108 protein-coding genes, 1 tRNA gene and 2 other RNA genes (2 of these 111 running past the window's edge) are annotated in these 112,863 nt (G+C 59.9%); 57 read left to right on the top strand and 54 right to left on the bottom strand.

Going from position 1 to position 112,863, the window contains the following annotated elements; all coding sequences use genetic code 11:
• Positions 1-14, top strand: the end of a protein-coding gene (gene thiI / locus OKB87_RS07790; RefSeq protein ID WP_270827054.1) for a tRNA uracil 4-sulfurtransferase ThiI. It extends 1,435 nt beyond the left edge of the window; the window shows 14 of its 1,449 coding nt (coding positions 1,436-1,449); its start codon lies off the left edge, out of view; it ends in the stop codon at positions 12-14.
• A gap of 78 nt (positions 15-92) precedes the next feature.
• Here the strand turns inward: thiI and OKB87_RS07785 are convergent, their stop codons facing one another.
• Both OKB87_RS07785 and OKB87_RS07780 read right to left on the bottom strand, forming a co-directional pair.
• Entirely contained in the window at positions 93-485 is a 393-nt protein-coding gene (locus OKB87_RS07785; protein WP_039214967.1) for a hypothetical protein, read from the bottom strand.
• A gap of 101 nt (positions 486-586) precedes the next feature.
• Positions 587-1,219 (bottom strand): trimeric intracellular cation channel family protein, encoded by a 633-nt coding sequence (locus tag OKB87_RS07780; protein WP_017779902.1) that lies wholly within the window; start codon positions 1,217-1,219, stop codon positions 587-589.
• Positions 1,220-1,635: 416 nt separating this feature from the next.
• On the opposite strand from OKB87_RS07780, the gene OKB87_RS07775 reads away from it, so the two are divergent.
• The 7 genes from OKB87_RS07775 to OKB87_RS07745 all read left to right on the top strand — a co-directional run bounded on the left by OKB87_RS07775 (position 1,636) and on the right by OKB87_RS07745 (position 8,828).
• A complete protein-coding gene (locus OKB87_RS07775) occupies positions 1,636-2,574 on the top strand; it encodes a flagellin N-terminal helical domain-containing protein (protein WP_270827051.1) in 939 nt (312 codons plus the stop codon).
• A gap of 585 nt (positions 2,575-3,159) precedes the next feature.
• Positions 3,160-4,095, top strand: coding sequence for a flagellin B (gene flaB / locus OKB87_RS07770; RefSeq protein ID WP_270827050.1), 936 nt, complete (start codon positions 3,160-3,162; stop codon positions 4,093-4,095).
• A gap of 33 nt (positions 4,096-4,128) precedes the next feature.
• Positions 4,129-4,566, top strand: a complete 438-nt coding sequence (locus OKB87_RS07765; RefSeq protein WP_270827048.1) for a flagellar protein FlaG — start codon at positions 4,129-4,131, stop codon at positions 4,564-4,566.
• Between the two features lie 33 nt (positions 4,567-4,599).
• Positions 4,600-5,988: a flagellar filament capping protein FliD gene (gene fliD / locus OKB87_RS07760; protein ID WP_270827047.1), complete on the top strand. Its 1,389-nt coding sequence runs from the start codon at positions 4,600-4,602 to the stop codon at positions 5,986-5,988.
• A 44-nt stretch (positions 5,989-6,032) separates the two neighbouring features.
• Positions 6,033-6,446, top strand: a complete 414-nt coding sequence (fliS, locus tag OKB87_RS07755) for a flagellar export chaperone FliS (protein WP_270827046.1) — start codon at positions 6,033-6,035, stop codon at positions 6,444-6,446.
• The gene (locus OKB87_RS07750) at positions 6,443-6,739 is read left to right on the top strand and encodes a hypothetical protein (RefSeq protein ID WP_270827045.1); all 297 of its coding nucleotides are present in this window, start codon (positions 6,443-6,445) and stop codon (positions 6,737-6,739) included. The genes fliS and OKB87_RS07750 overlap by 4 nt, the downstream gene beginning before the upstream one ends.
• A gap of 7 nt (positions 6,740-6,746) precedes the next feature.
• Positions 6,747-8,828 carry a motility associated factor glycosyltransferase family protein gene (locus OKB87_RS07745; protein ID WP_270827044.1) on the top strand — a complete coding sequence of 694 codons (2,082 nt, stop codon included), beginning with the start codon at positions 6,747-6,749 and terminating at the stop codon, positions 8,826-8,828.
• Positions 8,829-8,862: 34 nt separating this feature from the next.
• Here the strand turns inward: OKB87_RS07745 and OKB87_RS07740 are convergent, their stop codons facing one another.
• The 13 genes from OKB87_RS07740 to OKB87_RS07680 form a co-directional block, all read right to left on the bottom strand.
• On the bottom strand, positions 8,863-9,429 hold the full coding sequence (locus OKB87_RS07740) for a GNAT family N-acetyltransferase (RefSeq protein ID WP_270827043.1): 567 nt from the start codon (positions 9,427-9,429) through the stop codon (positions 8,863-8,865).
• Between the two features lie 90 nt (positions 9,430-9,519).
• Positions 9,520-10,611, bottom strand: coding sequence for a pseudaminic acid synthase (gene pseI / locus OKB87_RS07735; protein WP_270827042.1), 1,092 nt, complete (start codon positions 10,609-10,611; stop codon positions 9,520-9,522).
• Positions 10,592-12,088, bottom strand: coding sequence for a UDP-2,4-diacetamido-2,4,6-trideoxy-beta-L-altropyranose hydrolase (gene pseG / locus OKB87_RS07730; RefSeq protein WP_270827040.1), 1,497 nt, complete (start codon positions 12,086-12,088; stop codon positions 10,592-10,594). The genes pseI and pseG overlap by 20 nt, the downstream gene beginning before the upstream one ends.
• On the bottom strand, positions 12,088-13,377 hold the full coding sequence (locus OKB87_RS07725) for an aminotransferase class III-fold pyridoxal phosphate-dependent enzyme (RefSeq protein ID WP_270827039.1): 1,290 nt from the start codon (positions 13,375-13,377) through the stop codon (positions 12,088-12,090). The genes pseG and OKB87_RS07725 overlap by 1 nt, the downstream gene beginning before the upstream one ends.
• Positions 13,374-14,129 (bottom strand): glycosyltransferase family protein, encoded by a 756-nt coding sequence (locus tag OKB87_RS07720; protein WP_270827038.1) that lies wholly within the window; start codon positions 14,127-14,129, stop codon positions 13,374-13,376. The genes OKB87_RS07725 and OKB87_RS07720 overlap by 4 nt, the downstream gene beginning before the upstream one ends.
• Positions 14,126-14,971, bottom strand: coding sequence for an aldo/keto reductase (locus tag OKB87_RS07715; RefSeq protein WP_270827036.1), 846 nt, complete (start codon positions 14,969-14,971; stop codon positions 14,126-14,128). The genes OKB87_RS07720 and OKB87_RS07715 overlap by 4 nt, the downstream gene beginning before the upstream one ends.
• A complete protein-coding gene (gene pseC / locus OKB87_RS07710; protein WP_270827035.1) occupies positions 14,962-16,104 on the bottom strand; it encodes a UDP-4-amino-4,6-dideoxy-N-acetyl-beta-L-altrosamine transaminase in 1,143 nt (380 codons plus the stop codon). Before pseC ends, OKB87_RS07715 begins: the two co-directional genes overlap by 10 nt.
• Positions 16,101-17,105 (bottom strand): UDP-N-acetylglucosamine 4,6-dehydratase (inverting), encoded by a 1,005-nt coding sequence (gene pseB / locus OKB87_RS07705; protein ID WP_270827034.1) that lies wholly within the window; start codon positions 17,103-17,105, stop codon positions 16,101-16,103. The genes pseC and pseB overlap by 4 nt, the downstream gene beginning before the upstream one ends.
• A gap of 105 nt (positions 17,106-17,210) precedes the next feature.
• On the bottom strand, positions 17,211-18,026 hold the full coding sequence (locus OKB87_RS07700) for a cobalamin-binding protein (RefSeq protein WP_270827032.1): 816 nt from the start codon (positions 18,024-18,026) through the stop codon (positions 17,211-17,213).
• Positions 18,019-18,969, bottom strand: coding sequence for a cobalamin biosynthesis protein (locus OKB87_RS07695; RefSeq protein WP_270827031.1), 951 nt, complete (start codon positions 18,967-18,969; stop codon positions 18,019-18,021). Before OKB87_RS07695 ends, OKB87_RS07700 begins: the two co-directional genes overlap by 8 nt.
• A complete protein-coding gene (gene mtnN / locus OKB87_RS07690; protein WP_011705596.1) occupies positions 18,966-19,658 on the bottom strand; it encodes a 5'-methylthioadenosine/S-adenosylhomocysteine nucleosidase in 693 nt (230 codons plus the stop codon). The genes OKB87_RS07695 and mtnN overlap by 4 nt, the downstream gene beginning before the upstream one ends.
• Before the next feature lie 107 nt (positions 19,659-19,765).
• Complete coding sequence (locus OKB87_RS07685; RefSeq protein ID WP_270827030.1) at positions 19,766-20,524, bottom strand: substrate-binding periplasmic protein; 759 nt, start codon at positions 20,522-20,524, stop codon at positions 19,766-19,768.
• A gap of 94 nt (positions 20,525-20,618) precedes the next feature.
• Positions 20,619-21,551: a ZIP family metal transporter gene (locus tag OKB87_RS07680; RefSeq protein ID WP_102989923.1), complete on the bottom strand. Its 933-nt coding sequence runs from the start codon at positions 21,549-21,551 to the stop codon at positions 20,619-20,621.
• A 377-nt stretch (positions 21,552-21,928) separates the two neighbouring features.
• Here OKB87_RS07680 and OKB87_RS07675 point away from each other — a divergent pair, with 377 nt between their 5' ends.
• On the top strand, positions 21,929-23,560 hold the full coding sequence (locus tag OKB87_RS07675) for a methyl-accepting chemotaxis protein (RefSeq protein WP_043122141.1): 1,632 nt from the start codon (positions 21,929-21,931) through the stop codon (positions 23,558-23,560).
• 458 nt (positions 23,561-24,018) lie between these two features.
• Here the strand turns inward: OKB87_RS07675 and suhB are convergent, their stop codons facing one another.
• Positions 24,019-24,822, bottom strand: a complete 804-nt coding sequence (gene suhB, locus OKB87_RS07670; protein ID WP_016350372.1) for an inositol-1-monophosphatase — start codon at positions 24,820-24,822, stop codon at positions 24,019-24,021.
• Between the two features lie 201 nt (positions 24,823-25,023).
• On the opposite strand from suhB, the gene OKB87_RS07665 reads away from it, so the two are divergent.
• The 3 genes from OKB87_RS07665 to emrD all read left to right on the top strand — a co-directional run bounded on the left by OKB87_RS07665 (position 25,024) and on the right by emrD (position 27,784).
• A complete protein-coding gene (locus tag OKB87_RS07665; RefSeq protein WP_011705601.1) occupies positions 25,024-25,479 on the top strand; it encodes a hypothetical protein in 456 nt (151 codons plus the stop codon).
• A gap of 192 nt (positions 25,480-25,671) precedes the next feature.
• On the top strand, positions 25,672-26,334 hold the full coding sequence (locus OKB87_RS07660) for a glutathione S-transferase family protein (protein WP_029301260.1): 663 nt from the start codon (positions 25,672-25,674) through the stop codon (positions 26,332-26,334).
• A 250-nt stretch (positions 26,335-26,584) separates the two neighbouring features.
• Positions 26,585-27,784 (top strand): multidrug efflux MFS transporter EmrD, encoded by a 1,200-nt coding sequence (gene emrD, locus OKB87_RS07655; RefSeq protein ID WP_270827026.1) that lies wholly within the window; start codon positions 26,585-26,587, stop codon positions 27,782-27,784.
• A 158-nt stretch (positions 27,785-27,942) separates the two neighbouring features.
• On the opposite strand, the gene ssrS is transcribed toward emrD, so the two are convergent.
• Together ssrS and zapA are read right to left on the bottom strand one after the other, a co-directional pair.
• Positions 27,943-28,125: non-coding RNA, 6S RNA (ssrS, locus tag OKB87_RS07650), on the bottom strand.
• A 16-nt stretch (positions 28,126-28,141) separates the two neighbouring features.
• Positions 28,142-28,474 carry a cell division protein ZapA gene (gene zapA / locus OKB87_RS07645; RefSeq protein ID WP_016350376.1) on the bottom strand — a complete coding sequence of 111 codons (333 nt, stop codon included), beginning with the start codon at positions 28,472-28,474 and terminating at the stop codon, positions 28,142-28,144.
• Positions 28,475-28,647: 173 nt separating this feature from the next.
• Here zapA and OKB87_RS07640 point away from each other — a divergent pair, with 173 nt between their 5' ends.
• The 10 genes from OKB87_RS07640 to OKB87_RS07595 all read left to right on the top strand — a co-directional run bounded on the left by OKB87_RS07640 (position 28,648) and on the right by OKB87_RS07595 (position 40,091).
• On the top strand, positions 28,648-29,217 hold the full coding sequence (locus OKB87_RS07640) for a UPF0149 family protein (protein WP_270827024.1): 570 nt from the start codon (positions 28,648-28,650) through the stop codon (positions 29,215-29,217).
• A 183-nt stretch (positions 29,218-29,400) separates the two neighbouring features.
• Positions 29,401-30,618 carry a 2-octaprenyl-6-methoxyphenyl hydroxylase gene (gene ubiH, locus OKB87_RS07635; RefSeq protein ID WP_270827022.1) on the top strand — a complete coding sequence of 406 codons (1,218 nt, stop codon included), beginning with the start codon at positions 29,401-29,403 and terminating at the stop codon, positions 30,616-30,618.
• A gap of 89 nt (positions 30,619-30,707) precedes the next feature.
• Positions 30,708-31,943 carry an FAD-dependent 2-octaprenylphenol hydroxylase gene (locus tag OKB87_RS07630; protein WP_270827019.1) on the top strand — a complete coding sequence of 412 codons (1,236 nt, stop codon included), beginning with the start codon at positions 30,708-30,710 and terminating at the stop codon, positions 31,941-31,943.
• A gap of 478 nt (positions 31,944-32,421) precedes the next feature.
• Positions 32,422-33,519 carry a glycine cleavage system aminomethyltransferase GcvT gene (gcvT, locus tag OKB87_RS07625; protein WP_039214983.1) on the top strand — a complete coding sequence of 366 codons (1,098 nt, stop codon included), beginning with the start codon at positions 32,422-32,424 and terminating at the stop codon, positions 33,517-33,519.
• A gap of 105 nt (positions 33,520-33,624) precedes the next feature.
• Entirely contained in the window at positions 33,625-34,014 is a 390-nt protein-coding gene (gene gcvH, locus OKB87_RS07620) for a glycine cleavage system protein GcvH (RefSeq protein WP_010634317.1), read from the top strand.
• Between the two features lie 252 nt (positions 34,015-34,266).
• Positions 34,267-37,143 carry an aminomethyl-transferring glycine dehydrogenase gene (gene gcvP / locus OKB87_RS07615; protein WP_270827017.1) on the top strand — a complete coding sequence of 959 codons (2,877 nt, stop codon included), beginning with the start codon at positions 34,267-34,269 and terminating at the stop codon, positions 37,141-37,143.
• A gap of 158 nt (positions 37,144-37,301) precedes the next feature.
• Positions 37,302-37,652 (top strand): ArsR/SmtB family transcription factor, encoded by a 351-nt coding sequence (locus tag OKB87_RS07610; RefSeq protein ID WP_041216337.1) that lies wholly within the window; start codon positions 37,302-37,304, stop codon positions 37,650-37,652.
• 45 nt (positions 37,653-37,697) lie between these two features.
• The gene (arsB, locus tag OKB87_RS07605) at positions 37,698-38,774 is read left to right on the top strand and encodes an ACR3 family arsenite efflux transporter (RefSeq protein ID WP_168755508.1); all 1,077 of its coding nucleotides are present in this window, start codon (positions 37,698-37,700) and stop codon (positions 38,772-38,774) included.
• On the top strand, positions 38,771-39,202 hold the full coding sequence (arsC, locus tag OKB87_RS07600) for a glutaredoxin-dependent arsenate reductase (protein WP_270827015.1): 432 nt from the start codon (positions 38,771-38,773) through the stop codon (positions 39,200-39,202). The genes arsB and arsC overlap by 4 nt, the downstream gene beginning before the upstream one ends.
• 139 nt (positions 39,203-39,341) lie before the next feature.
• Positions 39,342-40,091: a class I SAM-dependent methyltransferase gene (locus OKB87_RS07595; protein ID WP_270827012.1), complete on the top strand. Its 750-nt coding sequence runs from the start codon at positions 39,342-39,344 to the stop codon at positions 40,089-40,091.
• Between the two features lie 111 nt (positions 40,092-40,202).
• Here OKB87_RS07595 and OKB87_RS07590 read toward each other — a convergent pair whose 3' ends face one another.
• Positions 40,203-40,448, bottom strand: a complete 246-nt coding sequence (locus OKB87_RS07590) for a hypothetical protein (protein WP_029301252.1) — start codon at positions 40,446-40,448, stop codon at positions 40,203-40,205.
• A gap of 166 nt (positions 40,449-40,614) precedes the next feature.
• On the opposite strand from OKB87_RS07590, the gene OKB87_RS07585 reads away from it, so the two are divergent.
• A complete protein-coding gene (locus OKB87_RS07585) occupies positions 40,615-41,907 on the top strand; it encodes an MFS transporter (RefSeq protein WP_270827011.1) in 1,293 nt (430 codons plus the stop codon).
• A gap of 66 nt (positions 41,908-41,973) precedes the next feature.
• On the opposite strand, the gene ahpF is transcribed toward OKB87_RS07585, so the two are convergent.
• From ahpF to OKB87_RS07570, 3 genes are all read right to left on the bottom strand, one after another.
• On the bottom strand, positions 41,974-43,554 hold the full coding sequence (gene ahpF, locus OKB87_RS07580) for an alkyl hydroperoxide reductase subunit F (RefSeq protein WP_270827010.1): 1,581 nt from the start codon (positions 43,552-43,554) through the stop codon (positions 41,974-41,976).
• A 93-nt stretch (positions 43,555-43,647) separates the two neighbouring features.
• Positions 43,648-44,214, bottom strand: a complete 567-nt coding sequence (ahpC, locus tag OKB87_RS07575) for an alkyl hydroperoxide reductase subunit C (RefSeq protein ID WP_011705621.1) — start codon at positions 44,212-44,214, stop codon at positions 43,648-43,650.
• A 653-nt stretch (positions 44,215-44,867) separates the two neighbouring features.
• Positions 44,868-45,314 carry a CBS domain-containing protein gene (locus tag OKB87_RS07570; protein WP_011705622.1) on the bottom strand — a complete coding sequence of 149 codons (447 nt, stop codon included), beginning with the start codon at positions 45,312-45,314 and terminating at the stop codon, positions 44,868-44,870.
• A gap of 212 nt (positions 45,315-45,526) precedes the next feature.
• On the opposite strand from OKB87_RS07570, the gene queA reads away from it, so the two are divergent.
• The 7 genes from queA to nlpI all read left to right on the top strand — a co-directional run bounded on the left by queA (position 45,527) and on the right by nlpI (position 52,522).
• On the top strand, positions 45,527-46,594 hold the full coding sequence (gene queA, locus OKB87_RS07565) for a tRNA preQ1(34) S-adenosylmethionine ribosyltransferase-isomerase QueA (protein ID WP_270827009.1): 1,068 nt from the start codon (positions 45,527-45,529) through the stop codon (positions 46,592-46,594).
• Positions 46,595-46,664: 70 nt separating this feature from the next.
• Entirely contained in the window at positions 46,665-47,801 is a 1,137-nt protein-coding gene (gene tgt, locus OKB87_RS07560; RefSeq protein ID WP_016350389.1) for a tRNA guanosine(34) transglycosylase Tgt, read from the top strand.
• A 50-nt stretch (positions 47,802-47,851) separates the two neighbouring features.
• A complete protein-coding gene (yajC, locus tag OKB87_RS07555; RefSeq protein WP_011705624.1) occupies positions 47,852-48,187 on the top strand; it encodes a preprotein translocase subunit YajC in 336 nt (111 codons plus the stop codon).
• 18 nt (positions 48,188-48,205) lie between these two features.
• Positions 48,206-50,059, top strand: coding sequence for a protein translocase subunit SecD (gene secD, locus OKB87_RS07550; RefSeq protein WP_011705625.1), 1,854 nt, complete (start codon positions 48,206-48,208; stop codon positions 50,057-50,059).
• A gap of 9 nt (positions 50,060-50,068) precedes the next feature.
• The gene (gene secF, locus OKB87_RS07545; RefSeq protein ID WP_016350392.1) at positions 50,069-51,016 is read left to right on the top strand and encodes a protein translocase subunit SecF; all 948 of its coding nucleotides are present in this window, start codon (positions 50,069-50,071) and stop codon (positions 51,014-51,016) included.
• 99 nt (positions 51,017-51,115) lie between these two features.
• A complete protein-coding gene (locus tag OKB87_RS07540; RefSeq protein ID WP_270827008.1) occupies positions 51,116-51,484 on the top strand; it encodes a rhodanese-like domain-containing protein in 369 nt (122 codons plus the stop codon).
• A 90-nt stretch (positions 51,485-51,574) separates the two neighbouring features.
• A complete protein-coding gene (gene nlpI, locus OKB87_RS07535; RefSeq protein WP_280940144.1) occupies positions 51,575-52,522 on the top strand; it encodes a lipoprotein NlpI in 948 nt (315 codons plus the stop codon).
• A gap of 117 nt (positions 52,523-52,639) precedes the next feature.
• On the opposite strand, the gene OKB87_RS07530 is transcribed toward nlpI, so the two are convergent.
• Together OKB87_RS07530 and ubiU are read right to left on the bottom strand one after the other, a co-directional pair.
• Positions 52,640-53,512, bottom strand: coding sequence for a U32 family peptidase (locus OKB87_RS07530; protein ID WP_270827007.1), 873 nt, complete (start codon positions 53,510-53,512; stop codon positions 52,640-52,642).
• Between the two features lie 12 nt (positions 53,513-53,524).
• Positions 53,525-54,520: a ubiquinone anaerobic biosynthesis protein UbiU gene (ubiU, locus tag OKB87_RS07525; RefSeq protein WP_201903083.1), complete on the bottom strand. Its 996-nt coding sequence runs from the start codon at positions 54,518-54,520 to the stop codon at positions 53,525-53,527.
• Positions 54,521-54,709: 189 nt separating this feature from the next.
• Here ubiU and ubiT point away from each other — a divergent pair, with 189 nt between their 5' ends.
• Complete coding sequence (gene ubiT / locus OKB87_RS07520) at positions 54,710-55,249, top strand: ubiquinone anaerobic biosynthesis accessory factor UbiT (protein WP_039214938.1); 540 nt, start codon at positions 54,710-54,712, stop codon at positions 55,247-55,249.
• On the opposite strand, the gene OKB87_RS07515 is transcribed toward ubiT, so the two are convergent.
• Positions 55,196-55,612: a hypothetical protein gene (locus OKB87_RS07515; RefSeq protein ID WP_011705632.1), complete on the bottom strand. Its 417-nt coding sequence runs from the start codon at positions 55,610-55,612 to the stop codon at positions 55,196-55,198. The genes ubiT and OKB87_RS07515 overlap by 54 nt on opposite strands.
• A 179-nt stretch (positions 55,613-55,791) precedes the next feature.
• On the opposite strand from OKB87_RS07515, the gene trmJ reads away from it, so the two are divergent.
• The 20 genes from trmJ (at position 55,792) to OKB87_RS07415 (ending at position 74,840) form a co-directional block, all read left to right on the top strand.
• Positions 55,792-56,517: a tRNA (cytosine(32)/uridine(32)-2'-O)-methyltransferase TrmJ gene (trmJ, locus tag OKB87_RS07510; protein ID WP_124251695.1), complete on the top strand. Its 726-nt coding sequence runs from the start codon at positions 55,792-55,794 to the stop codon at positions 56,515-56,517.
• Between the two features lie 93 nt (positions 56,518-56,610).
• Positions 56,611-57,114, top strand: coding sequence for a Fe-S cluster assembly transcriptional regulator IscR (gene iscR, locus OKB87_RS07505; RefSeq protein WP_011705634.1), 504 nt, complete (start codon positions 56,611-56,613; stop codon positions 57,112-57,114).
• Between the two features lie 57 nt (positions 57,115-57,171).
• The gene (locus OKB87_RS07500; protein ID WP_270827005.1) at positions 57,172-58,386 is read left to right on the top strand and encodes an IscS subfamily cysteine desulfurase; all 1,215 of its coding nucleotides are present in this window, start codon (positions 57,172-57,174) and stop codon (positions 58,384-58,386) included.
• Between the two features lie 41 nt (positions 58,387-58,427).
• Positions 58,428-58,811 (top strand): Fe-S cluster assembly scaffold IscU, encoded by a 384-nt coding sequence (gene iscU, locus OKB87_RS07495; RefSeq protein WP_005299770.1) that lies wholly within the window; start codon positions 58,428-58,430, stop codon positions 58,809-58,811.
• Between the two features lie 15 nt (positions 58,812-58,826).
• On the top strand, positions 58,827-59,150 hold the full coding sequence (gene iscA, locus OKB87_RS07490; RefSeq protein ID WP_011705636.1) for an iron-sulfur cluster assembly protein IscA: 324 nt from the start codon (positions 58,827-58,829) through the stop codon (positions 59,148-59,150).
• Positions 59,151-59,272: 122 nt separating this feature from the next.
• A complete protein-coding gene (gene hscB / locus OKB87_RS07485; protein ID WP_016350399.1) occupies positions 59,273-59,791 on the top strand; it encodes a co-chaperone HscB in 519 nt (172 codons plus the stop codon).
• Positions 59,792-59,819: 28 nt separating this feature from the next.
• Positions 59,820-61,667 (top strand): Fe-S protein assembly chaperone HscA, encoded by a 1,848-nt coding sequence (hscA, locus tag OKB87_RS07480; RefSeq protein WP_270827002.1) that lies wholly within the window; start codon positions 59,820-59,822, stop codon positions 61,665-61,667.
• Position 61,668: 1 nt separating this feature from the next.
• Positions 61,669-62,007, top strand: coding sequence for an ISC system 2Fe-2S type ferredoxin (gene fdx / locus OKB87_RS07475; protein WP_005299781.1), 339 nt, complete (start codon positions 61,669-61,671; stop codon positions 62,005-62,007).
• A gap of 157 nt (positions 62,008-62,164) precedes the next feature.
• A complete protein-coding gene (pepB, locus tag OKB87_RS07470; RefSeq protein WP_270827001.1) occupies positions 62,165-63,463 on the top strand; it encodes an aminopeptidase PepB in 1,299 nt (432 codons plus the stop codon).
• A 107-nt stretch (positions 63,464-63,570) separates the two neighbouring features.
• The gene (pepB, locus tag OKB87_RS07465; protein WP_270826999.1) at positions 63,571-64,854 is read left to right on the top strand and encodes an aminopeptidase PepB; all 1,284 of its coding nucleotides are present in this window, start codon (positions 63,571-63,573) and stop codon (positions 64,852-64,854) included.
• Between the two features lie 269 nt (positions 64,855-65,123).
• On the top strand, positions 65,124-65,552 hold the full coding sequence (gene ndk, locus OKB87_RS07460) for a nucleoside-diphosphate kinase (RefSeq protein ID WP_011705641.1): 429 nt from the start codon (positions 65,124-65,126) through the stop codon (positions 65,550-65,552).
• A gap of 168 nt (positions 65,553-65,720) precedes the next feature.
• Positions 65,721-66,824 carry a bifunctional tRNA (adenosine(37)-C2)-methyltransferase TrmG/ribosomal RNA large subunit methyltransferase RlmN gene (locus OKB87_RS07455; RefSeq protein ID WP_011705642.1) on the top strand — a complete coding sequence of 368 codons (1,104 nt, stop codon included), beginning with the start codon at positions 65,721-65,723 and terminating at the stop codon, positions 66,822-66,824.
• A 12-nt stretch (positions 66,825-66,836) separates the two neighbouring features.
• Positions 66,837-67,628: a PilW family type IVa pilus biogenesis/stability lipoprotein TapF gene (tapF, locus tag OKB87_RS07450; RefSeq protein WP_263676424.1), complete on the top strand. Its 792-nt coding sequence runs from the start codon at positions 66,837-66,839 to the stop codon at positions 67,626-67,628.
• Positions 67,618-68,556 (top strand): cytoskeleton protein RodZ, encoded by a 939-nt coding sequence (gene rodZ / locus OKB87_RS07445; RefSeq protein WP_029301241.1) that lies wholly within the window; start codon positions 67,618-67,620, stop codon positions 68,554-68,556. Before tapF ends, rodZ begins: the two co-directional genes overlap by 11 nt.
• 10 nt (positions 68,557-68,566) lie before the next feature.
• On the top strand, positions 68,567-69,682 hold the full coding sequence (gene ispG / locus OKB87_RS07440; RefSeq protein ID WP_016350405.1) for a flavodoxin-dependent (E)-4-hydroxy-3-methylbut-2-enyl-diphosphate synthase: 1,116 nt from the start codon (positions 68,567-68,569) through the stop codon (positions 69,680-69,682).
• Between the two features lie 138 nt (positions 69,683-69,820).
• Complete coding sequence (hisS, locus tag OKB87_RS07435) at positions 69,821-71,098, top strand: histidine--tRNA ligase (protein ID WP_270826994.1); 1,278 nt, start codon at positions 69,821-69,823, stop codon at positions 71,096-71,098.
• 3 nt (positions 71,099-71,101) lie between these two features.
• A complete protein-coding gene (locus OKB87_RS07430) occupies positions 71,102-71,752 on the top strand; it encodes a YfgM family protein (RefSeq protein WP_270826992.1) in 651 nt (216 codons plus the stop codon).
• On the top strand, positions 71,745-72,929 hold the full coding sequence (bamB, locus tag OKB87_RS07425; RefSeq protein ID WP_024944077.1) for an outer membrane protein assembly factor BamB: 1,185 nt from the start codon (positions 71,745-71,747) through the stop codon (positions 72,927-72,929). The genes OKB87_RS07430 and bamB overlap by 8 nt, the downstream gene beginning before the upstream one ends.
• Before the next feature lie 74 nt (positions 72,930-73,003).
• Positions 73,004-74,503 (top strand): ribosome biogenesis GTPase Der, encoded by a 1,500-nt coding sequence (gene der / locus OKB87_RS07420; protein WP_270826989.1) that lies wholly within the window; start codon positions 73,004-73,006, stop codon positions 74,501-74,503.
• Between the two features lie 103 nt (positions 74,504-74,606).
• Positions 74,607-74,840, top strand: a complete 234-nt coding sequence (locus OKB87_RS07415; protein ID WP_041216326.1) for a zinc ribbon domain-containing protein — start codon at positions 74,607-74,609, stop codon at positions 74,838-74,840.
• 358 nt (positions 74,841-75,198) lie between these two features.
• Here OKB87_RS07415 and mltF read toward each other — a convergent pair whose 3' ends face one another.
• Positions 75,199-76,689 carry a membrane-bound lytic murein transglycosylase MltF gene (mltF, locus tag OKB87_RS07410; RefSeq protein WP_011705651.1) on the bottom strand — a complete coding sequence of 497 codons (1,491 nt, stop codon included), beginning with the start codon at positions 76,687-76,689 and terminating at the stop codon, positions 75,199-75,201.
• A 149-nt stretch (positions 76,690-76,838) separates the two neighbouring features.
• Here mltF and purL point away from each other — a divergent pair, with 149 nt between their 5' ends.
• Complete coding sequence (gene purL / locus OKB87_RS07405) at positions 76,839-80,744, top strand: phosphoribosylformylglycinamidine synthase (protein ID WP_270826988.1); 3,906 nt, start codon at positions 76,839-76,841, stop codon at positions 80,742-80,744.
• Positions 80,745-80,804: 60 nt separating this feature from the next.
• Here the strand turns inward: purL and OKB87_RS07400 are convergent, their stop codons facing one another.
• The 24 genes from OKB87_RS07400 to mepA form a co-directional block, all read right to left on the bottom strand.
• The gene (locus OKB87_RS07400; protein ID WP_270826986.1) at positions 80,805-82,331 is read right to left on the bottom strand and encodes an HD domain-containing phosphohydrolase; all 1,527 of its coding nucleotides are present in this window, start codon (positions 82,329-82,331) and stop codon (positions 80,805-80,807) included.
• A 15-nt stretch (positions 82,332-82,346) separates the two neighbouring features.
• Positions 82,347-83,780 (bottom strand): HD domain-containing phosphohydrolase, encoded by a 1,434-nt coding sequence (locus OKB87_RS07395; protein ID WP_011705654.1) that lies wholly within the window; start codon positions 83,778-83,780, stop codon positions 82,347-82,349.
• Positions 83,777-84,907, bottom strand: coding sequence for an FIST signal transduction protein (locus OKB87_RS07390; protein ID WP_270826985.1), 1,131 nt, complete (start codon positions 84,905-84,907; stop codon positions 83,777-83,779). Before OKB87_RS07390 ends, OKB87_RS07395 begins: the two co-directional genes overlap by 4 nt.
• Before the next feature lie 188 nt (positions 84,908-85,095).
• Positions 85,096-86,559 (bottom strand): NADH-quinone oxidoreductase subunit NuoN, encoded by a 1,464-nt coding sequence (nuoN, locus tag OKB87_RS07385; protein WP_017410206.1) that lies wholly within the window; start codon positions 86,557-86,559, stop codon positions 85,096-85,098.
• Positions 86,560-86,620: 61 nt separating this feature from the next.
• Positions 86,621-88,141 carry an NADH-quinone oxidoreductase subunit M gene (gene nuoM, locus OKB87_RS07380; RefSeq protein WP_270826984.1) on the bottom strand — a complete coding sequence of 507 codons (1,521 nt, stop codon included), beginning with the start codon at positions 88,139-88,141 and terminating at the stop codon, positions 86,621-86,623.
• Between the two features lie 78 nt (positions 88,142-88,219).
• A complete protein-coding gene (nuoL, locus tag OKB87_RS07375) occupies positions 88,220-90,067 on the bottom strand; it encodes an NADH-quinone oxidoreductase subunit L (RefSeq protein ID WP_269383605.1) in 1,848 nt (615 codons plus the stop codon).
• Positions 90,064-90,372, bottom strand: a complete 309-nt coding sequence (gene nuoK, locus OKB87_RS07370) for an NADH-quinone oxidoreductase subunit NuoK (protein WP_005299823.1) — start codon at positions 90,370-90,372, stop codon at positions 90,064-90,066. Before nuoK ends, nuoL begins: the two co-directional genes overlap by 4 nt.
• Positions 90,372-90,920 (bottom strand): NADH-quinone oxidoreductase subunit J, encoded by a 549-nt coding sequence (gene nuoJ, locus OKB87_RS07365; RefSeq protein ID WP_011705659.1) that lies wholly within the window; start codon positions 90,918-90,920, stop codon positions 90,372-90,374. Before nuoJ ends, nuoK begins: the two co-directional genes overlap by 1 nt.
• Positions 90,921-90,930: 10 nt before the next feature.
• The gene (gene nuoI / locus OKB87_RS07360) at positions 90,931-91,473 is read right to left on the bottom strand and encodes an NADH-quinone oxidoreductase subunit NuoI (RefSeq protein ID WP_011705660.1); all 543 of its coding nucleotides are present in this window, start codon (positions 91,471-91,473) and stop codon (positions 90,931-90,933) included.
• Positions 91,474-91,601: 128 nt separating this feature from the next.
• Positions 91,602-92,570: an NADH-quinone oxidoreductase subunit NuoH gene (gene nuoH, locus OKB87_RS07355; RefSeq protein ID WP_011705661.1), complete on the bottom strand. Its 969-nt coding sequence runs from the start codon at positions 92,568-92,570 to the stop codon at positions 91,602-91,604.
• Positions 92,567-95,296 carry an NADH-quinone oxidoreductase subunit NuoG gene (gene nuoG, locus OKB87_RS07350; RefSeq protein WP_270826983.1) on the bottom strand — a complete coding sequence of 910 codons (2,730 nt, stop codon included), beginning with the start codon at positions 95,294-95,296 and terminating at the stop codon, positions 92,567-92,569. Before nuoG ends, nuoH begins: the two co-directional genes overlap by 4 nt.
• 79 nt (positions 95,297-95,375) lie before the next feature.
• The gene (gene nuoF, locus OKB87_RS07345) at positions 95,376-96,743 is read right to left on the bottom strand and encodes an NADH-quinone oxidoreductase subunit NuoF (RefSeq protein WP_203092330.1); all 1,368 of its coding nucleotides are present in this window, start codon (positions 96,741-96,743) and stop codon (positions 95,376-95,378) included.
• A complete protein-coding gene (gene nuoE, locus OKB87_RS07340; RefSeq protein WP_029303307.1) occupies positions 96,740-97,282 on the bottom strand; it encodes an NADH-quinone oxidoreductase subunit NuoE in 543 nt (180 codons plus the stop codon). The genes nuoF and nuoE overlap by 4 nt, the downstream gene beginning before the upstream one ends.
• A gap of 61 nt (positions 97,283-97,343) precedes the next feature.
• Positions 97,344-99,149, bottom strand: coding sequence for an NADH-quinone oxidoreductase subunit C/D (gene nuoC, locus OKB87_RS07335; protein ID WP_270826982.1), 1,806 nt, complete (start codon positions 99,147-99,149; stop codon positions 97,344-97,346).
• 2 nt (positions 99,150-99,151) lie between these two features.
• Positions 99,152-99,826 (bottom strand): NuoB/complex I 20 kDa subunit family protein, encoded by a 675-nt coding sequence (locus tag OKB87_RS07330; RefSeq protein WP_005299840.1) that lies wholly within the window; start codon positions 99,824-99,826, stop codon positions 99,152-99,154.
• A gap of 29 nt (positions 99,827-99,855) precedes the next feature.
• On the bottom strand, positions 99,856-100,260 hold the full coding sequence (locus OKB87_RS07325; RefSeq protein WP_016350419.1) for an NADH-quinone oxidoreductase subunit A: 405 nt from the start codon (positions 100,258-100,260) through the stop codon (positions 99,856-99,858).
• A 258-nt stretch (positions 100,261-100,518) separates the two neighbouring features.
• A complete protein-coding gene (locus tag OKB87_RS07320) occupies positions 100,519-101,394 on the bottom strand; it encodes a flagellar motor protein MotB (protein ID WP_011705667.1) in 876 nt (291 codons plus the stop codon).
• Positions 101,372-102,130 carry a flagellar motor protein gene (locus OKB87_RS07315; RefSeq protein WP_011705668.1) on the bottom strand — a complete coding sequence of 253 codons (759 nt, stop codon included), beginning with the start codon at positions 102,128-102,130 and terminating at the stop codon, positions 101,372-101,374. The genes OKB87_RS07320 and OKB87_RS07315 overlap by 23 nt, the downstream gene beginning before the upstream one ends.
• Positions 102,131-102,570: 440 nt before the next feature.
• A non-coding RNA gene (locus OKB87_RS07310) (RtT sRNA) lies at positions 102,571-102,699 on the bottom strand.
• Between the two features lie 54 nt (positions 102,700-102,753).
• Positions 102,754-102,841: transfer RNA gene (locus OKB87_RS07305), tRNA-Ser, on the bottom strand.
• A gap of 145 nt (positions 102,842-102,986) precedes the next feature.
• Complete coding sequence (locus OKB87_RS07300) at positions 102,987-103,604, bottom strand: TPM domain-containing protein (RefSeq protein ID WP_011705669.1); 618 nt, start codon at positions 103,602-103,604, stop codon at positions 102,987-102,989.
• A gap of 20 nt (positions 103,605-103,624) precedes the next feature.
• Entirely contained in the window at positions 103,625-104,359 is a 735-nt protein-coding gene (locus OKB87_RS07295; RefSeq protein WP_270826981.1) for a TPM domain-containing protein, read from the bottom strand.
• On the bottom strand, positions 104,356-104,961 hold the full coding sequence (locus OKB87_RS07290) for a LemA family protein (RefSeq protein WP_179101456.1): 606 nt from the start codon (positions 104,959-104,961) through the stop codon (positions 104,356-104,358). The genes OKB87_RS07295 and OKB87_RS07290 overlap by 4 nt, the downstream gene beginning before the upstream one ends.
• Before the next feature lie 42 nt (positions 104,962-105,003).
• Positions 105,004-105,768 carry a penicillin-insensitive murein endopeptidase gene (gene mepA / locus OKB87_RS07285; protein WP_179101455.1) on the bottom strand — a complete coding sequence of 255 codons (765 nt, stop codon included), beginning with the start codon at positions 105,766-105,768 and terminating at the stop codon, positions 105,004-105,006.
• A gap of 175 nt (positions 105,769-105,943) precedes the next feature.
• Between mepA and OKB87_RS07280 the strand changes: the two genes are divergently transcribed.
• Positions 105,944-106,486, top strand: coding sequence for a hypothetical protein (locus OKB87_RS07280; RefSeq protein ID WP_039214917.1), 543 nt, complete (start codon positions 105,944-105,946; stop codon positions 106,484-106,486).
• 219 nt (positions 106,487-106,705) lie between these two features.
• A complete protein-coding gene (locus OKB87_RS07275) occupies positions 106,706-106,984 on the top strand; it encodes an RNA recognition motif domain-containing protein (RefSeq protein WP_026080382.1) in 279 nt (92 codons plus the stop codon).
• Positions 106,985-107,055: 71 nt separating this feature from the next.
• On the opposite strand, the gene OKB87_RS07270 is transcribed toward OKB87_RS07275, so the two are convergent.
• On the bottom strand, positions 107,056-107,955 hold the full coding sequence (locus OKB87_RS07270; protein WP_270826980.1) for an aldo/keto reductase: 900 nt from the start codon (positions 107,953-107,955) through the stop codon (positions 107,056-107,058).
• 114 nt (positions 107,956-108,069) lie between these two features.
• On the opposite strand from OKB87_RS07270, the gene OKB87_RS07265 reads away from it, so the two are divergent.
• The 3 genes from OKB87_RS07265 (at position 108,070) to ltaE (ending at position 110,370) form a co-directional block, all read left to right on the top strand.
• A complete protein-coding gene (locus OKB87_RS07265; RefSeq protein ID WP_257684368.1) occupies positions 108,070-108,477 on the top strand; it encodes a helix-turn-helix domain-containing protein in 408 nt (135 codons plus the stop codon).
• An 81-nt stretch (positions 108,478-108,558) separates the two neighbouring features.
• Complete coding sequence (locus OKB87_RS07260; protein ID WP_257684367.1) at positions 108,559-109,260, top strand: SDR family oxidoreductase; 702 nt, start codon at positions 108,559-108,561, stop codon at positions 109,258-109,260.
• 90 nt (positions 109,261-109,350) lie between these two features.
• The gene (ltaE, locus tag OKB87_RS07255; protein WP_270826976.1) at positions 109,351-110,370 is read left to right on the top strand and encodes a low-specificity L-threonine aldolase; all 1,020 of its coding nucleotides are present in this window, start codon (positions 109,351-109,353) and stop codon (positions 110,368-110,370) included.
• A 61-nt stretch (positions 110,371-110,431) separates the two neighbouring features.
• Here ltaE and OKB87_RS07250 read toward each other — a convergent pair whose 3' ends face one another.
• The 3 genes in view from OKB87_RS07250 to OKB87_RS07240 are tightly spaced (at most 54 nt apart) and all read right to left on the bottom strand, a layout consistent with a single transcriptional unit that may run on beyond the window.
• Entirely contained in the window at positions 110,432-110,863 is a 432-nt protein-coding gene (locus OKB87_RS07250) for a PAS domain-containing protein (RefSeq protein ID WP_005346525.1), read from the bottom strand.
• Between the two features lie 8 nt (positions 110,864-110,871).
• Positions 110,872-111,906 carry a response regulator gene (locus OKB87_RS07245; protein WP_017410192.1) on the bottom strand — a complete coding sequence of 345 codons (1,035 nt, stop codon included), beginning with the start codon at positions 111,904-111,906 and terminating at the stop codon, positions 110,872-110,874.
• Positions 111,907-111,960: 54 nt separating this feature from the next.
• On the bottom strand, positions 111,961-112,863 hold the 3' portion of the coding sequence (locus tag OKB87_RS07240) for a LysR family transcriptional regulator (protein ID WP_011705681.1). The gene runs 36 nt beyond the window's last position; only the last 903 of its 939 coding nucleotides appear in the window; its start codon lies beyond the right edge, outside the window; it ends in the stop codon at positions 111,961-111,963.

The raw sequence follows: 112,863 nt of genomic DNA, 5'->3' as shown, positions 1-112,863 counted from the left end.
TGTACCGTCCGTAATATGACGTTCAAGCATGCATAAAAAAATCCGGCCAATGAGCCGGATTTTTTTATTTCACTCGGGGGAGATGATGTTCGTTAAGGGCAGGGCACCGGGGTAAAGGTGGATTGCCCCTGACAGCGCCACCCCATCTCCGCCTGGCGCATCTGCCACAGGTTGTTGCTGCGAAACAGGGTCAGGATGTAGATCATGTCGCTCTTGGTGCCGTCGAGGGCAACCGAGAGCACCAGGTCATTGTCCAGCTGTTGTGCCTGGATGCGACTGGGGATGTCGCTGTGGCCGACAAAACGCAATGCCACTTCACGATAGTCATTGACCCAGCTCTGCTGGGCAGTGCTTGCCTGTCGGATCTGCTGGTTGAACTGCTGCACCGGAGTGGAAGCGAGCCGTCCAAACAGTACCTGCGCTTCGGCCTGCGCCGTTGCCACATTCATCAATAGCAGTGATGTGATGAGTCCAAGTTTTTGCATGAGGGATTCCGGCTTACAACACTGGACCTTATGACAACAGAAAAGCCTGCTTGGTTCAACGCAACCTGGCCAGGAGAGCGACTCTACCCCTGGCTACGGCATCAATTGCGCTGCAGGGAGAAGGTGGGCAGTGACAAATGCCAATAGATGGCCGCCACCCGTAAACCAAACACCGCCGTCATGCAGATGAGCATGGCGGTCACCCGATCCACGTCTATCTCCAGCGCCAGGGTATAGAGGATACCCCCCAGGATGCAGGCGGTGGCATAGATCTCCTTTTGCAGCACCATGGGCACCTCCCGGGCCAGCACGTCCCTGATCATGCCGCCAGCCACCCCTGTCATGGTGCCCATCAATACGGCGATCAGCCCCGATGTACCAAAGTTGAGGGCTTTTTGTGCCCCGATCACGGTAAAGAGCGCCAGCCCGAAGGCGTCGGCGACCGGCAACACGTACCAGGGCATGCGACGGGGCAGCTTGACCATCCACATGCCGATCAGTGCCGTGGCGATCACCACCCATATGTAGAGAGGGTCACGTACCCAGAAGACGGGGGTGGCCCCCAGAATCATGTCGCGGATGGTGCCGCCGCCGATGGCGGTGACCGCCGCCAACACCATGACGCCAAAACCGTCCATCCTGAGACGGCCCGCCACCAGTACGCCCGAAAACGCGAATACCGCAGTACCAAACATGTCGCTGATGTAAACAATCTGCTCAACCAGTGTCTGCATGGAGAACAACTCACGTCCAATTGTTGATGGGGCCGCGATTTTAGGGGGGATTGCGGCGTCTGACCAACGGCTGCTTGCAAGAAGTGGGAGCCAGACCAAGTTTTTGTCGGCGGTGATGATGCCGGTTGGTGTCATGGTGCCTGAGCGGTACCAGATGGCCGGCAAGGCTCACGCTGCCTCACTCATCACCCTATGTTGTTTGCCTCATGAACCTTGTAGGAAGAACAGGGCATTTTTTTCCTCAAGTTCAACGAGAACATGCCGATAAATAGGGTAAGCGGCGTTAATGCGATGAAGCGTTGAAAATAATGCTAAAGACATCGAAAAAGAGGCCGTTAAATAAGACGCATCGAACAGTAAAGACAATAAAGTTCGAGCAAGTTAGATAGAAAATTTAATAGCTTAGGAGAATAGTCATGGGTCTTTATATCAATACGAACGTTTCATCGCTTAACGCTCAGCGTAACCTGATGAACACCAACAAGTCTCTGGATACATCCTACACCCGTCTGGCATCCGGCCTGCGCATCAACAGCGCCAAAGACGATGCCGCCGGCTTGCAGATTTCCAACCGTTTGACCTCCCAGATCAATGGCTTGGATCAGGGAAACCGCAATGCCAACGACGGCATCTCAGTGGCACAAACAGCTGAAGGTGCGATGGATGAAGTGACTGCCATGCTTCAACGGATGCGTACATTGGCACAGCAATCAGCTAATGATTCAAACAGTAAAGATGATAGAAAAGCATTACAACAAGAATACAAACAGCTCTCAACGGAAATAAACCGAATCGCTGGGGATACCACGTTTGGCGGTCAAAAAATATTAGCTGGCGGTTATAAAGGAACCTTCCAAGTTGGAGCTGCAGCAGGTCAGACTATTTCATTCAAAATGACTAATTCCTTCAAGTTGACAGGAATAGCCGACATGACTCTTGGTGCAGGAAAAGCCACGATTAAAGCAGCTACAGCAGCCAGTTTGGGCGATGCTTGGGTTGTGACTATGTCGAGCACATCTACCTCTAAAGTAACATGGAGTGATATCGATGATATCGCAGGTTCAACCAGTTCTAATGCTCAGATTGCGTTGGCAAACCTCGACTTCATGATTGGTGCTGTTGATAGCAAACGGGCTGAGCTGGGGGCGGTACAGAACCGCTTCGATTCCACCATCCGTAACCAGGCGAATATCTCTGAAAACGTCAGTGCTGCTCGCTCACGTATCCGTGATGCTGATTTTGCAACAGAAACCGCTAACTTGACCAAGCAGAACATTCTGCAACAGGCTGCCTCGACCATACTGTCTCAGGCAAACCAGCGTCCGCAGTCAGCACTCTCCCTGCTGCAGGGCTGATAAAAGAAAACAGGGCGGTTGTTCAGGCCGCCCTGGTCAAGAGATGGAACAAAGGGGTGTTCGGTTCGCACTCTGTTCTATCGGGAGAGAATGTGTTCTCTTATTAGTAAAGCCAAGTGTTGTACAGCTGTTCAGTTCTGTCACGCTTGGTCATATTCTCCTGAGCGTATGCTCGTTTTAGGCCGGATTTTCCGGCCTCTTTTTATTGTGCCGTCAAATTGACGCCACTCCTCCATAGTCAAGCACAAACTGTGCCAATACTCTCAGCTCATCTTCTTCACATCCGCGTTAGGCTGTACTCTAGATCTTTGGAGATAGCTTGCCGCTGTCTTGCCGTTTACCGGATAAAACTTGCCGCCTTCGGCAATTATTTTCCTAAAGCTTGTGGCTGTGCTGCCGTTAAATAAAGTGAAGCAATCGAGGGGTGTTCGGAATCCAACGTTTGCACTACTGCGGGTGGCCTGTCCGTTCAAACAGACACCCGCCAGAAGAGCCAGGACTGTTCAACCTGGTCTTCTAACGGTGGGCCGTCGTGTTGTTTGGACGACGCAACCTGCAGTCGCATGTTCTTCGGGAGAATTTATTATGGCCATGTACATCAATACCAACACTTCATCACTGAACGCCCAGCGTAACTTGATGAACACCAACAAATCGTTGGATACTTCCTATACCCGCTTGGCATCTGGTTTGCGCATCAATAGCGCCAAAGATGATGCTGCTGGGTTACAGATTTCCAACCGTTTGACATCACAGGTTAATGGGTTGGATCAAGGGAACCGAAATGCCAACGATGGTATCTCTGTCGCACAGACTGCTGAGGGCGCGATGGATGAGGTGACTAGTATGCTGCAGCGGATGCGCACGCTGGCACAGCAATCTTCGAACAGCTCCAACAACAAGGATGACCGGAAAGCGTTACAACAAGAGTATAAACAGCTGACAACAGAGATTAACCGTATCGCCGGAGATACGACTTTTGGTGGTCAAAAGATACTCAATGGGAGCTATAAGGGCAGCTTTCAGGTAGGGGCAAATGCGGGTCAAACTATCTCATTCAAAATGACCAATTCCTTCAAACTGACAGGAATTGCTGATATGACTCTTGGCTCTGGGAAAGCAACGATAAAAGCAGCTACAGCAGCTAGTTTGGGTGATGCTTGGGTCGTGAGTATATCGAGTACATCGACCTCTAAGGTAACATGGAGTGATATTGACGATATTTCAGGTTCTACCAGCTCTAATGCTCAGATTGCGTTGGCAAACCTCGACTTCATGATTGGTGCTGTTGATAGCAAACGGGCTGAGCTGGGGGCGGTACAGAACCGCTTCGATTCCACCATCCGTAACCAGGCGAATATCTCTGAAAACGTCAGTGCTGCTCGCTCACGTATCCGTGATGCTGATTTTGCAACAGAAACCGCTAACTTGACCAAGCAGAACATTCTGCAGCAAGCTGCTTCAAGTATCCTGGCGCAAGCCAATCAGCGTCCACAGTCTGCGCTCTCTTTACTGGGTTAAGAGTTGGCACTGAGGTGATAGAGGAGAGATAAGATGACAAATGAACTTGGAAGCCTGTCATCTGCTAGTGGCTCTTCTGTACTGTCGAAAGATAAGAGCGGCCATTCGGCCGCTCTACCACTTTCTGGCAGGCCGGCAGAATCGTTTAAAGGGCAGTCAGAAGAAAAGCTTGATGTTCAGGAAGAGAGCAAACCGACTTCTCAAGCTGTGAAATTGAGTGATGATGAAGTTGAAATTCAGGTACAAAAATTGCAGGAGTTTGGGCGCTCACAAGGATGGACTGTGAATTTTAGTTTGGAGCGAGAGTTAAACAAAGTGGTAATCAAGGTGGTTGACTCTGATTCCAAGTCAGTCATACGTCAGATCCCGAGTGAGGAACTGCTCGAGCTAAGCAAGCGGATTAGAGCTCTGAGTGATGAACATCCAGTCTCTTCACCCAAGGTTGGGCTGCTGCTTGACCGTGAAGTTTAACACAAGTAAGTACAGTGGCTAGGAGAGGATAAAATGGCAACAATCACATCTGCAGGTGCCGGATCAGGTATTGATTTGGAGAGTGTTATCGCTGCTAGCCTCAATGCCCGTAAGGCGCAGATTCAGCAACCCATCATCACCAAAAGAACTAATGCACAAGTCGAATTGTCAGGTCTTGGCCAATTCAAATCTGCCATTAGCTCTTATGTTTCTAGCCTTAAAGATATGTCACAATCGGATGCTTTTAACAAAAGAGCTATAAATATAATTCAGGATAAAGACAATCCTGTTATTAAAGTTGAGAGTAAAACAGGCGCTGCTAATGGGCAGTACAACGTAACCGTCAATAAATTAGCTACCACGAGTAAATTTGAAGGAACATTCAATAACGCTACAGATTCATTGGTGGCTCAAGATGGGACGCTTACATTTACTGCTGGTACAAAAACGTTTAATGTGGATGTGAAGGCAGGGGATTCTCTTCAAGCTATCCGTAAACGAGTCAATGAAAATGGCAATAATTTTGGTCTTAATGCCAACATTATTAACACCTCTGATGGTAAAGCAAAGTTGGTTATTGATTCAGGTGTTAGTGGTACAGGTAAAGATTTGAACATTACGGGTAGTACAGCAGGCTTGACAACTTTTGCATCATCTTTAACAAAAACTCAGTCAGCAGCAAGTGCTGAAATTTCAGTTGATGGTAATACATTAACGAGTGATAGTAACACGTTTGATGGAACTATCATGGGATTAAAAATGACAGTGTTGAGAGTATCTGATAAAGATACTACAGGAGTCGCAAAATCTAATAAATTAGATATTACAACGGACAAAGATGGTATCAAGGAGATGGTAAAAGACTTCATTAAAGGTTACAACGAGCTGGTTGTTAAAGCTGACTCGCTAGGTAAACGCAATTCTGTCGTCGCAGGTGTAACACAGAATGATGGTGGAGCATTAGCTGGGGACTCAATGACCCGCAGTGTCGTCAATCTCATGAGTAATACTTTGATTACTCCATCTGAATCATCTAAAGAGTTTTCAACAATATTCCAGCTTGGTATCAAGATGGATAATAAAGGAGTCCTTGCTCTTGATGATAAAAAGTTTAGTGAGGCACTAGATAAAAATTTTGAACAAGTAGTGGCAGTGTTTGGGGGTGAGAAGGGGGTGGCAGGTAAGTTGGCAACATCTCTAGAAAGTTATTCCAAAAGCGGTGGCTTGGTTGCGCAGCGAGAAGATTCACTCAATATAGAACTGCGTTCTCTGGCGACAAAAGAGAGCGATGCTGCTGCTGAGCTTGTAAAATATGAAGCTAGCTTACGAGCAAGATATGGTGGGTTGGATAGTTTGTTGGCAAAAATGAACCAATCAGCAAGTTATCTTAAAAATATTCAGACATCGAGCAAGAATAGCTAATACATTATTTTAATTTTGACTCTTGTAATATAAATGAGGTTGTTATGTATCATAAGAGCATAAAAGCATACACCAGCCAAAATTTGCAGGCTGAGATGGCCGTTGCTGACCCTTACCGAGTTATTCAGCTGATGTTGCAAGGTGGTATAGAGCGGTTGTCGCAGGCCAAAGGTGCGATAGAACGCAAGGACTATGAGGGGAAATCCATCGCTATTTCCAAGAGCTTGGCAATTATCAATGGATTACAAGATGCCTTGGACCTTTCATATGGAGATATACCAGAAAATCTTTTTTCTTTATATGAATATATGAAGTCTAGATTGTTTGATGCTAGCCGAGATATGGATTCAGCCCCTGTTGATGAGGTTGCTATTTTGCTTGGAACCATAAAAAATGCATGGGACTCAATCCCCGTGGATGATCGGGTTAAAGCATTAGCTCAGCAGGCATCATTATGAGTGATGTTCAACATCTTTTTCATCTAAGCAAGCTTTTAGAATCGGCAATTAAATCCAAAGATTTGCAATTAGCACATGAGTTGGTGGATCAACGCCTTGTATTATTAGATGGAATATATCATTCCAAAAGATACTCGCAGGAATTGATTAATACCGTCAGTATTATCTTAAAGAATGAACAGTGTCTCACGGAAATTATTTTAGATGAAAAAAATGAGATAAAGAAAAGGCTTCTGTCAGTTATCGCTTCAGATAAAGCGAGTCAATTATACAAGTCTCATTCTAGTAAGTAGGGTAACAATGAACTTCCAAAATAGTATTGATGAAATTGAAAAAGAAGTTGCTCGCTTGAAAATGCAAAGTGAGCAAGAAAAGGCAATGATTGATGTGCTGCCCATTCGTTTTGATAAAAATATGGAGGCATTTAAAAAATATATACCAAATATATATGAACGATTTCAAGATTACAAATCTAATAAATCATTTAGATTTTATTGTAATGAGAATGGTGTGCCTAATTTATTGTGGTTGGATGATAATGTATCACTGTATGGATACGATCCTTTCTTGGAATGTAAAGCACAAGTAGATAGTATTTTACATTCCAGTGATGCAATTCAGACAATACAGTTTTCTAATGAAGATAATCCGCTCGACTTCATTCATGTGAATTTTATGAATGAAATGATGGAACAACAAAGCCTCTTAGCAGATAGACTCAATCCTATCTCAAAAGCTGGTGATGTTATTCCACTCGTGATCATGTTTGGAGTTGGTTTAGGATATCAAATATCATATTTATTTGAACAGTGTCAACCAAAGGTTTTTTTTATTGTTGAACCAGACCTAGACCTGTTTTATGCCTCAATTTTCACTTTTGATTGGTTTTCTTTATTTGAATATATTGATAATGAAAATCTCAATATTCATATATTTCTTGGTCAGACGAATGATGAAATAATAAACGACATTGCTCCTGCTATGGCGAAATTTGGTTCATATATGGCGGCTGCTAGTATCGGGTTTTGGCATTATAGAAGTGAAAAGATAATTGATTTAATAAAACGAGTAAAGCAAGAGTTCTTTATATTATCTAGCGGCTGGGGTTTTTTTGATGATAATATAATCGCTATGTCACATTGCATTGAAAACGTCAAAAATAATATTCCATTTTTGATGAAAAACAAATGTATTGATGAGAAATGGAAAAATATTCCTGTCTTTATTGTTGGTAATGGCCCATCTCTCGATAATTCAATTGAGACGCTGAAATACCTACAAAATAATGTTGTTATTATCAGTTGTGGTAGTGCTCTTTCAGCATTACATAGAGCTGGAATAAGACCTGATATCCATGTTCAGGTTGAGCGGACAAAACTTGTCCCTGATACACATGCCTTATTAAAAGATGCTAGTTATCTGCGAGAGATATTATTTCTTAGTGTGGATGTAATCCACCCTGATTGCATGAAGCAGTTTGATAAAGTGGGATTGGCATTTAAGGCATTTGAACCTGGTGAATTTATATTAAAACGTAACTTTGAGACCGCTAGGTTGCGCGATACGCTCAGAGCTGCAAACCCTCTTGTTGGAAATACAGGGTTGGCAACAGCGTGTAGACTCGGATTTGAAAATATCTATCTTTTTGGTATAGATAATGGTTATGTCAGTGATCAGCACCATCACTCAAAGCTAAGTTTTTATTTTGATGATGATGGTAAATCAAAAGAAAAACTATCCCTTTTGATAACTCAGAAAAGTAAACATCTTGTACCTGGTAATTTTGGTGGTGATGTTGAAACAACAAACATGATGATAAACTCCAAGTTGGTAATGGAGAATTTGATTAAGGCATATCAGCATGTCGATGTTTTTAACTGTTCTAATGGTGCTGCAATTAATGGTGCTAAGCCGACAAGAGTCAGTGATATCATTGTAGATGGCGCTATTTTTGATAAAAATGAATTGAAATTACATATCATAAATGATGTTTATAAGCCGATGAATATATCTACAGAGGATTTTTATAGTAGGATAAATAGTGAGTTTTTTGATGAGTTAATTGATAGGATGGTTTCAGAGTGGGAAGGGGAATATAATTCTCGGGATCAAGTTATACAATGTATGATGAGGCAATACGAGTATATGTCAGCGATCCGAAATAGTAGGTATAATCATATTTATCGGTGCGTTATCGGTTCGCTATACTATTCATACAGTGTTATTTTATCTACTCTATATCAATACGAAGAGTCTGACGAATTATATAAAGAAATAAATGCAATGGTTTATGTCATGCGAAAATATTTTATTGCAATGAAAGCACAATACAAAAACGCATTAATTAGTATAGATAATAAAAATCATGGATTGCTAGATTGAAAATGAAATGCAGTTCGTATGTTGGGCTGCATTTTCATTCTCCAATAGAGTCATTTATCTTACTGAGCAAGATAGCAGATGTCCAACCTGTCGATGTTTTAAAGTGTTTTAGCATTTCGCCCTCAATAATGAAACCATTTTTAAGAAATGCATTTATGGATGCGTGATTATTCCCATATGCACCAGCTGTAATTTTGTGTATATTGAGCTGTGAAAAACAATAATCAGTCACTATCTTGATGACTTCTGTTGCAATACCTTTCCCCCAGTAATCTTTGTCCCCTATCATTATTCCCAAGTCAACTCTGTTATGGTTTTTGTCAATTGATGATAACTTCACATTTCCTATATGCTTCATTTTCGAAAGATCTAGGATGGCCCAAAAAAAACCATCATTACTTTTCTCGATATAAAAATTTGTTGTTTTTTCTATATCCCATATAGTAAATCTAGACTCAAGATAACGATTGACCTCTGGATCATTTAGCCATGAACAGTAGATACTATTGATATCTGATAGTTCAAGGTTTCTAATGCCAATGACCATTTTTTGATGGCGTAAACCAATCACGCTTGAGAGAAAAACACTAGAGTCTTTCATACTATCCCTCTATATTAGGAATTCTATTGATGTGGGGTTTATACATTAAATGATTGTAAATGTTAGTTTGTTTCATTACTTTTCATGTGATTATTCATAGTCTAACTTTCCTTCGTGGAAAGGAATTACTTTAATGTTTTTTAAGTCCGAAAAACTAACTGCTTTACCACGATGGATATTATGACTCGTTTTTTTTCCCAATATTTGTGGTAACGCTTCAGGTGGCAACCCATAGCCAGGCCGGATTCGCCGGATGTGTTCCGGCTTTATGGTGGTGCCCGCAGGAATGTCGGCAACAAAATACAGAGAACGACGAAATCTCAGGTTTGCTTGTTCAGCCTGGTTGTCACCACTTTTTCCTGACCCCAAGGCTTGCCAGCAGAGCTTTGCCTGGCTGCAGAGCTCTTTCAATTCATGTGGTTCAAGAGAGAATTCTGCATCCGGGCCGCCATCAGCGCGAGCCAAGGTCAAGTGTTTCTCGATGGCCACAGCACCCAATGCTATTGCCAGCTGAGCGGCGGTATTCCCCAGCGTGTGATCAGAGAGACCAATAGGTACTGAAAATGTCTCTGCCAAGCGGGTAATCCGCTTGAGATTGATATCGGCAAGAGGAGTGGGGTAGCCACTGACACAGTGAAGCAGCAGGATCTGTGAGCAACCATTTTCACGCAAAATAGTCAGAGCCTTGGCAATTTCAGTTTCAGTCGACATGCCAGACGAGATAATGACCGGCTTTCCTTGCTGAGCTATGTAGCTGAGTAGGGGAAGGTCGGTAATTTCGAATGAGGCAATTTTGTATGCGGGAGTACCCAGCTCTTCTAAAAAATCAACAGCACTCTCGTCGAAGGGGGTGGAGAAAATAGTCAATCCGCGTGACTTGGCTCGTTCAAAGAGAGGCTGGTGCCATTCCCACGGGGTATGGGCCAGGGTGTAGAGATCGTAAAGGGTATGGCCATCCCATAAACCGCCCTGAATATGAAAATCCGGCAGATCACAGTCGATTGTCATGGTGTCAGCGGTATAGGTTTGCAGCTTGATGGCATCAGCTCCCGCATCGGCAGCCGCATCTACCAGCGCCAGTGCCCTATCCAGCTGGCCATTATGGTTGCCGGAGAGTTCGGCAATGATGTAGGGCTGGCTATTTGGACCTATCTCGCGGCCATTAATAGTGAACTGAGGCATGAAACGTCTCCTTGGGAGAAAAATGAAACCAGTTCTGCGTGCTACTGCACTGATATCCAGCTGACTGGAAGAGCGCCAGAGAGTCCTGGTTTTCGGGGCTGATATAGGCGTGAAAGGTGAACCACGGGAAAAGTTGGTGCAACAGATTCAGGGCCCGTTTGCCATGCCCTCGATGATGTTGATCGGGGTCAACGTAGATAGAGACTTCGTTATATCCTTCCGGTTTACAGGCTTCATCCAGCCTTACGACGGTGCAAGGACCTGTGGCTGACATGACCTTGAACAGCCAGCGCTGAGGATTTTGTAAAGCTCCGTGCAGCCAAGTTTTATGCTCACCGAGGGGAGGGCAATCGGGATTTCGGCTATAGCGGCGGGTTACCGCATCCTGTTGCCACCGCCACATCCACTCTGCGTCTTCTTCTCTGACTGGCTGCAGCCAGTACGAGTGCTGCTGCGATGTGAGTTTCTGCAGCAGACGCTGTGCTCCCGTGCCATCACACAGTGCGGCGCTATTTTTGCCGAGTTGCTGCAAGGTCTCTTGATTGGGCCAGTGAACTAACAGCTGTTGTAGCAGTTGCTCATCATCCAGCATTCTCAGATCGCCAAGCCAGATCACGGCACTTGCCTGCGCCAGCCGTCTGGCATTTTCCAGTTGGTTGTCGGCAAGAGTGAACAGCAGTGTAGGCAGAGCCAAGGTAGCGCGCTCCCAGCAACTGGTTCCGCCAGCACCGATGGCGAGATCGGCCTGCAGCATCAATTCGGCCATATTGTTTGTATCTAGGTGCAATTTGATGTGATGGCGACTCTTTGCCATGACTTCTTTGAGTGCATCAATATGAGGAGCTTGGCTTGCCAGTACCAGATCAATTTCCAATGCATGGATGGGCAGTTGATCAAGCAGGGGCAGAATGCGGGACAGATGATTGTCACTGTCCATGGCTCCTAGGGAGAGCAGCAGCCGTCTGATCCTGCTATTTGAAGCTCTTCTGGCCAGCGCTGCAGGCCGTAGCTTGACAAACTCTGGTCGCAGTGGTGCATAACCAGGGCCCAGCAGAGGCACTTCTTCAAACCGACTTTTGCCATAATCGGCAGGCTGGCGGTATGGGGTAATATCAAGCAACCGGGTTGCTTCATGCGACCTGTCTGCCAGATCGTCGATAACCAGTTGTTGGGGGAAGAGGGCAGCCAGCGGCTGCTCCCAACGGCAATCCAGCTGATAGTGATCCACAATCAGCCAGTCACTGCCTCCCCACGCCATGATGGCGCGATAGAGCGAGCGCCAGTCAGGTTGTGCAGGAAGCAGCGTCAGACCATGCTGGCGAGCAATGACCTGAGCGCTATCAAAGCCGGGCAAATCGGCACAAAAGAAGTGGCACTCGTCACCTCGGCTGGCGGCAAGATCGGCGATGCTAAGGCACCGCATGAGATGGCCGGCGCCTATTGTCGTACTGGCATCACATCGGAACAGCAACCGCATCAGCGTACCCGGAATACGGGCTGAATGGGTTCGCCATCAAGCGCACTGGCCAGTGTCAGATCTCTATCGTGGCGAATGAGCACTGGCAGTATGTCGCGATAGGCGGCCAGCAAAACGGCCACATCCTGTTCGCTGTGGGCCAGATTCATATTATGACTGCCAAGGGTGAGGATCCCCCGCTTGCACAACTCCTGGATCAGATAGCTCTTGAGAAGCCAGGTAGAGTGGTTTGCTGAATCAGCAACCAGCAGAAAGCTCCAGCTCGGGTGTCCGGCGGTTTGCAGCCAGGCTGGTGCATCGATCTCTTTTAGCAAGCTATCGAGCCCATCCAGTATCTGCTGTCCTCGCTCTGCAAGCCTCTTTGGTACATCCAGTCGCCGCATCTTTTTGATTACGGCGTTGGCTGCAGCGAGTGCAATTACATCCCCGCCGAAGGTGCCGGAGAAGAAGATATCTTCCATCCGTATCATATATTGGCGGCGGCCAACCACGGCGGAAATGGGGAAACCGTTGGCCATGCCTTTGCCAAATGCCGCGAGGTCCGGTGTTACACCAAAGAGGCTCTGAGCCCCGCCCAAGTGGTAGCGAAAGCCGGTAATGGTCTCATCAAAGATGAGCAGCGCGCCGTGGGCATCGCAGAGTTGGCGCAGACTAGGCAGAAAATCCGGGGTTGGCCAGGTTACATTCATCGGTTCCAGAATGACGGCGGCAAACTCGCCCGGGTGAGTTTCCAGCAGACGTTGCAGCGAGGCAAGATCGTTGTAGTCAAATCTGTGGGTCAGATCTCTCACGCACTCGGGGACCCCCAAATGGCGGGTGGTCGAGCCTATGTACCAGTCTTGCCAGCCATGATAGCCACAGACGGCTACCCGCTCGCGGCCGGTGACTGCGCGGGAGAGCCTGATACAGGCTGAGGTGGCATCAGTCCCATTTTTGCCAAAGCGAACCATTTCAGCACAGGGGATAAGCTCAATGAGCTGTTCCGCGACCTCGGTTTCCAGCCGGTGGGGAAGGGAGAAGATCGAGCCCAGATTGAGCTGTTCAATTACCGCCTCATTCACATCCGGATCGCAATATCCAAGACTGATGGCCAGCAGGCCGCTGGCGAAATCAAGATACTCGTTGCCATCTACATCCCAAACCTGTGCCCCCTTGCCGCGCTCGATAAAGAGTGGTGCGGCCCCATAGGGAAAACAGAGGCGACTTTTGGAGAAGGTTTGGGAGCCAAGAGGAATGCTCTGTTCCGCACGTGCCGAGAGAGCCAGTGAATGTTGATAACGTGAGGTCATATGTGATTCTCCTTGGCCAGCGAATCAGCCAATCCTTCGTTGCGCTGGTGCCGGGTATTCAGTGTTGCCAGCTCCGGCTGCTGCGCCAGTAGGTCGAGGATATCGTCGGTCGTAAAGGTTGGGTTGGTAGGATAGAGAGCCTGATAAATGCGCTCTACCAGTTCAAAATCGGCAGGCTCATCGACGGTCCAGCGCAGGTGGGCCAGCGAAGGCGAGCGCTGCAGTTCGCCGATGGAAAACTGCTCGGAATGACAGCGAACGTAATAGGTGACATGTTCCCGCTCGGTCTGCGTGGTAGCTTTGTCCTGCAAGGTTGCCAGAGTCGCTCCGCTCATGATCTCGGCATCCAGCCCATCCGGATAACTGGGATTGCCGCAGTTGCTGCTGTAGTCGAACTTGCCCGAGAGATGCAGGGCTATCAGCTCGTCTATTACCATTGGATCAGCCAGTGGGCAGTCCCCAGTGAGGCGTACAACGTGGGTCGGACTGTAGGGCTGGGCCGCCAGATAGAAGCGCAGCAGCACATCGTCAAGAGGACCACAGAAGCAGGGAACATGTAGCCTTTCGCACAGTTCGGCAATAGCGCGATCTTCTGGCTTATCGCTGGTGGCAACCAACAGCTTGTCCAGCAGCTTGCTCTGTTGCAGCCGTTCAATCTGCCTTGCCAGCATGGGTTCGCCCAGCAGTTCTTTCAGTACCTTGTGGGGCAGGCGGGAAGAACTTGTTCTGGCCTGCAGAATACCCAAGATCATCGTGCTCTCCAGAGGCCAGGGTTGATAAGGCCCTGCTCCATAGACGCCAGCGGGGCAATATCGGCCTCGTTGTATTCATGCAGTGCGTGACTGGCAGCAACGATGGCGGCCAGCTCCTGGGCATGACACACACCGACAACAAAGCGGCTTACCTGCGGTAGGGCCGTCATGATGGAGAGGGCTTTGCCAAGCGGGGCCATCGAGGGATGCCAGTGGTCAAACCGTTCAAGTGCGGTAGCGAAACGCTGAAAATAGTCAGCTCGCTGTGTCGGCTGCATCAGCAACAGCCCCTGCAAAAAGAGCGAGCGAACATGGATTTCACATCCCATTTCTGCCAGCTTGTCGAGCCAGCCAGTGCGCAAAAAGCGTTGGTCGAGCAAATTGGCTGGTAATTGCACCAATTCCAGAGGATAGCCAGCTGCGCTCCAGGCATCGAGCTCCTCCGGGGAGTAGACGGATATCCCGAGTTTGCCGATCGAGCCCTGTTGCTGCAAATCAGTGAGCAACTCGAACATGGCTGCAGAGGCATCCTGGCTGCGGTGCAGCAGCAAGCCATCGAGCCGTTTTCGCCCCAGCAAACGCAAGCTGTTGTTAATCGCGGCCTGAACATCGGAGAGCGGGAGCCCCGGTGCCAGCTTGTCGATGAGCGTGAAGCCGGTGATATCTCTTTGCCCCAGCCTCAGCTCGGCATTGCCATAGGCCTGCGCCGTATCAAGGGTATCAATACCAGCTTGGCGGGCTAGCGCAATGATCGCGTCGAGTTCCTCATCGCTGACTTGTCCGTCGTGATTGCTGATCCCGTAGTCCAGACCGAATTGCACTGTGCCTAGGGCTAACCGCATAGTGCCTGCTCCAGCGCATCTACGACCTGTTGCTGCTCTGAGTGTGTCAGAGCCGGGAACAGCGGAAGGGAGATGGTGCCCTGATAGTAGGCTTGCGCGCCCGGATAGGCAGCTGGATGATGTCCCAGACCACGGTAGTAGGGTTGGGCTGGGATAGGAATATAGTGAACGTTGACGCCAATACCAGCAGCACGCAGCCGAGCAAACACCTGATCGCGTTTAGCTACTTGGATGACATAGAGGTGATAACCGCTCTGGCGATTATTACTCTGCTGCAACGGCTGGGCTGGCAGAGGGGATAACAGCTCGTCATAGCGCCTGGCAAGTTCACATCGCTGGGCAATGAATTGATCAAGACGGCTCAACTGACTAAGCCCTAATGCTGCTTGAATGTCGGTCAGGCGATAGTTGAAGCCCAGAAGTTGCTGCTCGTAATACCATTCTCCGGGGGAGGGCATGAGCAGCGCTTGCGGATCTCGAGTGATTCCGTGGCTGCGATAGAGTCGCAATTTGGCTGCCAGCTGCTGATCCCGGGTGGTGACGGCACCTCCCTCTGCGGTTGTAATCGGCTTGACCGGATGAAAGCTGAAGACCGTCATGTCGCTGTGAAGGCAACTACCGATAGGTGACCCCTGATAGTGGGCTCCCAGTGCATGGCAGGCATCCTCGATCAGAATGATTCCGTACTGGCGACAGAGCACCCCGATCTCTTCGAGATCACAAGGCTGCCCGGCTAGATGCACCGCAATCAGGGCTTTGGGCAGGGTGTGGGTAAGCACTGCTTGCTGCAGTTTCTTATTCAGTGCCACTACATCGAGGTTACCGGTAGCAGGCTCAACGTCAACAAAGTCAATGTTGGCATCGCAGTAGCGAACACAGTTCGCCGAGGCCACAAAACTGACCGCGGAAACCCAAACTGTATCTTTGGCGTCAAGCTCCAGTACGGCGCAGGCCAGATGAAGTGCCGTGGTACCGTTACTGCAAGTCACTACGTGTGGCACTTGGCAATAATTGGCCAACCCTTGTTCGAATGCCGGGACAGCCTGACCTTGGGTCAGATAATCAGATTTCAGTACGGCAACGACGGCCTCAATATCGGCATCGCTGATTGATTGGCGGCCATAAGGGATCATTCGGACAACACCTGCTGGTTCATGTTCTGTAGTTCAGCTATCGACAAAAAGTGCTGATTGTTTAGGGAATTGTATTCAAACCCCGGAGCAACCAGCGTGGCTGTTTCACCCAGCGCATTCATGCTGAAATCATTGTTGCGGCTATTGAAGCTGATGCTGGGAGCTATTACGTAGTAGTCGTTGAACTCATAGGTGTGAAAAGAGTCGTCTGCTGGACACATCACTTCGTGGAGCTTCTCCCCGGGGCGGATCCCGATAATCTCCTGATTGAGCGATGGGGCCATGGCAGTAGCAAGTTCGGTGATCCTGACCGACGGAATTTTTGGTACGAACAACTCACCGCCACGCATGCGTTTGAAATTGTTCAGTACAAAATCTACCCCTTGCTGCAGGGTCAGCCAAAAACGGGTCATCTCTGGATGGGTAATGGGAAGCGTATTGGCGCCGCTCTTGATCAGATTGTCGAAGAAGGGAACTACCGAGCCCCGTGAACCGACGACGTTACCATAACGCACGACCGAGAAGATAGTTGGATTCTTGCCTGCCATATTGTTGGCGGCGACAAAGAGCTTGTCAGAACAGAGCTTGGTGGCGCCATACAGGTTGATCGGGTTGGCTGCCTTGTCGGTTGAGAGTGCGATGACCTTTTGTACACCATTATTTAGCGCGCCCATGATGACGTTCTCGGCCCCCCCGACGTTGGTCTTGATGCATTCCATCGGGTTGTATTCAGCGGCAGGCACTTGTTTGAGTGCTGCTGCATGCACTACAAAATCGACATCGCGCATCGCCATATCGAGGCGTTCGCCATCGCGCACATCGCCAATAAAGTAGCGCATGCAGGAATGGTTGAAACGCTGCTGCATTTCAAATTGCTTGAGCTCATCACGGGAGTAGACGATCAGTCGTGCGGGCTGGTAGCGGGATAGCACGGTTGCAATGAATTTCTTGCCAAATGACCCGGTGCCACCGGTAACCAGGATTGTTTTTCCATTAAACATGACGGTGCCCCATGATGAAGATTGGTATCTATAGAATTCTAAAGCACTTTTTATGCCATTTGCAGACGAATATTGGTAGGTGTGAGTTGAATGGCGGTTTTTTGGTTACTTGTTATCACGTTGGGCAATGGCTAGGCATATCTGCTCTACGGCGTTGAGTGCTCTTGGGGTGAAACGGTGCAGTTCGTCCGAGTTGATGAGGCGCAGGCGCTGATGGCGGACGGCGTCCAGATTGGACCACTGTTGCCAGTGGCGCAGAGCGTCGGGATCTTGACTCCCCGCCAGGATCAGCGCCGGATTGACCTTGATGACCTGCTCCAGGCTGACCTGAGGATAGGGCGTGCGGGCAGCTGCCATCACGTTTTCCCCGCCGCACAGTTCGATGGCCTGGGCGGGCCAGGCATTGCCGCTAACGCTGGTGAGCGGTGGATACCAGAGCTGATAAAACACCTTGATATGTTTTGGCTTGCCGTAGCGCTGCCCAAGTGCGGCCAGGCGGGCGAGATAGGCATCTGCCTCGGCATTGGCGGTTTGTTCCACCCCCAATGTTTTTCCCAGCGCCCGCATCTCGGTGGCGAGGGAGGCAAAGTCGGTTGGTTCTGAATAGAACACCGGGATCCCCAGCTGCTCGACGGGGGCCAGCATGCGGGATTGGGCGGAGCGCCAGGCGACGATCAGGTCGGGTTTTTGGGCCAATAGGGCTTCCAGATTGATGCTGCGGTAATTGGCCACCTGGGGCAGGCGTTTGACCTCTGGCGGATAATCGGAGGCATCGTCGGTGGCCACGATGCGATCGCCGGCGCCGATGGCAAACAGCAGTTCGGTCAGATGGGGGGTGAGGCTGACGATGCGTGTCGGCGTCCCGGCCAGCAGGGCGTGCGACATGCACAACAGGCAGAGCAGGGTAAGCCATCTAGCCATGCAGCTGCTCCAGCACAGTGAGCAACGCCGCCAGCGCCAGCCAGCCCCAACCGGCTTGTTGCAGACGGTTGAGCAGGCGCAGGGCTGTACTGGCCTCCGGCTCGGCGGCGGCGTCAAACACGGGGAAACGGATCAAGCTGCCCTGATAGTAACGGGGGCCACCGAGCTTGCAGCCCAGCGAGCTGGACAGCAGTGCCAGCAGTATTCCCATGGCGGGGTAGGGCCAGCGTATCGCCATGCGCAGCCGGTTTGCCAGCTGGCGCAGCTGGGTCAGGCACAAGGGCAGGGCCAGCAACAAGATGGCAGGGGTACACAGGGCCTGATAGAGCACGGCGGCGGCCCGGCCAAAGTGGGCAAAGGCTGGCAGTTTCGGGCTCCAGCCCTGATTCATCAAATGGGCGAGGCGCCACAGCAGGGCACCTTGAACCCCCGCCAGGGCAAATCCCAGCAGAGGGCCGGCCCACTGTCCTATCAGGCGCAGGGCGCAGCTTTCGCTGACCGCCTTGGCAAGCCCCATCAGAGAGAGCTTGCCGGTATCGCGCCTGAGCCAGGGGGCGGCCTGCAGCCGGGCCACCACCAAGGTATCCTGGTCTGTCAGCGAGCGAGTCGCACGGGCCAGCTCCCGCAGCGGACGCGATTCCAGCATCAGCAGTAGAAACAGCAGATCGAACAGCGGCTCCGAGAGCGAGAGATTGCGCACCGCCCAGAGTCCGGCGGCGCAAGGCAGCCAGACAATCAGCATGGCCAGCAGACCGGCCTGCAATTGCTGACCGGGGGCGCCATCGGGGCGACACACCTTGTGACCCAGCCGGGTCAGCAGCGGTACGACGGCGGAGAGCCGATAGTGGGCCGGCCAGGGTACGATGGCCTCCAGCAGGGCGGCCCCGAGCAAGATGGCCGCCGGAGTGGCGGCCATCTGTTCCAGCGTGGTGAGTGGGATCACAGCTTGCCGAGCATCTTGATGATCACCTCGGCGGAGTGCTTGCCAGCCACCTCGATGAAGGCATCGAAGGATTCAACCTGTTCCTTGCCGGCGATGTCGGACATGGCACGCACCACCAGATAGGGCACCTTGAACATGTGGCACACCTGACCGATGGCCGCCCCTTCCATCTCGACCGCCAGCATCTGCGGGAAGTCGGCACGGGCTTTGGCGATGGCGTCCGGCTTGCACATGAACTGATCGCCGGTGCAGATGAGGCCGACTTTGGTCTGATGCTTGCCCTGCTCGGCGATGCAATCCTGGGCGACAGCGATGAGCGTCTCGTCGCAGGGGAAGGCGGCCGGTTGCTGCGCCATCTGGCCCATCTCGTAGCCAAAGGCGGTGACATCCACATCGTGGAAGCGCATCTCGCTGGCGATCACCACGTCACCGATGTGCAGGTCCTGGGCAAAGCCGCCGGCAGAGCCGGTATTGATGACGCAGTCGGGAGCGAATTTTTCCAGCAGCAGGCTGGTGGCGACGCTGGCTGCGACTTTACCGATGCCGGAGCGGGTCAGGATCACTTCCTTGCCTGCCAGGGTGCCCTGATAGAACTCGCAGCCGCCCAGTTGCAGGGTGGTCGGGTTGCTCATCTGGCTGCGCAGCAGGGCCACTTCCTGTTCCATGGCGCCGATAATACCTACTTTCATCACTCACCTCGTCTTGATGGCCATGCGGCCGAATAAGTTGTTGTGGATCATAACAAAAGTTGGCGATGGCGCCGAGCATTCCGATGCTGCGCGATGTGAAGGGGCGCTTAAGGGTAGCGCTTGGCCAGGTCAGCCAGCTCGCCGCTGTCCGCCAGCCGTTGCAGGGCATTGGCGAACAGGGCCAGCCGGGCAGGGGAGGTGCGCTGGTAAAACAGGATATAGAAGGGAATGGTCTCCATGGCGGTGGGGAGGATGCGAATTTGGCCGCTCAGATGGTGGCGCAGCAGGTCGGCCTCGAAGCCGGGTGAGCGGTAGTAGACGAAGCGCCCTCGTTTCATCAGCAGCTTGTCGTAATTGGCGGCACTGCTGATCCCGCCGCTGTCGATGATGAGCCCCTGCAGGGCCTGCAGCCGTTCGATGGCGCCGCTGCCGTGATTGATGAGGATGATGCCCTCTTCGCCAAGGGCCTTGACGTCGTCCCACTGGCGGATCTCGACCAGATCATCGCTGCGCACCGCCAGGTGGTAGCGCACGGTGAAGATGGGGGGCTGCAGATAGATAAAGTGGTTGCGACGGTCCGGGTTGTCGCCCACGCCGCAGATGAAGTCGAGCTGGCCGAAACGCACCTGTTTCTCCAGTCGCTTGAGGGGCACAAAGCGCTGATCTCCCTGGATGCGCAGGGCGGGCTCCTGGCGCTCCAGCAATCGAAACAGCTCGACGCAGAATCCCCCGATGCGGCCATCCGCCATCTGGGTGTATTTGGGGGCGGATTCGGGCTGCGCGGCCGTGCGATAGATTTCGGTGGCAGAGACGGCCCGGTGAGCGACTGCCAGCAGACAACCCAGCATCATCACTCGGAATATCATGTCATGCTGGCCCTCAATGCGTGGGGAAATGCGACGTTGCCCGCCGATGTCATGGCGCTAGTGCTGAAACATTACGCCATATATCAGAACCTTATCAACCAAGCGCCGTATCGAGGGTCATCATCAAGGCAAACCCGGCCATCAGGCCCAGGGTGGCGTGGGTCTGGTGGCCATTGCGGTGAGTCTCGGGGATCACCTCGTGGGAGACCACGAACAGCATGGCACCGGCGGCCAGTCCGAGGCCGATGGGATAGGCGATGGCCAGCCCGCTGGAGAGGCCGACGCCGAGCAGCGCCCCGAGCGGCTCAAGCAGACCGCTGCCGATGGCGACCAGCACGGCTTTGCCGGGCCGAAAACCGGCGGCGCACATGGCGAGTGCCACCGCCAGCCCTTCCGGTATGTCCTGCAACGCGATGGCGGTGGTGAGCGGCAGACCCACCGACATGTCACCCTGCGAGAAGCTCACCCCGATGGCCATCCCCTCCGGCAGGTTGTGCAGGGCGATGGCAAACACGAACAGCCAGACCCGGGAGCAGCTCTGGTGACCGGGACCACAGGGACCGGTCTTGTCATGCTCATGGGGGGTGAATTGATCGAGCCCCAGCATCAGCAGCACCCCGAGGGTCATGCCTGCCACCACCACGGCGGCGGCGAGAAAGCCGTTGCCGGTGAGCCCCTCTGCCGCCTCGAGCCCCGGCAGCAGCAGGGAGAAGGCGCTGGCTGCCAGCATCATGCCGGCGGCAAAGCCCAGCATGCTGTCTTCCACCCGCTGGGGGACCGAGCGCAGAAAGAGGGCTGGCAAGGCGCCGAGCGCAGTGGCGGCAAAGCCGGCCAGGCCGCCGAGCAGGCCGTAGCGAACGCCGGGGCTGATGTCGCCGGCGGCCAGCATCACCAGGCTCTGCAGCAGCAACAACACGACGGCCGCCAGTGCAACAAGCAGGCCGATGGCGATCACCGGGCGTGCCCGCAGTTGCTCGCGCAGCTGGGCAGACCAGGAGGAAAGGGGCAGGGCCGACGCGTTATCCATGAAGATCACCTCTCTTGCTTGATGGCGGGGACGGCGAGGCGCCATCCGGGGACTCTTGCATTACAGCGAGCCGGGCCTGACTTGTCCATGCCGGTGCATCGATTGCATTCATCGGCTAACTATTTGAAATGATTTGGTCGCCTTGAATAGTTTGTGATGAAGATCGGGTTGTACGGAAAAACAACTTGCTTTGTTGCGGCGAAAGCTGGTGAAGGAGTAGGCACTTTTGTGGTAAAGTGCCGCCCTCGCGAAACCCACCCTTCCCTTGGTCTTTCGCTACGTCCCATCTCCCGCCAGGAAAGCCCGGGTTACCAGTTCATACGGATGTGATCGCCACTGTGCACCTGCTTGTCAGCAGTCGAGGATCACCAGCCACCATGTTTTACAAAAATCTGTCTATCGGCAAAAAGATTGCCGTGGTCTTTGCGGTCATTGCCGCCGTCAACGTGATATTCGGTATTTTTCTCTCCAGCGAGCTGCGCGGCGTGCGCGATCGCGTGCTGAATTTTACCGACTCCACCCTGCCGAGCGTGCTCTCGGTCGAGAACCTGCTCTATGACGTATCCTACGTGCGCCGTGCCCAGTTTGCCCTGTTGATGGTGGATGACGCCACCGATCTGCAGGCGCGTCGCGGCCGGATCCAGGCCAGCGTCCAGAAAGTCGAGCAGGCCTTTCGTGCCTATGAAGCCACGGTCGGTGCCGACCATGAGCGCCAGGTGTTCAACCGCGCCAAGCAGGAGTGGCAACGCTACCTGAACTCGGTCAATGTGGTGGATCAACTGCTGGTGCAGGGTCAGCTGGCCCAGGCCAAGGATCAGCTGTTCCAGTCCAACCCCATTTATGGCGAGCTGGAGCAGGCGGTCAACGGTCTGGTGGAAGTGAACCTCGGCTTTGTGAAAGAGAACCGTGGCAGCCTGCTTGGCAGCGTCAACATGGTGACCAGTTTTGCCATGGTGAGCATCGGCAGCCTGCTGCTGTTCATGGTGGCCATGACCTGGTTCCTGACCCGCCAGATCTGCCTGCCGCTGCAGGCCGTGGTGGCGCAGGCCAACGCCATCGCCGCCGGCGATCTGACCCATCAGCTGGATCGCCAGCACATCGGTCGCGACGAGCTGGGCATGCTGGCCAAGGCCTCCCTCAAGATGCAGGACAACCTGCGTGGCCTGATTGAAGAGGTGGTGGCGGCCGTGACTCAGCTGGGGGCCGCCATTGAAGAGGTGAGCGCCGTCTCCGAGCAGTCGGCACAGGGGATCCAGAGCCAGCAGCAGGAGATCTCGCTGGTCGCCACCGCCATGGCCCAGATGAAGGCCACCGTGGCCGATGTGGCAGGCAACACCGAGACCGCGTCCGAATCGGCCAGCTCCGCCAATGCCTTGGCACGCCGCGGCAATCAGGATGTGCAGAGCTCGCTGATGTCCATTACCCGGGTTGCCGAAGAGATTGAACAGGCGGGCACCCTGGTCACCGAGCTGGAGCGTGAATCCGCCCAGATCAACGTGGTGGTGGATGTGATCCGCGGCATTGCCGATCAGACCAACCTGCTGGCACTCAACGCCGCCATCGAGGCTGCCCGCGCCGGCGAGCAGGGTCGCGGTTTTGCGGTGGTGGCCGACGAGGTACGTACCCTGGCGGGTCGCACCCAGGCTTCCACCGGCGAGATCGTTGCCATCATCGAAACCCTGCAGGCCCGTGCCAACCAGGCAAAAGAGGTGACCGGCCAGAGCTGCGAGATGATCCGCCAGTGCGTGGAGCAGAGCGAGCAGACCAGCAACGGCATCCAGCAGATTGAAGAGGCGGTGGCCCAGATCGCTGACATGGCCATTCAGATCGCCAGCGCCTGCGGCGAGCAGGATGCGGTCTCCGATGAGCTGGGTCGCAACGTGGAGCGGATCAACGAATCCTCCAACGAGGTCGCCGTTGGGGCCGATCATACCGCCCGCGCCTGCCTGGAATTGAGCCAGCTGGCCGCCGGTCTGCGTCAGACCATCGGTCGTTTCCGCCTGGCGTAATGCTGCTGCGCGCCAGGAAGGGCGACACAACCGCTGCCTGCACTGGCAGGCATCCAAACAACCCGGCTCTGGCCGGGTTGTTTGTTATTGGCTGGCGGCTACTGGATTAGTCATGTGGTTTGCAAGGAAGGGAGAGCAACACGGGTTCGGTGAACGGCGCGGCAAGTCTGCGATGGCAGAAGCTAGCAGCCGGGGTGGTCTGAGAGCAGCCTGAGGGAGGAGGCCGGGTTGTGGCGCAGAGCTGGTTCTGGTTCGAAGGGGGGCGCATCCTCTTGCCGCGCTGACGAGACATCTACAAAGGCCGCCTTGGTTGGGCAACGGATGCAGTCCTACCGATGAGATAGGTAGGGCAATGACGTGTGGGGATATGACGCAGATTGGCACGCTTCCCTTACTGACGGCCATAAAAAAACCCGGCCTGGGCCGGGTTTGTGATACGTGTGCTGCGCGAGGCTGGCTTATTTGGCCAGGGACTCCGGCAGGTTCTCACGGATCTTGCCGAGCATCTCTTTCAGAACGCGCGGGTTGGCAACCACGATGTTGCCGGAGTTTTCGTAGTTGTGACCACCCACGAAGTCGGTGACGATGGCGCCGGCCTCTTTGGCCAGCAGCTCACCGGCTGCGGTATCCCAGGGCTTCAAGCCGATTTCCCAGAAACCGTCGACGCGACCGGCAGCCACGTAGGCCAGATCCAGCGCGGCAGAGCCGGCACGACGGATGTCGGCACACTCGATGAACATGCTCTGGAACATCTTCAGGTACGGCTCGATATGGTGCTTCTGCTTGAACGGGAAACCGGTGGCCAGGATGGTGCCGGCCAGCTCTTTGGCCTTGCCGACACGGATGCGATAACCGTTCAGCTGGGCACCACTACCACGGGTAGCAGTAAACAGCTCGTCACGGATCGGATCGTAAACAACGGCTTGTTCAGTCTTGCCCTTCACGCGCAGGGCGATGGAGACGGCAAAGTGCGGAATGCCTTTGACCAGGTTGGTCGTGCCATCCAGTGGGTCAATGATCCATTGGTAGTCCGGATTGGTACCGGTAATCTCACCAGACTCTTCAGCCACGATGCTGTGTTCCGGGTAAGATTTTTTGATGGTGTGAATGATGGCCGCTTCGGCTTCACGGTCAACGTTGGTCACGAAGTCATTGCTGCCTTTCTGGATAACCTCGATATTCTCGGGTTGAGAAAAGGCTTTTACTACTACTTGACCGGCGTTGCGCGCAGCGCGCACGGCGATATTCAGCATCGGATGCATAGGTTCACCACTGGATGTTAAAGAACGGGGAATAAAAGGACGCGGTATCATACCAGTCTTCGCGAGAATGGCAACCGTTATACGCCATCCCCCCAGCCTTGGCGACTGCCAGATCTGACGGCTCCAATATAGGCTCCTTTTGGTCTAGTCTTATGGGCAGCAGCCGAATAACAGGCTGCATTGAGCATAGGGACGTGGATCATGAATTTGTCATTAGTCAGTCAAAAACCGTCGGCAATCACTACTCAGGGGCTGCTGGCTGCCTTGCGCGCATCGACCGGATATGGCGACTACTTCAACGAAGTGAGCATTGCCCAGCCTTGCCAATGGCAGCCAGGCAAGGAAGAGGCGGCGATCTTGCTGCTCGATGGCGACGCGGCCTGGCCGGAATTTGCCTGGCAGCGCAACAGCGATACATTCGGCTTGCCGGTGTTGCCGCTGCTGATGCGCAAAGGCGATGCCACCCTTACCATTCAGGGGCCGGACGTGCGTGACCCGCGCTTCTACTTCGTCTCAAACGGTATAGTGCTGGAAGAGTCGGAACTCGCCGATCCCGCCTGCAGCCGGGTGCTGCTGAGCAAACTGGAGTCCTACTTCCCGCTCTTGTCCCGCCTGATCCTGCTGCGCCAGCGCCAACCCATGGGGCTGTGTAACTAGTCGCGTTCTTCCCTGCGTCCGGGCTGTTCAAGCGGCACAATATTTGTCATAACTGACCAGTATTGTGCCGCTTTGCCATGCTGGCGTCGGAGCAAATGCCGGTGCTGCATCCGCTCTGTGTCCCGTTGTCGTCTCGCATGAGCGAGGCTGTGGCCGTCTTTGCACCAATGTGTGAATCACAAGGAGTTCATGATGATCGACTTTTATACCGCCGCTACGCCCAACGGCTTCAAGGTGGCGATTGCCCTGGAAGAGTTGGGCTTGCCCTATCGGGTGATCCCGCTCGATCTGTCGGCGCTGGATCAGAAGAAGCCCGAGTTTCTGGCCATCAACCCCAACGGCCGTATTCCGGCCATCGTCGATCGGGATAATGGTGACTTCGCCGTGTTTGAGTCTGGTGCCATCCTCCTCTATCTGGCGGAGAAGGCGGGCAAGCTGCTGCCGGCAGATCCCAAGCGTCGCTCCCAGGCTATCCAGTGGCTGATGTTCCAGATGGGCGGGGTCGGTCCCATGATGGGGCAGGCCAACGTCTTCTATCGCTACTTCCCGGAGAAGATCCCGGCCGCCATCGAGCGCTACCAGAAGGAGGGGCGCCGTCTGTTCGAGGTGCTCGACAGCCACCTGGCCCATCACGAATATCTGGCCGACGAGTACAGCATCGCCGACATCGCCACCTGGCCCTGGGTGCGCATTTATGACTGGAGCGGCATCTCCATCGAGGGGTTGCCCCACCTGCAAGCCTGGATGGACCGGATGGCAGAAAAGCCCGCCTGCCAAAAGGGGATCACCATACCGCCGCGCAACGAGAAGCCGGAGGATCTGGTCAAACAGGCCCAGCAGATGGTAACACGTTGATTTTTATTGCTGACGGGGCTAAAAACCCCGTCACATTAGAAAAACTAGGGAAAGCTGATTATAAAGATTCGTTCGTTTTTCGTGATCTGAATCACTAAGATCACCGCAAGCCTAGGGAGTGTCCTGCTCCCGGCCGGTGCGGGTTCTCCGCCTTGTATTTTCACCTTTGATTGACTCTGTGTTTTTGGATCCCCTCTGCAGGTTTCTGCCAGGGGTGCGGCAGCTTTTTGATGATTTTCGGGACTGAGATATGTATCGGCACAGTTTTTATCCGCTGTTTTTTCTGACCATTCTGATGGTCGCTGTGGGCCAGATGACCCAGACCCTGTATGTGCCCTCCATTCCCATGATGGCGGGGGACTTCAACGTGGCCTCCGGCCAGTTGCAGGCGGTGATGGCCTGTTACCTGATCCCGTACGGGCTCTCCCAGTTTGTTTACGGCCCGCTGTCGGATCGTATCGGCCGTCGCCCCATCCTGCTTATCGGCATGATGGTGTTTCTGGTGGGCACCCTGACCATTCAGTTGATCCCAAGCTTCATGGCGCTGCTGGTGGGCAGCTTCATCCAGGGGCTGGGCACCGGGGCGGGTGGCGCCATGAGCCGGACCGTGATGCGCGATCGCTACAGCGGCGCCGAGCTCAACCGGGCCAACAGCCTGGTGAGCATGGGGGTGATCTTCTCCCCGCTGCTGGCGCCGGTGCTGGGCGGCTGGTTGACCGAGCTGTTCAACTGGCGTGCCGGGTACTGGTTCCTGTTCGGCTTCGGTGCCTTGACGACTCTGGCGCTGCTGGCCTGGTTTGCTGAAACGCTGCCGGCGACCGCGCGCCAACAGCCGCTGCGAGTCGGTGCCGCCTATCGCCACGTGCTCGGCAATCCGCGCTTTCAGGGCAACCTGCTCTGTCTGATGGCGACCTTTGCCGGTCTGGCGGTGTTCGAGGCTGCGGCCGGCGTGCTGCTCGGCGATGTGCTCAAGTTGAGTGCCCGTACCGTCAGCGTGCTGTTCGTGCTGCCGCTGCCCGGTTATCTGTTCGGTGCCTGGCTCTCCGCCAAGCTCAGTTTTCGCCTGAGTCAGGGCAAGCTGATGCGCCTAGGTATCGTCTTCCTGGCGCTGGGGTCGTTGATCATCCTGCTGCCGGGTCTGTTCGGGGTCGTGAGTGCGGCCTCCCTGGTTGGTGGTGCCGCCGTCTACTTCATCGGCAGCGGCATTCTCTATCCGACCGCTACCTCCTGCGCCATCGAACCCTTCCCGGGTCAGGCGGGCACCGCGGGTGCCATCCTCGGCGGCATGCAGAACCTGGGGGCCGGTATCGTGACGCTGCTGGCAGCCTGCTTCCCGATGGAAGGGCAGGTGACCCTGGGGGCCATCATGACACTGATGGTGCTGATCGTGGCGCTGAGCTTTCTCTGGCTGCGCCACCACGGTTCACCCCATCAACAGATGGCTGTCTGAGCCGAGCGCATAGAAAAGACCCGCCCAAGCCGGCGGGTTTTTTATGGGCCGCTGTGGCTGGCGCTGCGGGCAGTGTCGAAGGGGGGCGGCGGCAGGGGAGAGCGGGGCGCAGGAGATAAAGAAAAAGCCCGTCACGCTTGTGACGGGCTTTTTGCTGTTGGTACCCCGGAGATGCCGTTGCCGGTTTGGGCCCTTGAACCGTCGGTTCAAGGCGGGGATCGGATCTGACCGCAGGCTTCTCGGTCGTGCCGAGCATGCGCAATAGCCAGAAGGCAGATCCCCTGTTTGGTATGAATATCGGCTCGGGGACTTGAACCGGCTGACAAACACCCCAGGGAATTTTAAAACGGTGGACGATTAGGGCTGCAGGCCTTCGTCGCTGGATTCGCCATATTGTCCGTGCTCGATCAAGGCCGCTTCGATGGTGCGTTGCAGCATCTTGATCCGCTTGTCCATGGTCTCAGAGTATTGGTGATTTTTCTCTTTTTCAAGGCAGAGCTCATGGCAAAAATTGAGCGCTGCCATCACCGCCAGCTGTTCGTTGCTGGAGACCTTGGAGCGTTGACGCAGCTCGATGAGTTTATCAGTCAGCTGGTCGGCGGCCTGGCGCAGGGCATCCTGCTGTCCCAGGGGACAGGATACCTTGTAGGGACGTCCCAAAATGACGATTTCTACGGCCTCTGTGCTCATGCCTTCCTCAATACGGCGGAGCTGATTTCCGCCTTTATCCACGTGGACAACTGGGCGGGACTATATAGCGCAGATGCAGAAGTTTCAAGGCCTTGCTGGCTCTGGAAGGGGGAGAATGCTAGGATCCTGACCATTAATTCTGCATATTTGCCTGAACTTTGAGCGGATCTTCGATGAGCAAAACGAACCCCCTGAAATACGCGGCCGTGGCCGACCTGATGGAGCAGCATGAGCTGATGGCGACGGCTGTAGAGGCCCATGGCGTGATCTGCGGTCTGGTGTGCGGTGGTGTGGCACTGGACGACAAGAGCTGGCTGCCCCATTTCAATGATCTGGTCAACGACGGTTTCGGTCTGCCGGCCCCGGTGCGCCAGGTGGTGACCGATCTCTATCACCAGGTGATCGAGAGCCTGATGGCCCAGAAAGGGGTCGAGCTGCTGCTGCCAAGCGACGAAGCGCCGCTTGACGAGCGTATCGACTCGCTGGTGGATTGGTCCCAGGCCTTCCTGGCCGGTTTCGGCGTGGTGCAGCAGGAGCTCTCCAAGGCTTCCGAAGAGCTGCAGGAGATGATCCAGGATATCGCCAGCATCACCCAGGTCTCCGCCGAGTTCGATCAGGAGGATGAAGAGAACGAAGCCTCCTTCCTGGTGCTCTACGAGCATGTGCGTCTCGGGGTGATGATGAGCTTTGAGGAGTTCGGCAAGCGGCCGGATGCCCCGAGCACGCCGCCGACCCTGCACTGAGTCGGCCGAACTTGATAAAGAGCGCCTGGTGGCGCTCTTTTTACATCTGGACTTCGCCAGCGCCGACCCGCCGTGATGAGGCAAGTGACGACAGGGACTGCGCTTTTTTGCCCGTGGCTTCGCATCCCGACCCCACGCTTTGTGTTAGCATGACCCCACGTTTTCAGTCTTTCCCCTCATCTCATGTCTCAATCTGATCTGAACCACGTCGATGTGGCCATCGTCGGTGGTGGAATGAGCGGCGCCGTGCTGGCGCTCTCCCTCGCGGCCCTGCCAGGGCCCAAGCCCCTGCAGATCCTGCTGCTGGAGGCGAGCGCCCCCGAGCTCAATGCGCATCCCGGCTTTGATGCTCGCGCCATCGCGCTCTCCGCCGGCACCTGCGAGGCGCTGGCCCGGCACGGGCTCTGGTCCCGTTTTGCTCCCCATTGCAGCCCCATCAGCCAGATTCATGTGTCGGATCGGGGCCACTTCGGCCAGGCCGGCTTGACGGCGGCGGAGTATGGCCTGACAGCCCTCGGCCAGGTGATCGAGTTGTCGGCGGCGGGCATTGCGCTGCAGCAGGCGATTGCCGCCTGCCCGCAGATCCACATGCTGTGTCCGGCCCAGCTCGAGCGCGTGAAGCCATTGGCGGAAGGGGTAAACCTGACCCTGGCCGGTGGCGAGCGTTATCAGACCCGCCTGCTGGTGGCGGCCGATGGCGGCAACTCCTTCGTGCGCCAGCAGTGCAAGCTGGCGGTAAGTCGTCACGACTACGGCCAGAGCGCCATCATCGCCACCGTCAAGACCGCCGAAGACCCGGCCGGACGGGCTTTCGAGCGTTTCACCCAAGGGGGGCCGCTGGCCCTGCTGCCGATGCAGGACGGGCTCTCTTCCCTGGTCTGGAGCGTGGCGCGGGATGAGGCGCCGGCCTTGATGGCGCTCGATGACGCTGCGTTTCTGGTCCGCCTGCAACAGGCCTTCGGCTGGCGTCTCGGCCGCTTCCTGCAAACCGGCCAGCGCCACGTCTATCCGCTGGTGCTGACGGTGGCCGACTACCCGCTGGCCCAGCGCACCGTGCTGGTGGGCAACGCCGCCCATCTGCTGCATCCCATCGCCGGTCAGGGCTTCAACCTTGGCATGCGCGATCTGGACCTGCTCACCCGGGCGGTGGGCCGGGCGCTGGCGGCGGGGGAGGATATCGGCAGCTTTGAGGTGCTCAGCGGCTACTGGCAGCAGCGCAAGGGGGATCAGGCCCAGACGGTCTGGCTCACCTCCTCGCTGGCCCAGCTCTTCTCCAATGATCATGACCCGCTGGTGGCGGGCCGCAACCTGGCGCTTTCCCTGATGGGGCGGCTGAGCTGCCTCAAGGCGCCGCTGGCCTCCCGCACCCTAGGCTTTGTCGCCGATGTGTGCCGCCCCTGAGGCGAGGTGACGTCATGGGTATTGAACGGGTGCGCCTTCGGGCGTGCCCTCGCTGATCCCGGCGATCAGCCCTGAAAGGATATAGAACGATGCAGATGCAAAACGTGGATGTGGTGATTGTGGGGGGCGGCATGGTGGGCCTGGGGCTCGCCGCCGCGCTCAAGGGAAGTGCGCTCAAGGTCGCCGTGGTCGAGGGCCAGCTGCCGGAGTCCGCGCTTGACGAGGCGCCGGACAACCGGGTCAGCGCTTTGAGTCTGGCCAGTCAGCGCATCCTGCAGCAGGTGGGCGCTTGGCGCGGGATCGAGGTCCGTCGCCTGCAGCCCTATGGGCAGATGGAGGTGTGGGAGCAGGACAGCTTTGGCCGGATCGCCTTTGATGCCGCCAGCCTGCGCCAGCCTGAGCTCGGCCACATCGTCGAGAACCGGGTCATCCAGCTGGCGCTGCTGGAGGCGATCCTCGATGGCGACAACATCCAGCTGCTGAGCCCGGCCCGGGCGAGCAGCCTGCAAAGCGGCGAGGCGGGCTCCCTGCTGCTGCTGGAAGATGGCCGGGCGCTGTCGGCCAAGCTGGTGGTGGCGGCCGATGGCGCCCACTCCTGGGTGCGCCGGCAGGCCGACATCCCGCTCACCAGTTGGGATTACGGCCACCACGCGCTGGTGGCGACGGTGCGTTGTGCCGAGCCCCACGAGGCGGTAGCGCGTCAGATCTTCACCCCCGAGGGGCCGCTCGCCTTCCTGCCCCTGTGGCAACCAGATCTCTGCTCCATCGTCTGGTCGGTGCCAGCGGCCCGGGCCGAGGCGCTCTGTCAGTGCGATGAAGAGCATTTCAACCGCCAGCTCACCACCGCGTTTGACGGCCGGCTGGGGCTGTGCAAGGTGGAAGGGGCGCGCAGCGCCATCCCGCTCACCGCCCGCTATGCCCGCGACTTTGCCCGCGAGCGGCTGGTGCTGGTGGGGGATGCCGCCCACACCATCCACCCGCTGGCGGGGCAGGGGGTCAACCTGGGGCTGCTGGATGCCGCCGCGCTGGCCGAGCAGACCCTGCGCAATCAGGCGGCGGGCAAGGACATCGGCCGGCTCGCCAACCTGCGCGGCTATGAGCGCTGGCGCAAGAGCGAGGCCGCCAGCATGCTGGCGGCGATGGAGGGGCTCAAGCGGCTGTTCGCCGGTGCCAATCCGCTCAAGAAGCTGGTGCGTGGGGCCGGGCTGTGCGCCTTCGATCTGCTGACGCCGCTCAAGCAAAGCGTGATCCGGGCCGCCATGGGGTTAGAGGGTGAGTTGCCGGCCTTGGCCAAGGGGAACAATTTGCCAACCCGGCCGAAGTAAGAGGGTGATCCGGGCCGCCATGGGGCTGGAAGGCGAGCTGCCTGCCCTGGCCAAGGGTGAAAAAATCTAATAATACCCGGCTGTTTTCACAACAAAACTAATGTGATGAGGCTGATGACCCGGTTTGGGCATCAGCCTTTAATCTGGGCGGTCAGCGAAACGTTTTTCTTCAAATTGTGACGAAACGGTAAAAATCGAAATTTAATATCGCCATTACCGGGTTTGGTCTGTTTTTATCGCTGTTTTTACCTTAGTGTCTGGGGTCTGTTTACTGGCGGTGGATTAGTTTTTTTTGAGCGGCATGCGCGTCCGCTTGGCTTATAATCCGCTGCGTTCAAGGAATCACTCTTGCCCTGCGGGGCCGGAACGAGCACAGACTCAGGCACGTCGCTTGCTGCCACCCAGGTAGATAGCCGGATGGTGGCTGCCGGGCGAGCGATGCGTGAGTGTTGTCGCGAACGCTTAAGGAAACACAGCGATGATCCAGACTACAGTACTGCATCCCAAGCACCTGGAAGCCGGCGCCAAGATGGTGGACTTCCACGGTTGGGAAATGCCCATCAACTACGGCTCACAGCTGGAAGAGCACCATCAGGTGCGCACCGATGCCGGCATGTTTGACGTCTCCCACATGACCATCGTCGATTTGACCGGCGAGCGGGTCAAAGCCTTCCTGCAACACCTGCTGGCCAACGACGTGGCCAAGCTCACCGTCTTCGGCAAGGCCCTCTACAGCGGCATGCTGACCCCGGAAGGCGGTGTCATCGATGACCTCATCACCTATTACCTTGGCGAGACCTTCTACCGGTTGGTGGTCAACTCCGCCACCCGCGAGAAGGATCTGGCCTGGATCCGCCACCACGCCCAGGACTTCGGGGTGACCGTGACCGAGCGCCCCGAGCTCGCCATGATCGCGGTGCAGGGCCCCAACGCCAAGGCCAAGGCGGCCAAGGTGTTCAGCGCCGAGCAAAATGCCGCAGTGGAAGGCATGAAGCCCTTCTTCGGTGTGCAGGCTGGCGAGCTCTTCATCGCCACCACTGGCTACACCGGTGAAGACGGCTACGAGATCGTGGTGCCGCAAGAGCAGGCGTGCGATCTGTGGCAGGCGCTGCTGGACAACGGCGTGGCCCCCTGCGGCCTGGGTGCTCGTGACACCCTGCGCCTCGAGGCCGGCATGAACCTCTACGGCCAGGACATGGACGAATCCGTCTCTCCCCTTGCCGCCAACATGGCCTGGACCATCGCCTGGGAACCGAGCGATCGCCAGTTCATCGGCCGCGCCGCGCTGGAAGCCCAGAAAGCCGTCGGTAGCCAGCCCAAGCTGGTGGGGCTGGTGATGGAAGAGAAGGGCGTGCTGCGCAGCGGCATGCCGGTCACCTTCACCACCGCCGCCGGAGAAGAGCGGGAAGGTGTGATCACCTCCGGCTCTTTCTCGCCCACCCTGGGGTACAGTATTGCCCTGGCACGGGTGCCCCGTGATATCGGCGAACAGGCCTCGGTGGAGATCCGCAAGAAGCTGGTCACCGTCAAAGTGACCAAGCCGGCTTTCGTGCGCAACGGCCAGAAGCTGGTATAACGACCTATTGCGGCGAAGGGGCTGCCCTTCGCCAGACCCCCTTGCCCCGGCAACGCCTGTCGAACGCGCCGGGACAAGTGATCCAAGTGAATAAAGGAAGCACAAATGAGCCATATCCCGAGCGAACTGAAATATGCCACCTCCCACGAGTGGATCCGTGTCGAAGCCAACGGCGAGGCCGTGGTCGGTATCACCGAGCACGCCCAGGAGCTGCTGGGTGACATGGTGTTCGTCGATCTGCCGGAAGTGGGCAAACAGGTCGGTGCCGGTGATGACTGCGCCGTGGCCGAGTCGGTCAAGGCCGCCTCCGACATCTACAGCCCGGTGAGCGGCGAGATCCTGGCCGTCAACGAAGAGCTGGAAGGCAGCCCCGAGCTGGTCAACTCCGACCCCTACGGTGCCGGCTGGCTGTTCCGCATCAAGCTGGACGACGCGGGCGAACTCGCCAACCTGCTGGATGCCGAAGGCTACCAGAACGTGGTGGACGAAGAGTAATGCCCCCGGGCCCTGCCAATGCGCAGGGCCCGCTTGTATAGGTGCCCGTCGGCCAGGAGGCCGACCGGCAAGGGTGAAGTCGTCCGCACCGGTTTGCCCGTGGCCAACCGGTCAGCCGCAAGACGACCCCCTGTCGCTATGAGCGACATCCGCTGCCGGCAGGGGCCACCCTGCCAGCCGAACATGAGTGAAGCCGGTCGAGGCCGGCTGTCAGGCACTTAGTTATCAGGACTTTTTATCAGGAATAGGGAAATGACCCAGTCACTGTTTGAACTCGAGCAAAAAACCGATTTCATCCGCCGTCACATCGGGCCGGGTGAGGAAGATCTGCGCGCCCTGCTGGCCGTGGTGGGCGCCGAGAGCCTGGATGATCTGATTGAGCAGACCGTCCCCGCCGCCATTCGCCGGCCGGGTCCGCTCGGCATCGGCGCCTCCATGACCGAGGTGGAAGCGCTGGCCAAGCTCAAGGGCTATGCCGCCCAGAACAAGGTAGCCAAAAGCTACATCGGCATGGGCTATCACGATACCCATGTGCCCCACGTCATCCTGCGCAACGTGCTGGAAAATCCGGGCTGGTATACCGCCTACACCCCGTACCAGCCCGAGCTGGCGCAGGGCCGTCTCGAAGCCCTGCTCAACTTCCAGCAGCTGACCCTGGACTTGACCGGCATGGATCTGGCCAGTGCCTCCCTGCTGGATGAGGCGACCGCCGCCGCCGAGGCGATGGCGCTGGCCAAGCGGATGGCCAAGTCCAAAGCCAATCTCTTCTTCGTGGCCGACGACGTGCACCCGCAGGTGATCGACGTGGTCAAGGAGCGGGCGGTCCACTTCGGTTTTGACGTGGTCGTCGGCCCGGCCGCACAGGCCTGCGCCGAAGAGGTGTTTGGTGCCCTGTTCCAGTACCCCACCACCACAGGGGAGGTGAAAGATCTGCGGGCCCTCATCGCCGCCGTGCAGGCCCAGAAAGGGTTGGCCTGCGTCAGCGCCGACCTGCTCTCCCTGCTGTTGCTCAAATCCCCGGGCGAGCTGGGCGCCGACGTGGTGCTGGGCTCGGCCCAGCGCTTTGGCGTGCCCATGGGCTACGGTGGCCCGCACGCCGCCTTTTTCGCCACTCGCGATGCCTACAAGCGCTCCATGCCGGGCCGCATCATCGGCGTTTCCAAGGATGCCCGCGGCAAGGCCGCGCTGCGCATGGCGATGCAGACCCGCGAGCAGCACATCCGCCGCGAGAAGGCCAACTCCAACATCTGTACCGCTCAGGTGCTGCTGGCCAACATGGCGAGCTTCTACGCCGTCTACCACGGCCCGGTGGGACTGAAAACCATCGCCTCCCGCGTGCACCGTCTGACCACCATTCTGGCGCTCGGTCTCAAGGCCAAGGGCGTGGCCCTCAAGCATGCCAGCTGGTTCGATACCCTGACTGTGCAGACTGCCGACAAGGCCGCACTGATCGCCAAGGCTGAGGGGCTGGGCATCAACCTGCGTGCGGATCTGGACGGCGCGGTGGGCGTGTCGCTCTCCGAAACCACCACCCGTGGCGATGTGGCCGAGCTGTTCGAACTGTTCCTGGGCACAGGCCACGGCCTGGACATCGAGGCCCTCGACCAGGCGGCGCAGGCCCATCACGCCATCCCGCAGGATCTGCTGCGTACCGATGCCGTGCTGACCCACGAGGTGTTCAACAAGTACCACTCCGAGACCGAGATGCTGCGCTACATCCACCGTCTCGAAGCCAAAGATCTGGCCCTCAACTACGCCATGATCTCCTTGGGCTCCTGCACCATGAAGCTCAACGCCACCGCCGAGATGATCCCGGTGACCTGGCCCGAGTTTGGCAAGCTGCACCCGTTCGCCCCGCTGGCTCAGGCCAAGGGCTATCAGCTGCTGCTGGCCGACCTTGAAAACTGGCTGGTGAAGGTGACCGGTTACGATGCGGTCTGCATGCAGCCCAACTCCGGTGCCCAGGGCGAATACGCCGGCCTGCTCGCCATCAAGAAGTACCACGAGTCTCGCGGCGAGGGGCATCGCGACATCTGCCTCATTCCTGCATCCGCTCACGGTACCAACCCGGCTTCCGCCCAGATGGCTGGCCTGCGGGTCATCGTCACCGCCTGTGACAAATCGGGCAACGTGGATCTGGACGACTTGCGCGCCAAGGCCGCCGAGGCTGGGGATCAGCTCTCCTGTCTGATGGTGACCTACCCCTCCACCCACGGGGTGTACGAGGAGACCATCAAGGAGGTGTGCGACATCGTTCATCAGCACGGTGGTCAGGTCTATCTGGACGGCGCCAACATGAACGCCCAGGTGGGCCTCACTGCGCCGGGCTTTATCGGGGCGGACGTGTCCCACCTCAACCTGCACAAGACCTTCGCCATTCCTCACGGCGGTGGCGGCCCGGGCATGGGTCCCATCGGCGTGAAGAAACACCTGGCGCCGTTCGTGGCCGGTCACGCCGTGGTCAAGACCGACAAAGAGAGCCGCAACAACGGCGCCGTGTCGGCGGCACCGTTCGGCTCGGCCAGCATCCTGCCCATCAGCTGGATGTACATCGCCATGCTGGGGGACGAGGGGCTGAAGAAATCCACCCAGGTGGCCATCCTCAACGCCAACTACCTGGCCAAGAAGCTGGGTGAATCCTTCCCCGTGCTCTATTCCGGCCGCAACGGTCGGGTGGCTCACGAGTGCATCCTGGATATCCGCCCGCTCAAAGAAGCCTCTGGCATCAGCGAGATGGACGTGGCCAAGCGTCTGATGGACTACGGCTTCCACGCGCCGACCATGAGTTTCCCGGTAGCGGGCACCCTGATGGTCGAGCCGACCGAGTCGGAATCCAAGCGCGAGCTGGACCGCTTCGTGGAGGCCATGACTGCCATTCGCGCCGAGATTGCCAAGGTGCAGGACGGGCAGTGGAGTCTCACCGACAACCCGCTGGTCCATGCGCCGCACACCCAGGATGACGTGATGGACGTTGAGTGGTCCCGTGGCTACAGCCGCGCCGAGGCGGTGTTCCCGTCGGACGCCGTGCGTGCCGCCAAGCTGTGGCCGTCGGTCAACCGCATCGACGACGTCTACGGCGATCGCAACTTGTTCTGCTCCTGCATGCCGACCGAGGATTACGCCAAGTAAGGGCAGAGTCGCTTCGACTCGAACAGAGAGACCAAGGGCCTTGCATGTGCAAGGCCCTTTTTATTGGCGGGGACGATGGCGCTGAAATAGCGTGGAGGTTTTGTTATTTCAATGTTTCTTGTATAGTTGAAATTATGCAGAGATAGACGGAGGTTTGCATGAACAAAGCGATCGCTACCAAGGTGTTTGAGTCCCTCGCATCCGGCATTCGTCTCGATGTGTGGCGCCTGCTGGTCAAGTCGGGTCTGGAAGGCATGGTGGCCGGCCAGCTTGCCAGCGAGCTCGACATAGCCCCGAATACCCTCTCGTTTCACCTCAAGGCCATGTTGCACGCGGGCCTGCTCTCGGTGGAGCAGGAGGGGCGTTTCTTGCGCTATCGCGCCAATATCCCCCTGATGCTGGATCTTATCGGTTACCTCACCGAGGAGTGCTGCGCCGGTCATCCAGAGGCCTGCGGGGTGGGAGGTGTCGAGTCCCTCTGTGCGCCTGCCTGTTGTGATAAAGAGTAAGGGCACTGTCTGCCCGCCATTCGTTACCCTTCTGGGAGTCTTTTCATGAGTACCAATGCCTGCTGCGATCTGCCCGTCAGCAAAAAAATGCGTTTTCTAGACCGCAATCTGACCCTCTGGATCTTCGTCGCCATGGGCATCGGGGTTGGGATTGGCTATCTGTTCCCTCAAGTTGCCCAGTGGAACGAGGCGATGTCGGTCGGGACTACCAATATACCTTTGGCCATTGGCCTTATCCTGATGATGTACCCGCCGCTGGCCAAGGTGAACTACGCCACCATGGGGGCCATGACCCGGGATCGCCGCGCCATCACCCTCTCGCTGGTGATGAACTGGCTGGTGGGCCCCATCTTGATGTTCGTCATCGCGCTGGTGTTTTTGCACGATCAGCCGGGCTATATGGTGGGGCTCATCTTGATCGGTCTGGCGCGCTGCATTGCCATGGTGCTGGTGTGGAACGATCTCGGCGGCGGCAGCAAGGAGTACGGCGCCGGCCTGGTGGCGCTCAACAGCGCGTTCCAGATCCTCACCTACAGCCTGATGGCCTGGTTGTTCATTACCGTGCTGCCACCGCTGTTTGGTTTGCAGGGCTTCGCAGTGGATATCACCATGCTGGATATCGCGCAAAGTGTGCTGATCTATCTGGGCATTCCCTTTCTGGCAGGCTTCCTGAGCCGTCACTATCTGGTCAAGGCGAAAGGGGAGAAGTGGTACACCGAGCGTTTTATTCCGGCAATTTCCCCCATCACGCTTATCGCGCTGCTGCTCACTATCGTGCTGATGTTCAGCCTCAAGGGGGAGATGATCGTCGAACTGCCCATGGATGTGCTGCGGGTCGCTGTACCCCTGGTGGTCTACTTCGTGCTGATGTTCTTCACCAGCTTCCTGGTTGGCAAGAAACTGGGCATCCCCTATGACAAGAACGCCTCCATCGCCTTTACCGCCACCGGCAACAACTTCGAGCTGGCCATCGCCGTCGCCATCGCGGTGTTCGGGCTGAGCTCGGATCAGGCCTTTGCCGGGGTGATCGGCCCGCTGGTGGAAGTTCCCGTTCTGATCGCCCTGGTCAATGTCGCCCTGCGCATGAAGCGCTCTTATACCAACCCAGAGAACCCATCATGAATGACGCCCACATCACCATCTACCACAACCCGGCCTGCGGCACCTCCCGCAATACGCTGGCGCTTATCCGCAACTCAGGCGTTGAGCCGACCGTCATCCACTATCTGGAGACACCGCCCAGTCGCGATACCCTGCTGGCCTTGATTGCCGCCATGGGGATGCCGGTTCGCGACCTGCTGCGCCAGAACGTGCCCCCCTATGAGGCGTTGGGACTGGCCGAGAACAAGTTCAGCGACGATGAACTGGTCGATGCCATGCTGGCGCATCCTATTCTGATCAACCGTCCCATCGTGGTGACACCGCTTGGCACCAAGCTGTGCCGCCCGTCAGAAGTGGTGCTGGATATTCTGCCGTCCCCTCAGCAAGGAGCCTTCAGCAAGGAAGATGGAGAGCAGGTGGTGGATGCACAAGGCCGGCCCATCGGCTGACCCGGCGCTCAGGTGCGTGGCGATGATGTTGGATCGCCATGACGGGGTGGTTGCCTTGCCGGTTGCGTTCGGGGCAGGATGAGGGGCGGGGCGATTGACTCGGCCCTGATCCCGCACAGATCCAGCACAAGGAGTGGCAATGGACAGTACCCAGCGATTCTCGACCCGGGTCGAGGCCTATGTGAAATATCGGCCAAGTTATCCTGCCGCCATGCTCGATTTTCTGGCCAGCGCGTTGGCCATGGGGCCGGCTGCCCGGGTGGCCGATATCGGGGCCGGCACCGGCATCCTGACCGCGCTGCTGGCCCCCCGGGTGGCGCAAGTCTGGGCGGTCGAGCCAAATGCGGAGATGCGCGGGGCGGCCCGGCACCAGCTGCAGGCAGTGACCAATATCGAGTGGCAGGATGGCAGTGCCGAAGCCACCGGTCTGGCGGACGGGTCGGTGGATCTGGTGACGGTGGCGCAAGCGTTTCATTGGTTTGATCGCGCCGCCTTCAAGCAGGAGTGCCGGCGGCTGCTCAGACCCGGTGGCCGGGTTGCCCTCATCTGGAACGACCGGCTGACCGACACCCTATTTCTCAAGGCTTATGAGGCGGGGCTGCGTACCTATTCGGGGGATTACGAGGAGGTCAATCATCGCAATCTGGGCGAAGGGGACTTTCAGACCTTCTTCGAGGGGGAGTACCGGCTCGATCGTTTCGCCAACCGCCAGCTGTTCGATCTTGACGGAGTGCTGGGGCGGCTCAACTCCTCTTCCTATGCTCCGGTGGCCGGTTCGCAAGCCCATGTCGCGCTGACGGCGCTGATTGCCCGGGAATTTGCCCGCCATGCGGTCGATGGCGTGATTGCCTTCAACTACGACACCCTGCTCTACAGCGGCCGGGTGTAGCAGTCGGGGGTAGCAAGGAGCCCAGATAAACAGCGGGCCCTTGCCACCGGTGGCGAGGGCCCGCAAGGGCATGGCTGATCCTGTTCGCAACGATGGGCTGTGGTGCCTGCGCTAACTCTTGTTCAACCCCAGCATGGCCATCGCCTTGGCCAGAGTATCGACGGACTCCTGATGCTTGCCTGCCTTGTGCAGGACTTCCCCCTCGGCTCGCAGCTTCTTCACCTCGGCCAGTTTGTCGGCGCTGAGGGCGGGTTTGGCGGCGAGGGCATCATCGATCTTCTTCATGTCGGCGGGGCAGTGAAAGGCGAGGGCGCTGCCGGTAAAGAGCAGGCTTGCCAAAAGCAGGGCTGGTTTCATGTCGGCTGTCTCCACTGTGATGACCATGATGGGACGCTCCATCATGGGATACCCAGCAAGCATAGCCCGCGGTCCGCGCTCTGGCGGGGCGCTCGGGTTGAAGTGGGCGGGAAGCTGACGGTACCATGGTTGTTTTGCTCACGATTGAGCCAATCAGGGAGACCCCATGATACTCGCAAGGTTCCTCTCACCCCTGACCAGTCTGGTGATCTTCATTCTGGGCCACGGCATGTTCAACACCCTGCTGACGGTGCGCCTGTCTGCCGAGCAGGTATCGGCCCAGGCCATCGGCCTGGTATCGGCCGCCTACTTCGGCGGTCTGGTGCTGGGGGCCTTCGTCAATGCCCGCCTCATCATCCGGGTGGGCCACATCCGGGCCTATGCGGCTTATGCCTCCCTGCTCTGCTTTCTGTTTCTGCTGCACGGCATGGTGGTGGAGCCGCTGAGCTGGGCGGCGCTGCGGCTGGTGGGGGGCTTTGCCACCGGCGGCCTGTTCGTGGTGCTGGAGTCCTGGATGCTGGTCTCCAGCACGCCGGCCAACCGGGGCCGGCTGATGTCCCTCTACATGATCCTGCTCTACGGCTCCCTGGCCATGGGGCAGTTGCTGCTCAAGTGGGTGGATCCCATGGTGCTGACCCCGTTTGCCCTGTGCGCCATGGCGGCGACCCTGTCGGTGATCCCGCTGGCGGTTTCCCGGGTGGCGACCCCGGCCATGGTGGCACCCCAGCCGGTCGGTGTGCTGGAGCTGGTGCGGCTCACCCCGGCGGGGATGGGCAGCAGCTTTACCTCCGGCCTGATCCTCGGGGCCATCTACGGCCTGCTGCCGCTCTATTTTACCGACAGCGGTTCGTCGCTCTCCAAGGTGGCGGACATGATGGCGCTGGTGATCCTGGGGGGCATGTGCCTGCAGTACCCCATCGGTCGTCTCTCCGATCGCTACGACAGGCGGCTGGTGATCCTGCTGCTTGGCGCCGTGCTGGCGCTGCTGGCCCTGTTGATGGTGCTGCTGCCCGCCGGCTGGCGCGAGCCGCTGATGGGGGGCCTGGTGTTCCTGCTGGGCGGCATGGCGTTCTCCATCTACCCCTTGAGCCTGAGCCACGCCTGCGACGAGCTGCGCCCAGATCAGGTGCTGGGCGCCAATCAGGGGTTGCTGCTCGCCTACAGCCTGGGGGCCATGACCGGGCCGCTGCTGGCGCCTTTTGTCATGGCGCAGTTCGGGTCAGAGGGGCTGTTCGGCTACTTCGCCCTCTGTGGCCTGCTGCTGACAGGATATCTTGGCTGGCGCAAGCGGCAGCGGGCCCCCATTCCGCTGGCCGATCATCAGGTGTTCATCCCGGTGCCGCCCAATACCCCCATGACGGCGGAACTGGAGCCGAGAACGGATCTGGCGGGGGAGGCGGTACCCGCCAGCTATGCCACCCCCGGATCGGATGAGGGTCAGCAGTCAAAAGCAGGTTGAGTCGCGGGTACGTAGCAACAAAAAAAGCCGACTCACTGAGTCGGCTTTTTGTCCATCTGGTCGCTATCAGGCGGTGACGGCGTCAGCTTTGGTCGCTTCCGGCGCCGGATTGCGAATGAGGTAGTCAAACGCTCCCAGTGCGGCGGTCGCCCCGGCGCCCATGGAGATGATGATCTGCTTGAACGGCACCGTGGTGGCGTCCCCTGCGGCGTAGACGCCGGGCAGGGAGGTGGCGCCCTTGGTGTCGATCTCGATCTCGCCAAAGCGGGTCAGGGCCACGTCGCTCCCTTTCAGGAACTCGGTGTTCGGCACCAGACCGATCTGCACGAAGATGCCGGCCACCGCCAGATGCTTGATCTCGCCGGTGGTGCGATCTTCGTAATCCATGCCCACCACCTTGTTGCCATCACCGATCACTTCGGTGGTGCGAGCGCTCATGATGATGTCGATGTTGCCCATGGAGCGGGCCTTCTTCTGCAACACCTCATCGGCACGCAGGGTGTCGGCGAACTCCACCACGGTGACGTGTTCGACGATACCGGCCAAGTCGATGGCTGCCTCGATGCCGGAGTTGCCGCCCCCGATCACCGCGACCCGCTTGCCCTTGAAGAAGGGGCCATCACAGTGCGGGCAGTAGGCCACGCCCTTGGTGCGGTACTCGAGCTCGCCCGGCACGTTCAGGTCGCGCCAGCGGGCACCGGTCGCCAGGATCACGGCGCGGCTCTTCAAGGTGGCGCCAGAGGCGAGATCCACGTTGACGTAGCCATCCTTGCTGATGGCGGCGGCGCGCTGCTCGGTGATCACTTCCACGCCGTACTGCTTGACGTGCTGCTCCAGGCTCGCGGCCAGCTTGGGGCCTTCGGTGTAGGGCACGGAGATGAAGTTCTCGATACCGACGGTGTCCATCACCTGGCCACCGAAACGCTCGGCGACGATGGCGGTGCGAATGCCTTTGCGAGCAGCATAGATGGCGGCGGCGGCGCCAGCCGGGCCACCACCGACGACCAGTACGTCGTAAGGCGCTTTTGCGCTCAGCTCTTCAGCTTTGCGTTCGGCGGCGCCGGTGTCGAGCTTGGCGACGATCTCTTCGAGCGAAATGCGGCCCTGGCTGAACGGCTGACCGTTCAGGTAGACGTTCGGTACCGCCATGATCTGACGCTCGTTGACCTCGTCCTGGAACAGGGCTCCGTCGATCATGGTGTGGGTGATGCCGGGGTTCAGGGTCGCCATCAGGTTCAGCGCCTGCACCACGTCCGGGCAGTTGTGGCAGGAGAGCGAAATGTAAGTCTCGAAGTGGAACTCGCCCTTGAGGTTGCGGATCTGCTCCTGCACGGCCGCATCGGCCTTGGAGGGGTGACCGCCGCTTTGCAGCAGGGCAAGCACCAGGGAGGTAAATTCATGACCCATGGGGATGCCGGCAAAATGAACGCGCGGGGCCTGGCCCTTCGGTGCGACGCTCATGGAAGGCTTGCGGACGGCAGTGCCATCAGTCATGGCAATCTTGGGGGACATCTCGCTGATCTCTGTGGCCAATGCCAGCAGTTCGGCGGATTTGTCGCTGTCGTTGCCGGACACGCTGATCTCGATGGGATTGACGATGTACTGCAGATAGGTGTTCAGCTGTTGTTTGAGGTTGGTATCCAACATCTTCGAATTCCTTCTTTTGATTGCGGGTCGGCGTTTTGTCAGGCCAGAAAGCAGACCGGCCCTTGAGTGGGCCGGTCTTCAGAGCGGGGAGGCTTAGATTTTGCCTACCAGATCCAGGGACGGGGCCAGGGTGGCGTCGCCTTCTTTCCACTTGGCCGGGCACACTTCACCCGGGTGAGCGGCAACGTACTGGGCAGCCTTGACCTTGCGCAGCAGTTCCAGTGCGTCACGGCCGATACCGCCGGCGTTGATTTCAACGATCTGGATGATGCCTTGCGGGTCGATGACGAAGGTGCCGCGGTCAGCCAGACCGGCTTCTTCGATCATCACGCCGAAGTTGCGGGTGATGGTGCCGGTCGGGTCGCCGATCATCGGGTACTGGATCTTCTGGATGGTGTCAGAAGTGTCGTGCCAGGCCTTGTGGGTGAAGTGGGTGTCGGTGGAGACGGAGTAGATCTCGACGCCCAGCTTCTGGAATTCGGCGTAGTTGTCGGCCAGGTCACCCAGCTCGGTCGGGCAGACGAAGGTGAAGTCAGCCGGGTAGAAGAACACCACGGACCACTTGCCTTTCAGGTCAGCGTCAGACACCTGAACGAATTTGCCATTGTGGTAGGCGGTGGCGTTGAACGGCTTGATTTCAGTGTTGATGTAGGTAGACATGTATTTGCTCCTTGGTGATGTACATATGCCCGTCTGGGTTTGAAGAGTCGTGCCGGACGAGGCGTTTAACTTTCGATGGATTCATCATAGGGACTTTTCCTAATCGATCAAAGCCGCAATTTTGAATCACTTAAATCTACTTATTAGATAAACCATAGCTGCTGTACCTAACATGAATATCGCCGGCATGCCGGGATAACTCCTTGTCGAGATTCAACATCTGTGCGCGGCTTCGGCTTTTCAAGGGGGCGGGTGGCAGTCTGCCAACCGCAGAGAGGGCTGCCTTGCGACGCACAGGCGCCGGCACGCACGGGGACGAGGGGGAGGGGAAACGCGCAGATAAAAAAATCCCGGCGTCGTCGCAAGGACAAGGCCGGGTCATCAAACAAGGAATGGCTATATAAACAAAAGCTTTACAGCAAAGACTAACTACGGGGTGTGCAAACTTGCAGACATATGAGAGGAAGAGGACGGGTGCACAATCCCTCGTCTTCCGCTCGGCAACTATTGCATGACGGTCATGATAGTGTGATGCAGATCACAAAGCAAGGTTGTGGTGTAATTTTTCAATCAAAATGAAAGGGTTTCAGCTTTATTGCCGATCAAGTACGCTGAAAACGCTTTTATTGTAATTTTATTACATGAAATTGAGATCAAAAGTCGCCAGGCGGCTCCTGCTCCTCCATCAGTTCCAGCAGGTTGATGGCGACGGCAATGAAGTCCGACTCGGTGACGATGCCGATCAACTTGCGTCCTTTGAGTACCGGAAGGCAGCCGTATCTGTGTCGTTGCAGGTAGAGCGCCGCCTCCTTGATGCCGGCGTGGGGATCCACGCTCGCCACCTGGCGGGTCATGATCTCGTCGAGCTGCACGCTGTCGGTGAACTCCGCCTCCCGCTCCGGATTGATCAGCAGCAGTTTGGACTCGCGGGTGGCCAGGATGTCGGAGAGGGTGACCAGGCCCAGCAGATGATGCTGCTCGTCAACGATGGGGATGTGGCGGATCCGCTCCTGCTGCATCAGATCCATCGCCTGTTTGACGCTGTTTTCCGGACCCAGGGTGAAGGGGTGTTCAGTCATGATCTCGGATAGGGTCATCATGGTGGGCCTCCTTGTGTATCTGCTTTCACCCTAGCCCAGCCCCCCTCGGCAAAACATGATCAGGGTCAATACAAAACCTTAAAGGTTTTTTAACTGGCCCTGCTTCACATAATTGCTCGCTATCCCTTGTCTCCCTTGGGTTTTTGGTCTTTTGGGTTGCCTTGGAAGAAGGGGATAACTAGACTAGCCGCCGATTCCCCCCGAGGTGAAAGATGCAAGTATCCGATTTTCATTTTGATCTGCCAGACGAGCTGATTGCCCGCTATCCCATGACGGAACGTACCGCCAGTCGTCTGTTGCAGCTCGATGGTCAAACTGGCGCACTGCGCCACGGTCAATTTGTGGATGTGCTGGACCAGCTCAACCCCGGCGATCTGCTGGTGTTCAACAACACCCGTGTCATTCCGGCGCGCATGTTTGGCCAGAAGGCCAGCGGCGGCAAGCTGGAGGTGCTGGTGGAGCGGATGCTGGACGAACACAGCGTGCTGGCTCATGTGCGCTCTTCCAAATCGCCCAAGCCCGGTACCCGGCTCATTCTGGATGGCGGGGCCGACGGCGAGAAAGTTGAAGCCGAGATGCGTGCCCGTCACGATGCCCTGTTCGAGATCCACTTCCTCGACCCCCGCCCCGTGCTGGAGATCCTGGAAGCCATCGGCCACATGCCGCTGCCCCCTTACATCGACCGTCCCGACGAGGATGCCGACAAGGAGCGCTACCAGACCGTCTACAACCAGAAGCCGGGTGCCGTGGCGGCGCCGACTGCTGGCCTGCATTTCGACGAGCCGCTGCTCGAGAAGATCCGTGCCAAGGGGGTGGAAACGGCGTTCGTCACCCTGCACGTCGGGGCGGGCACCTTCCAGCCGGTGCGGGTGGACAAGATTGAAGATCACCACATGCACTCCGAGTATGCGGAAGTGCCGCAAGAGGTGGTGGATGCCATCGCGGCCACCCGTGCTCGTGGTGGTCGGGTGATTGCGGTGGGGACCACCTCGGTGCGTTCGCTGGAGAGCGCGGCCAAGGTCACACTGGCGCAGGGCAAACCGCTGGCGCCCTTCTTTAGTGACACCGATATCTTCATCTTCCCTGGCTACCAGTTCCAGATTGTCGATGCCATGGTCACCAACTTCCATCTGCCGGAGTCGACCCTGATCATGCTGGTCAGTGCCTTTGCCGGTTATGACAACGTGATGGCGGCCTATCAGGCGGCCGTGGCCGAGCAGTACCGTTTCTTCAGCTACGGGGACGCCATGTTCGTCACCCGTCGCCGGGCGCAGGCATAAGCCACGTCCTTTATACCGGGCCCTCGGGCCCCCTACTGTCAGACTGTTTCTCTGACGCAACGAGGTAGCAATGAAATTTGAACTGAAAACCACTGACGGCCGTGCCCGTCGCGGCCAGCTGGTATTCGAGCGTGGCACCGTGCAGACCCCGGCCTTTATGCCGGTCGGCACCTACGGCACCGTCAAGGGGATGACCCCGGAAGAGGTGCGTGAGACTGGCGCTCAGATCCTGCTCGGCAACACCTTCCACCTCTGGCTGCGGCCGGGGCAGGAAGTGATGCGCGCCCACGGCGATCTGCATGACTTCATGAACTGGCAGGGCCCGATCCTGACCGACTCCGGCGGTTTCCAGGTGTTCAGCCTGGGGCACATCCGCAAGATCACCGAAGCGGGCGTGCACTTCCGTCACCCCATCAATGGCGAGAAGATCTTCCTCGACCCCGAGAAATCCATGGAGATCCAGTACGATCTGGGCTCCGACATCGTGATGATCTTCGATGAGTGTACGCCGTACCCGGCCACTTACGAAGAGGCGCGCAAGTCGATGGAGATGTCCCTGCGCTGGGGCAAGCGTTCGCGCGACAAGTTCGATGCGCTCGGCAACAAGAATGCCCTGTTCGGCATCATCCAGGGTTCCGTGTACGAAGATCTGCGGGATGTGTCGCTGGAAGGCCTCTTGGAGATCGGCTTCGACGGCTACGCGGTCGGTGGTCTGGCGGTGGGTGAGCCGAAAGAGGACATGCATCGCATCCTAGAACACGTCTGCCCGAAAATCCCGGCTGACAAGCCGCGCTACCTGATGGGCGTGGGCAAGCCGGAAGATCTGGTGGAAGGGGTGCGCCGCGGTATCGACATGTTCGACTGTGTGATGCCGACCCGCAACGCCCGCAACGGCCACCTGTTCACCACCGACGGGGTGGTCAAGATCCGCAATGCCAAGTATCGCGAGGACACCAGCACCCTGGATGCCGACTGCGATTGCTACACCTGCAAGAACTACACCCGCAGTTATTTGTACCATCTGGACAAGTGCAACGAGATCCTCGGTGCCCGTCTGAACACCATCCACAACCTGCGTTATTACCAGCGTGTGATGCAGGGTTTGCGGGACGCGATCGAGCAGGGTAAATTAGACGACTTTGTAACTGAGTTTTACCGTCGGCAAGGGAAGCCCGTGCCTCCGTTAGCTGAAAATGACGTGAAATAACAACGATATATAAGCTAGTTTTCAAATCTACATCAATAAGAGGTTGTTAAATGAGCATTATCTCCAAGGCGTATGCAGAAGGCGCAGTTCCGGGTGCACAGGGTGGTGGCATGGAAATGATCATCATGCTGGCCGTATTCGGCCTCATCTTCTACTTCATGATCTATCGCCCCCAGGCCAAGCGCGCCAAAGATCACCGCAACCTGATGAGCTCCCTCTCCAAGGGTGACGAAGTACTCACTTCCGGTGGCCTGGTTGGCAAGATCGCCAAAGTATCCGCCGACAGCGAATACCTCGTGCTGGCCCTGAACGATCAGACCCAGGTCACCATCAAACGTGACTTCGTCTCTGCCGTTCTGCCCAAGGGTTCTATCCAGTCCCTCTAATCTCCCGAGGAGCACAGCGTGTTAAATCGCTATCCGCTGTGGAAATACCTGATGGTGGTCGTGGTGATCGCCATCGGTTTTCTATATGCAGCCCCCAATCTTTACGGCGAAGACCCGGCCTTGCAGATCTCTGCCAGCCGGGGGGCCGAAGTCAAGCTGGACACCCTTGATCTGGTGAAAGAGACGCTCGATGCGGCTCAGATCCCGGTCAAGCATGCGGCGTTCGAGCACGGCTTCATCCTGGTTCGTTTCAAAAATACCGAAGAGCAGCTCAAGGCGCGCGACATCGTCGCCAACAAGCTGGGCGACAACTTCATTACCGCTCTCAACCTGGCCCCTTCCACACCTGCCTGGCTCGAAGCCATTGGCGCCAACCCGCTCAAGCTGGGTCTGGACCTGCGCGGCGGTGTGCACTTCCTGATGGAAGTGGACATGGCCGAGGCGCTGACCAAGCAGCAAGAGCAGATGGTGCAGGATTTCCGCTCCGAGCTGCGTACCCAGAAGATCCGTTATTCCGGCGTGCGCCGGGCCGGTGATCAGGTACAGGTGCTGTTCCGTGACGAGGCCGATCAGGCCAAGGCCATCTCTCACCTGCGTCGTCAGAACCCGGATCTCACCTTCACCACCGAGCAGAAGGGGGACGAGTTCGTCCTGCTGGCCGGTCTGAGTGAAGCCAAGATCAAGGAAGTGAAGAAGTACGCCCTCGAGCAGAACATCACCATCATCCGCAACCGGGTGAACGAGCTGGGCGTGGCCGAGCCGCTGGTACAACAGCAGGGTGCCGAGCGCATCGTGGTGGAACTGCCCGGCATTCAGGACACCGCCCGTGCTAAGGAGATCCTGGGCGCGACCGCGACCCTGGAATTCCACATGGTCGATGAGACCGCCGACATCCAGGCCGCGGCCGACGGTCGGGTGCCGCCGAGCTCCAAGGTCTACAACGATCGCAACGGACGCCCCGTGGTGCTGCAAAAGCGCATCATCTTGACCGGTGACCACATCGTGGGTGCCCAGTCCGGTTTCGACGAATACAGCCGTCCCCAGGTCAACATCAAGCTTGATGGCCAGGGTGGCAACAAGATGGCCAACTTTACCAAGGACAACGTTGGTAAGGGCATGGCTACCGTGTTCATCGAATACAAGCCGGTCGGTCAGCCGGGTCCGGACGGCAAGCGCAAGTTCCGCAAGCAGGAGGAGGTGATCAACGTCGCCACCATCCAGTCGCGCCTTGGCAGCCAGTTCCGCATCACCGGCATCGACAACGCCAACGAAGCCCATAACCTGGCGCTGCTGCTGCGTGCCGGTGCGCTGATCGCCCCGATCCAGATCGTGGAAGAGCGCACCATAGGCCCGAGCCTGGGTCAGCAGAACATCGACAGCGGTATGGAAGCCATCGGCTGGGCCATGCTGGTGATCGTGCTGTTCATGGGGATCTACTACCGTGCGTTCGGCTGGGTGGCCAACATCGCCCTCACCATGAACCTGGTGCTGATCGTCGGTATCATGTCAATGATCCCGGGGGCCACCATGACCCTGCCGGGCATTGCCGGTATCGTCTTGACGCTGGGCATGGCGGTGGATGCCAACGTGCTGATCTACGAGCGTATTCGTGAAGAGATCCGCAACGGTCGCGGGGTGCAGCAGGCCATCCATCTGGGCTTTGATCGGGCGTTCTCGACCATCGCCGACTCCAACGTCACCTCGCTCATCACCTGTGTGATCCTGTTCGGTATCGGTACCGGCGCCATCAAGGGCTTCGCCCTGACGCTGGGGATTGGTCTGAGTGCTTCCATGTTTACCGCCATCACGGTCTCCCGCGCCATCATCAACCTGGCCTGGGGTGGACGGCGCCTCGACAAGCTGCCGATCTAAGGAAGAGACATGTTTCAGATTCTACATTTTGAAAAGCCCATTCCCTTCATGCGCTATGCCAGGCCGGGTGTGGTCTTCTCTACCCTGCTGATGGTGATCTCCCTGTTCTTCCTGTTCGATCGGGGCCTGAACTGGGGTCTGGACTTCACCGGTGGTACCACCATCGAGGTGGGCTTCCAGCAGTCGGTGAGCCTGGACAAGGTGCACCAGGTGCTGGACGAGCAGAAGATTGAAGGGGCGACCCTGCAACACTTCGGCTCCAGCCGTGACGTACTGTTCCGCCTGACCCCGAAAGAGGGGGTCAAGGTGGAACAGCAGGGCAACGAGGTGCTGGCGGCGGCCAAGCTGATCGATCCTGCGGCCGTGCTCAAGCGCGTCGAGTTCGTCGGCCCTTCGGTGGGTGACGAGCTGGCGACCGACGGTGCGCTGGCCATGCTGGCCTCCATCATCTGTATCCTGATCTACGTGGCGGTGCGCTTCGAATGGCGTCTGGCCATGGGGGGCATTCTCTCCCTGGTGCACGACGTGGTGATCACCCTCGGCGTCTTTGCCTACTTCCAGTACGAGTTCGACCTGACCGTGCTGGCGGCATTGATGACCCTGGTGGGTTACTCCCTGAACGACACCATCGTAGTGTTCGACCGACTGCGGGAGAACTTTCGCAAGGTGCGCAAGGGGGATACCGAGTACATCCTGGATCTCTCCATGACCGAGACCCTGAGCCGGACCATCATCACCTCGGGGTTGACCTTCGTGGTGGTACTGGCGCTGCTGCTCAAGGGCGGTCCGCTGATCCACGGTTTCTCGGTGGCCATGGTGATCGGTGTTGCCTTCGGTACCTACTCCTCCATCTATGTGGCGAGCTCGTTCGCCATGTTCTTCGGGGTCAAGCGGGAGCACATGCTGCCGACCCAGGTGGAAAAAGAGGGCGCGGATCAGCAAGAGATCCTGCCGTAAATGACAAGGGCGCCGCGAGGCGCCCTTTCTCTTATCGTCCGGGTGAGTCATTATGACGGTTTTACCCACGGCTGTTGGCCAACAGGCAAGGAGCAAGCCATGCAACACAATCCCCGTTTTCTGGCACTGGTAGAGGCCATTCGTCCCCGGGTGACCGAAACCGATGTACATCAGATCAAGCGCTGGCAGGATGAGGGCCGAGCATTTCATCTGATCGACGTGCGGGAAGAGAGCGAGTGGGCCAGGGGCCATCTGCCGGGGGCGACCTACCTCGGCCGTGGCGTGATCGAGCGGGACATCGAGACCCGTTACCCGGATCCCGACACCGAGCTCTACCTCTATTGTGGTGGCGGATTTCGCTCCATTCTGGTGGCGGAGAACCTGCAGAAGATGGGCTACGACCGGGTGGTCAGCGTCGATGGTGGCTTTCGGGGCTGGTGTGATGCCGGATACCCTGTCGAATCCTGATTTATTTGAGGGAGAGAGGCTCAGCCACATGACAAAGTGTCGGCTGACCTTTACCATATGCCGGGTCAAGCGTAAGCGTCGGAGTGTTCATTGAACGTCAGGAAAGGGATTGGATACCTCCTTGGTATCCTGTTGCTGCTCCCCATGTGGGGTTGCAGCAGTAGCAGTCAGGTTGAAGCGCCTCAAGTTCCCAAGCCGCAACCCGCTTCACTGGTATTGGCGACCCCCCTGCAGGTCTCTTACCAGAGCGAGTTGGCGTTGGCGCGACTCGGGCAGATGCTCAGTGAGATGGAATTGACCACGGAGCAACGGGCTGAACTGTTTTATGAGCGTGCTGTCGTGTTTGACCGGGTAGGCTTGCGCTCCCTGGCGCGGCTGGATTTCAACCGCGCCCTGCGGGAGAAGCCGGATTTCGCCGAAGCCTACAACTTCATCGGCGTCTACTTGGTGCAGCAGCAGAATTATGACGAGGCCTACGAGGCATTTGATTCCGCCCTCGAGCTGGCTCCCGATTATGACTATGCCTACCTGAACCGTGGCATTGCGCTCTATTACGGCAATCGTCCTGAGCTGGCCGCGGCCGATATGAAGCGCTTCTACGAGGCGCAGCCGGAAGATCCCTATCGGGTGATCTGGCTCTATCTGGCCGAACAGAAGCTCAATGCACCGGCCGCCATGAGCCGGATGCGCGAGCGGCTCAACAAGTATGATGACGATGCCTGGAACTGGGATCTGGTGCGCCTCTATACCGGCGAACTAAATGCCACCCAGTTGATGGGCAACGTGGTGAAAGGGGTGAAGGACAACCGGGAACTCGCCGAGCGCCTGTGCGAAACCTACTTCTACCTCGGCAAGTTTGAACTGGCCAAGGGCAACCGCAAGGAAGCCATCAGCTACTTCAAGCTGGCGCTCGCCAACAACGTGTATGACTTCATCGAGCACAGATATGCCCTGCTCGAACTGGAGCTGATGGCGCGCAAACCCCTGCCGCCCGGTGCCCAGAGTGCCCAGGGCAAGAGCAGCAAGCAGGCATCTTGAGCTTGCCCTGTTGCCGGTTGGAATGATGTAGAAAAGGCCTCATTGCGAGGCCTTTTTGCTGTCCGGGTGTCAGACGCGACGGTGTGAGTCACCCTCGGCAGATGGTATGCCGCCGGCTCACTGCGCCAGCATCATGCCGGGGATCTGGCGCCAGTAGCCGTTGCAGTCGCGCTCCTGCTGCAGGAGCAGGGGAGCCTGGCCCTGCTGGTTGGCCTTGAAGCGGTCCAGCATCGTCAGGGTGTCCAGCCCTTCTGGGGAGAGGCGCACCACATCCACCAGCCCCTCCATCCCGGCCAGATCGTTGCCCAGGTTGTAGCAATAACCGGACTGGGTCTGTATGCCGTTGAGATTGAACACCTTCTGCCCCTCTCGGCTGCTGGCGAGCCGGCCGATGGGGTAGTCGATGCAGGCCAGTTCGCAGTTGTCCTTGGGCCGGTCGAGGGAGCGGGCGGTGAAGCAGCGCGCCGAGTAGGCGAGTGGCAGGTGGCCGTAGGCGAACACCTCCACCTCGAACTGCTGGCGGGCACTGCCCAGATCTTGATTGAGCTGCACCAACCAGTCACGGGAGAGCTCCACCGGCATCACCCAGCGCTGCATCCCCTGTTTGAGCAGCATGCGCAGCACGTCGGCATTGTAGGCGTTGATGGCGGGGCCGCAGACGAACGGCAGCCCGGCTTCGCTGGCGAGCTGGACAGCCCCCAGATCATTGGCCTCGATCATCAGTTCGCCGTTGTCGACCAGTCGCTTGACCTCCTTGAGCTCGGAGGGGGCGGAGATGAGCGCCAGCGTGGAGAGCACCGCCTGCTTGCCCGAGCCGGCCACCTGACGGGCGAGGGCAATCCAGTCGTCCACTTTGAGTTCACGGCGCTTGCTGCAGACGGTTTCCCCCAGATAGACGATGTCGGCCTGGCTGGCTGCGGCCGCCTGATAGAAGCTCTGGGTGTCGGCCTTGGGCCAGTAGAAGAGCAGGGGGCCGAGAGAGAATTTCATGAACAGGGCTCCTTATTGCCACTGGCGATGGTAGGCACCGAGGGTGGTCTGGCTCCCCTCGGAGACGCGGGCGAGCTGGGCATCCCACTCAGCCTTGACCTGATAGGCCTCCGGATTGGCCTGATAGGCGTCGATGGCGGCGCGCCAGACCCGGGTGACCTGCTCCACGTAGGCGGGGCTGCGTTGGCGCCCCTCGATCTTGACCGACTGGATACCGGTCTGGAACAGCTCGGGCAACAAGCCAAGGGTGTTGAGGCTGGTGGGCTCCTCCAGCGCGTGGTAGGTCTGGCCATCCACCTCGAAGCGGCCCTTGCACAGGGTCGGGTAGCCGGCGTTTTCCCCCGGGCCGTAGCGGTCGATCAGCACCTCGTTGAGGCGAGACTCGAGGCCGCTCGGGGTCTCCTCCCAGCGCACGAACTTGGCCGGTGAGCAGGCGCCGACGGTATTGGGGCTCTCGCCGGTCATGTAGGAGGAGAGGTAGCAGCGCCCCTCCGCCATGATGCAGAGGCTGCCGAAGGCGAAGACTTCGAGGCCGATGTCAGTCTCGCGGGCCAGCTGCCTCACCTGGTGCATGGAGAGGACCCGGGGTAACACCACCCGACCGACGTTGAAGTGCTGCTGGTAGAAGCGGATGGCGGCGGCGTTGGTGGCACTGGCCTGCACCGAGACGTGCAGCTCCAGATCCGGGTAGCGGCGGCTGGCATAGTCGAGCACGGCGAGGTCGGCGATGATCAGGGCATCGGCCCCCAGTGCGGCGCCCTTGTCCACCGCCTGTTGCCAGCGGGCATCGGAGCCCGGGTGGGCGAAGGTGTTGATGGCGATGTGCAGTTTGCGGCCATGCTGGTGCACATAGTCGACCGCTTTCTCCAGCTTGCTGTCGGTGAAGTTGAGCCCGGCGAAATGGCGGGCGTTGGTGTCATCCTTGAAGCCGATATAGACCGCATCGGCCCCGTTATCCACGGCTGTTTTCAGTGCCGGCAAACTACCTGCCGGACAGAGTAATTCCATCGGGTACGCTCCGAGAGGGCAAAAATGCAAAAGTGGCCCGATTGTATTCACCGGCGTCCTTCCACTTTTTGACCTGAGGCAGCTTTGTGTGGCTTTACCCTTCTTGAGGTAAGTGGGCACAAGTTTGATTTCCAACAGGATCATGGCTGCGGCCCTGTGCTTGAATGCGCAAAAAACTGGGAGTTTATCGTGTTTCAACAACTGCAACGTCGCCTGGTCGAACAGGCTCCCCGCATTCTGCGCCATCCTCTCAAGCTGGTGCCATTTTCCTTGCAGCAGAGCCTGATGGAGCGCCTGCTGGCCAGCGTGTTCAAAGAGGCCATCGCAGATGGCGACTTTGAATTTCTGGCGGGCAAGTGGCTCAAGGTGGAAGTCTCGGATCTGGAGCTCTGCTGGTTCATCAGCGAGCAGGATGGCAAGCTGGTGGTGGCGCGTCATTGCGAACAGGCCGATGTCTGTTTCAGCGGCACCACCAATGACCTCATTCTGATCGCCGGGCGCAAGGAAGATCCTGACTCTCTCTTCTTCCAGCGCAAGCTGAAGATTGAAGGGAACACCGAGCTGGGGCTGGAGGTGAAAAATCTGATGGACAGCCTGGATCTGGACGGATTGCCAAGCCTGGTGCGTTATCCCTTGCTGGATCTTGCCACCTTCATCGAGCGGGCGAAGGCGGGCTCAGCGCAAGAGGCGCACTCTGCGCCGGCGGGTGGGGTTGCGCCTCAGCTGTGAGACCAGCCCATCGGCATGGTGGCGGTAGTGATTGCGGGCCCACAGGCAGCGACAGGCCCACAGACAGGGCAGCAGTGCTAGCAGGGCGCCGGCGTTGGGAAGGCGCGAGAGCAGCAGACCCAGCGCCAGCCAGATGAACGGCTGGGCTTCGTAGAGCCACTCCGGCTGAAACCAGCGCTTGGTCGGGAAGATGACCAGATCGGTACGTCGATAGCTGGATCGCATCATCCAGACGGTGGCGCCGGCGACAAACAGCAAGGTGCCCGCCAGCCAGAGCAGCGGGGAGTGGCTGAGCAGGATGATGCCGACCGCCACCAGCAGATAGCAGACGGGCAACCTCTCATAAAGCCAGCGTGGGCACATGTTGCCTCCACTTTTCACCTTCCCATCCTTCAAGTCTAGCCAGTCAGCGCACCCGTCTCATATCGCTTTGTTCTGCAAAACGGCGTCATTGTTGTGAATTGGCGCGCCATTTACGGTGCCAAAATAGCGATTGGCTATGTTACAATTGCGCGCCATTTTTGACTGAAGATTGACTGGGCATGTTGGATCAGATTCGTATCGTGTTGGTAAACACTTCTCACACCGGCAACATGGGCTCTGCGGCGCGCGCCATGAAGACCATGGGCTTGAGCCAGATGGTGCTGGTTGATCCGCAAGCACAGCCCGATGACAACGCCTATGCGCTGGCCGCCGGTGCCAGCGATCTGCTGGCCAATGCCCGCATCGTGTCGACCCTGGATGAAGCCATTGCGGATTGTGGTCTGGTCATCGGTACCAGTGCCCGCTCCCGTACCCTGAGCTGGCCCATGCTGGGCCCCCGTGAAGCGGGCGAAAAGCTGGTAACCGAGGGGATGCAGCATCCGGTGGCACTGGTGTTTGGTCGTGAACGCACCGGCCTGACCAACGATGAGCTGCAAAAGTGCCACTACCACGTGGCCATTCCGGCCAACCCGGAGTACAGCTCCCTCAACCTGGCCATGGCGGTGCAGACCCTCTGCTATGAGGTGCGGATGCACTGGCTGCAGCAGGAACAGGTCGGTGAGACCGACATGGCGGTGGATTATCCCAGCGCCGAGCAGCTGGAAGGCTTCTATCAGCACCTGGAGCAGACGCTGCTTAAGACCGGCTTCATCGCCGACGATCATCCAGGACAGGTCATGAGCAAGCTGCGCCGTCTGTTCAACCGGGCTCGTCCGGAAGCGGTGGAACTCAATATCTTGCGCGGCATTTTGACCTCGGTGCAAAAACCGAGACCGCAGGATTAAACCCGACTGGATTACTCAACCATATACTTGACTAATTTAGTCGGGTATGTGACCATATGCCCATATTGATTGGTTCGCAAAACGGTAAGGCATATGAGACTGACCTCAAAAGGACGTTACGCTGTGACTGCCATGCTCGACGTGGCGTTGCATGCAGAGCAGGGGCCCGTACCCCTGGCTGATATTTCGGAGCGCCAGGGCATCTCCTTGTCCTATCTGGAGCAGCTGTTTGCCCGCCTGCGTAAGCATGGCCTGGTGAGCAGCGTGCGTGGCCCGGGCGGCGGTTATCGCCTCGGTCTGGCGCCGAATGCCATCTCGGTCGGTCAGGTGATCACCGCGGTCGACGAATCGGTGGATGCCACCAAGTGCCTCGGCAAGGGCGGCTGCCACGGCGGCACCCAGTGCCTCACTCACTCCCTGTGGCGTGACCTGAGCGAGCGGATCTCCAGCTTCCTGGGGGACATCACCCTGGCCGAGCTAGTTGATCAGGCCGATGTGCGCCGGATTGCCGGCAAGCAAGATGAACAAATGAAAACCGTGTTGTCCCTGGTAGACCGGGCAGAACGCGGCGATGTGAGCTTGAAAGTCCAACTATAAACAAACGTGCTTTCCACAGCTGGTCGATGTATGGCCCTGGCTGTAACGGAGAAAAACATGAAACTGCCTATTTACCTTGATTATTCGGCAACCTGTCCGGTGGACCCGCGTGTCGCAGAAAAAATGATGCAGTGTCTCACCATGGATGGCCTGTTCGGCAATCCAGCTTCCCGTTCCCACCGCTTTGGCTGGCAAGCCGAAGAGGCGGTTGATCTGGCCCGTAATCAAGTGGCAGAGCTGATCGGTGCCGACCCGCGCGAGATCGTCTTCACCTCCGGTGCGACTGAATCCAACAACCTCGCCATCAAGGGCGTCGCCCATTTCTACGCCGGCAAGGGCAAGCACATCCTTACCTCCAAGACCGAACACAAGGCGGTACTGGATACCTGTCGCCAGCTGGAGCGCGAAGGCTATGAGGTAACCTACCTCGAGCCGATGCCCAATGGCCTGTTCACCCTGGAACAGATCGAAGGCGCCCTGCGTGATGACACCATCCTGGTCAGCATCATGCACGTCAACAACGAGATCGGCGTGGTGCAGAACATCGCCGCCATCGGCGAGCTGTGCCGCTCCCGCAAGATCCTGCTGCACGTGGATGCGGTACAGAGCGTGGGCAAGATCCCGGTCGACGTGGAAGCGCTCAAGGTTGACCTGCTCTCCATGTCCGCCCACAAGGTATACGGCCCGAAAGGCATTGGTGCCCTCTACGTGCGTCGCAAGCCGCGTGTGCGCCTGGAAGCCCAGATGCACGGTGGAGGTCACGAGCGCGGCATGCGTTCCGGCACCCTGCCGACTCACCAGATCGTCGGCATGGGCGAAGCCTTCCGCATCGCCAAAGAAGAGATGGTGAGCGAAGGTCAGCGCATCATGGCCCTGCGTCAGCGTCTGTGGGACGGCATCAAGGATATCGAAGAGGTCTACATCAACGGTGACTTGGAACAGCGTGTGCCGGGCAACCTCAACGTCAGCTTCGCCTATGTGGAAGGGGAATCCCTCATCATGGCGCTGAAGGATCTGGCGGTCTCTTCTGGTTCTGCCTGTACCTCGGCCAGCCTGGAGCCCTCCTACGTGCTGCGCGCACTGGGCCTGAACGACGAGCTGGCGCACAGCTCCATCCGTTTCAGCATGGGTCGCTTCACCACCGAGGAAGAGATTGATTACGCAATCAAGCTTATCCGTGACTCCATCGGTCGTCTGCGCGAGATGTCTCCCCTGTGGGAGATGTACAAGGACGGCGTCGATCTGAACACGGTCGAATGGGCTCATCACTGATCCGCGGGATTGGTGTTCAACGGAATTAGCAGGAGTTAGATATGGCTTACAGTGAAAAAGTAATCGACCACTACGAGAACCCCCGTAACGTAGGTGGCTTCGACAAGAACGATCCCAGCATCGCTACCGGCATGGTCGGTGCACCGGCCTGTGGTGACGTGATGAAGCTGCAGCTGAAGATCAGCGACGACGGCATCATCGAAGATGCCAAGTTCAAGACCTACGGTTGTGGTTCCGCCATCGCCTCCAGCTCCCTGGTGACCGAATGGGTCAAGGGCAAGACCCTGGATGAAGCGGCCGGTATCAAGAACACCGACATCGCCGAAGAGCTGGCGCTGCCACCGGTGAAGATCCACTGCTCCATTCTGGCCGAGGATGCCATCAAGGCCGCCATCGCCGATTACAAGCAGAAAAAAGGTCTCTAAGGTCAGGAGCGCAGTATGGCCATTACCATGACAGATGCCGCAGCGGCACGGGTTTCCTCGTTTCTGACCAACCGGGGCAAGGGCATCGGCCTGCGCCTCGGCGTCAAGACCACCGGCTGCTCGGGTCTTGCCTATGTGCTCGAGTTCGTCGATGAGCTGGCAGATGAAGATCAGGTATTCGAGCAGGACGGGGTCAAGATCATCGTCGATGCCAAGAGTCTGATCCACCTGGATGGCACCGAGCTGGATTTCGTCAAAGAGGGCCTCAACGAGGGCTTCCAGTTCAACAACCCCAACGCCAAGGGCGAGTGTGGTTGCGGCGAAAGCTTCAGTGTCTGAGATGTGTGCAACACATGATCGCTTGTCCGTTGAACTGGTCGGCCACGGCCGGTTCAACCATGCCGCTTCGCTCACCTGAGCGCGAGCGGCATGGGGGCAGCATCAGTGTCTAAGAGGTCTGCATGAATTATTTCGAGCTGTTTGGGCTGGTTGAAGGCTTCGAGCTCGATACCCGTCAGCTGGCAGAGACCTACCGCCAGTTGCAAACCCAGTTTCATCCCGATCGTTTTGCCACCGCCCCCGAGCGGGAGCAACTGGCTGCGGTGCAACGTGCCGCCCAGATCAACGATGCCTTCACTACCCTCAAGGCGCCCCTGCGCCGAGCCGAGTACCTGCTCTCCCTGCGTGGCACCGAACTTCGTGGCGAGCAACAGACGTTGCAAGATACCGCGTTTCTGATGCAGCAACTGGAGTGGCGCGAGCGGCTGGCCGACCTGAAAGGGGAGACTGACCCTGAGCGTGCCATCAAGGATTTTCGCCAGGAGATCAGGCATGATCACCAGTTGTTGATGCAGCAGCTGACCCAGGCCCTCGCCACCGGCGAGGATCCGCGAGCGGCTGATTGTGTTCGCAAACTCAAGTTTGTCGACAAGCTCCTCGAGGAGCTGGAACGATTCGAAGACTCGCTGTTCGAGTCTTGATCCTTTAACGCTGGAAGTTTGATTACCCATGGCATTACTGCAAATCGCCGAGCCCGGCCAGAGCGCCGCACCTCATCAGCACAAACGTGCCGTTGGCATCGATCTTGGCACCACCAACTCGCTGGTCGCCGCCGTGCGCAGCGGTCAGGCCGATACCCTCTGCGACGAGCAGGGGCGTGATCTGCTGCCCTCCGTCGTGCATTACCAGGCTGACACCATCCGGGTCGGCGTCGATGCCAAGCGCGAGGCTGCCCTCGACCCACACAACACCATCGTTTCCGCCAAGCGGATGATGGGCAAGGCGCTGGCCGACATCGATACCCGCCAGCAACCCTATCAATTCGTGGCGGCCGACAACGGCATGCCGCAGCTGCAGACCCGTCAAGGGCTGGTCAACCCGGTTCAGGTTTCGGCCGAGATCCTCAAGAAACTGGCCGAGCGGGGCGCTGCCGCCCTCGGTGGCGATCTCGACGGCGTGGTCATCACAGTGCCCGCCTATTTCGATGACGCCCAGCGCCAGGGCACCAAGGACGCGGCCCGGCTGGCCGGTCTGCACGTGCTGCGCCTGCTCAACGAACCGACCGCCGCCGCCATCGCCTATGGCCTCGACTCCGGCCAGGAAGGGGTGATCGCCGTCTACGACCTGGGCGGCGGTACCTTCGATATCTCCATCCTGCGCCTGCATCGCGGGGTGTTTGAAGTGATGGCCACCGGCGGCGATTCGGCCCTGGGCGGTGATGACTTCGATCACCTGCTGGCAGACTGGTTGAAAGAGCAAGCCGGTTTGACTGGCGAGCTGGATGCCCGTCTGCAGCGCGAGCTGCTGGATGTGGCCGCCGCCGTCAAACACGGTCTGACCGACGCCGACGCCGTTCCCTGCACCTTTGCCGGCTGGCAGGGCTCCATCACCCGCAGCCAGTTTGACCAGCTGATCCAGCCGCTGGTCAAGCGCACCCTGCTGGCCTGCCGCCGCGCCCTGCGCGATGCGGGGCTCGAGCAGGAAGAGGTGCTGGAAGTGGTGATGGTCGGCGGTTCGACCCGGGTGCCGCTGGTGCGCGAGCTGGTGGGCGAGTTCTTCCAGCGTCCCCCCTTGACCAGCATCGATCCCGACAAGGTGGTGGCCATCGGTGCCGCCATCCAGGCCGACATCCTGGTGGGCAACAAGCCTGACGCCGAGATGTTGCTGCTGGACGTCATTCCGCTCTCCCTGGGTCTTGAGACCATGGGCGGCCTCGCCGAGAAGGTGATCCCGCGCAATACCACCATTCCGGTGGCCCGCGCCCAGGAGTTCACCACCTTCAAGGATGGCCAGACCGCGATGGCGATCCATGTGGTGCAGGGCGAGCGCGAGCTGGTGGCCGATTGCCGATCCTTGGCCCGCTTCACTCTGACCGGCATTCCGCCCATGGCGGCCGGCGCCGCCCACATTCGCGTCACCTTCCAGGTGGATGCGGATGGTCTGCTGTCGGTCAGCGCCATGGAGAAATCCTCCGGCGTGCAGGCCGAGATCCAGGTCAAACCCTCCTACGGACTGGGTGAGGATGACATCCTCAACATGCTGAGTGCCTCCATCGCCAACGCCCAGCAGGACATGGATGCCCGCATGTTGGCGGAGCAGCAGGTCGAGGCCGACCGGGTGGTCGAGAGTCTCAACGCCGCCCTGGCCGCCGATGGCGAGGCGCTGCTGAGTGCCGCCGAGCGGGCCGAACTGGATGCCGCCATCGCCCATCTGCTGACCATGCGCAGCACGGGCACCACCAACCAGATCAAAGAGGCCATCGAGGCGGCGGACGCTGCCAGTGGCGAATTTGCAGCCCGCCGGATGGATGCCTCCATCCGCAAGGTGCTGACCGGACAAAACGTCAACAAGGTGTAATATGCCAAAACTGATTATTCTGCCCCATCCCGAGCTCTGTCCGGACGGCGCGGCCCTCGAAGGCGCGACCGGTGAAACCATTCTGGACATCGCGCTGCGCAACGGCATCGAGATCGAGCACGCCTGCGAGAAGTCCTGCGCCTGCACCACCTGCCACTGCGTGGTGCGGGAAGGCTTCGACTCCCTCGAGCCGAGCGACGAGCTGGAAGACGACATGCTGGACAAGGCGTGGGGGCTGGAGCCGGAGTCTCGTCTCAGCTGCCAGGCCAGACTGGCGGACGAGGATCTGGTGGTGGAACTGCCCAAGTACACCCTGAATCTGGCGTCTGAGCGCCACTGATGACCCCTTAATTACACATGAGTGAATTGCGCGTGCAGCATCTCGTGGTGCAGTAATGATATGGTGAAGGCCGTGACCCTTGAGGGAGCGGCCTTTTTTGTGCCCGTGATTTCCCTATTCGTTGATGAAAGTGCCAATAAAAAGGAAGCAAGAGAACATGGCTGACATGATGAACGTACGGTTGTCTTCCCAGGCCGCCGCCGCCCACTGGGGCGAGGGTGCCCTGCTCAGTTTCAACGGCGACGAAGCCCATATCCATCTGGGCAGCGGCCAGGAGAAGGAGGCGCTGCGCGCCATCCAGCGGGGTGCCAGACGCCTCGAGTCGAGCGGCATCAAGCGCGTCAAGCTGGTGGGTGAGGGCTGGAATGGGGAGCGTCGCTACGCCTTTGCCCAGGGCTTCTATGCCGCCAAGGGGGTTCGCGAGCTCGATTTCGGCGAGCAGAGCGACCAGGAGGCTGCCGAGCTGGCGGCTTTGCTCAAAGCGACCCGCTGGGTGCGCGAAGTGACCAACGGCTGCCCGCAGGAGATCTACCCCATGAGCCTGGCGGAATCCGCCCTGCTGCTCATCCGCAGTCTCGCCGGTGACAAGGTGACCGCCCGCATTACTGCCGGGGAGGCGCTGCAGGAGGCCGGTCACATCGGGATCTGGTCGGTGGGCCGCGGCAGCGAGCGCGAGCCGGTGCTGCTGGAGCTCGACTACAACCCGACCGGGGATGCCAATGCCCCCGTGCTGGCGGCGCTGGTGGGCAAGGGGATCACCTTCGATTCCGGCGGCTACTCCATGAAGTCCTCCGACAACATGCTGCCGATGAAGTCCGACATGGGCGGCGCCGCCATGGTGACCGGCGCGCTGGCGCTGGCCATCAGCCGCGGCCTGAACAAGCGGGTGAAACTCATCCTCTGCTGCGCCGAGAACCTGGTCTCCGGCCATGCCTTCAAGCTCGGTGACATCCTCACCTATCGCAACGGCATCTCGGTCGAGATCCAGAACACCGATGCGGAAGGCCGCCTGGTACTGGCTGACGGCCTGCTGGCCGCCAGCGAAAGCGGGGCTGCCTATATCCTCGACGCCGCTACCCTGACCGGCGCCGCCAAGACCGCGCTGGGCCGCGACTACAACGCCGTGTTTGCCCTCGATGAGGTCGAGCAGGCCCGTGCGCTGGCAGCCGCCAAAGCCGAAAACGAGCAGGCCTGGGCGCTGCCGCTGGAGCCATGGCACGCGGGCCAGCTCACCTCCGCCTTTGCCGAGCTGGGCAATGTGGCGTCCGCCGAAGGCACCGCCGGTGCGACCACCGCGGCGGCCTTCCTGTCGCGCTTCGTGCGTGGCGAAGGCAAGGGCTGGGTGCACCTGGACCTGGCCGCTTCCTATCAAAAATCGGGCAACGATCTGTGGGCGACCGGTGCCAAGGGCCACGGCCTGCGCACGATTGCCCGCTGGCTGCAGGAGGTTGAGTGAATGAGAGTCTGGCTGAATCAAGCATTTGGTGAAGGCTTTGGACAATCGGTGAACAGCGCCACGGCCTGCGTATTATCTGTCACCCGCTGGCTGCAGGAGGTGAGTGCATGAACATCTGGTTGAGCCGAGAATTTGCCGCTCCCGAGTGGGGTGAGGGGGCGCTGCTCTCCCACCGCGCCGACGGCATGGTGATCCATCTGGTGACCGCCAGCCCCTTGCTGGATATCCAGCAGGCGGCACGGCGTCTGTGCAGTCAGGGAATCCAGCAGGTGGTGCTGGCCGGTCACTGGGAGCGCGAGCAGCAGTGGGCCTTTGCCCAAGGGCTGCAGACCCCCAAGGTGGAGGTCGAGCTGCAGTGGGCTACTTCGTCCGAGGAGGATCGGGAGGAGCTGGAGGCGCGCTGGCTGTGCGGGCGCTGGGTGCGGGAGATGACCAATGCCACGCCGGAACAGCTGGGGCCGCTGGAGCTGGCGGTTGAAGCCGCCGCCTTCATCACCGAGCTGGCGCCGGACCGGATCAGTCATCGCATCCTCAAGGGGGAAGCCTTGCAGCAGGCGGGCTGGGTCGGTCTCTACCAGGTCGGCCGTGGCAGCGAGCGCGAGCCCGTGCTGCTGGAGCTGGACTTCAACCCGAGCAAGGATCCCAAAGCCCCGGTGGCGGCAGCGCTGGTGGGCAAGGGCATCACCTTCGACTCCGGCGGCTATTCCATGAAGACCTCCCAGGGCATGCTGACCATGAAGCACGACATGGGCGGTGCCGCCATTGTGACTGGCGCCCTGGCGCTGGCCATTCTGCGCGGCCTCGACAAGCGGGTGAAGCTCATCCTCTGCTGCGCCGAGAACCTGGTCTCCGGCCACGCCTACAAGTTGGGTGACATCCTCACCTACAAGAACGGCACCACGGTGGAGATCGTCAACACCGATGCCGAGGGGCGGCTGGTGCTGGCCGACGGCCTGCAGCTGGCCGGGGATTCCGGCGCGCCGCTGGTCATCGACGCCGCGACCCTCACCGGGGCGGCGGTGATGGCGCTGGGGGGGCGTTACAATGCTCTGTTCGGGCTGGACAAAGGGCTGGTGAGCCGCGCCATGGGCTATGCGGATACCGAACAGGAACCCGCCTGGCCGCTGCCGCTGGAACCTTGGCATCGCCAGCAGTGCCCGTCCCACTATGCCGACACCGCCAACAGCCGGCCCGTGCCGGGCGGCGGTCCGGGTGGTGCCTCCAACGCGGCGGGCTTCCTCTCCCGCTTCGTTGCCAATGAGGGGCAGGGCTGGCTGCACGTCGATCTCGCCGCCTGTTTCAGCGAGAACGGCGACAACCTGTGGGCACCGGGGGCCAACACCCTGGGGATGCGCACCATCGCCCACACCCTGCTGGCGGAGGTCCGCTGACCGGCAACGACAAGGGCACCTGCGGGTGCCCTTTCGACAGGGGGAGGGTGAGCAATAGCCTGGGTTTCAGGGGGTTAACATGACTATCGTGCACAAGCGCACATTTTTTCCTGCCAGCCTGGGCCAATATGAGTGGTGATGTTGTTTTAGGGAATAATTTGTTTAATAAAAAGTTGCTTTTCTGTGTGTTATTTCGCTTTTTGTTTACGTATAATCGCCGCCGAACATGGATTCTAACAATAAATCTCTGTAGTTAAGGAAAGATCTCAATGGCCATCGAACGTACCTTCTCCATCATCAAGCCGGATGCCGTCAGCAAGAACCTGATCGGTGCCATCTACAACCGTTTCGAGAGCGCTGGCCTGAAAGTCATCGCCGCCAAGATGCTGCACATGAGCAGCGAGCAAGCCGCCGGTTTCTATGCCGAGCACCAGGGCAAGCCTTTCTATGACGGCCTGGTCAGCTTCATGACCTCCGGCCCCGTCATGATCCAGGTGCTGGAAGGCGAAGAGGCCATCCGTCGCCACCGTGAAATCATGGGCGCCACCAACCCGAAAGAGGCCCTGGCCGGCACCCTGCGTGCCTGCTTCGCCGAGAGCATCGACCGCAACGCCGTGCACGGCTCCGATGCACCGGCCTCCGCTGCCCGTGAAATCGCCTACTTCTTCTCCGACGCCGAGATCTGCCCGCGCGGCTGATTTCTGCCGAAAGAACCCCAAGGGAGCCTCGGCTCCCTTTTGTTTTTTGGTCATTCGGTCAATATCCACTTATTCTCCAGGTGGAAAGCCGGACCCATAATTTGTACAATGCCGCCCCCTGACGTAGGTCAGCCGATAATTTATGAAGTGTGTGAGCTGAGGCCCTTGATGAGCGAAACAAAAACCAACCTGCTGGATCTTGATCGGGATGCCATGCGTGCCTTCTTCGTCGAACTGGGCGAGAAGCCGTTTCGGGCAGATCAGGTGATGAAGTGGATCTATCACTTTGGTTGTGATGATTTCGATCAGATGAACAACGTCAACAAGGTGCTGCGCGAGCGCCTCAAGGCGATCGCCGAGATCCGGGCGCCAGAAGTGAGCCGCGAACAGCGCTCCTCCGACGGCACCATCAAGTGGGCGCTGCAGGTCGGCGGCCAGGAAGTGGAGACCGTCTACATTCCGGAAGAGGATCGGGCGACCCTGTGCGTCTCCTCCCAAGTAGGCTGCGCCCTGGAGTGCAAATTCTGCTCTACCGCCCAGCAAGGCTTCAACCGCAACCTGAAAGTCTCCGAGATCATCGGCCAGGTATGGCGCGCTGCCAAGATCGTCGGCGGCAAGCGTCCCATCACCAACGTGGTGATGATGGGCATGGGCGAGCCGCTGCTCAACCTCGCCAACGTGGTACCGGCCATGCGCCTGATGATGGACGACTTCGGCTACGGCATCTCCAAGCGCCGGGTGACCATCTCCACGTCCGGCGTGGTGCCGGCACTGGACATGCTGGGTGACCAGATTGACGTGGCCCTGGCCATCTCCCTGCACGCGCCCAACGACAAGCTGCGCTCCGAGATCATGCCGATCAACGACAAGTACAACATTGAGGAGTTCCTTGCTGGTGTCCGTCGCTACCTCGGCAAGTCCAACGCCAACGGTGGCCGGGTGACCGTGGAATATGTGCTGCTCGATCATATCAATGACGACATGCAGCACGCCCACGAGCTGGCCAAGGTGCTCAAGGATACCCCGAGCAAGATCAACCTGATCCCGTTCAACCCCTTCCCGGGCAACCCCTACGGCAAGCCGAGCAACAGCCGTATTGACCGTTTTTCCAAGGTATTGATGGAATATGGATTCACCGTCATCGTCCGCAAGACCCGTGGTGACGACATCGATGCGGCCTGCGGCCAGCTGGTGGGGGAGGTGATCGATCGTACCAAGCGCACCATGAAAAATCGGATGCAACAGGATGGGATTTCCGTCAAAATGGTTTAACTTGCTAAGCCATTGTATAGTCAGGGAATGGATACACGTACATTGATCGTAGTGGCAGCGCTCTGCGCGCTGCCAGGCTGTGTTACCGAGACCACTTACGCTGGCCAGAATTCCACCCAGCGTGAAGTGGGTCCCGATCTCAAGGCGGCAGCCCAGACCCGTCTGGATTTGGGTATTCAATATCTGCAACAGGGCAACGCCGAGCAGGCCAAGTTCAACCTTGACCGCGCGCTGCAGTATGACCCTGCCAACCCTCAGGTTTACGTCGGTTTTGCCTACTTCTACCAGCAGGTGGAAGATTTCAAGGCGGCCGAAGAGAGCTACAAGACAGCCCTTGCCATGGATCCGTCCAATGCTGACGCGATGAACAACTATGGCGCCTTCCTTTGCAATCGTGGTCGCTTCGACGAGGCGGAAAAGGCCTTCCTGCAGGCCGTCAGCCAGCCCAACTACATCAAGATTGCCGATACCTATGAAAACGCGGCACTTTGCGCCGCGCAAAATCGCAGAAATGATAAAGCAAGCGAGTATTATCGCTTGGCCTTGGGGTATAATCCCCGCAATCCAAGGTTATTGCTGGACATGGCGGAGCTTTCCATGAAAGATGGCAAGCTGCCTGATGTGCAGGCCTATCTCGCCCGTTTTGCCGATGTGTCAGACGAGAACGAGAACAGTCTCTGGTTGAGATTGCGGCTGGCGCAGGCCATGGACAAACCGGCACTACTTCACCAATTCGGGACTGAGCTGGTAAGGCAATATCCCACTTCGCAACAAGCCAAGCGTTACTTAGCCAATGACTACTGAACAGCCACACGATTTTCAAGACGACTCCCAGGCAGTTGGCCCAGGCCAGCTGCTGCGCAACGCCCGTGAACAGCTCGGCTGGACACGAGAACAGGTTGCGTCTCGCATTCACCTTCGTCTGACCCTGATTGCCGCGATCGAATCGGATACGTATGACAAGCATACGTCCCATACCTTCATTCGGGGTTATCTGCGTACTTATGCCAAGCTGGTCGGTATCCCGGAAGAGACCATCCTCGCGGCTTATGACAAGCTGGGGCTGACTCCCCCCGACAACATCGACATGCAGAGCTTCTCCCGTCGCTCCCGTCAGCAGGCCAATGACAGCCGCCTCAAGGTCGTCACCTGGCTGGTGATCCTGGTGCTGATCGCGCTCTCCGTCGCCTGGTGGTGGCAGAGCACGGCGCGTCGCTCCGCCGGTGACGAGGCCCTGGCCGCGACTGAAATGGGCGCGACCAGCAACACCCCGAGCGCCACCGTGCCGCCGGCGGTGGACGTGGCTGACCCTGTGGTTGCTCCGGCAACTTCCGCTGCGGCCGCGACCTCGGCTGACCCCGTGGCGAGCGCTGCCGCGACCACGCTGCCGGTCGATGCCAGCAGCGCCGTGGCGACCACGGCTGTTGCGACCTCTGCCGCCACGGCCACGCAACCGGCTGCCGACACCGCCACGAGCGAGCCGGCCAAGGTGCCCCAGCTGAAGATGAGCTTCACCGCTGACTGCTGGCTGGATGTCAAGGATGCCAAGGGCAAGACCCTGTTCAGCGGCCTCAAGAAGGCCAATGACGAACTGGTACTGGAAGGACCCGAGCCGCTCAAATTCATCATTGGTGCGCCCATGGCCGTCAATATCGAATATCAGGGCAAGTCCATCGACATGAGCCGTTACAACAACGGCCGGACTGCTCGCCTCTCACTGCCGCAGGAGTAATCTGTCCGCCATGTCCGCTCACGAATCTCCCATCATTCGTCGTAAATCCAGGCAGATCATGGTCGGTAATGTACCGGTTGGGGGCGATGCCCCCATCACGGTGCAGACCATGACCAACACCAAGACCACGGACGTGGCCGCCACCGTCGAGCAGATCCAGCGGATCGAGCGGGTTGGCGCCGACATCGTGCGGGTTTCGGTGCCCACCATGGAAGCGGCGGAAGCCTTCAAGCTCATCAAGCAGCAGACCCGCATTCCCATCGTCGCCGATATCCACTTCGACTACCGCATCGCCCTGAAAGTGGCCGAATACGGTGCCGATTGCCTGCGCATCAACCCGGGCAACATCGGCAACGAGGAGCGGGTCCGCGCCGTGGTCGACTGCGCTCGTCACTACAACATCCCGATCCGCATCGGCGTCAACGGCGGTTCGCTGGAGAAAGACATTCAGGAAAAGTACGGTGAACCGACCCCGGAGGCGCTGCTCGAGTCAGCCATGCGCCACGTGGACTATCTGGATCGCCTGAACTTCGACAACTTCAAGGTGAGCGTCAAGGCGTCCGACGTTTTCCTGGCAGTCGGCGCCTATCGCCTGCTGGCCAAACAGATTGAACAGCCGCTGCATTTGGGCATCACCGAAGCGGGCGGTTTTCGCGCCGGCGCGGTGAAGTCCGCCATCGGTCTTGGCATGCTGCTGAGCGAAGGCATCGGCGACACCCTGCGGATCTCGCTGGCGGCCGATCCGGTGGAAGAGATCAAGGTGGGTTTCGACATCCTGAAATCCCTGCGCATCCGTTCCCGCGGCATCAACTTCATCGCCTGTCCCTCCTGCTCCCGCCAGGAGTTCGACGTCATCGGCACGGTCAACGCCCTGGAAGAGCGGCTGGAAGACATCATCACCCCGATGGATGTATCCATCATCGGTTGCGTGGTGAATGGTCCTGGCGAGGCGCTGGTCTCGGATCTGGGTCTGGCGGGTGCGGCCAACAAGAGCGCCTTCTACGAGGGTGGTCAGCGGGTGGACCGGCTCGACAACAAGGATCTCATCCCGACCCTGGAGCGCCGCATTCGCGCCCGGGCCGCCATGCTGGATCCGGCCAACCAGATCCAGGTGGACGAGGGTTGAGCAACCAAGGGCCACTCAGGGTGGCCCTGTCTTTAGGTTGCTGATTTTACATCCCGCATTGGAATACCCTGATTTTACCTCGGGGTCGAAAATCCCTATAATGCGGCCAAATTTTACCTCTTTTTCTCGAGTATCAACGTGGCAAAACAGATCCAAGCTATTCGCGGTATGAATGATTGCCTGCCGGAGCAGAGCCCGGTATGGCAGAAAGTAGAACAGATCCTGCGCCAGGTCGTGGCCAGCTATGGCTACAGCGAAGTGCGCATGCCGATTGTCGAGCAGACCCATCTGTTCAAGCGCGCCATCGGTGAAGTGACCGACGTGGTCGAAAAAGAGATGTACACCTTTGAAGACCGCAACGGCGACAGCCTGAGTCTGCGCCCGGAAGGCACCGCCAGCTGCGTGCGGGCCGGCATCGAGCACGGTCTGCTTTACAACCAGGAACGCCGGATGTGGTACATGGGCCCCATGTTCCGTCACGAGCGTCCCCAGAAGGGCCGCTATCGCCAGTTCCACCAGTTCGGGGTCGAGCTGTTCGGCATCAACGGGCCGGACATCGATGCCGAGCTCATCATGCTGACTCACCGCCTGTGGCGTCTGTTCGGCATCAGCGAACACGTGACCCTGCAACTTAACACCCTCGGTCAGAGCAGCGAGCGCGCCGCCTACCGCGATGCGCTGGTCGCCTACCTGGAGCAGTACAAGGATCAGCTGGACGAAGAGAGCCAGCGCCGCATGTACAGCAACCCGCTGCGGGTGCTGGACTCCAAGGACGAGAAGGTACAAGCCATTCTGGTGGGTGCCCCGCGTCTGTTCGATCACCTGGGCGAAGAGAGCCTGGCCCACTTCGAGGGGCTCAAGTGCCTGCTCGAATCCGCCGGCATCCAGTATGAAGTGAACGAGCGGCTGGTTCGCGGCCTCGACTACTACAACCTCACCGTGTTCGAGTGGGTTACCAACAGTCTGGGCGCCCAGGGCACCGTCTGTGCCGGTGGTCGCTACGACGGCCTGGTGGAGCAGCTCGGTGGTCAGCCGACGCCGGCTGTGGGTTTCGCCATGGGCATGGAGCGACTGGTGCTGATGCTCGAGACCCTCGAACTCAACGGCGATATCCGCCCGGCGGTGGATGTCTACCTGGCCATGGTGGGCGAGGGCACTGAACAGGCCGGTTTCCAGCTGGCCGAGCGGCTGCGCGACGCCCTGCCTGACTTGCGCCTGATGAGCCACTGCGGCGGCGGCAACTTCAAGAAACAACTCAAGCGTGCCGACAAGAGCGGCGCGGCCATTGCCCTGATCCTTGGCGAGACCGAGGTGCAAAACGGGGAGATCACCATCAAATATCTGCGTGGCCAGGCCGAGCAACAGACCGTCACGGTCGACGCCGCCATTGCCCTGCTGGCAGCCAAAGGAGAGTAAGCTGTGGAAGTTTATACCACCGAAGAACAACAGGTTGAGGTCATCAAGAGCTGGTGGAAAGAGAACGGAACCTCGGTGATCGCAGGAACTGTTATCGGTCTGGTTGGACTCTTTGGCTGGCGCTACTACAACGAGCATCAGCAGACCAGCCAGGAGACCGCCTCCCAGGCTTACAACGAAATGGCCGCCCAGCTGGCCAAGGGTGATGCCGCCGGCTTCGAGCAGGCGCAAAGCTTCATCAGCGCCCACCAGGGTGACTCCTATGCCGAACTGGCTGCTCTGCAGCTGGCCGCCGCCGCCGTCAAGGCCGGCAAGCTGGATCTGGCCGTCGAGCAGCTGACCCAGGTGGCCACCAGCGGTGACGAGAGCATCCGTCCCATCGCCGCTCTGCGTCTGGCCCGGGTGCTGAACGATCAGGGCAAGGCTGACGAGGCGCTGGCCCAGCTTGGCAAGATCAACAACGATGCCTTCAAGGCCCAGGTCGCGGAAGTGCGTGGCGACGTGCTGCTCAAGCAGGGCAAGGCCGAAGAGGCGCGCGATGCCTATCAGGCGGCGGCCGATGCCGGCGGCCTGCAGGGCAGCGCCGAGCTCAAGCTGAAAATGGACGATCTGGCGTTGCCAGCGGTGACCACGGGTGGGGCTCCGGATGCGTAATCTGTTCAAGATGGTGGTGTTGGGGGCTGCGGTCTCCTTCGCCCTGCAGGGGTGCTCCCTGTTCAGTTCGGAAGAGGATCTCAACCCGATGGCGCCGCTGCCCAAGGTCGAGTCCGCCTTCACGGCCGATACCAGCTGGTCCTCCTCGGTGGGTGACGGCATCGGCGACTTCTACTCCCAGCTCAAGCCGGTGGTGGAAGAGGAACGCATCTATGCCGCCGCTCGCGATGGCGACGTGACCGCCTTTGACCGCGAAAGTGGCAAGGAGCTGTGGAGCGTGGATCTGGCTGACTTGCCGATCAACGCCGACAAGCGCAGCGCCCGCCTCTCCGGTGGCCTGGTATCCCGTTACGGCAAGCTGTTCCTGGGTTCCGAGAACGGGGTGGTCTACGCCCTGAACCAGGAGAACGGCGAAGTGCTGTGGCAGACCTCGGTGCCGGGTGAAGTGGTGGCAAGCCCTGCCGTCGAAGATGGCCGGGTGGTGGTGCTGACCACCTCGGGCCGTCTGGTGGCGCTCGATACCGATGAAGGCAAGCTGCAGTGGACTCTGGCGGAAGAACAACCGCCGTTGACCCTGCGCAGCGCCGGCGCCCCCATCATCACCAACGGCGCCGTGCTGTACGGCCGCGCCGATGGCAAGGTGGGCATCGCCCTGCTCAGCAACGGTCAGCCGGTGCGCCAGTCCAAGGTCGCCGACCCGCGCGGTGCCACCGAGCTGGATCGGATGGTCGACGTGGACGCTACCCCGCTGATTGCCGGCGATGAGCTCTATGCCATCGCCTATAATGGCCAGCTGATGGCGCGCAAGCTGATGACCGGTGACGAGGTATGGAAGCGCAAGTATTCCGGCTACCGCGACATGGCGGTGACCGGCAATGCCATCGTGCTGACCGATAGCCGCAGCCATCTGTTTGCGGTCGACCGTCGCAATGGTCTCGAGCTGTGGTCCAATACCCAGCTGGAAAACCGCACCGTGACCGCCCCCGTCATCCTGGGTGACTATGTGGTGGTCGGCGATGTGGAAGGTTACCTGTATTGGCTGGATCGTACCGACGGTACCATCAAGGCCATGCAGCAGCTCGACAGCAGTGGTCTGTACGCCGCCCCCCTGGTGGACGGTGACACCCTGTATGTGCAGAGCCGTGGCGGCAAGTTGTACGCTATCAAGCGTCCCTGATCGCCCGTCAATCTGAATATCCGGCTCCTGGTCTTCGGACCCGGAGCCTTTGTCGTCTTGAGAATGAGGCTTTTATGACTCCTGTAGTAGCCCTGGTGGGCCGCCCCAACGTGGGGAAATCCACCCTGTTTAACCGTCTGACCCGTACCCGGGATGCCCTGGTGGCTGACTTCCCCGGTCTGACCCGGGACCGCAAGTACGGCCAGGCGAAGTTGGGCGAGCTGGAATTTATCGTGGTGGATACCGGCGGTATCGATGGCACCGAAGAGGGGATCGAGCTGAAGATGGCCGAACAGTCCCTGCTGGCCATCGAAGAGGCCGACGTGGTGCTGTTCATGGTGGATGCCCGTGCCGGTTTGACCGCGGCGGATCAGGCCATCGCCGAGCACCTGCGCAAGACCCACAAGAAGGTGTTTCTGGTGGCCAACAAGACCGACGGCATCGACGGTGACTCCGCCGTGTCCGAGTTCTACAGTCTGGCCCTGGGCGAGGTCTACCAGATGGCGGCCGCCCACGGTCGCGGCGTACTGAGCCTGCTGGAGCTGGCGCTGGCCCCCCATCTGGAGACCCTGGTCGACGCCGCCACACAAGAAACCGCGCAGGATGAGGAAGAAGAGGACTTCGACGAAGAAGCCCTGCTGCGCATGGTGGCTGCTGGTGAACTCGACACCAAGGAAGACACCAAGGAGACGCCGTTCGCCGATCTGCCCATCAAGTTTGCCATCGTCGGTCGCCCCAACGTCGGCAAATCCACCCTGACCAACCGCATGCTGGGTGAAGATCGGGTCATCGTCTATGACATGCCGGGCACTACCCGCGACTCCGTCTACATCCCGATGGAGCGTGACGAGCAGAAGTACGTCATCATCGACACCGCCGGCGTGCGTCGTCGCGGCAAGGTGCACGAGACGGTGGAGAAGTTCTCCGTCATCAAGACCCTCAAGGCGATTGAAGATGCCAACGTCTGCCTGCTGGTGATCGACGCCCAGGAGACCATCACCGATCAGGACTTGAGCATCCTTGGCTTCGTGCTCAACACCGGCCGCTCCGTGGTACTGGTGGTGAACAAGTGGGATGGTCTGGATCAGAAGGTGAAAGAGGACGTCAAGAACGAGCTCGATCGTCGTCTGGGCTTCATCGACTTCGCCCGCGTACACTTCATCTCCGCCCTGCACGGCAGCGGGGTTGGCCACCTGTTCGAATCCATTCAGGAGGCCTACCAGTCCGCCACCCGCCGTACCAGCACCGCTATGCTGACCCGCATCATGCAGATGGCGCAGGAAGACCACCAGCCGCCGATGGTGAACGGTCGCCGGGTCAAGCTCAAATATGCCCACGCCGGTGGCTACAACCCGCCGCGCATCGTGATCCACGGCAACCAGCTCAACGACTTGCCGGATTCCTACAAGCGCTACCTCATCAACTACTTCCGCAAGTCGCTGAAGATCATGGGGACGCCGGTCCGGGTCGAGTTCCAGGAGTCGGCCAACCCGTTCGAGGGCAAGAAAAATACCCTGACCCTGAGCCAGGAGCGTCAACGCAAGCGCCTGCTCAAGGCCAAAGCCAAGAAATAAGGCCCAGCGGCTGCCCTCACCGGCAGCCGTTTTTTCTAGGAAAAGGGGAGGGGAATGTGCAGTGGGCTGACCCACTGCACATTCACTTTGCAAGGAGCCAACCATGAGTCACCTTCACTGCCCTGCCTGTCAGGGCGAGCTGGACAGTCGCAGCCGCGAGACCACCTGCAGCCAGTGCCAGGCCCGTTTCCAGATCCGGGCCCTCTGCCCGACCTGCCGGCAGGAGCTGGAGCGGCTCAAGGCCTGCGGCGCGGTGGATTACTTCTGCAATCACTGCAACAGCCTGGTATCGAAGCGGGCAGTGGTCTTTGAGGTGAGCCCGCAGGCGGGGAATTGAGGCGATAAAAAACCCGGCAATTGCCGGGTTTATGCTGTGTGTTCTGCTATCAGCAAGGTGAAGGAGCGGTTTCGGCGCCATATCTTGCGTTTGATGTCATTGAGCTTGAGTTTGCGTCTGGGGCTCCAGCCGCACTTTGCTTTTCTGACCAGTGTCGTTCTTCTGCGAGCTCGCATCTTGGTCTCCTCCCATTGGGTGGCCATCCCGGCCTTGGGTGATGATGGGAGCCTATCTGAAAGTGCTGTCATCCCGAGTGCAAGTGGATGAAATAGCGCGATAAAAACAATTTCGGATAGGCTCCGGTATGGTCGGATGGTAACAGAGAAACCACCCGAAAAACAAACCTGTCAACAAGGGATCAGCGCAGGGTGATCTGCTTGACCACTTCGGCGATGACAGTGGGGCGCTCGGCACTGGGCGGCTCGCTGCTGTCGTCATCGTCCAGCTCTTCACGGCGGTGGGCTTTCTGCTGCTCGTTGTCGAGCCAGAGCAGGCTCTGGTAGTACTGGCGCACGTTGTTGACGTAGTTGCGCGCCTCGCCGCCACGGGCATAACCGTAGCGTACCTTGCGATGCCAGCGCGACTGCTGCAGCAGCGGCAGCACCTCTTTCACGTCGCTCCAGGCATCGGGATTCTTGCCGAGTTCCTTGGTCAGGCGGCGGGCATCCATCATGTGGCCGTAACCGATGTTGTAGGCGGTGAGGGCAAACCACACCTTCTCGTCATCGGGCACCGAGGCGGGCACCTTCTCCATCATCTGCTCCAGATAACGGGCACCCCCCTTGATGCTCTCCTCCGGATGCAGCCGGTTGTTGACCCCCATCGCCTTGGCGGTGGGCTCGGTCAGCATCATCATGCCGCGCACCCCGGTGTAGGAGCGTGCCTCCGGATCCCAGTGGGATTCCTGATAGCTGATGGCTGCCAGCAGGCGCCAGTCCACCACGTTGGCGTGGGTCTTGAACAGATCCTGATACTTGGGCAGCAGGCTCTTGGCCCGCTGCAAGAAGGTGCGGGTGTCGACGAAGTCGAAATTCTGCACGTGGCCGAAGTACTTCTCGTCGAGCTTGGCGATGGCGCCGTCCATGAAGCGCTGGCCGAAGAAGTCGATGATGCTGGCGTAGAGGCTGTCGTCCGGCAGCTTGGTCATGGCCCAGGCCACGGTCTGGTTCTTGGCCAGGGTCATCCCTTCGGTGAGCTCGGGGTAGTAGCGCTGGGTGCGGGCCAGCACGGTATCCTGCACCACCGTGTAGTCAATCTTGCCGTCGGCCACCTGCTTGAGCAGCTCCTCCACGTCGGCATCCCGATTGGTGCTCCACTTCAGGTTGGGGTACTGCTTGGCGAGCTCCTTGAGCAGATCTTCGCCGGTGGAACCGGCCGGTACCACTATATTGCCCTTGAGATCGCCGATGTCCTTGGGTTTGGGAGAACCATTGCGATAGACCAGCTTGGGGGAGACTTGGTAGAAGCCGGGGCCGAAGCGAAACAGCTGGCGCCGCTCCGGGGTGACCACGATGGCGGCGGCAGCCAGATCCAGCTTGCCCTTTCTCAGCAGTTCCACCAGTTCGGCGGTGGAGTAGACCGGCACTATGGTCAGCTTGACCCCCAGCCAGTCGGCATAACTCTGCGCCAGCTCGTAATCGAACCCCTGGGCGGTGTCGTCACGCTGGTAATAAGAGGTGGGGCCGTAGATGGTGCCAACCCGGATCTCGCCTCGCTGGCGGATCTGCTCCAGCTGGCTGGAGGGGGTGTAGAAGTCGCAACCGACCAGGGTCAGCAGCAACGTCAGCCCGATAAACAGTCGAAAAATGCAGCGCAAGTAGGTGAGTACCCTTGTTGAAAAAATCGGCATTTGTCAAAAAAGAGGCACCTTTATACCAGAGAGTGTGCACCGAGTCACACTGGGCAAAACAAGAAAAACGTTTGTCCGGCATGGGCCTGATCCCTATAATACGCGCGTCTCAATTCCCCCCCACTTCAACACTTGGTGAGAAAGGTCATATGGATATCTTGCGTGGTGCCCCCGCACTGTCTGAGTTTCGTGTCCAAAAACTGCTGCAACGCTTCGCGCAGATGAAACAGGAGAGAGGAGTAGAGATAGAGGATGTCTATGCCGAATACGTGCACTTTGCCGAGCTCTCGAGCCCGCTGTCGCCCCCGGAGCGAGCGACCTTGGGCCAGCTCCTGCGCTACGGCCCGACCATCCCCGAACACACCCCCAGCGGTCAGCTGTTTCTCGTTACCCCCCGCCCCGGCACTATCTCCCCCTGGTCTTCCAAAGCAACCGACATCGCCCACAACTGCGGCCTGAATCAGGTCAAGCGGCTCGAACGCGGCATCGCCTATTACGTGCAGGCCAAGGGTGAGCTGAGCGCCGCCCAGCGTGCCGACGTGGCCGCCGTGCTGCACGACCGCATGATGGAGACGGTGTTTGGCGAGATGAACGAGGCAGCCGCCCTGTTTGCCCATCATGAGCCGCGTCCCTTCACCCAGGTGGATGTGCTGGGCGGTGGTCGCGCCGCGCTGGCCGAGGCCAACGTGGCGCTCGGTCTGGCGCTGGCCGACGACGAGATAGACTACCTGGTGGAGAATTTCACCCGGCTGGGCCGCAACCCCAACGACATCGAGCTCTACATGTTTGCCCAGGCAAACTCCGAGCACTGCCGCCACAAGATTTTCAACGCCGACTGGACCATCGACGGTGAGCAGCAGCCCAAGTCGCTGTTCAAGATGATCAAGAACACCTTCGAGCAGACGCCGGATCATGTCCTGTCTGCCTATAAAGACAACGCTGCGGTGATGGAAGGGAGCCAGGGTGGCCGCTTCTTCCCGAGCCCGGCCAGCGGCGAGTATCACTATCATCAGGAGCGCGTCGACATCCTGATGAAGGTGGAGACCCACAACCACCCGACTGCCATCTCCCCCTTCCCGGGCGCCGCCACCGGCTCCGGCGGCGAAATTCGCGATGAGGGTGCCACCGGTCGCGGCGCCAAGCCCAAGGCGGGTCTGGTGGGCTTCTCGGTCTCCAACCTGCGCATCCCCGGCTTCGAGCAGCCCTGGGAGCAGGATTTCGGCAAGCCGAGCCGCATCGTCAGTGCGTTTGACATCATGCAGGAGGGGCCGCTCGGCGGCGCTGCCTTCAACAACGAGTTCGGCCGTCCGGCCATTCTCGGCTACTTCCGTACCTTCGAAGAGCAGGTGCCGAGTCACAATGGCGTCGAGGTGCGTGGCTACCACAAGCCCATCATGCTGGCCGGCGGTATCGGCAACATCCGCAGCGAGCACGTCCAGAAAGGGGAGATCCCGGTGGGGGCTGCCCTCATCGTGCTGGGCGGCCCGGCCATGAACATCGGTCTGGGCGGCGGTGCCGCATCAAGCATGGCCTCCGGCCAGTCGGCCGAAGATCTCGATTTTGCCTCGGTGCAGCGCGACAACCCCGAGATGGAGCGCCGTTGCCAGGAGGTGATCGACCGCTGCTGGCAGCTGGGGGACGACAACCCCATCGTCTTCATCCACGACGTGGGGGCCGGTGGCCTCTCCAATGCCATGCCGGAGCTGGTGAGCGACGGCGATCGCGGCGGTCGTTTCTCCTTGCGTGCCATTCCGAACGACGAGCCGGGCATGAGCCCGCTCGAGATCTGGTGCAACGAATCCCAGGAGCGTTACGTGCTGGCGGTGGCCAAGGAGAAGCTGCCGCTGTTCAAGGCGCTGTGCGAGCGCGAGCGCGCCCCCTATGCCGTCATCGGCAGTGCCACCGAAGAGAAGCATCTCACTCTCTCGGATGAGCACTTTGACAACCACCCCATCGACCTGCCGCTGGACGTGCTGCTCGGCAAGACCCCCAAGATGCACCGCGAGGTTGTAAGCCTGCCGGCGCAGGGCAAAGCGCTCCAACTCGATGGCATCACCCTGGGCGAGGCTGCCGAGCGGGTGCTGCGTCTGCCCACCGTGGCGGAGAAGTCCTTCCTCATCACCATCGGCGATCGCAGCGTGACCGGTCTGGTCAACCGCGACCAGATGGTCGGCCCCTGGCAGATTCCGGTGGCTGACTGCGCCGTCACTGCCGCTACCTACGACAGCTACCACGGCGAAGCCATGTCGATGGGCGAGCGCACCCCGGTGGCGCTGCTCTCCCATGCCGCCTCCGCTCGCATGGCGGTGGCGGAAGCGCTCACCAACCTGGCGCCGGCCCACATCGGGTCTCTGAAGCGGGTCAAGCTCTCCGCCAACTGGATGGCCGCCGCCGGTCACCCGGGCGAAGATGCCGGCCTCTACGAGGCGGTCAAGGCGGTGGGCGAGGAGCTCTGCCCGGCCCTTGGCATCACCATCCCGGTGGGCAAGGACTCCATGTCCATGAAGACCCGCTGGCAGCAGGATGGCAAGGAGCACAGCGTCACCTCGCCACTCTCCCTGCTCATCTCGGCCTTTGCCAGGGTCGAGGACGTGCGCAACACCGTCACGCCGCAGCTGCGAACCGATCTCGGTGAGACCGACCTTATCCTCATCGACCTTGGCAACGGCAAGCAGCGCCTCGGTGCCTCCGCCCTGGCCCAGGTCTATCGCCAGCTGGGTGACAAGGCACCGGATCTGGACAACCCGGTCCAGCTCAAGGGGTTCTTCAACGCCATCCAGGCGCTGGTGAGCGATCGCAAACTCGTCGCCTACCACGACCGCTCCGATGGCGGCCTGTTTGTCACCCTGGTGGAGATGGCCTTCGCCGGTCACTGTGGCCTCGACCTGCAGCTGGATCGCATCGGTGGCGAGCTGCTGCCGGCCCTGTTCAACGAAGAGCTGGGCGCCGTCATCCAGGTGCGTCGTGAAGACAAGGAGGCGGTGATGACCCTGCTGGCCGGTCACGGCCTGGCCGCTTGCTCCCACGTGCTCGGCACGGTGCGCGAGGGGGATCTCATCACCCTGCAGCGGGCCGGTCAGGAGGTTTACCGCGCCAGCCGTACCGCTTTGCGTACCATCTGGGGCGAGACCAGCTGGCAGATGCAGCGCCTGCGCGACAACCCGGAGTGCGCGGATCAGGAGCATGCCGCCCGTCAGGACGCAGCCGATCCTGGCCTGCAGGCCAAGCTCAGCTACAACCCGGCCGAAGATGTGGCGGCACCCTACATTGCCCGCGGGGTCTCCCCCCGTCTGGCGGTGCTACGCGAGCAGGGGGTCAACTCCCACGTGGAGATGGCGGCGGCATTTGACCGTGCCGGCTTTGCGGCGGTGGACGTGCACATGAGCGACATCCTCGAGGGGCGCATCAAGCTGGACGCGTTCCAGAGCCTGGTAGCCTGTGGCGGCTTCTCCTACGGCGACGTGCTGGGGGCGGGTGAAGGCTGGGCCAAGTCCATCCTGTTCAACGACGGTGCTCGCGAGCAGTTCCAGCGCTTCTTCGAGCGCGGCGACACCCTCTCCCTGGGTGTGTGCAACGGTTGCCAGATGATGTCCAACCTGCGCGAGCTGATCCCGGGTGCCGATCTGTGGCCGCGCTTCGTGCGCAACCGCTCTGAGCGCTTCGAGGCCCGCTTCAGCCTGGTGGAAGTGCAGGACTCCCCGTCGGCCTTCTTCGCCGGCATGGCAGGCTCGGTGATGCCAATTGCCGTCTCCCACGGGGAAGGGCGAGTGGAGGTGCGCGATGCCGCTCACCTGGCCGCGTTGCAACAGAGCGGACTGGTGGGGCTGCGTTTCGTCGACAACCGCGGTCAGGTGACCGAGCAGTACCCGGCCAACCCGAACGGTGCACCGGCGGGTATCACTGCCGTTACCACCACGGACGGGCGCGCCACCATCATGATGCCGCACCCGGAGCGGGTGTTCCGTACCGTGGCCAACTCCTGGCACCCGGACAACTGGGGCGAGGACGGCGCCTGGATGCGGATGTTCCGCAACGCCCGGGTACGTCTGGGTTAAGTTCGCATCGCAAACAAAAAACCGGCCCCTGTGGCCGGTTTTTTTATGGCGGCTTGCCCACTAGAACTGGCCGTGGCCCAGCTCATGGGGGGTGAAATCCCCGCGATCAAGGATGCGCAGGCAGGCATCCACCACCGCTGCATCCAGCTTGCTGCCGCGCAGTTCGATGATGTGAGCCCTGGCCTGGGGAATGCCGAGGGCGGCGCGGTAGGGACGATCGGAGGACATGGATTCCACGATGTCGGCCACCGTGAGGATGCGGGCCTCCAGCAGGATCTGCTCGCCCTTGAGCCCCGCCGGGTAGCCGGAGCCGTCGATGAACTCGTGGTGTTGGTGGATCATCTGGGCGACGGGCCAGGGCAGGGCGATGTCCTTGAGTACCTGATAGCCGGCGCCCGGGTGCTCCTTGACCAGGTTGAACTCCTGCGGGGTCAGCCGGCCCGGTTTGGTGAGGATGTCGAGCGGCACCTGGATCTTGCCGATGTCGTGCACCATGGCCCCCAGATAGAGCCCCCGCAGCCGCTTGTCGTCCAGTTTCAGCTCGCGGCCGATGGCCAGCGCCAGGGTGGCGACGTGCTTCTGGTGGCCGGCGGTGTAGGGATCACGCTGCTCCAGCACGGCGGCAATGGCGCCGAGGGCATCTTCCAGCGCCAGCTCCAGCTGGCGGGCGTGCAGCACCCTGTCGCGCTGGGCGGTGAGATAGGCCTGCTGGGTCGCGCGCGCCTGCAGGCCGTAGGCAAGGTAGTCTGCCAGCTGGCTGAAGAGGTGCACCTCTTCGTCGGTGAAGGGGCGGGCCTGTTCACTGTGAATGAGCAGGCCGCCATGCCCGCCGGCATGCCACTGCAGCGGCAGCAGCAGACGGGCGCGCAGGGTGGCCGAGTGGTGCACCAGCGCGCTGGCCAGGGCTTCGTTGCACGGCGCCCCGGTGCCGATGGCCTGATGCAGGGCGGGATCCCGGGTGAGCCAGTCGTCGCTGGCAAACCAGACCGCGTTGCCCGCCTGCGCCAGCACCTGCAGGGTGTGCTGGTCACTGTTTTCCTGCAGCACGGTGACGAGGGGGAAGCGGCCGTCGAAGGTGATGGCATCGCAGATCTCCTGCAGCAGGGTCTGCTCATCATCCTGCTTGAGCATGGCGTGGTGGGCGCGGCCGATGGCCTCCAGGGTCCAGGTGTACTGCTGCAACCGCTCCTGTTGCTGTTTCTTCTCGGTGATGTCGTCGAAGAAGACGCCGACCCCGACCACCTGGCCCAGCTCGTCGTGCAGAGGAAACTTGGTGGTGCTGAGCCAGCGGGCCTCGCCCCCCTTCAGATAGGGCTCTTCATGGCGCTGGGTGGTGCCGCTGGCAATGACCTTCAGATCGTCATCCCGGTAGCGCTGAGCCAGTTCGGCCGGGAAGAAGTCGGCATCGCACTTGCCGACCAGTTCGGCCGGGGTGAGGGCGAGATCGTCTGCCAGCAGCCGGTTGCAGGCGATGAAGACGGAGCGGGTGTCTTTGAGCAGCACCCGATAGGGCAGCTGATCCATCACCTGGCCAAGCAGGGCGGCCGTGGGCAGCGGGGGAAAGGGCGGTGCGGGTCTTGAACTCATGTCATCCTGCCTCGGTCAAAGGGGGGCAAAGCGATAGCCCGCCTGCCACACGGCGAAGCAGGCGCTGACCACCTGCTCGTCGTAGTGGACACCGGCATAGCGGGTCAGTTCGGCAAAGGCATCGGTAAGGGACATGGCTCGCCGGAACGGGCGGTGGGCCGTCATGGCGGCCAGCGAATCGGCCACCCGGATGATGCGCGCCTCCAGCGAGATGGCATCCCCCTGCAGCCCCTGTGGATAGCCGCTGCCGTCCAGATTCTCATGGTGCTGCTGCACGATGGCGGTGATGGGCCAGGGGAAGTCTATCTGCTGCAGAATTTCACAGCCCGCCTGCGGGTGTTGCTTGATGAGCTCGAACTCCACCTCCCTCAGTGTGCGGGGGCGGGTGAGGATCTCCGCCGGGATCTGCAACAGGCCGATGTTGTGCACCATGGCGGCGAGGCCCAGCCCATCGAGGCGCTCCTGAGAGAGTTGCAGATGCTGGCCGATGGCCAGCGCGAGATCGTGCACACGTCGCTCGTGGCCCGCGGTGCCGGGATCCTTGTGGGCGATGGCGGAGGAGAGCGCCGCTATGGTCTGGAACAGCAGGGTCCGTTGCTGCTGCTCGCTCTCTTTGATGTGGGTGATGTCGACCAGGGCGCCGATGATGCCGGCCACCTCACCTTGATGGTCGTAGAAGAGATCCTTGAAGTTGAGCACCTGATAGCGGTGGCCGCTGCGATCAAACAGGGTGTGCTCGAAATATTGCGGCTGCCTGCTGCGCAGCACCTCCAGGTCGCGCTGGGTGTATTCGTCGGCCATCTCGGGGGGCAGGATCTCGTCCACCCGTTTGCCCTGCAGCTCGGCCTTGCTGATGCCGGTGATCTGGGTGAAGGTCGGGTTGCAGCTGATGAAACGCCCCTCGACATCCTTGTAGAACACCGGGATGGGGATAGCCTTGAGCAGGGACTCGTTGAAGCGCTGCATGTCGACCAGCTCCGCCTGCTGGCGCAGGGCCAGCTGCTCGCTGTCTCGGCACAGCTGGATGGCGCGGGCCAGGTTGCCGAGGATGGGGCTGAACAGGTGGCAGAGCTGTTCCCCCTGCTGCTCCGCATTGGGGGAGAGCAGCAGCATCAGATAGCCCCCCTCGATCCGCAGCCGATAGGCAAACGGGTAGGGGCGCGAGCCTGGCAAGGGCAGCGCTGCCCGCAGGATGCACTGCTCGCCGTCGCTGACCCAGTGGGGCAGTGGGAGCGGCTCTCCCTGATGGCGAAGCAGCTGCTCGTCGCCGATCGCCTTGATGATCTTGTACTCCCCCTGCGGCAACTGCTGCAGCACCAGCCCGACCGGGCAGGCGCAGTGAAACAGAAAGCGCTGCAGCACCTTGGTCAGCAGGGCATCCAGCGTGACCTCGCGGCCGATGCAGAGGGCGAGATCGCAGACGATGGCCATGGCGTGGTCGTTGTTCATCGCAATCCCTCCCCATTGCAGAGAATGGCGCCGTTGTGAAACAGCGGATAGTCCCCCGGCCGCAGGTTGCCAATCTCGCCAAGGGAGAGGGCTCCGACCAGCTGGTGGGCGCCGCTGTGGCTGAAGAGGGTCTCCAGCTCCAGGCTGCTCTGCTCGCCGAAGTGCTGCTGGCGGCCGGCGCAGTAGTAGATCTCGAGGCGTTCCGGTGCCCCGTGCCGGCTCAGTTTTTCGGCCAGCTCGATGGCGTGGGCGGTCGGGCTGTGCGGCGCCTTGAGCAGGGTGAGGATGCTGTGATCCGGCACTTCCCCGACGCAGAGCAGCGCCCCCTCGTCGGTGACGGCGACCGGGATGCGCACGATGACGTCGCCGTTGGCTCGCAGCAGCCCAAGCGGCAGGTGGACGCCGTACTGGTAGAACTGCTCCGGAGTCAGGCGCTGCTGGAACTGCTGCTGGACCAGGGACTGGTAGCGGCTGAAGGCGGGCTGCCAGTCGATGAAGGAGATCTTGTTGCCCTCGCTGCTGGTGGCCAGCATGGGCTGGGCGGTGAGCTGATAGCCGTGCTCGAGCAGGGGGTAGCTGCGATGGGGCAGCAGGGTGCAGCAGACCGCCTGTTCCAGCAGCCTGTGGTTGTCGAACAGGCAGGGCATGGGGCGAAACTGGCCACTGCCAGCATTGACGCCGGCATAGTGGACCCTGTCCGCGAGATGCAGATAGATCCCCTCGAGGAGGGAGGCGATGTTGGGGATCATGGCATCGAAGGTCAGAAAGAGGGTCGGTATGCCTTCGGCTGACGGCCACTGTGCAAGACGAGGAGCCAGCGCGTCGCAGAGGATACGGGCCTGCTCATCGGCGCTGGCGACGGGATCGAGCGGGATGAGCAGCGGGACGTGGGAGGCCGGGCGCGGCAGCAGCCAGGCGCCGCGTTCATGAAAACCGTGACGGCTGAGGAGGCGCGGAAAGAGGGCGCCGCTGAGTTGAATGTCGAGGTGGCTACATTGCTGCTGCAGATCGGCTACGTGCTCTGCATCCTGCTCGGCCAGCAAGACGTCGAGCCGCTGGCCGCGATAGGGGAGCAGTGCCTCGGTCAGTGGCTGCGTATCGAATGAATGAAACGCGGGCTGCATCATCGTTCGGAACTCCTTTCCTGCCAATTATCAATATATCAGCAAGGGGGCGCGGTGGATACCCGGTCGTGTCCGGCAAGCGAGCATAACCCGTTATAAAGGCAGATAAATTTGAGAAAGCTGGTCAGGCATCCCGCTTTGGGCTGATAAAAAAACCGGCCACTTGAGCCGGTTTTTGGGGGGGCGTGAAATCAGTGCAACACCACGTTCTGGAAGCCCTGCACCAGGCTGATGACCGGCTGGGGATAGAGACCCAGCGCCACCACCAGCGCGGCGGAGAGCAGCACCACCAGACCACCGGAAGTGATGGCCCAGTCACCCTTGGCGTCGCGCAGCTGCATGCCGGGTTCGCGCAGGTAGAGGGTGACCATGACCCGCAGGTAGTAGTAGAGACCCAGCGCACTGCCGAGCACGATGGCGCCGGAGAGCCACCACAGCTTCGCATCGACGGTCACCCCGATCAGGTAGAACTTGCCGATGAAGCCGAGCGTCATGGGGATACCGGCCAGCGAGAGCATCATCACGGTCAGCACGGCGGTCAGGTAGGGACGACGCCAGAACAGGCCGCGGTAGCTGTGCAGGGAGTCCGCATCCTTGCCGCGATAGGGGCTGGACATCATGCTGATGACGCCGAAGGCCCCCAGGCTGGTGAACAGATACATCAGCAGATAGACGCCGGCCGCTTCCACCGGCATCTGGCCGAGACGGCTCGCCACGATCACCGCCAGCAGGTAACCGAAGTGGGAGATGGAGGAGTAACCCATCATCCGCTTGATGTTGGTCTGCAGCAGAGCCAGCAGGTTGCCGATGACGATGGAGACCACCGCCATGGCGGCCAGCAGCCAGTGGATCATGGGATCCGCGGCGGCGGGCACCGCCAGGTAGAAGCGCAGCAGCACGCAGAACACCGCGATCTTGCTGACGGTGGCGAGGAAGGTGGCCACCGGGGCCGGCGCCCCTTCGTACACGTCCGGGGTCCAGAGGTGGAACGGCGCCAGGGAGAGCTTGAAGGCAAAACCGACCAGCATCAGACCCAGACCGCCCATCAGCAGCGGGTGGTGAGCCGGGGTGGTGGCCAGGGTCAGCCCCAGATCGCTGAAGCTCAGGCTGCCAGCTTGGGCATAGAGCAGCGCCATGCCGAACAGCAGGAAGGCGGTGGCGGCGGCGGAGAGCACCATGTACTTGATGCTGGCCTCCAGCGAGTGGCGCTCGCGATAGGCATAGCCCACCAGACCGAACATCGGCAGGGTCAGCATCTCGATCCCGATGAACAGGGAGGCGAGGTGACGTGAACCGGCCAGCACCAGGCCACCAGCGGTGGCGATCAGCAGCAGCAGGTAGAACTCTTCCCGGTTGTCCGGGTAGCCCTTGAGCCAGGAGCGGCCGAAGGTACAGGTCGCCAAGGCGCCGATGAGCACCAGGCCCATGTAGAAGACGGCGTAGCCATCGATCTGCAGCAGCGGGGTGACCCCCTGATCGCCCTGTGCCATCACGATGGGCAGGGAGAAAAGCGCCAGGTTGAGGCCGGCGATGGTGACCACGAAGGCGGTGTCATCGCACCGTTTCCAGGCGATGGCCAGCATCAGGGCCACCATGGCCCCGGTTGTCAGCAACAGGGGCAGCAGGGCCAGCAGTTGCGAAGCGGTGAAGGTCATTGCAGTGCTCCTGTAATGGACAAGGAAGGCAACAGGGCCAGCGGTTTAACAGCGGTCACTCTCATTGCAATGCTCCTGCAAAGGGCAGGGCGTACCAGTGCAGCACGCTCAGCAGGCTGTTGCCCGCGGTGTCGAGCACAGGCTGGGGATAGACACCGAGCAACACCAAAAGACCGGCGATGGTCATCATCATCACCAGCTCGCGACTGTCGAGCCCTTTGAGGACGCTCTCGTCCTTGGGGGTACCGAAGCAGGCGCGCTGCAGCATGATGAGGGAGTAGACCGAGGCCAGCACCAGCCCGAAGGTGGCGATGATGGTGAGCACGGGGGCAACCTGGAAGCTACCGATGAGGATCAGGAACTCGCCGACGAAGTTGCCGGTGCCCGGCATCCCCAGAGAGGCGACCGAGAAGAACAGCATCACGCCGGGCAGGTAGCGCAGACGGCCCCACAGCCCGCCCATCAGACGCAGATCCCGGGTGTGCAGACGCTCGTAGAGCTGACCGCACAGGATGAAGAGGCCGGCGGCGGAGAGACCGTGGGCGATCATCTGCACCACGGCGCCTTGCAGGGCCAGCTCGCTGCCGGAGTAGATGGCGATCATCACGAAGCCCATGTGGGAGATGCTGGTGTAGGCCACCAGTCGCTTGATGTCGGTCTGGGCGAACGCCACGATGGCGCCGTAGACGATGCCGATGAGACCCAGCACCATGGCGTAGGGGGCAAATTCGGCGGACGCCTCGGGGAACAGCGGCAGGGCGAAGCGCAGCAGACCGTAGGCGGCGGTTTTCAGCAGGATCCCCGCCAAGTCCACGGAACCCGCGGTCGGTGCCTGGCTGTGGGCATCCGGCAGCCAGCCGTGCAGCGGTACCAGCGGCATCTTGACCGCGAAGGCGATGAAGAAGCCCAGCATCAGCAGCCACTGCACGCCCTTGCTCATCGGGGTGTTCAGCAAGTCCTGATAGTCAAAGGTGAACACGCCGGTGGCGGCATGGTGAGTGAGCACCAGGCCCAGGATGGCGACCAGCATGATGAGGCCGCTGACCTGGGTGTAGATGAAGAACTTGGTGGCGGCGTTGATCCGGGATTTGCCGTCGGTGACCGAGTGGCCCCACAGCGCAATCAGGAAGTACATCGGTACCAGCATCATCTCCCAGAAGAAGAAGAACAGGAACAGATCCAGCGCCATGAAGACGCCGAGTACGCCACCCAAAATCCACAACAGGTTGAGGTGGAAGAAGCCGATGCGCTGCACGATTTCCTTCCAGGAACAGAGGATGGCCAGCACGCCGATGAAGCAGGTGAGGATCACCATCAACAGCGACAAACCATCCACCGCCAGGTGCAATGAGATGCCGAAGCGGGGGATCCAGGGCAGTTGCAGTTCGGCGGCCCAGACGGGCACGCCGCCCTCGGCTGCCAGGGTGAAGTCACCGCTCCACCAGATGGCGCAGGAGAGCAGCAGGCAGGCGCTCATCGACAGCAGGGCGACCCAGCGTACGAAGTACTCGCCGAATCGCTCGGTCTGCCAACAGAGCAGACCGCCGATGAAGGGTATTAACAAGATCCAGAGTAAGGTCACGATATCAGCTCTCGTCTATGTTCTAGTCACTGTGCAGGCCCGTGGGCTTGCTGCGAGTTCAGGGGCTGCATCACGGGATCAGCCGAGCAGCAGCAGGGCCAGGATCAGGGCGGCGCCCATCCCCATGGAGGCTGCATACCAGCGCAACTTGCCGGAAACGGTCCAGGCCAACAGCTGGTGGCCACTCTGTGCCAGCCAGGCCGGCAGGTTCATCATCCAGTCCAGCGGATCCTTGCCGAGCAGCCGGGTCGCCAGCAGATACGGCTTGACCCACAGCTGATCGTAAAGCCAGTCAAAGCCCCAGGCATTGAACCAGAGAGTGCTGAGCAACTTGCCCGGTGCGCTGTTGGCCACGCTGCTGGCCAGACGGCGCTCGCCCAGGAACAGGAAGGCGGCCAGGGCAATCCCGGCGATGGCGATGATGGCGGAGGTGATCTCCAGCCCATGGCGCCCCTCTTCGATGTGATCCCCTGGACCTGCCGGCAGTACCCCCGCCAGCGGCGGCACGATCAGGGCGCCGATACCGGTGGAGAGCACCAGCAGGACCAGCAGCGGCAGCTGATGGGCCAGGCCGTGACCGGCGTGAGCCTGGGTCTGCTCCTTGCCGTGGAAGGCGATGAAAATCAGGCGGAAGGTGTAGAGGGAGGTGAGGAAGGCACCACCCAGACCGGCCCACAGCAGGGCGCTCTGGCCACTGGCCTGCACCTGCCACAAGATGGCGTCTTTACTGTAGAAACCGGCGGTCACCAGCGGCAGCGCGGCCAGGGCCGAACCCCCTACCAGGAAGCAGGCATAGACCAGCGGCAGGCTCTTGCGCAGGCCTCCCATCTTGAAGATGTTCTGCTCGTGGTGGGTCGCGACGATCACGGCACCGGCGGAGAGGAACAGCAGCGCCTTGAAGAAGGCGTGGGTCATCAGGTGGAAGATGGCCCCTTCCCAGGCGCCAACGCCGAGGGCCAGGAACATGTAGCCGATCTGGCTCATGGTGGAGTAAGCCAGGATCCGCTTGATGTCGGTTTGCACCAGAGCCGCAAAGCCTGCCAGCACCAGGGTGATGGCACCGACCAGCGCCACCAGATGCAGGATCTCGGGGGCCAGCAGGAACAGGCCGTGGGTACGGGCGATGAGATAGACACCGGCGGTCACCATGGTGGCCGCGTGGATCAGCGCCGAGACCGGGGTCGGGCCCGCCATCGCATCCGCCAGCCAGGTTTGCAGTGGCAGTTGGGCCGATTTGCCGACGGCGCCGCCAAGCAGCATCAGACAGGCAAACGACAGGGCAGGGGAGCCCTCGGCAAACATCAGCGGTGCGCGTACCAGCAACTCGTGAATGTTGAGGGTACCGAGCTCCCGGTAGAGGACGAACAGACCGATGGCGAGGAACACGTCGCCGACCCGGGTCACCACGAATGCCTTGAGGGCGGCGGCGCCGTTGGCCGGGTTGCGGTAGTAGAAGCCGATCAGCAGGTAGCTGCACAGCCCCACCCCTTCCCAGCCGAGGTAGACGAACAGCAGGTCATCGGCCAGCACCAGAAACACCATGCTGGCGATGAACAGGTTGGTGTAGGTGAAGAAGCGTGAATAGCCCTCTTCCCCGCGCATGTACCAGGAGGCGAACAGGTGGATGAAGAAACCCACCCCGGTGACCACGCCGAGCATGGTCAGCGACAGGCCGTCCAGCGCCAGGCGGAAGGTGGGGGTGAATTCACCCACCGAGATCCACTGCCACAGGGTCTGGGTATAGACGCCGCCCGTTGGCATGGTATTGAGGAAATCGATGCCGACCCACAGGGTAGTGAGGGCCGACAGCCCTATGCTGCCGACGCCGATGAGCGCAGCAGTGCGCTCGCCGAAACGACCGATGGAGAAGGCCAGCACCAGCCATCCCAGCAGCGGAAACAGAAAAGTCAGGTATAGGAGGCTCATCCGCGCATCTCGCTCACAGTGTCCACGTTGAGGGTGTGGTAACGACGATAGAGCAGCAGTAACAGGGCGAGGCCGATACTGGCCTCCGCTGCCGCCAGAGAAATCACCAGTATGTACATGATCTGGCCATCAGCCTGGGCCCAGCGGCTGCCAGCCACCACGAATGCCAGTGCCGACGCGTTCATCATGATCTCGATACTCATGAGGATAAACAGCAAGTTGCGACGTATCAGCAGGCCGCACAGGCCGATACAGAACAGCACGGCAGCCAGCAGCAGGCCGTGTTCCATCGGGATTCCGTTCATCATTGACCTCCTTCTTGAGACGGATGTGCCGAGGCTTTTGGCACGGAGAGCACTTCCCCGCTCTTGTCTTCACGGCCCAGGTGATAGGCGGTGACCAGGCCCGCCAGCAGCAGGATGGAGGCAAGCTCCACCGCCAGCACGTAAGGACCGAACAGGGCGATGCCGACCGCTTTGGCACTGACGTCGGTCAGACCGAGTTCACCGCCGGTGACCCCGAGAATGCCGTAGGCCAGAAAACCCAGCAGAATGAGCGAAAGCAGGCCGGGGCCCACCCAGGTGGTGGGGGTGAGCCAGTTCTTTTCCTGATCCTGGGCCGAGCCCAGGTTCAGCATCATCACCACGAACACGAACAGTACCATGATGGCGCCCGCATAGACGATCACTTGCAGGGCGCCCGCGAAGGAGGCGCCCAGGCAGAAGAAGATCATGGCCACGGCAATGAGGGAGATAATGAGATTGAGCAGCGCGTGCATCGGATTGCTGGTGCTGATCACCCGCAGCGTGCTGTAAATGGCGACCAGGGCCGCGGCATAGAATGCCAGTTCCATGATTGACTCCTCAGGGCAGCAGGCTCTTGACATCGATGGGCTTGGCTTCGTTCTCGGCATCCCCTTTCGGCTTGCCGTCGATGGCCATCCCGCTCATGCGGTAGAAGTTGTAATCCGGATACTTGCCGGGTCCGCTGATCAGCAGATCTTCCTTCTCGTACACCAGATCCTGGCGGCGGTACTCGCCCATCTCGAAATCCGGCGTCAGCTGGATGGCGGTGGTGGGGCAGGCCTCTTCGCACAGGCCGCAGAAGATGCAGCGGGAGAAGTTGATGCGAAAGAACTCCGGGTACCAGCGACCATCTTCCCGCTCGGATTTCTGCAGCGAGATGCAGCCGACCGGGCAGGCCACCGCACACAGGTTGCAAGCCACGCAGCGTTCGTCGCCATCCGGATCGCGAGTCAGCACGATGCGACCGCGATAGCGGGGCGCCGCATAGACGGCCTGTTCCGGATAGTTGAGGGTCTCGCGGGGGCTCCAGGCGTGGGAGAACACCATCCCCAGGCTGCGCAATTGGGTGCCGACACCCTTGATGATGTTAATAATTTTCATAGTCGTGCCTCACTGCACATTCATCAGCACCACAGCCCGTACCGGCTGCATCCCGAGCGGGATACAGGGTGGCGGGCAAGCAGACGTTCCAGCCAAACGGCATCACATTTTTTCTGTCCATTGCGGCCTCACTGCGCATTCATCAGCACCACGGCGCCGGTGACCAGCATGTTGAGCAGGGTCAGCGGCAGGCAGACTTTCCAGCCAAACGACATCACCTGGTCAAAGCGCGGGCGGGGCAGGGAGGCCCGCAGCAGGATGAAGAACACCATGAAACAGGCAGTCTTCAGGGCAAACCAGATGAAGGGCGGCAGCCAGGGGCCGTGCCAGCCACCGAAGAACAGGGTCACGATGAGCGAAGAGATCAGCACGATGCCGATGTACTCGCCCACGAAGAACAGACCCCATTTCATGCCCGCATACTCGATGTGATAACCGTCGGCGAGCTCCTGCTCGGCTTCCGGCTGGTCAAACGGATGGCGGTGGGTGACGGCGACGCCAGCAAACAGGAAGGTGATGAAGCCCAGGATCTGGGGGATCACGTTCCACAGTCCTGCCTGGGCTTCCACGATATCCCGCAGGTTGAAGCTGCCGGTCTGGATGACGATACCCATCAAGGAGAGGCCCAAAAACACCTCGTAGGAGAGGGTTTGGGCCGAGGCGCGCAGGCTGCCGAGCAATGAGTACTTGTTGTTGCTCGACCAGCCAGCGAACAGCACGGCGTAGACCGCCAGCCCCGCGATGGCCAGGATGTAGAGCAGCCCCACGTTGAGGTCCGCCACGCCCCAGGTGGGGGTGATGGGCACCACCGCAAACGCCAGAATGAAGGCGGTAAAGGCGATGATGGGGGCCAGCACGAAGATCCGGCGATCGGCGAACGGCGGGATCCAGTCCTCTTTGAAGAACATCTTGATCATGTCGGCCGCCAGCTGCAGCAGGCCGAAGGGGCCTACCCGGTTGGGGCCGTAACGATCCTGCCACAGCGCCAGCAGACGGCGCTCGATGAAGCTCATGAAGGCGCCGGCCCCCACGATCCCCACCAGCACGATCAATGCCTTGCCGATTTCCAGCAACAGATCGATCAGAGAGTCACTCATGCGATGGCCTCCTGTAGGTTAGCGAGATATTGCTGGTGCAGGGCGGTCGGCAGACCGTTGACACCAAGCGGCAGACCCACCAGACCCGCGGTCAGATGCTCGCTCAGCCGCAGGGTCAGCCGCCAGTGGTGGCCACCCCAGGAGAAGGCGACCTGGCTGCCGGCACCGAGGGAGAGACGACTGGCGTCGGCCGGGTTCAGCACCAGCACGGGCTCGCTCATGCGGGCCTGGATGACCGGGCTTCTGGCAGACAGCTCTTCGCCGCCAAACAGCTGGTCATAGCTCACCACCTGCAGCGCCTCTTTGGAGCTGAACGGGGCGGGGGCGGTGTCGAACCAGCCGAGGCTGTCCTCGCCTGCTTCCAGCAGACGGCGACCGGGATCCCCGGCGCGCAGGTTGCCACCCACTTCATCCTGGAACTTGTTCCAGGCGGACGGGGAGTTCCAGCCCGGCGCCCAGGCGAACGGCACCTGTTGCAGCGGCTGGCGGGCACCGGCGTAGCCTTCCATGGAGAAGTTGAAGGGCGAGTCGGGATCCTGGGCGACTCTGGGTTCGCTCACGTTCTGATCCGCCAGCATGGAGGTGCGGCCACTGTAGCGGTGCGGCTCGCGAGCGAGCTTCATGCCACGGATGCGCAGACCCGCGTTGGGAGCAGCCTCGCGCATGCTGGTCAGCAGCGGGGCGCTGGCGGCGCAGGCCGCACTCACCTCGTCGAAAGTGTTCCAGCGCAGCGGTTTGCGATCCAGCACGCCTTGCAGGGCGGCCAGCCAGCGCCAGCTCTCGCGCACCTGGATGTCGGCGTTGTAGAAGGCAGGGGCATAAACCTGGAAGAAGCGCTGGGCGCGGCCTTCCATGTTGATGAGGGTACCGTCGGCCTCGGCGAAGCTGGCGGCAGGCAGCACCAGGTTCGCCTTCTGGGCGGTGCCGGTGTCCTGATGGTCGACCACCAGCAGGTGCTGCAGACGGTCGATGGCGGCATCGACGCGGCTGCGCGGTGCGCGGCGGTAGAGATCGTTCTCGAGCATCACCAGCGCGAGCTTCTCTTCTCTTTCGATACGATCAAAAGCGGCTTCCAGCGGGGCGGCATTGCCGGCCAGCATGGCCAGCCCCAGGCTGTTGGTCTCCTGGGCTACCAGGGCGAGCTCCACGGCCTGGCCACGGCCCTTGAGGGCGCGGGCGATGTTGCTGGCCGCCTCAAGCAGGGCCTGGCTGCGGGCACCGGTGCCGGCGATGATGAGCGGCTTCTTGGCGTTGCCGAGCAGCGCGGCCCAGCTGGCGGCCAGGGCCTGTAGCTCGGGAGCGAGATCGGTCAGGGCAGGGGCGCTGCCATCGAGCAGATGGGCGATGGCGAAGCCCAGGCGCGCCTGATCCGCGTGAGGGGCGTGCAGGGTGCCGCTCGCCACGTCGTCCAGTCGGGTGCTGTCCAGGCTGGTGATCAGCAGCGGGTAGCGCTCGTTCTGGGCCAGGGTTTGCACTGCGGCGACCTGCCACAGATCCACCTTCAGCTTGCGGGCGATTTCGCGGCCCTTGCCCTTGACGGCCTGGCGCAGGGCCAGGGCGATGCGGGCGGCGGTCTGGGTGACATCCTCGCCGAGCACCAGCACGGCGTCGGCCTCTTCCATGTCACGCAGGCTGGGGGTACGCACGCCGCCGTGCTGCAGGATCTGCAGCATCTTCTGCAGGCATTCCCATTCGCTTTGCTCGACGCCGCTGTAGAAGTTGGCGGCACCCACCAGTTCGCGCAGAGCGAAGTTGCTCTCAAGCGACGCGCGGGGCGAGCCGATGCCGATGACGCCGGCAGCGGTGCGCAGGGCATCGGCGGCCCGGTTCAGGGCGCCGTCCACCGTGATGGCCAGCTTGTCACTGCCATCCTGCAGCAGGGGCTGGCGCGGGCGGTCGGTCAGATTGACGTGGCCGTAGCCAAAGCGGCCGCGGTCGCACAGGAAGTAGTGGTTCAGAGCGCCGTGATAGCGGTTCTCGATGCGGCGCAGCTCGCCGTAACGCTCACCCGGGCTGATGTTGCAGCCGACCGAGCACCCTTGGCAGATGCTGGGGGCGAACTGCATGTCCCACTTGCGGTTGTAACGCTCGGAGTGGGTCTTGTCGGTGAATACGCCGGTGGGGCAGACCTCCACCAGGTTGCCGGAGAACTCGCTCTCCAGGGTGCCATCCTCGACCCGGCCGAAGTAGACGTTGTCGTGGGCGCCGTAGACCCCGAGATCCTCGCCACCGGCGTAGTCCTTGTAGTAACGGACGCAGCGATAGCAGGCGATGCAGCGGTTCATCTCGTGATTGATGAAGGGGCCCAGATCCTGATTCTGGTGGGTGCGCTTGGTGAAACGGTAGCGACGGCTGTTGTGGCCGGTCATCACCGTCATGTCCTGCAGGTGGCAGGAGCCACCCTCTTCGCACACCGGGCAGTCGTGGGGGTGGTTGGTCATCTGCCACTCCACCACCGTTTTGCGGAACTCCTTCGCCTCTTCATCCTCGATGGAGATATAGGTGCCATCGGTGGAGGGGGTCATGCAGGACATGACCAGGCGGCCGCGCTTGTCGTCGGCATTCTGATACTGTTTCACCGCACACTGGCGGCAGGCGCCGACGCTACCAAGCGCCGGGTGCCAGCAAAAATAGGGGACGTCCAGACCAAGGGACAGACAGGCTTGCAGCAGGTTATCTGCCCCGTCTACCTCGTACTCTTTACCGTCTACATGAATGGTGGCCATACAACTTCCCTGACTTCAATGAGATAAATTCTTTGGCTCGCGCCGGTTCAGCGGGCCCGCGGCGGGCGCCCTGCGTGCCTTACCAGCGCTCGCCCAGCAGGTTGGGCTGGATACCCTTGAGCTGCTTGCGATTATCCTGCGGCGCCTTGACGCCGGCCTCGAATTCCGACCGGAAATACTTCATCGCACTGCCCAGCGGCTCGATGGCGCCAGGGGCATGGGCGCAGAAGGTCTTGCCTGGGCCGAGGAAGCTGACCAGCTGCTCCAGGGTGGCGAGATCCCCTGGCTGACCTTCACCCCGCTCCAGCGCGCGCAGCAGCTTGACGCTCCAGGGCAGGCCGTCGCGGCAGGGAGTGCACCAGCCGCAGGACTCGCGGGCGAAGAACTCTTCCATGTTGCGCAGCAGGGAGACCATGTTGATGCTGTCATCCACCGCCATGGCAAGGCCCGTGCCCATCCGGGTGCCGACCTTGCCGATGCCGCCGGCGTACATCTGGGCATCCAGGTGCTCGGGCAGCAGGAAGCCGGTACCGGCACCGCCCGGTTGCCAGGCTTTCAGGCGATAGCCGGGTTTCATGCCACCGGCATAGTGCTCGAACAGCTCGCGGGCGGTGATGCCAAACGGCAGCTCCCACAAGCCGGGGTTGTTGACCTTGCCGGAGAAGCCCATCAGCTTGGTGCCGTGATCTTCCGAACCCGGCAGCGCCAACCCCTGATACCAGGCCACACCGTTGCCGATGATGGCGGGCACGTTGCACAGGGTCTCGACGTTGTTGACGCAGGTGGGCTTGCCCCAGACGCCGGAAACGGCGGGGAAGGGGGGCTTGGCGCGCGGGTTGGCGCGGCGCCCTTCCAGGGAGTTGATAAGCGCCGTCTCTTCGCCGCAGATGTAGCGACCCGCGCCGGTGTGGACGAACAGCTCGAAGTCAAAGCCCGAGCCCAGGATGTTCTTGCCGAGCAGACCGGCAGCCTTGGCCTCTTCGACCGCACGACGCAGGTTGGCTGCGGCATCGACGTATTCGCCGCGCAAGAAGATGTAGCCACGGTAGGCCTTGAGGGCCTTGGCCGAGATGATCATCCCTTCAATCAGCAGGTGGGGCAGTTGCTCCATCAACAGCCGATCCTTGTAGGTGTTCGGCTCCATCTCGTCGGCGTTGCAGAGCAGATAACGGATGTTCATGCTCTCGTCTTTGGGCATCAGGCCCCACTTCACGCCGGTGGAGAAACCGGCGCCGCCGCGACCCTTGAGGCCGGCATCCTTGACGGTGCCGACGATCTCGTCCGGGCTCATCTGGCCCAGTGCCTTGCGGGCCGCATCGTAACCCTGCTTGCTCTGGTATTCATCCAGCCAGACCGGCTGGCCGTCGTCGCGCAGCCGCCAGGTGAGGGGATGGGTCTCGGCTGCACGGGCGATGCGATTGGCGGTACCAAGGGATGCCAGACTCATGGGTAAGCCTCCAGGGTCTTGAGCAGGCTGACGGCGTCGAGCCCACCGTAGGTGTCATCGTCGATCATCAGCGCCGGCCCCTTGTCGCAGTTGCCGAGGCAGCAGACCGGCAGCAGGGTGAAGCGGCCGTCGGCAGAAGTCTGGCCGGGGGCCAGATCCATCACCTCTTTCAGGCCGGCCAGCAGTTGTTCGTGGCCGTTGATGTAGCACACCATGCTGTCACAGACGCGGATGATGTGGCGACCGACCGGCTGGCGGAAGATCTGGCTGTAGAAGGTGGCAACCCCCTCCACGTCGCTGGCGGGGATGCCGAGCTCGGCGGCGATGGCGTGGATGGCACCGTCAGGTACCCAGCCGCGGGCCTGCTGCACTATCTTGAGCGCTTCAATGCTGGCGGCACGGGGATCTTCGTAGTGGTGTTTCTCATGCTCGATGGCATCGCGTTCTGCCTGGCTCAGGACGAAATCGTTCCCCTTGCCCTGGCATGAACTCTGTCCCTGCGGGGACTGATTGTGTTGGCACTGACATTGCTGGCTCATGGCTTAACCTTTTGTGGCTTGTCCTTTTTGTCGTGTAACGGGTCTTGGTAACAGCCGTTACTCAACGGTCCACATCCGACATAACGAAATCGATACTGCCCAGATAGACGATGAGGTCCGACACCATCTGGCCACGGATCACCGAGGGGATCTGTTGCAGGTGAGCAAAGCTCGGGGTGCGGATCCGGGTCCGGTAGCTCATGGTGGAGCCATCGCTGGTCAGGTAATAACTGTTGATCCCCTTGGTCGCCTCGATCATCTGGAAGGACTCGGCGGCCGGCATGACCGGGCCCCACGACACTTGCAGGAAGTGGGTGATCAGGGTCTCGATGTCCTGCAGGGTGCGCTCTTTGGGCGGCGGCGTGGTGAGCGGGTGATCTGCCTTGAACGGCCCTTCCGGCATGTTCTTCATGCACTGCTCGATGATGCGCATGCTCTGGCGCACCTCCTCGATGCGCACCAGGGCGCGATCGTAGGCATCGCCGTTGGCGCCGACCGGCACTTCGAATTCGAACTGATCGTAGCCGGAGTAGGGGCGCCATTTGCGCACGTCGAAGTTGAGACCGGTGGCGCGCAGACCGCCACCCGTGGTGCCCCAGGCCAGCGCCTGTTCGGTGTTGTAGGCGGCGACGCCGATGGTGCGGCCACGCAGTATGCTGTTGCGCATGGCGGCCTTCTCATAGTCCATCAGCCGCTTGGGCAGCCAGCTCAGCAGGTTGTCTTGCACCAGCCGCTGCCAGCCGACGGGCAGATCATGGGCCACGCCGCCGATGCGGAACCAGGCCGGATGCATACGGGCGCCGGTGATGGCCTCGATGATGGTGTAAATCCGCTGCCGGTCGGTGAAGGTGAAGAAGACCGGGGTCATGGCACCCACGTCCTGAATATAGGTACCGATGAACAGCAGGTGGCTCTGGATGCGGAACAGCTCAGCCAGCATCACCCGGATCATGTCGACCCGCTGTGGCACCTTGATGCCCGCCAGCTTCTCGACCGCCAGCACGTAGGGCAGGTTGTTCATCACCCCCCCTAAGTACTCGACCCGGTCGGTGTAGGGGATGTAGCTGTGCCAGGACTGGCGCTCGCCCATCTTCTCTGCACCGCGGTGGTGATAACCGATGTCGGGCACGCAGTCGCGGATCTCTTCGCCATCGAGCTGCAGCACCAGGCGGAAGGCGCCGTGGGCGGAGGGGTGGTTGGGGCCGAGGTTCAAGAACATGTAGTCCTCGTTCTCGTTGCCACGGGCCATACCCCACTCTTCCGGTTTGAACAGCAGGTTGTCCTGCTCCTGATCCTGTTTGACCGCATCAAGCATGAAGGGATCAAATTCGGTGGCGCGCGCCGGATAATCCTTGCGCAGCGGGTGACCCTGCCAGCTCTTGGGCATCATGATGCGGGTCAGATGGGGGTGACCATCGAAATTGATGCCCATCAGATCCCACACTTCCCGTTCATACCAGTTGGCGTTAGGGAAGTGGCGGCTAACGGTGGGCAGCGTCAGGTCACCCTCCTTGAGCGGCACCTTCAACATCAGGTCGGCGTTGCGATCGATGGAAATGAGGTGATAGAAGACGGTGAAGTCGCTGTCGGGCAGATCATGGCGATGGCTGCGCATCCGCTCGTCGGTGGCGCTGAGATCGAACAGCATCACGAACGGGGAGGGGAGCTTGCGCAGGAAGCCCATGACATCCAGCAGCAGCTCGCGGGAGAGCCAGACCACCGGCACGCCGGTACGGGTATTCTGGATGGTGAAACGTTCGGCGCCGAAATGGGCGAACAGCTCGCCGATGACCTGAGCGTCTTTGTGATCATTCGGTTGCCACTGGGCCATGGCGTAGTTGCTGGGGAATTCTCGAGTCAGTTTCATGGTCAGATCTCATCCGGCGTGCGCAGGTTGGTGACGTTGATCCGCTCGCCACGCTTGCGGTCCTTCTCGGCAGGCATTTGGGGACGATAGATGCCCTGATCGCCAACCACCCAGGAGAGCGGACGGCGCTCCTTGCCGATGGAGTCCTGCAGCAGCATCAGCGCCTGCAGGAATGCCTCGGGACGGGGCGGACAACCCGGAATATAGACGTCGACCGGCAGGAACTTGTCGACGCCCTGAACGACCGAGTAGATGTCGTACATGCCGCCGGAGTTGGCGCAGGCACCCATGGAGATGACCCACTTGGGTTCGAGCAGCTGTTCATACAGACGCTGGATGACGGGGGCCATCTTGATGAAGGGGGTGCCGGCGATCACCATGAAATCGGCTTGGCGCGGTGAGGCTCGAATAACTTCGGCGCCGAAGCGGGCCACATCATGGGGGGAGGTGAAGGCGGTACACATCTCTACGTAGCAGCAGGAGATACCGAAGTTGTAAGGCCAGAGGGAGTTCTTGCGGCCCCAGTTGACAGTGTCTTGCAGCACCTCTTCGAGGCGCCCGATCATGATGCCGCGTGAGGCCTCTTGAGCCAAGGGATCCTCGACGGTCTGGCGCTGTTCCTGGGGATAGCGCTCAACGGGCGCATCTGGGTCGATCCGGGTCAGGGTGTACTTCATGGTGCAACCTCAAAGGGATAATCAGTAATTCAGTCTGGCTTCTTGTCGGTCAGAACGCGCTTTTTCGGTGCCCAGTCGAGGGCGCCAATGCGCCACAGGTAGACGAGTCCTACCAGCAGCAGGGAGATAAAGATGGTGGCTTCGATGAAACCGACCCAGCCGCTTTCCCGAACGGAGACGGACCAGGCGAAGAGGTAGAGTGCCTCGACGTCGAAGATGACGAAGAACATGGCAACCAGGTAGAACTTGGCGGAGAAGCGTAGACGGGCATTGCCCACCGAATCGACGCCAGATTCGAAGGGTTTGTTCTTGGCACGACCATAGGCTCGACCACCCAGCAGGGCGGCAAGGCCGATCATGGTCAGGCAGATGCAGATGGCCCCGACTACATAGACAGCAAAAGCCCAATGCTGGACAGCAATATCAGCAAACATAGGAGTTTTCCCTAACCGAATTAATCACGCGACTTAACAAGGATGTTACGTATTATGCCACTTTCGTACTGATTTACATGTCATTTCAAAGGATTAATTATTAATCAGCGGGAGGAAAATCGTATTTTGCTAGCGGAGTCAATGTTCCTATTTGAGAATCATTTTCAATCGCTTTTAGGATGTGGTGGAATTGGCGGGATCGTGTGAAAAATAAACTAATCGTGAAATGAGAGACCCCGCCAGGCGGGGTCTGCTCGATCAGGGTTTGAGGATGGGTAGCGCCTCTTCGGCTGCCTTGCCCTGAGAGAGGGTGATCTCGACCCGGCGGTTGGCCTGACGATGCTCGGGTGTGTCATTGGGATAGCGTGGCTGGGCATCCGCGACCCCCTGAGCGATGACCCGGGTGGCATCGAGTTTGGGGTTGGTCAGCAATGTGTGCACGATGGAGGCGGAGCGCAATACCGACAGTTCCCAGTTGCTGCGATAGAGCTCCACCGGGGCCTGGGAGTTGTCGGTGTGGCCGGTGACCACCACCTTGCCGGGAATGTCAGCCAGAATGCCGGAGATCTTGTTGACCAGCGGAATGAACTGGGGCTGCAGGAAGGCGGAGTCGGCCGGGAACAGCGCCTTCTCGCCGATGCGGATCACCAGCTGGCTGCCCAGTTGTTCTACCTCCAGATCCTTGGATTCAATCTGTGCCTTGAGCTGCTGCTCGAGCTTCTTCTTGGTGACCTGCACCCACTCCTGCTCTTTGGTCTTGTGTGGCCAGGATTCGGTGGCACTCGGCTTCTCCGAGGCACCGATGGTTTCGTTGAACGGATCCGAAGCTGCCATCGGAGCATCCTTCTCCAGCACAGTCTCTTTCTTCGGGCTGCTGGGGGTGGTTTTGGACTCGGGTTCCAGGATGCCGGTACCGCCCTGCATCACGGGGGAGCCCGCAGCAGGGGAGATGAGGCCAATTTTGCCCAGCGATTCGATGAAGCCCTGGATCAGCACCCGGGTTTCAGACTGCTTGGCCATGGCAAAGGAGTAGAGCACCACGAACAGGGCGAACAGCAATGTCATGAAGTCGGCATAGGAGACCAGCCAGCGTTCGTGGTTCTCCGGCGCTTCAGCCTTTTTCTTTTTTGCCACCGTGGCCTCCGAGGTAGGGTTCGAGGGTGACTTGCAGGCGTTGCTGGGATTCGCCATCCACGATGCAGAGGATACCGGTCAGGGTCATCTCCTTGTAGTGGCGGATCTGATGGGCAAACCCTTTGTAGCGGTTGCCGAAGGGCAGGAAGATCAGGTTGGCGGCCGATACCCCGTAGATGGTGGCGATAAAGGCCACCGCGATGGCGCCCCCCAGCTTGTCAGGGGCATCCAGCAGGCCCATGGCGTGGATCAGGCCAAACACCGCCCCCACGATCCCCATGGTGGGGCAGTAGCCACCCATGGCTTCATAGAATTTGACGGTCTGCTCGAGATCTTCTTGCTCGAACTCGATCTCGTTCTCCAGCACCTCGTGGATCTTGGTCTTCTCGTAGCCGTCGACCATCATCTGTACCCCTTTTTGCAGGAAGGGATCCTTGATCTCGTCGATCATGCCCTCGAGGGCCAGCATGCCGCTGCGTCTGGCATTGCCAGCCAGGTTTTCCAGTAGTTCGGCCTGCTGCTGCATGTCGAGTTTGAGGGGAGCCAGCAGCCACTTGAAACGCTTGAGAGTGCTGCCGACAACGGAGAAGGGGAACTGGGTCAAGGCGGCACCTATGGTACCTCCGATCACGATGAGAAAGGCGGGCAGATCGAGCAGGGCGCTGGGATGTCCACCCTCGATCATGTTGCCGCCCAGGATGGCGATCAATGCCAGGACCAGGCCGATTAAGCTCATTTTTTATACATCCCTGAATATTGATAATGGCTAGTGTAGCTATTTAAGTATCAGTTTTTCAAAATGATATCCAATCGATGAGCAATAAAGTGAGTGCCTTGACCTCGATGGACAGATTTCTTTCCCGGCTGGCAAGCAGCCGGTCCATGCAGGGCGTTTTACCGAAAAGAGGAGGGGCCGTCGCGGGACTTTGACGGGAAGAGGGCCTGGGCAGATCAGATTGCAAATGTTGGAAGGCAAAAAACCGGCCACTGGCCGGTTTTTTTAGATTGGGTGGGACGCTTTACCCATGTGGTTTTTCCTTGTGGGCGGCAGTCAGTCGTTGATCACCGCAGGCAACGTTGCTCGTACCCAACGAGGGTGTTGCTTTCTCTCACGGGAGTCACGCTTCTGAAAACCCCAAAAGCAAAAAACCGACCATCAGGTCGGTTCTTTAAATTTGGCGGTGAGGGAGGGATGATTCGCCACTGCGTGGCTCACCCCTTCGGGGCGGCCTGCGGCCGTTCATCGCAGCAAGCTGCTCTGCTCGAACCCGGCGAGGGTTCTCACCCTCCCTCTGTGGGCATCAGATTTGCTGTGCTCCCAGAAGCAAAAAACCGACCATCAGGTCGGTTCTTTAAATTTGGCGGTGAGGGAGGGATTCGAACCCTCGATACGTTGCCGTATACACACTTTCCAGGCGTGCTCCTTCAGCCACTCGGACACCTCACCAAATTTTCGCTCACAGCGCCGTTGCGCTGGAACGGGGCGTAATTTAGGGGAAAGGGCTGCCTGGGTCAACCACTTTTCCCCTTATTTTTCATAATCTTTATCGAATGCCTATCCCTTGAACAGAATGCCGGTTTTTTAAACCCGCTCAGGGCTTGGGGAGGATAATCAGACTGTCCGGCAGCTCGTTCTGGTCGCGGGTGGCGGGGAAGGCGTCGGTCAGAATGGCGCTGGTCCGCTCGATGCACTCGAGGAACCCCTGCTCCACCTCCTTGTTGCGCACCCGGCGGGTGAAGTCATCGATGATCTCCTGCCACTGGCCGTTGTCGATGTGCTGGGCGATGCCGTCATCCACCAGGATCTCCACGTAGTGCTCGGCCACCGAGACGAAGATCAGCACCCCCAGCCGATCCTGGGTACGATGCAACCCCTGTTCAACGAACTGCAGGCGTGCCATCAGGGCGGCCCTGTGCTGGCGAACCTGTTTGGGGATCAGGTACATCTTGATGGGGGTCCAGTGGAACAGGATGCTCAGCACCAGCCAGACCGACCACTGCACCAGCAGGATCTCGTACCAGCCGAGCCAGAAACCGAGCTCGAATACCAGCAGCGGGGTGAGCATGGCCAGCAGCGCCGCCCACAGGGTGGGTATGTAGCGATAGCCGTCGCTGGCGGGGGCCAGAACGGTCACCAGCTCGGCATCGGTTGCCTGCTCCGCCTGCTTGACCCTGGCCTGCAGCGTGTGAAAGAACTGTTTCGAAATCATGTGTCGTCTCTTAATCCCTGTTACCAACCACCGGAGGCACCGCCGCCGCCGAAACTGCCGCCCCCTCCACTGAAACCGCCGCCGCCACCACCAAAACCGCCACCGGAGCGACCGGCACCGAAGCCACCGGCGAGGTAAGCGGCGCGGCGCCGGCCACCCCTGCCGCCACCACCACCGCCACGCAGGTTGTGCAGCACGATCATCACTATCACCATCAGGATGAACAGCCAGGGTCCGCCCAGCTTATCCTTGCTGGCGTTGTCCACCGGTTTGTACTCGCCCGCCAGCGCCTGCATGATTGCCTGGCTGCCGGCAACCACCCCGGCCACCATGTCGCCGCGTTTGAACGCGGGCAGGATCCGGGTCTGGATGATGTTGGCGGCGATGGCATCGGGCAGGGCGCCTTCCAGCCCGTAACCCACCTCGATGCGCACCTTGCGCTCATCCTGGGCGATCAGCAGCAGCACCCCGTTGTCCTTGCCCTTCTGGCCGATCCCCCAGTGACGGCCGAGCTGATAGCCGTACTCCTCGATGGTGTCGCCCGCCAGCGTGTCGATGGAGACCACCACCAGCTGGATGCCGCTGCGCTTCTCGAATGCCGCCAGCTGCTGGGTGAGCTGGTGGGCCTGCTTGCGGGACATCAGGTTGGCCTCGTCCACCACTCGCCCGCTCAAGGCAGGGAAGGTGGGGGCGGCGGATACCACCGCCGTCCACAACAGCAGGCAGGACAACAGGGCATGGATCACGCGCTTCATTGGAAGCTGACCTTGGGCGCCTCATCGGCACCGGGTTTGGCGCTGAACGTGGGTTTGGCCTCCAGATCCGAGTAGAGCAGCTTGGACCAGATGACGCCGGGGAAGGTGCGGATCTCGGTATTGAACTGGCGTACCGCTTCTATGTAGTCGCGCCGGGCCACCGAGATACGGTTTTCGGTGCCTTCCAGCTGGGCCTGCAGGGTCAGAAACTGCTGATCCGCTTTGAGCTCCGGGTAGCGCTCGACCACCACCATCAGCCGGGAGAGGGCGCCGGAGAGCTGGTTCTGGGCCGCTTCAAACTCCTTGAGCTGGGCGGGATCGCTGAGCTGCAGGCTGCCCACCCGGGCTCTGGCATCGGTCACTGCCTTGAGGGTCTCCTGCTCGTGGCTGGCGTAGCCCTTGACGGTGGCCACCAGATTGGGAACCAGATCGGCGCGGCGCTGATACTGGTTTTCGACCTGGCCCCAGCTTGCCTTGACCTGCTCATCCAGGGTCGGAATATTGTTCATGCCGCAACCGGTCAGGCCCAGCAGCAGGGTCATAACCAACAGGGACTGGGTCGCCCTCTGCCAGAGTGAAGTGGCCATCTTGTTGTTCTCCATTGACATTTTTTGCAGATAACGGCTCACCATACCAGCTTGTGGTCAACCGCCACAACGGGCGGGCAGTTTGGGTTTGTGGTAAGCCATCGAAACCTTGGGCAGTTGCGGCTTGTCTTTGAGCCAGGAGGCCAGCTCGGCGCCGCAGCCGTTGCCGGGCGGGATCGGCGCCTGAGGCTGGCAATCCGGGCTGCCGACCGGGCAGCGTAGACGCACATGAAAGTGGCTGAAGTGGCCGACCCAGGGGCGCAATTTGGCGACCCAGGGTTCATCGGGTGCCCGTTTGCATACCTCGGCCTTGATCACCGGGTTGATGAAGATGCGGGCGACCTCGGGCTTGCTGGCTGCCAGGCGCAGCAGGTTTAGCTGCTGGGGGCCGAAGCGCCCGGGCAGCACCCGGTAGCTGGGCTCATCGATCAGCGCCCACTCCTTGGGGGCATCCTGTTCCCATGTTGAGATGGGCTGGTTGGCCATGCGAAACCAGATGTCGGCGTCGAGGCCGGTCTGGTGGCTGCGGTGACCGGAGGTGAAGGGACCGCCGTGGGCCATGGCGAGATCGGCGATATAGAGGTCCGGCATACCGGCCATGCGGGTCTGGTTGGCCAGGGTGGTCAGGTAGGCGATGAGCTCAGGGTGGCCGTAGTAGCGCAGTCGCTTGGTGCGGATCACCTGATAGCCGGGGCCGGTCAGCGGCAGCGCTACCCCGTTCTTGAGGCAGCCGGCGGAGTAGCCGCCAATGGCTTCAGCCTGGCGGGGATGAGGTTCGGCAAGAAAGGCACTGGCCATGAAGAGCAGGGTGGTGGCAAGCATGAGACTCCCGACAAGCATGCGAATGGGCTCAGATGAAGAGAATGATACCAAGAGTCCGGTGAGACCGTCACCCGATGAGCGAGCCCGGTTGCATCCCGGTGTCGGGCTCGCGCACAATGCGCGACAAAATTGGTGCATCCAGGGCGTGTAAACGCACAGGCAAGAGGAGAAGAGAATGAAGGTCAGTGAGCTGGTGAACAAAGAGGGACTGGTCTGGCTGATGCCCCCTGCTCGCCGTTTCTATCCGGTGATGGTGGTGCTGTTGCTGGCGAGCCTGGTCACCGTGCTGGCCGCCGTCGGTCTGGGTTATCCGCAAATGGGTTTGCTGCCCTGGGTGGGGCTGGTGTTTGGCGGCATAGTGCTGCTGATGATGATACTGCCTCGCAGCTGGCAGCGCTGGCGGCTGGCGGAGCTGGCCTGGGACGAGACGCACCTTTACCTGCTCAATGGCAGCAGTGATCGGGCACAGGCCCTGCCAAGATCGGTACTGGTCGGGGTCGAGCGGGATCGCAAGGTGGGCCACGATGGTCAGTGGCTGGCCTTCAGCCTGGATCTGGCGCTGAACGATGAGCAGCTGGCGACCGCCACCACGCTGATGGGGTTGAGTCGGGAAGGTACCCATGTCGTGGCGCCCGGCATCTATCGCTTTGGCTTTAAGCGCGCCTGGCATGGTCGACGCACGCTGCAGGTGCTGTTGGATGCCCTGCTCCCCATATGAGCTGACTATTTTCTCGACAATCTTCCCCAAAGCTCAGATACTGCCAGTGACTCGAATTGATCTTGCTCGTTCTGTTCACCCAAGAGATCAATGACTTGAGTGAACCGTACGGGGGAGTGCCCAGGCATGATGCCCTGGCAGGTCCGGCATGGGGGTTGTGCCCTTACCTTTGTGTTGGTGATTGGATAGAGAAGGCACCTTGAATCGAGAGTGGATGGCATGAAGATTTACGTAGGTAATCTGTCGTACCGGATGACGGCCGACGAACTGACAACCGTGTTCAGCCAATTTGGGCAGGTAGACAAGGTCGATATCATCATCGATCGCGATACCGGTCAGTCCAAGGGGTTTGGCTTCATTGAAATGCCAGTGAATGGCGAGGCTGAAAAGGCCATCGCCGGTTTGCATGGCACCGAAATCGGTGGCCGTACCATCACAGTCAACCAGGCCAAGCCGAAGACAGACGCACCACGTGGTCGCCCCCAGCGTCATCGCTGAGCTGCCTCGATAACGCAAAACGGCATGGGTTTCCCCCATGCCGTTTTTGTTTCTGGCGTTTGCCGGATGAATCAGGGCACGTCGTAGCCGAGCGCCGCCTTGCGGATGCGGAACCACTGCTGACGGTTGAGGACGATGGATTCAGCGGCCACGGCGGCGGCGATGCGCTCCCGTTTGCCGGAGCCTATCAGCGGCAGCGGCTGGCTTGGCAGCATCATGACCCAGGCGTAGACCACTTGTTCGATCTGCTCGGCGCCCACTTCCTGGCGGATCTGTTCGAGCTCGGCGCGCAGCGGGGCATATTCGGGGGCCTGGAACAGGCGCCCGCCACCGAGGCAGGACCAGGCCATCGGCTTGATGCGCAGTTGCTGGCATTGGTCCAGGGTACCGTCCAGGGTGGTGCTCTGGTTGAGCGGCGAGATCTCCAGCTGGTTGGTCACCAGCGGGAAGGGCAGGCGCGACTGCAGCAGCTCGAACTGGCGAGGGGTGAAGTTGGAGACCCCGGCATGCTTGATCTTGCCCGCCTGCTTGAGGGTAATGAAGGCATCGGCCACCTCGTCGGCATCCATCAGGGGATCCGGGCGGTGGATCAGCAGCAGATCCAGATGGTCGGTGGCCAGCTTTTGCAAGGAGGCCTCGGCACTGGCGATGATGTGCGCCTTGCCGGTGTGGTAGTGATTCAGCGCGTGTTCCGGCTTGGCGGTGAGGGCGATGCCGCACTTGCTGACGATCTCCATCCGGCTGCGCAGAGAGGGGTCAAGGCGCAGGGCGTTGCCGAATGCCTCTTCGCACTGGTAGCCACCATAGATGTCGGCGTGATCGATGGTGGTGACCCCCAGATCCAGGTGGTACTTCATCAGATCCAGCAGGGCGCTCGGGGAGAGTTGCCACTCCATCAGACGCCAGTAACCCATGATGAGGCGAGAGAAGGTCGGACCCTGTGGATGCAGGGGGAGGTGGGATACGGACATGGTGGCTCCTTGGCGGATAAGGGAAAAAAGCTGCCAGCATCTTGGTCTCTTCTGGCTGGCAAGGCAATAATGCGGCTTTTGTTAATTCGAACTTTGGTTCTGAAGGGGAAGGAAATGGACGGTTTTGCCGAGCGCTTGCACAGCCTGATCGGGACGGGCAGCATCAGTGCCTTTGCCCGCAAGGTGGGGCTGAGTGAAGCCCTGATCCGTAAATATCTGAAAGGGACCGAACCCGGCCTTGGCAAGGCCAACCAGATTGCTATGGCTGCCAACTGCTCGCTGGAGTGGCTCGCCACCGGCTGCGGCTACCTTTATCGGCAGGCGGAAGTAGTGGACAGAGAAGCGCTGAGCGCCGCCGGCACCCTGTTGCAGGAACAGTTGCCGCAGCAGCGCCTGCCCGCAGAAGATGAGCTGGTTACCCTGCTCGCCTACTACCAGTTCTTGCGCAGTCACAAGCAGGCTGACGGATTTCTGGATCTGGCGCGGGCGCGCGAATTTGGCAAACACCTGCATGAGGCGTGAGCCTGGATGGGGATGGCTGGGCAACGACCGGGGATTATTCTGATACCCTCTAAAGCAGATGAGGACAGCGGGGAGAGGGAGATGGGCTATCTGATCTTGGGCAGCGGCGGATTGGGCACGGCGCTGGCACATGAGCTATCCGCCCGTGGCGAGGAGCTGGTGCTGGCCGGCAGGCAGCTGCCCAAGGGTGTGGATCCCGTCTGCTATTTCCCGTTGCAGGAGGTGGATGTGCTCTCCTTCGATGCCCTGTTCACCCTCTATGACACGACGCCGTTGCCGAGCGTGGTGATCAACACCATCGGCCTGCTGCACGACATCAATTTCATGCCGGAGCGGCGGGTGGAGGAGGTCAACCCTAGGTGGTTGTGCGACAGCCTGCTGGCCAACGCCTGGCCGCAGCTGGCTTTGGCAGCCTGCCTGAGCCGCCGAATGATGCCGGATACCCGCCTCTGGCTTTGCTCTCTCTCCGATCTGGCCGGCAGTCTTGGCGCCAACGAGACGGGCAGCCGTTACAGCTACCGGATGAGCAAGGCGGCCCTCAACATGGGGGCAAGAACGCTGGCCCACGAATGGGGGGAGCGCTTCCCCGCCGCCGGGGTTGTCACCGTGCATCCGGGGCTGATGGCCACCCCCATGAATCAACCCTTCCTCGACGAGCTGGCGGCCGAGACCTTGCAGGATCCGGCGCTGGTGGCGCCGCGTCTGCTTGATCTCATCAACCAATTGTCGCCGGCCCAGTCCGGCAGTTTCCTCGACCTGCAGGGCCAGCCGCTGCCCTGGTAACCCGTCACCGGCTTCACATTCCGGAAACGGCCCGCTTGCCAAGCCAGCTCCTGCTGGCTAACGTCATCCTCCTGCTTCAGGAGGGATGTCATGCGCTATATCGATTTACGAAGTGATACGGTCACCCAGCCCACGGATGCCATGCGCCAGAGCATGCTGCATGCCGAGGTGGGGGATGATGTCTACGGGGAAGATCCCGGCGTCAACGCACTGGAGGCCCGCGGGGCCGAGCTGCTTGGCAAGGAGGCCGCGCTGTTTGTCCCCTCGGGCACCATGTCCAACCTGCTGGCGGTGATGAGCCACTGTCAGCGGGGGGAGGGGGCCATCGTCGGCCAAGCGGCCCACATCTATCGCTATGAGGCACAGGGGAGCGCCGTGCTGGGTTCGGTTGCGCTGCAGGCGGTGCCCATGCAGGCCGACGGTTCGCTGGCAGTGGCCGATGTCGCCGCGGCGATCGCCCCTGATGATGCCCATTTTGTGCAGACCCGTCTGGTCTGCCTTGAAAACACCCATAACGGCAAGGTGCTTCCCCTTCATTACCTGCATGCGATGCGCAAGTTCGTCGACGAGCGCGGGCTGCAGTTGCATCTGGACGGGGCGCGCCTGTTCAACGCCGCGGTGGCGAGCGGTCATGGGGTAGCCGAGCTTGCTGCCCCCTTTGACAGCATCTCCATCTGCCTCTCCAAAGGGTTAGGTGCACCGGTAGGATCGCTGCTGGTGGGCTCCCGCGTCTTCATCGCCCGCGCCAGACGGCTGCGCAAGATGCTTGGTGGCGGCATGCGCCAAGCGGGGATCCTGGCTCAGGCCGGTCTGTTTGCCCTCGATCAGCATGTGGCCCGATTGGCGGACGATCACCGCCGTGCCAGACGGCTGGCCGAAGGGTTGGCCGCGTTGCCCGGCATTGAGCTGGATCTCGCGCTGGTGCAGACCAACATGGTATTTCTGCGGCTGGTGAAAGGGGAGGCCGAGGCGCTGCTCGCGTTCATGAAGGAGCGGGGGATCCTCTTCTCCGGTTACGGCGAGATGCGGCTGGTAACCCACCTGCAGATCACCGATGACGACATCGACGAGGTGATCGATGCCTTCACCGAGTACCTTTCCGCACGTTAAGGTTCACTCAATAAAACAGGGCGCCAAGGCGCCCTGTTTTATGCTTTGAGAAGAAAGCGGGTCACGCCTGGCGCTGGCCGCTCATCAGCATGGCCTCGTCGGTGGCGTCGTAGATCATTACCGCGATGTGAGTCACCTGACCGCCAAAATCGGCCAGCGGCACCAGCGTCAGGTTCTGGAACATGTGGGGGGCTGAGCCGGTGATCGGGCGGTAGTTGGAAAAACGCAGCAGATAGGGTTTCTGCTCCCAGGTGCTGAAGGCGCGGTTGTTGAGCTTGAACACCATGTTGGCCTTGCGCTCGAACCAGGCCCGATCCACATCGGGGAAGAGCTCGAACAGCACGCCATCGCGCACCTCGCCGGCCAACCGGCCGCTGTGGCTCTCCATGAAGCCGTTCCACACCTGCACCTTGTACTCCTTGTCGAGCACCACCAGCCCCACGTCCAGGTTCTGGACTATGTTCATCAGCCAATGAAATTCACGGATTTCCATGGTCACTCCTAGAGCATGTGCATGATTTTGTTGTTCATGGTGGCGATGGAATCTTCGGTAAACAGCAGCAGCAGATCGCACTGCACCGCGTAATCCTGGACCCGGTAGTTGATCTCGATGGCAAGGGTGCGGCGCCAGCGGCTCTTGTTGGTGTTGATGAGCTCGTTGATGGGTCTGTGCTGGCCGAGTACCACAGGATGGCCCTGACTGAAGGGGGTGTCGAGTTGGCTGGCGTAGCCGCGCAAAAAGGCGCCGATCAGCACGTTGGCGGTATCCATCAAGAGCTCTAGCTCGGCGTTGCGATCGAGCACGCCCTGATGGTTCATCAGCCGGGCCAGATCCTTGAAGCTGGAGTCGTGAAACAGGATCAGCGCCTCGCCGGCGATACCGGCCCCGATGAAGCCCTGACAGACAGCGGAGAGAGTATCCGAGTCGGCAGCGGCCGAGAGGGCCATGTGTAGCTCGGACACTTCCAGCACGTTGACGTTGGGAATGGGCAGCACCACGAAGGCGTTGAGCAGGCGGGCCAGCAGGTCGGCAGCCTGGCCCATGGAGACGTTGGCGAGTTCCTGATAGACGTCACGTACCTCGGGACTTATCTTGATGCCGGTATCCAGACTGCCGACATCACTGACACTCTGGCCAGCGGGCCGGATGTCATGTGCAGTGGCGGCACCTTTGGCCTGCCACAGATCGTGCTGTTTCAGCAGGGCGCTGAGGGTCTCCGGTGCGGCGGGTTTCTTGATGAAATCCAGCGCTCCCAGCCCCATCACTCGCTGATAGGCTTCTGGCTGGATATCGCCGGAGACAACGAAGACCTTGTTGCGCAGCCCCTCCCGCTGGAGGGTCTCCAGCACGCCGTAGCCATCCATTTCCGGCATGGTCAGGTCGAGAAAGATCAGATCCCCATGACCCATCAGCACCTGCTCTATCCCTTCCAGCCCGTTGGCGGCGTAATGCAGCGTCACGTCCCAGTCGGCGGGAAGGGCGCGGGCCAGCTGTTTACGGGCGAATCCTGAGTCATCACATATCAATACATTCATAGTGTTAGGCTGGCCTGGTCAACGAGGATTGCTATAAGTGTGGCCCGCCAACGGTCAGATGCAATGGGACAGGCTGGTCGCCGGTGAAAATTGATTGTCCCATTGGCGATTCCGGTAGCGCGCTGAATATTTTTCAACAAATTCAGCGAACATCTTAACACGCAGCGGGGCAAACTGAGGCTGGCAGCGCAACATATAGAAGGGCCGGTTGCCGGTTTTCCAGTCGGGCAGTACCGGGACCAGCTGCTCATCCTGCAGGAAGGGATGCACGTAGTGGAGCGGGGCATTGACGATCCCCAGGTGGCGCCTGGCCGCCCGGACGGCAGCCTGGGTCTGGTTGACGGTCAGTTTGGCGGTGCGCTTGATCTGCACCGTCTGCTCGTCCCGATCGGTCAACTGCCAGTGCTGGTGTGGCCAGCAGTAGATCAGCGCGTGCTCTTCCAGCTGGGCGGGATGCGCCGGTGTGCCCATCTTCTCCAGATAGAGCGGGGAGGCAAACAGGCCGTATTCGATGTGGCCAAGGCAGAGTGCGTTGGGCAAGGATTGCGGCAGCTCGCCGTTGAAGAACACCAGATCCCGGTCGTTGTCGAATAGATGCTGGTGGTCGTTGGTCTGGGTAATGTCGAACTGCACTTCGGGGTAGTGCAGGCCAAAGTCCGCCAGCATGTCGACCAGGATGGTGTTGGAGAGGGCGATGGGGGCAGCCAGACGGATCACCCCGTTGATGTCGGCCTCTTTGCCCTGGATCTCGCCGGTGGCCTGCTCGATTGCGGCCAACGGGGTGCACAGGCGCTCGTAGTAGCGCAGCCCTTCGTCGGTGAGGCGGAGTTTGCGGGTGGATCTGTGTAGCAAGGAGCAGCCGAGCTGCTCTTCCAGCTGAGAAATACGTCGACTGATGGTGCCGGTTGGCATGCCCAGTGCGGCAGCCGCATGGGAGAAGCCTCCCTCTTGCACCAC

It is taken from the genome of Aeromonas sp. Y318-1 (assembly GCF_027706125.1).
Lineage (GTDB): Bacteria > Pseudomonadota > Gammaproteobacteria > Enterobacterales > Aeromonadaceae > Aeromonas > Aeromonas hydrophila.
This window is presented reverse-complemented; position numbering and strand designations above follow the sequence as displayed.

Excerpts from the sequence above, each read along its gene's own strand:
- OKB87_RS07785 (WP_039214967.1), bottom strand. The coding sequence starts at position 485 with ATGCAAAAACTTGGACTCATCACATCACTGCTATTGATGAATGTGGCA.
- OKB87_RS07780 (WP_017779902.1), bottom strand. The coding sequence starts at position 1,219 with ATGCAGACACTGGTTGAGCAGATTGTTTACATCAGCGACATGTTTGGT.
- OKB87_RS07775 (WP_270827051.1), top strand. The coding sequence starts at position 1,636 with ATGGGTCTTTATATCAATACGAACGTTTCATCGCTTAACGCTCAGCGT.
- flaB (WP_270827050.1), top strand. The coding sequence starts at position 3,160 with ATGGCCATGTACATCAATACCAACACTTCATCACTGAACGCCCAGCGT.
- OKB87_RS07765 (WP_270827048.1), top strand. The coding sequence starts at position 4,129 with ATGACAAATGAACTTGGAAGCCTGTCATCTGCTAGTGGCTCTTCTGTA.
- fliD (WP_270827047.1), top strand. The coding sequence starts at position 4,600 with ATGGCAACAATCACATCTGCAGGTGCCGGATCAGGTATTGATTTGGAG.
- fliS (WP_270827046.1), top strand. The coding sequence starts at position 6,033 with ATGTATCATAAGAGCATAAAAGCATACACCAGCCAAAATTTGCAGGCT.
- OKB87_RS07750 (WP_270827045.1), top strand. The coding sequence starts at position 6,443 with ATGAGTGATGTTCAACATCTTTTTCATCTAAGCAAGCTTTTAGAATCG.
- OKB87_RS07745 (WP_270827044.1), top strand. The coding sequence starts at position 6,747 with ATGAACTTCCAAAATAGTATTGATGAAATTGAAAAAGAAGTTGCTCGC.
- OKB87_RS07740 (WP_270827043.1), bottom strand. The coding sequence starts at position 9,429 with ATGAAAGACTCTAGTGTTTTTCTCTCAAGCGTGATTGGTTTACGCCAT.
- pseI (WP_270827042.1), bottom strand. The coding sequence starts at position 10,611 with ATGCCTCAGTTCACTATTAATGGCCGCGAGATAGGTCCAAATAGCCAG.
- pseG (WP_270827040.1), bottom strand. The coding sequence starts at position 12,088 with ATGCGGTTGCTGTTCCGATGTGATGCCAGTACGACAATAGGCGCCGGC.
- OKB87_RS07725 (WP_270827039.1), bottom strand. The coding sequence starts at position 13,377 with ATGACCTCACGTTATCAACATTCACTGGCTCTCTCGGCACGTGCGGAA.
- OKB87_RS07720 (WP_270827038.1), bottom strand. The coding sequence starts at position 14,129 with ATGATCTTGGGTATTCTGCAGGCCAGAACAAGTTCTTCCCGCCTGCCC.
- OKB87_RS07715 (WP_270827036.1), bottom strand. The coding sequence starts at position 14,971 with ATGCGGTTAGCCCTAGGCACAGTGCAATTCGGTCTGGACTACGGGATC.
- pseC (WP_270827035.1), bottom strand. The coding sequence starts at position 16,104 with ATGATCCCTTATGGCCGCCAATCAATCAGCGATGCCGATATTGAGGCC.
- pseB (WP_270827034.1), bottom strand. The coding sequence starts at position 17,105 with ATGTTTAATGGAAAAACAATCCTGGTTACCGGTGGCACCGGGTCATTT.
- OKB87_RS07700 (WP_270827032.1), bottom strand. The coding sequence starts at position 18,026 with ATGGCTAGATGGCTTACCCTGCTCTGCCTGTTGTGCATGTCGCACGCC.
- mtnN (WP_011705596.1), bottom strand. The coding sequence starts at position 19,658 with ATGAAAGTAGGTATTATCGGCGCCATGGAACAGGAAGTGGCCCTGCTG.
- OKB87_RS07685 (WP_270827030.1), bottom strand. The coding sequence starts at position 20,524 with ATGATATTCCGAGTGATGATGCTGGGTTGTCTGCTGGCAGTCGCTCAC.
- OKB87_RS07680 (WP_102989923.1), bottom strand. The coding sequence starts at position 21,551 with ATGGATAACGCGTCGGCCCTGCCCCTTTCCTCCTGGTCTGCCCAGCTG.
- OKB87_RS07675 (WP_043122141.1), top strand. The coding sequence starts at position 21,929 with ATGTTTTACAAAAATCTGTCTATCGGCAAAAAGATTGCCGTGGTCTTT.
- suhB (WP_016350372.1), bottom strand. The coding sequence starts at position 24,822 with ATGCATCCGATGCTGAATATCGCCGTGCGCGCTGCGCGCAACGCCGGT.
- OKB87_RS07665 (WP_011705601.1), top strand. The coding sequence starts at position 25,024 with ATGAATTTGTCATTAGTCAGTCAAAAACCGTCGGCAATCACTACTCAG.
- OKB87_RS07660 (WP_029301260.1), top strand. The coding sequence starts at position 25,672 with ATGATCGACTTTTATACCGCCGCTACGCCCAACGGCTTCAAGGTGGCG.
- emrD (WP_270827026.1), top strand. The coding sequence starts at position 26,585 with ATGTATCGGCACAGTTTTTATCCGCTGTTTTTTCTGACCATTCTGATG.
- zapA (WP_016350376.1), bottom strand. The coding sequence starts at position 28,474 with ATGAGCACAGAGGCCGTAGAAATCGTCATTTTGGGACGTCCCTACAAG.
- OKB87_RS07640 (WP_270827024.1), top strand. The coding sequence starts at position 28,648 with ATGAGCAAAACGAACCCCCTGAAATACGCGGCCGTGGCCGACCTGATG.
- ubiH (WP_270827022.1), top strand. The coding sequence starts at position 29,401 with ATGTCTCAATCTGATCTGAACCACGTCGATGTGGCCATCGTCGGTGGT.
- OKB87_RS07630 (WP_270827019.1), top strand. The coding sequence starts at position 30,708 with ATGCAGATGCAAAACGTGGATGTGGTGATTGTGGGGGGCGGCATGGTG.
- gcvT (WP_039214983.1), top strand. The coding sequence starts at position 32,422 with ATGATCCAGACTACAGTACTGCATCCCAAGCACCTGGAAGCCGGCGCC.
- gcvH (WP_010634317.1), top strand. The coding sequence starts at position 33,625 with ATGAGCCATATCCCGAGCGAACTGAAATATGCCACCTCCCACGAGTGG.
- gcvP (WP_270827017.1), top strand. The coding sequence starts at position 34,267 with ATGACCCAGTCACTGTTTGAACTCGAGCAAAAAACCGATTTCATCCGC.
- OKB87_RS07610 (WP_041216337.1), top strand. The coding sequence starts at position 37,302 with ATGAACAAAGCGATCGCTACCAAGGTGTTTGAGTCCCTCGCATCCGGC.
- arsB (WP_168755508.1), top strand. The coding sequence starts at position 37,698 with ATGAGTACCAATGCCTGCTGCGATCTGCCCGTCAGCAAAAAAATGCGT.
- arsC (WP_270827015.1), top strand. The coding sequence starts at position 38,771 with ATGAATGACGCCCACATCACCATCTACCACAACCCGGCCTGCGGCACC.
- OKB87_RS07595 (WP_270827012.1), top strand. The coding sequence starts at position 39,342 with ATGGACAGTACCCAGCGATTCTCGACCCGGGTCGAGGCCTATGTGAAA.
- OKB87_RS07590 (WP_029301252.1), bottom strand. The coding sequence starts at position 40,448 with ATGAAACCAGCCCTGCTTTTGGCAAGCCTGCTCTTTACCGGCAGCGCC.
- OKB87_RS07585 (WP_270827011.1), top strand. The coding sequence starts at position 40,615 with ATGATACTCGCAAGGTTCCTCTCACCCCTGACCAGTCTGGTGATCTTC.
- ahpF (WP_270827010.1), bottom strand. The coding sequence starts at position 43,554 with ATGTTGGATACCAACCTCAAACAACAGCTGAACACCTATCTGCAGTAC.
- ahpC (WP_011705621.1), bottom strand. The coding sequence starts at position 44,214 with ATGTCTACCTACATCAACACTGAAATCAAGCCGTTCAACGCCACCGCC.
- OKB87_RS07570 (WP_011705622.1), bottom strand. The coding sequence starts at position 45,314 with ATGATGACCCTATCCGAGATCATGACTGAACACCCCTTCACCCTGGGT.
- queA (WP_270827009.1), top strand. The coding sequence starts at position 45,527 with ATGCAAGTATCCGATTTTCATTTTGATCTGCCAGACGAGCTGATTGCC.
- tgt (WP_016350389.1), top strand. The coding sequence starts at position 46,665 with ATGAAATTTGAACTGAAAACCACTGACGGCCGTGCCCGTCGCGGCCAG.
- yajC (WP_011705624.1), top strand. The coding sequence starts at position 47,852 with ATGAGCATTATCTCCAAGGCGTATGCAGAAGGCGCAGTTCCGGGTGCA.
- secF (WP_016350392.1), top strand. The coding sequence starts at position 50,069 with ATGTTTCAGATTCTACATTTTGAAAAGCCCATTCCCTTCATGCGCTAT.
- OKB87_RS07540 (WP_270827008.1), top strand. The coding sequence starts at position 51,116 with ATGCAACACAATCCCCGTTTTCTGGCACTGGTAGAGGCCATTCGTCCC.
- OKB87_RS07530 (WP_270827007.1), bottom strand. The coding sequence starts at position 53,512 with ATGAAATTCTCTCTCGGCCCCCTGCTCTTCTACTGGCCCAAGGCCGAC.
- ubiU (WP_201903083.1), bottom strand. The coding sequence starts at position 54,520 with ATGGAATTACTCTGTCCGGCAGGTAGTTTGCCGGCACTGAAAACAGCC.
- OKB87_RS07515 (WP_011705632.1), bottom strand. The coding sequence starts at position 55,612 with ATGTGCCCACGCTGGCTTTATGAGAGGTTGCCCGTCTGCTATCTGCTG.
- trmJ (WP_124251695.1), top strand. The coding sequence starts at position 55,792 with ATGTTGGATCAGATTCGTATCGTGTTGGTAAACACTTCTCACACCGGC.
- iscR (WP_011705634.1), top strand. The coding sequence starts at position 56,611 with ATGAGACTGACCTCAAAAGGACGTTACGCTGTGACTGCCATGCTCGAC.
- OKB87_RS07500 (WP_270827005.1), top strand. The coding sequence starts at position 57,172 with ATGAAACTGCCTATTTACCTTGATTATTCGGCAACCTGTCCGGTGGAC.
- iscU (WP_005299770.1), top strand. The coding sequence starts at position 58,428 with ATGGCTTACAGTGAAAAAGTAATCGACCACTACGAGAACCCCCGTAAC.
- iscA (WP_011705636.1), top strand. The coding sequence starts at position 58,827 with ATGGCCATTACCATGACAGATGCCGCAGCGGCACGGGTTTCCTCGTTT.
- hscB (WP_016350399.1), top strand. The coding sequence starts at position 59,273 with ATGAATTATTTCGAGCTGTTTGGGCTGGTTGAAGGCTTCGAGCTCGAT.
- hscA (WP_270827002.1), top strand. The coding sequence starts at position 59,820 with ATGGCATTACTGCAAATCGCCGAGCCCGGCCAGAGCGCCGCACCTCAT.
- fdx (WP_005299781.1), top strand. The coding sequence starts at position 61,669 with ATGCCAAAACTGATTATTCTGCCCCATCCCGAGCTCTGTCCGGACGGC.
- pepB (WP_270827001.1), top strand. The coding sequence starts at position 62,165 with ATGGCTGACATGATGAACGTACGGTTGTCTTCCCAGGCCGCCGCCGCC.
- pepB (WP_270826999.1), top strand. The coding sequence starts at position 63,571 with ATGAACATCTGGTTGAGCCGAGAATTTGCCGCTCCCGAGTGGGGTGAG.
- ndk (WP_011705641.1), top strand. The coding sequence starts at position 65,124 with ATGGCCATCGAACGTACCTTCTCCATCATCAAGCCGGATGCCGTCAGC.
- OKB87_RS07455 (WP_011705642.1), top strand. The coding sequence starts at position 65,721 with ATGAGCGAAACAAAAACCAACCTGCTGGATCTTGATCGGGATGCCATG.
- rodZ (WP_029301241.1), top strand. The coding sequence starts at position 67,618 with ATGACTACTGAACAGCCACACGATTTTCAAGACGACTCCCAGGCAGTT.
- ispG (WP_016350405.1), top strand. The coding sequence starts at position 68,567 with ATGTCCGCTCACGAATCTCCCATCATTCGTCGTAAATCCAGGCAGATC.
- bamB (WP_024944077.1), top strand. The coding sequence starts at position 71,745 with ATGCGTAATCTGTTCAAGATGGTGGTGTTGGGGGCTGCGGTCTCCTTC.
- der (WP_270826989.1), top strand. The coding sequence starts at position 73,004 with ATGACTCCTGTAGTAGCCCTGGTGGGCCGCCCCAACGTGGGGAAATCC.
- OKB87_RS07415 (WP_041216326.1), top strand. The coding sequence starts at position 74,607 with ATGAGTCACCTTCACTGCCCTGCCTGTCAGGGCGAGCTGGACAGTCGC.
- mltF (WP_011705651.1), bottom strand. The coding sequence starts at position 76,689 with ATGCCGATTTTTTCAACAAGGGTACTCACCTACTTGCGCTGCATTTTT.
- purL (WP_270826988.1), top strand. The coding sequence starts at position 76,839 with ATGGATATCTTGCGTGGTGCCCCCGCACTGTCTGAGTTTCGTGTCCAA.
- OKB87_RS07400 (WP_270826986.1), bottom strand. The coding sequence starts at position 82,331 with ATGAGTTCAAGACCCGCACCGCCCTTTCCCCCGCTGCCCACGGCCGCC.
- OKB87_RS07395 (WP_011705654.1), bottom strand. The coding sequence starts at position 83,780 with ATGAACAACGACCACGCCATGGCCATCGTCTGCGATCTCGCCCTCTGC.
- OKB87_RS07390 (WP_270826985.1), bottom strand. The coding sequence starts at position 84,907 with ATGATGCAGCCCGCGTTTCATTCATTCGATACGCAGCCACTGACCGAG.
- nuoN (WP_017410206.1), bottom strand. The coding sequence starts at position 86,559 with ATGACCTTCACCGCTTCGCAACTGCTGGCCCTGCTGCCCCTGTTGCTG.
- nuoL (WP_269383605.1), bottom strand. The coding sequence starts at position 90,067 with ATGAGCCTCCTATACCTGACTTTTCTGTTTCCGCTGCTGGGATGGCTG.
- nuoK (WP_005299823.1), bottom strand. The coding sequence starts at position 90,372 with ATGAACGGAATCCCGATGGAACACGGCCTGCTGCTGGCTGCCGTGCTG.
- nuoJ (WP_011705659.1), bottom strand. The coding sequence starts at position 90,920 with ATGGAACTGGCATTCTATGCCGCGGCCCTGGTCGCCATTTACAGCACG.
- nuoI (WP_011705660.1), bottom strand. The coding sequence starts at position 91,473 with ATGAAAATTATTAACATCATCAAGGGTGTCGGCACCCAATTGCGCAGC.
- nuoH (WP_011705661.1), bottom strand. The coding sequence starts at position 92,570 with ATGAGTGACTCTCTGATCGATCTGTTGCTGGAAATCGGCAAGGCATTG.
- nuoG (WP_270826983.1), bottom strand. The coding sequence starts at position 95,296 with ATGGCCACCATTCATGTAGACGGTAAAGAGTACGAGGTAGACGGGGCA.
- nuoF (WP_203092330.1), bottom strand. The coding sequence starts at position 96,743 with ATGAGTCTGGCATCCCTTGGTACCGCCAATCGCATCGCCCGTGCAGCC.
- nuoE (WP_029303307.1), bottom strand. The coding sequence starts at position 97,282 with ATGAGCCAGCAATGTCAGTGCCAACACAATCAGTCCCCGCAGGGACAG.
- nuoC (WP_270826982.1), bottom strand. The coding sequence starts at position 99,149 with ATGAAACTGACTCGAGAATTCCCCAGCAACTACGCCATGGCCCAGTGG.
- OKB87_RS07330 (WP_005299840.1), bottom strand. The coding sequence starts at position 99,826 with ATGAAGTACACCCTGACCCGGATCGACCCAGATGCGCCCGTTGAGCGC.
- OKB87_RS07325 (WP_016350419.1), bottom strand. The coding sequence starts at position 100,260 with ATGTTTGCTGATATTGCTGTCCAGCATTGGGCTTTTGCTGTCTATGTA.
- OKB87_RS07315 (WP_011705668.1), bottom strand. The coding sequence starts at position 102,130 with ATGAGCTTAATCGGCCTGGTCCTGGCATTGATCGCCATCCTGGGCGGC.
- OKB87_RS07300 (WP_011705669.1), bottom strand. The coding sequence starts at position 103,604 with ATGATTTCGAAACAGTTCTTTCACACGCTGCAGGCCAGGGTCAAGCAG.
- OKB87_RS07295 (WP_270826981.1), bottom strand. The coding sequence starts at position 104,359 with ATGAAGCGCGTGATCCATGCCCTGTTGTCCTGCCTGCTGTTGTGGACG.
- OKB87_RS07290 (WP_179101456.1), bottom strand. The coding sequence starts at position 104,961 with ATGGAGAACAACAAGATGGCCACTTCACTCTGGCAGAGGGCGACCCAG.
- mepA (WP_179101455.1), bottom strand. The coding sequence starts at position 105,768 with ATGCTTGCCACCACCCTGCTCTTCATGGCCAGTGCCTTTCTTGCCGAA.
- OKB87_RS07280 (WP_039214917.1), top strand. The coding sequence starts at position 105,944 with ATGAAGGTCAGTGAGCTGGTGAACAAAGAGGGACTGGTCTGGCTGATG.
- OKB87_RS07275 (WP_026080382.1), top strand. The coding sequence starts at position 106,706 with ATGAAGATTTACGTAGGTAATCTGTCGTACCGGATGACGGCCGACGAA.
- OKB87_RS07270 (WP_270826980.1), bottom strand. The coding sequence starts at position 107,955 with ATGTCCGTATCCCACCTCCCCCTGCATCCACAGGGTCCGACCTTCTCT.
- OKB87_RS07265 (WP_257684368.1), top strand. The coding sequence starts at position 108,070 with ATGGACGGTTTTGCCGAGCGCTTGCACAGCCTGATCGGGACGGGCAGC.
- OKB87_RS07260 (WP_257684367.1), top strand. The coding sequence starts at position 108,559 with ATGGGCTATCTGATCTTGGGCAGCGGCGGATTGGGCACGGCGCTGGCA.
- ltaE (WP_270826976.1), top strand. The coding sequence starts at position 109,351 with ATGCGCTATATCGATTTACGAAGTGATACGGTCACCCAGCCCACGGAT.
- OKB87_RS07250 (WP_005346525.1), bottom strand. The coding sequence starts at position 110,863 with ATGGAAATCCGTGAATTTCATTGGCTGATGAACATAGTCCAGAACCTG.
- OKB87_RS07245 (WP_017410192.1), bottom strand. The coding sequence starts at position 111,906 with ATGAATGTATTGATATGTGATGACTCAGGATTCGCCCGTAAACAGCTG.